Source organism: Pseudomonas sp. 10B238, from assembly GCF_000970615.1.
Taxonomy (GTDB): domain Bacteria; phylum Pseudomonadota; class Gammaproteobacteria; order Pseudomonadales; family Pseudomonadaceae; genus Stutzerimonas.
Map to the genome: position 1 here is coordinate 226,979 of NZ_KQ033931.1, position 111,103 is coordinate 338,081.

At 59.3% G+C, this 111,103-nt stretch carries 105 protein-coding genes, 3 tRNA genes and 3 pseudogenes (1 of these 111 only partly in view); 50 read left to right on the forward strand and 61 right to left on the reverse strand.

All coding sequences use genetic code 11. From position 1 onward, the window contains the following. Together RT21_RS09560 and RT21_RS09565 are read left to right on the forward strand one after the other, a co-directional pair. A protein-coding gene (locus RT21_RS09560; RefSeq protein WP_045425030.1) for a nucleobase:cation symporter-2 family protein crosses the window boundary here: on the forward strand, window positions 1–304 show its 3' portion. 1,196 nt of this gene lie to the left of the window's left edge; only the last 304 of its 1,500 coding nucleotides appear in the window; its start codon lies beyond the left edge, outside the window; the stop codon is at window positions 302–304. Window positions 305–379: 75 nt separating this feature from the next. Next, the gene (locus tag RT21_RS09565; protein ID WP_046162563.1) at window positions 380–1,201 is read left to right on the forward strand and encodes an outer membrane protein OmpK; all 822 of its coding nucleotides are present in this window, start codon (window positions 380–382) and stop codon (window positions 1,199–1,201) included. Between the two features lie 99 nt (window positions 1,202–1,300). On the opposite strand, the gene RT21_RS24420 is transcribed toward RT21_RS09565, so the two are convergent. Together RT21_RS24420 and RT21_RS24425 are read right to left on the reverse strand one after the other, a co-directional pair. Continuing rightward, window positions 1,301–2,038 (reverse strand): methyl-accepting chemotaxis protein, encoded by a 738-nt coding sequence (locus RT21_RS24420; protein ID WP_371263607.1) that lies wholly within the window; start codon window positions 2,036–2,038, stop codon window positions 1,301–1,303. A gap of 117 nt (window positions 2,039–2,155) precedes the next feature. Next, window positions 2,156–3,232 (reverse strand): annotated as a pseudogene (locus RT21_RS24425) (cache domain-containing protein); the annotation flags it as partial. A gap of 340 nt (window positions 3,233–3,572) precedes the next feature. Between RT21_RS24425 and RT21_RS09575 the strand changes: the two are divergent. From RT21_RS09575 to RT21_RS09590, 4 genes are all read left to right on the forward strand, one after another. Continuing rightward, entirely contained in the window at window positions 3,573–4,196 is a 624-nt protein-coding gene (locus tag RT21_RS09575; protein ID WP_046162565.1) for a TetR/AcrR family transcriptional regulator, read from the forward strand. 200 nt (window positions 4,197–4,396) lie between these two features. After that, complete coding sequence (locus RT21_RS09580; protein WP_046162566.1) at window positions 4,397–6,457, forward strand: putative bifunctional diguanylate cyclase/phosphodiesterase; 2,061 nt, start codon at window positions 4,397–4,399, stop codon at window positions 6,455–6,457. Window positions 6,458–6,520: 63 nt separating this feature from the next. After that, a complete protein-coding gene (locus RT21_RS09585) occupies window positions 6,521–7,204 on the forward strand; it encodes a spermidine synthase (RefSeq protein ID WP_046162567.1) in 684 nt (227 codons plus the stop codon). A gap of 131 nt (window positions 7,205–7,335) precedes the next feature. Continuing rightward, complete coding sequence (locus RT21_RS09590; RefSeq protein WP_046162568.1) at window positions 7,336–8,721, forward strand: GGDEF domain-containing protein; 1,386 nt, start codon at window positions 7,336–7,338, stop codon at window positions 8,719–8,721. A 38-nt stretch (window positions 8,722–8,759) separates the two neighbouring features. Here the strand turns inward: RT21_RS09590 and RT21_RS09595 are convergent, their stop codons facing one another. Further along, window positions 8,760–9,605, reverse strand: a complete 846-nt coding sequence (locus tag RT21_RS09595; RefSeq protein ID WP_046162655.1) for a GIDE domain-containing protein — start codon at window positions 9,603–9,605, stop codon at window positions 8,760–8,762. 40 nt (window positions 9,606–9,645) lie between these two features. Beyond that, window positions 9,646–10,218 (reverse strand): LemA family protein, encoded by a 573-nt coding sequence (locus RT21_RS09600; protein ID WP_045425019.1) that lies wholly within the window; start codon window positions 10,216–10,218, stop codon window positions 9,646–9,648. 188 nt (window positions 10,219–10,406) lie between these two features. On the opposite strand from RT21_RS09600, the gene RT21_RS09605 reads away from it, so the two are divergent. From RT21_RS09605 to RT21_RS09635, 8 genes and pseudogenes are all read left to right on the forward strand, one after another. Next, window positions 10,407–11,747, forward strand: coding sequence for an imelysin family protein (locus tag RT21_RS09605; protein ID WP_046162569.1), 1,341 nt, complete (start codon window positions 10,407–10,409; stop codon window positions 11,745–11,747). Window positions 11,748–11,918: 171 nt separating this feature from the next. Beyond that, window positions 11,919–13,334 (forward strand): di-heme oxidoreductase family protein, encoded by a 1,416-nt coding sequence (locus tag RT21_RS09610; RefSeq protein WP_046162570.1) that lies wholly within the window; start codon window positions 11,919–11,921, stop codon window positions 13,332–13,334. 41 nt (window positions 13,335–13,375) lie between these two features. After that, complete coding sequence (locus tag RT21_RS09615) at window positions 13,376–14,449, forward strand: imelysin family protein (protein ID WP_046162571.1); 1,074 nt, start codon at window positions 13,376–13,378, stop codon at window positions 14,447–14,449. A gap of 1 nt (window position 14,450) precedes the next feature. Further along, window positions 14,451–15,545, forward strand: coding sequence for a DUF1513 domain-containing protein (locus RT21_RS09620; RefSeq protein WP_046162572.1), 1,095 nt, complete (start codon window positions 14,451–14,453; stop codon window positions 15,543–15,545). A 700-nt stretch (window positions 15,546–16,245) separates the two neighbouring features. Beyond that, window positions 16,246–16,404: pseudogene (locus RT21_RS24430) on the forward strand (HAMP domain-containing protein); the annotation flags it as partial. 171 nt (window positions 16,405–16,575) lie between these two features. Next, a complete protein-coding gene (locus tag RT21_RS24435) occupies window positions 16,576–17,289 on the forward strand; it encodes a methyl-accepting chemotaxis protein (protein WP_371263608.1) in 714 nt (237 codons plus the stop codon). Window positions 17,290–17,579: 290 nt separating this feature from the next. Then, on the forward strand, window positions 17,580–18,746 hold the full coding sequence (locus RT21_RS09630; protein ID WP_046162574.1) for an efflux RND transporter periplasmic adaptor subunit: 1,167 nt from the start codon (window positions 17,580–17,582) through the stop codon (window positions 18,744–18,746). A gap of 32 nt (window positions 18,747–18,778) precedes the next feature. Beyond that, a complete protein-coding gene (locus RT21_RS09635; RefSeq protein ID WP_046162575.1) occupies window positions 18,779–21,826 on the forward strand; it encodes a multidrug efflux RND transporter permease subunit in 3,048 nt (1,015 codons plus the stop codon). A 52-nt stretch (window positions 21,827–21,878) separates the two neighbouring features. Here RT21_RS09635 and RT21_RS09640 read toward each other — a convergent pair whose 3' ends face one another. The 5 genes from RT21_RS09640 to RT21_RS09660 all read right to left on the reverse strand — a co-directional run bounded on the left by RT21_RS09640 (window position 21,879) and on the right by RT21_RS09660 (window position 25,864). Continuing rightward, window positions 21,879–22,109 carry a hypothetical protein gene (locus RT21_RS09640; protein WP_046162576.1) on the reverse strand — a complete coding sequence of 77 codons (231 nt, stop codon included), beginning with the start codon at window positions 22,107–22,109 and terminating at the stop codon, window positions 21,879–21,881. Window positions 22,110–22,318: 209 nt separating this feature from the next. Beyond that, window positions 22,319–23,968: a chaperonin GroEL gene (gene groL / locus RT21_RS09645; protein ID WP_046162577.1), complete on the reverse strand. Its 1,650-nt coding sequence runs from the start codon at window positions 23,966–23,968 to the stop codon at window positions 22,319–22,321. Between the two features lie 57 nt (window positions 23,969–24,025). Then, window positions 24,026–24,319 carry a co-chaperone GroES gene (locus RT21_RS09650; protein ID WP_046162578.1) on the reverse strand — a complete coding sequence of 98 codons (294 nt, stop codon included), beginning with the start codon at window positions 24,317–24,319 and terminating at the stop codon, window positions 24,026–24,028. Window positions 24,320–24,568: 249 nt separating this feature from the next. Next, window positions 24,569–25,033, reverse strand: coding sequence for an FxsA family protein (locus tag RT21_RS09655; protein ID WP_045425010.1), 465 nt, complete (start codon window positions 25,031–25,033; stop codon window positions 24,569–24,571). Window positions 25,034–25,159: 126 nt separating this feature from the next. Beyond that, a complete protein-coding gene (locus tag RT21_RS09660; RefSeq protein WP_046162579.1) occupies window positions 25,160–25,864 on the reverse strand; it encodes a HugZ family pyridoxamine 5'-phosphate oxidase in 705 nt (234 codons plus the stop codon). A 100-nt stretch (window positions 25,865–25,964) separates the two neighbouring features. Here RT21_RS09660 and RT21_RS09665 point away from each other — a divergent pair, with 100 nt between their 5' ends. Then, on the forward strand, window positions 25,965–26,723 hold the full coding sequence (locus tag RT21_RS09665) for an SDR family oxidoreductase (RefSeq protein WP_046162580.1): 759 nt from the start codon (window positions 25,965–25,967) through the stop codon (window positions 26,721–26,723). Between the two features lie 103 nt (window positions 26,724–26,826). Here RT21_RS09665 and RT21_RS09670 read toward each other — a convergent pair whose 3' ends face one another. Further along, on the reverse strand, window positions 26,827–27,843 hold the full coding sequence (locus RT21_RS09670; RefSeq protein ID WP_046162581.1) for a DUF481 domain-containing protein: 1,017 nt from the start codon (window positions 27,841–27,843) through the stop codon (window positions 26,827–26,829). Window positions 27,844–27,971: 128 nt separating this feature from the next. Between RT21_RS09670 and RT21_RS09675 the strand changes: the two genes are divergently transcribed. Next, window positions 27,972–28,343, forward strand: a complete 372-nt coding sequence (locus RT21_RS09675) for an MGMT family protein (protein ID WP_046162582.1) — start codon at window positions 27,972–27,974, stop codon at window positions 28,341–28,343. Between the two features lie 36 nt (window positions 28,344–28,379). Next, window positions 28,380–30,080 carry an AmpG family muropeptide MFS transporter gene (locus tag RT21_RS09680; RefSeq protein ID WP_046162583.1) on the forward strand — a complete coding sequence of 567 codons (1,701 nt, stop codon included), beginning with the start codon at window positions 28,380–28,382 and terminating at the stop codon, window positions 30,078–30,080. 47 nt (window positions 30,081–30,127) lie between these two features. Here the strand turns inward: RT21_RS09680 and RT21_RS09685 are convergent. Both RT21_RS09685 and RT21_RS09690 read right to left on the reverse strand, forming a co-directional pair. Then, window positions 30,128–30,319: pseudogene (locus RT21_RS09685) on the reverse strand (mechanosensitive ion channel family protein); the annotation flags it as partial. A gap of 74 nt (window positions 30,320–30,393) precedes the next feature. Continuing rightward, window positions 30,394–30,873, reverse strand: a complete 480-nt coding sequence (locus tag RT21_RS09690; RefSeq protein WP_046162585.1) for a YajQ family cyclic di-GMP-binding protein — start codon at window positions 30,871–30,873, stop codon at window positions 30,394–30,396. A 143-nt stretch (window positions 30,874–31,016) separates the two neighbouring features. On the opposite strand from RT21_RS09690, the gene RT21_RS09695 reads away from it, so the two are divergent. The 5 genes from RT21_RS09695 to RT21_RS09715 are packed head-to-tail and all read left to right on the forward strand — an operon-like array spanning window position 31,017 to window position 36,574. Beyond that, window positions 31,017–31,982, forward strand: a complete 966-nt coding sequence (locus RT21_RS09695) for a response regulator (RefSeq protein WP_045425001.1) — start codon at window positions 31,017–31,019, stop codon at window positions 31,980–31,982. Next, the gene (locus RT21_RS09700; RefSeq protein WP_046162586.1) at window positions 31,982–32,899 is read left to right on the forward strand and encodes a putative 2-dehydropantoate 2-reductase; all 918 of its coding nucleotides are present in this window, start codon (window positions 31,982–31,984) and stop codon (window positions 32,897–32,899) included. Before RT21_RS09695 ends, RT21_RS09700 begins: the two co-directional genes overlap by 1 nt. 42 nt (window positions 32,900–32,941) lie before the next feature. After that, window positions 32,942–34,957: a sensor histidine kinase gene (locus tag RT21_RS09705; RefSeq protein ID WP_046162587.1), complete on the forward strand. Its 2,016-nt coding sequence runs from the start codon at window positions 32,942–32,944 to the stop codon at window positions 34,955–34,957. A 14-nt stretch (window positions 34,958–34,971) separates the two neighbouring features. Beyond that, window positions 34,972–35,556, forward strand: coding sequence for a cob(I)yrinic acid a,c-diamide adenosyltransferase (locus tag RT21_RS09710; RefSeq protein WP_046162588.1), 585 nt, complete (start codon window positions 34,972–34,974; stop codon window positions 35,554–35,556). Further along, window positions 35,549–36,574, forward strand: a complete 1,026-nt coding sequence (locus RT21_RS09715) for an ion transporter (RefSeq protein WP_046162656.1) — start codon at window positions 35,549–35,551, stop codon at window positions 36,572–36,574. Before RT21_RS09710 ends, RT21_RS09715 begins: the two co-directional genes overlap by 8 nt. Here the strand turns inward: RT21_RS09715 and RT21_RS09720 are convergent. From RT21_RS09720 to secA, 7 genes are all read right to left on the reverse strand, one after another. Further along, window positions 36,571–37,344, reverse strand: a complete 774-nt coding sequence (locus RT21_RS09720) for an alpha/beta hydrolase family protein (RefSeq protein WP_045424993.1) — start codon at window positions 37,342–37,344, stop codon at window positions 36,571–36,573. The two genes, RT21_RS09715 and RT21_RS09720, sit on opposite strands and share 4 nt — an antisense overlap. Then, window positions 37,328–38,455 carry a DUF3182 family protein gene (locus RT21_RS09725; RefSeq protein WP_046162589.1) on the reverse strand — a complete coding sequence of 376 codons (1,128 nt, stop codon included), beginning with the start codon at window positions 38,453–38,455 and terminating at the stop codon, window positions 37,328–37,330. The genes RT21_RS09720 and RT21_RS09725 overlap by 17 nt, the downstream gene beginning before the upstream one ends. Window positions 38,456–38,683: 228 nt before the next feature. Continuing rightward, a complete protein-coding gene (gene ahpF / locus RT21_RS09730; protein WP_046162590.1) occupies window positions 38,684–40,246 on the reverse strand; it encodes an alkyl hydroperoxide reductase subunit F in 1,563 nt (520 codons plus the stop codon). Between the two features lie 140 nt (window positions 40,247–40,386). Beyond that, window positions 40,387–40,950: an alkyl hydroperoxide reductase subunit C gene (ahpC, locus tag RT21_RS09735; RefSeq protein WP_046162591.1), complete on the reverse strand. Its 564-nt coding sequence runs from the start codon at window positions 40,948–40,950 to the stop codon at window positions 40,387–40,389. 191 nt (window positions 40,951–41,141) lie between these two features. Then, a complete protein-coding gene (locus RT21_RS09740) occupies window positions 41,142–42,080 on the reverse strand; it encodes a Nudix family hydrolase (RefSeq protein WP_046162592.1) in 939 nt (312 codons plus the stop codon). Window positions 42,081–42,158: 78 nt separating this feature from the next. Next, on the reverse strand, window positions 42,159–43,376 hold the full coding sequence (argJ, locus tag RT21_RS09745; protein ID WP_046162593.1) for a bifunctional glutamate N-acetyltransferase/amino-acid acetyltransferase ArgJ: 1,218 nt from the start codon (window positions 43,374–43,376) through the stop codon (window positions 42,159–42,161). A 112-nt stretch (window positions 43,377–43,488) separates the two neighbouring features. Continuing rightward, the gene (secA, locus tag RT21_RS09750; RefSeq protein WP_046162594.1) at window positions 43,489–46,227 is read right to left on the reverse strand and encodes a preprotein translocase subunit SecA; all 2,739 of its coding nucleotides are present in this window, start codon (window positions 46,225–46,227) and stop codon (window positions 43,489–43,491) included. A gap of 239 nt (window positions 46,228–46,466) precedes the next feature. Between secA and RT21_RS09755 the strand changes: the two genes are divergently transcribed. The 4 genes from RT21_RS09755 to RT21_RS09770 all read left to right on the forward strand — a co-directional run bounded on the left by RT21_RS09755 (window position 46,467) and on the right by RT21_RS09770 (window position 48,262). Beyond that, the gene (locus RT21_RS09755; protein ID WP_046162595.1) at window positions 46,467–46,928 is read left to right on the forward strand and encodes a DUF721 domain-containing protein; all 462 of its coding nucleotides are present in this window, start codon (window positions 46,467–46,469) and stop codon (window positions 46,926–46,928) included. A 133-nt stretch (window positions 46,929–47,061) separates the two neighbouring features. Continuing rightward, the gene (locus RT21_RS09760) at window positions 47,062–47,526 is read left to right on the forward strand and encodes a hypothetical protein (RefSeq protein ID WP_046162596.1); all 465 of its coding nucleotides are present in this window, start codon (window positions 47,062–47,064) and stop codon (window positions 47,524–47,526) included. A gap of 96 nt (window positions 47,527–47,622) precedes the next feature. Continuing rightward, window positions 47,623–47,886 (forward strand): YebG family protein, encoded by a 264-nt coding sequence (locus RT21_RS09765; protein ID WP_045424976.1) that lies wholly within the window; start codon window positions 47,623–47,625, stop codon window positions 47,884–47,886. Window positions 47,887–47,992: 106 nt separating this feature from the next. Further along, complete coding sequence (locus tag RT21_RS09770) at window positions 47,993–48,262, forward strand: DUF3509 domain-containing protein (RefSeq protein ID WP_046162597.1); 270 nt, start codon at window positions 47,993–47,995, stop codon at window positions 48,260–48,262. Window positions 48,263–48,397: 135 nt separating this feature from the next. Here RT21_RS09770 and RT21_RS09775 read toward each other — a convergent pair whose 3' ends face one another. The 4 genes from RT21_RS09775 to RT21_RS09790 form a co-directional block, all read right to left on the reverse strand. Then, window positions 48,398–51,019, reverse strand: a complete 2,622-nt coding sequence (locus RT21_RS09775; RefSeq protein ID WP_046162598.1) for a LuxR C-terminal-related transcriptional regulator — start codon at window positions 51,017–51,019, stop codon at window positions 48,398–48,400. A gap of 274 nt (window positions 51,020–51,293) precedes the next feature. Further along, window positions 51,294–52,655 carry a DUF1329 domain-containing protein gene (locus tag RT21_RS09780; protein ID WP_045424971.1) on the reverse strand — a complete coding sequence of 454 codons (1,362 nt, stop codon included), beginning with the start codon at window positions 52,653–52,655 and terminating at the stop codon, window positions 51,294–51,296. Between the two features lie 108 nt (window positions 52,656–52,763). Beyond that, complete coding sequence (locus RT21_RS09785; RefSeq protein WP_046162599.1) at window positions 52,764–54,647, reverse strand: DUF1302 domain-containing protein; 1,884 nt, start codon at window positions 54,645–54,647, stop codon at window positions 52,764–52,766. Window positions 54,648–55,230: 583 nt separating this feature from the next. After that, window positions 55,231–55,788: a hypoxanthine-guanine phosphoribosyltransferase gene (locus tag RT21_RS09790; RefSeq protein WP_046162600.1), complete on the reverse strand. Its 558-nt coding sequence runs from the start codon at window positions 55,786–55,788 to the stop codon at window positions 55,231–55,233. Between the two features lie 175 nt (window positions 55,789–55,963). Between RT21_RS09790 and upp the strand changes: the two genes are divergently transcribed. The 3 genes from upp (at window position 55,964) to RT21_RS09805 (ending at window position 58,276) form a co-directional block, all read left to right on the forward strand. After that, complete coding sequence (gene upp, locus RT21_RS09795) at window positions 55,964–56,602, forward strand: uracil phosphoribosyltransferase (RefSeq protein ID WP_045424968.1); 639 nt, start codon at window positions 55,964–55,966, stop codon at window positions 56,600–56,602. Between the two features lies 1 nt (window position 56,603). Beyond that, window positions 56,604–57,866 (forward strand): uracil-xanthine permease family protein, encoded by a 1,263-nt coding sequence (locus tag RT21_RS09800; RefSeq protein WP_046162601.1) that lies wholly within the window; start codon window positions 56,604–56,606, stop codon window positions 57,864–57,866. A 92-nt stretch (window positions 57,867–57,958) separates the two neighbouring features. Continuing rightward, window positions 57,959–58,276, forward strand: a complete 318-nt coding sequence (locus RT21_RS09805) for a YkgJ family cysteine cluster protein (protein WP_046162602.1) — start codon at window positions 57,959–57,961, stop codon at window positions 58,274–58,276. 61 nt (window positions 58,277–58,337) lie between these two features. Here the strand turns inward: RT21_RS09805 and RT21_RS09810 are convergent, their stop codons facing one another. From RT21_RS09810 to hemA, 6 genes are all read right to left on the reverse strand, one after another. Next, complete coding sequence (locus RT21_RS09810; RefSeq protein WP_046162603.1) at window positions 58,338–58,856, reverse strand: acyloxyacyl hydrolase; 519 nt, start codon at window positions 58,854–58,856, stop codon at window positions 58,338–58,340. Between the two features lie 85 nt (window positions 58,857–58,941). Further along, complete coding sequence (gene murI, locus RT21_RS09815; RefSeq protein WP_046162604.1) at window positions 58,942–59,733, reverse strand: glutamate racemase; 792 nt, start codon at window positions 59,731–59,733, stop codon at window positions 58,942–58,944. Then, window positions 59,726–60,481, reverse strand: coding sequence for a molybdopterin-synthase adenylyltransferase MoeB (locus tag RT21_RS09820; RefSeq protein ID WP_046162605.1), 756 nt, complete (start codon window positions 60,479–60,481; stop codon window positions 59,726–59,728). Before RT21_RS09820 ends, murI begins: the two co-directional genes overlap by 8 nt. 19 nt (window positions 60,482–60,500) lie before the next feature. Further along, window positions 60,501–61,328 carry a peptide chain release factor N(5)-glutamine methyltransferase gene (prmC, locus tag RT21_RS09825; RefSeq protein ID WP_046162606.1) on the reverse strand — a complete coding sequence of 276 codons (828 nt, stop codon included), beginning with the start codon at window positions 61,326–61,328 and terminating at the stop codon, window positions 60,501–60,503. Between the two features lie 69 nt (window positions 61,329–61,397). Continuing rightward, on the reverse strand, window positions 61,398–62,480 hold the full coding sequence (prfA, locus tag RT21_RS09830; RefSeq protein WP_045424959.1) for a peptide chain release factor 1: 1,083 nt from the start codon (window positions 62,478–62,480) through the stop codon (window positions 61,398–61,400). Further along, entirely contained in the window at window positions 62,477–63,745 is a 1,269-nt protein-coding gene (gene hemA / locus RT21_RS09835; protein WP_046162607.1) for a glutamyl-tRNA reductase, read from the reverse strand. The genes prfA and hemA overlap by 4 nt, the downstream gene beginning before the upstream one ends. A 183-nt stretch (window positions 63,746–63,928) precedes the next feature. On the opposite strand from hemA, the gene RT21_RS09840 reads away from it, so the two are divergent. The 10 genes from RT21_RS09840 to RT21_RS09885 all read left to right on the forward strand — a co-directional run bounded on the left by RT21_RS09840 (window position 63,929) and on the right by RT21_RS09885 (window position 71,901). Continuing rightward, window positions 63,929–65,656, forward strand: coding sequence for a tetratricopeptide repeat protein (locus tag RT21_RS09840; RefSeq protein WP_046162608.1), 1,728 nt, complete (start codon window positions 63,929–63,931; stop codon window positions 65,654–65,656). Window positions 65,657–65,659: 3 nt separating this feature from the next. Next, the gene (gene lolB / locus RT21_RS09845) at window positions 65,660–66,280 is read left to right on the forward strand and encodes a lipoprotein insertase outer membrane protein LolB (RefSeq protein WP_046162609.1); all 621 of its coding nucleotides are present in this window, start codon (window positions 65,660–65,662) and stop codon (window positions 66,278–66,280) included. Further along, the gene (gene ispE / locus RT21_RS09850; RefSeq protein WP_046162610.1) at window positions 66,280–67,140 is read left to right on the forward strand and encodes a 4-(cytidine 5'-diphospho)-2-C-methyl-D-erythritol kinase; all 861 of its coding nucleotides are present in this window, start codon (window positions 66,280–66,282) and stop codon (window positions 67,138–67,140) included. The genes lolB and ispE overlap by 1 nt, the downstream gene beginning before the upstream one ends. A gap of 14 nt (window positions 67,141–67,154) precedes the next feature. Further along, a tRNA-Gln gene (locus tag RT21_RS09855) sits at window positions 67,155–67,229 on the forward strand. A 52-nt stretch (window positions 67,230–67,281) separates the two neighbouring features. Next, a tRNA-Gln gene (locus RT21_RS09860) sits at window positions 67,282–67,356 on the forward strand. 83 nt (window positions 67,357–67,439) lie between these two features. Further along, on the forward strand, window positions 67,440–68,381 hold the full coding sequence (locus RT21_RS09865; protein WP_019341796.1) for a ribose-phosphate pyrophosphokinase: 942 nt from the start codon (window positions 67,440–67,442) through the stop codon (window positions 68,379–68,381). 124 nt (window positions 68,382–68,505) lie between these two features. Beyond that, the gene (locus RT21_RS09870; RefSeq protein WP_046162611.1) at window positions 68,506–69,123 is read left to right on the forward strand and encodes a 50S ribosomal protein L25/general stress protein Ctc; all 618 of its coding nucleotides are present in this window, start codon (window positions 68,506–68,508) and stop codon (window positions 69,121–69,123) included. A 34-nt stretch (window positions 69,124–69,157) separates the two neighbouring features. Further along, complete coding sequence (gene pth, locus RT21_RS09875) at window positions 69,158–69,742, forward strand: aminoacyl-tRNA hydrolase (protein ID WP_045424951.1); 585 nt, start codon at window positions 69,158–69,160, stop codon at window positions 69,740–69,742. A 137-nt stretch (window positions 69,743–69,879) separates the two neighbouring features. Continuing rightward, window positions 69,880–70,980, forward strand: a complete 1,101-nt coding sequence (gene ychF, locus RT21_RS09880) for a redox-regulated ATPase YchF (protein WP_046162612.1) — start codon at window positions 69,880–69,882, stop codon at window positions 70,978–70,980. A gap of 222 nt (window positions 70,981–71,202) precedes the next feature. Further along, a complete protein-coding gene (locus RT21_RS09885) occupies window positions 71,203–71,901 on the forward strand; it encodes a DNA-3-methyladenine glycosylase (protein ID WP_046162613.1) in 699 nt (232 codons plus the stop codon). Window positions 71,902–71,909: 8 nt separating this feature from the next. Here the strand turns inward: RT21_RS09885 and RT21_RS09890 are convergent, their stop codons facing one another. The 3 genes from RT21_RS09890 to RT21_RS09900 all read right to left on the reverse strand — a co-directional run bounded on the left by RT21_RS09890 (window position 71,910) and on the right by RT21_RS09900 (window position 74,191). Next, window positions 71,910–73,025, reverse strand: a complete 1,116-nt coding sequence (locus RT21_RS09890; RefSeq protein ID WP_046162614.1) for a metallophosphoesterase — start codon at window positions 73,023–73,025, stop codon at window positions 71,910–71,912. 502 nt (window positions 73,026–73,527) lie between these two features. Continuing rightward, complete coding sequence (locus RT21_RS09895) at window positions 73,528–73,722, reverse strand: hypothetical protein (RefSeq protein WP_045424943.1); 195 nt, start codon at window positions 73,720–73,722, stop codon at window positions 73,528–73,530. A 265-nt stretch (window positions 73,723–73,987) separates the two neighbouring features. After that, a complete protein-coding gene (locus tag RT21_RS09900; RefSeq protein ID WP_046162615.1) occupies window positions 73,988–74,191 on the reverse strand; it encodes a hypothetical protein in 204 nt (67 codons plus the stop codon). A 2-nt stretch (window positions 74,192–74,193) separates the two neighbouring features. On the opposite strand from RT21_RS09900, the gene RT21_RS09905 reads away from it, so the two are divergent. Then, window positions 74,194–74,270: transfer RNA gene (locus tag RT21_RS09905), tRNA-Met, on the forward strand. Window positions 74,271–74,344: 74 nt separating this feature from the next. Here the strand turns inward: RT21_RS09905 and RT21_RS09910 are convergent. From RT21_RS09910 to RT21_RS09985, 16 genes are all read right to left on the reverse strand, one after another. After that, window positions 74,345–75,163, reverse strand: coding sequence for a hypothetical protein (locus RT21_RS09910; RefSeq protein ID WP_046162616.1), 819 nt, complete (start codon window positions 75,161–75,163; stop codon window positions 74,345–74,347). Between the two features lie 23 nt (window positions 75,164–75,186). After that, window positions 75,187–75,492: a HigA family addiction module antitoxin gene (locus RT21_RS09915; protein ID WP_046162617.1), complete on the reverse strand. Its 306-nt coding sequence runs from the start codon at window positions 75,490–75,492 to the stop codon at window positions 75,187–75,189. Window positions 75,493–75,504: 12 nt separating this feature from the next. Next, complete coding sequence (locus tag RT21_RS09920; protein ID WP_046162618.1) at window positions 75,505–75,783, reverse strand: type II toxin-antitoxin system RelE/ParE family toxin; 279 nt, start codon at window positions 75,781–75,783, stop codon at window positions 75,505–75,507. A gap of 54 nt (window positions 75,784–75,837) precedes the next feature. Next, window positions 75,838–76,833 (reverse strand): phage integrase, encoded by a 996-nt coding sequence (locus RT21_RS09925; protein ID WP_046162619.1) that lies wholly within the window; start codon window positions 76,831–76,833, stop codon window positions 75,838–75,840. Continuing rightward, on the reverse strand, window positions 76,830–78,110 hold the full coding sequence (locus RT21_RS09930) for a hypothetical protein (protein ID WP_046162620.1): 1,281 nt from the start codon (window positions 78,108–78,110) through the stop codon (window positions 76,830–76,832). Before RT21_RS09930 ends, RT21_RS09925 begins: the two co-directional genes overlap by 4 nt. 130 nt (window positions 78,111–78,240) lie before the next feature. Next, window positions 78,241–79,437: a zonular occludens toxin domain-containing protein gene (locus RT21_RS09935; protein ID WP_046162621.1), complete on the reverse strand. Its 1,197-nt coding sequence runs from the start codon at window positions 79,435–79,437 to the stop codon at window positions 78,241–78,243. Between the two features lie 4 nt (window positions 79,438–79,441). Further along, entirely contained in the window at window positions 79,442–79,756 is a 315-nt protein-coding gene (locus RT21_RS09940; RefSeq protein ID WP_046162622.1) for a DUF2523 domain-containing protein, read from the reverse strand. Further along, on the reverse strand, window positions 79,756–80,715 hold the full coding sequence (locus RT21_RS24130) for a virulence factor TspB C-terminal domain-related protein (protein ID WP_052724739.1): 960 nt from the start codon (window positions 80,713–80,715) through the stop codon (window positions 79,756–79,758). The genes RT21_RS09940 and RT21_RS24130 overlap by 1 nt, the downstream gene beginning before the upstream one ends. Before the next feature lie 570 nt (window positions 80,716–81,285). After that, the gene (locus RT21_RS09950) at window positions 81,286–81,495 is read right to left on the reverse strand and encodes a major capsid protein (RefSeq protein ID WP_046162623.1); all 210 of its coding nucleotides are present in this window, start codon (window positions 81,493–81,495) and stop codon (window positions 81,286–81,288) included. A 10-nt stretch (window positions 81,496–81,505) separates the two neighbouring features. Continuing rightward, the gene (locus tag RT21_RS09955; RefSeq protein ID WP_046162624.1) at window positions 81,506–81,721 is read right to left on the reverse strand and encodes a hypothetical protein; all 216 of its coding nucleotides are present in this window, start codon (window positions 81,719–81,721) and stop codon (window positions 81,506–81,508) included. Continuing rightward, window positions 81,718–81,897 carry a hypothetical protein gene (locus RT21_RS09960; RefSeq protein ID WP_046162625.1) on the reverse strand — a complete coding sequence of 60 codons (180 nt, stop codon included), beginning with the start codon at window positions 81,895–81,897 and terminating at the stop codon, window positions 81,718–81,720. The genes RT21_RS09955 and RT21_RS09960 overlap by 4 nt, the downstream gene beginning before the upstream one ends. Window positions 81,898–81,912: 15 nt before the next feature. Beyond that, window positions 81,913–82,302 (reverse strand): hypothetical protein, encoded by a 390-nt coding sequence (locus RT21_RS09965; RefSeq protein ID WP_046162626.1) that lies wholly within the window; start codon window positions 82,300–82,302, stop codon window positions 81,913–81,915. A gap of 190 nt (window positions 82,303–82,492) precedes the next feature. Next, window positions 82,493–82,930: a hypothetical protein gene (locus tag RT21_RS24135; protein ID WP_234463696.1), complete on the reverse strand. Its 438-nt coding sequence runs from the start codon at window positions 82,928–82,930 to the stop codon at window positions 82,493–82,495. Window positions 82,931–82,933: 3 nt separating this feature from the next. Then, window positions 82,934–83,263, reverse strand: coding sequence for a lysogeny maintenance protein PflM (locus RT21_RS09975; protein WP_082082142.1), 330 nt, complete (start codon window positions 83,261–83,263; stop codon window positions 82,934–82,936). A gap of 39 nt (window positions 83,264–83,302) precedes the next feature. Beyond that, window positions 83,303–83,527 (reverse strand): hypothetical protein, encoded by a 225-nt coding sequence (locus RT21_RS09980; protein ID WP_046162627.1) that lies wholly within the window; start codon window positions 83,525–83,527, stop codon window positions 83,303–83,305. Continuing rightward, window positions 83,520–83,792, reverse strand: a complete 273-nt coding sequence (locus RT21_RS09985; protein ID WP_046162628.1) for a hypothetical protein — start codon at window positions 83,790–83,792, stop codon at window positions 83,520–83,522. The genes RT21_RS09980 and RT21_RS09985 overlap by 8 nt, the downstream gene beginning before the upstream one ends. 109 nt (window positions 83,793–83,901) lie before the next feature. Here RT21_RS09985 and RT21_RS24140 point away from each other — a divergent pair, with 109 nt between their 5' ends. From RT21_RS24140 to RT21_RS10000, 4 genes are read left to right on the forward strand one after another with little or no spacing between them, the layout of a single operon-like run. Beyond that, a complete protein-coding gene (locus RT21_RS24140) occupies window positions 83,902–84,168 on the forward strand; it encodes a DNA-binding protein (RefSeq protein ID WP_082082143.1) in 267 nt (88 codons plus the stop codon). A 55-nt stretch (window positions 84,169–84,223) separates the two neighbouring features. Then, on the forward strand, window positions 84,224–84,553 hold the full coding sequence (locus tag RT21_RS09990) for a hypothetical protein (protein ID WP_046162629.1): 330 nt from the start codon (window positions 84,224–84,226) through the stop codon (window positions 84,551–84,553). Between the two features lie 6 nt (window positions 84,554–84,559). Continuing rightward, window positions 84,560–84,949 (forward strand): 8-oxo-dGTP diphosphatase MutT, encoded by a 390-nt coding sequence (gene mutT, locus RT21_RS09995; RefSeq protein WP_046162630.1) that lies wholly within the window; start codon window positions 84,560–84,562, stop codon window positions 84,947–84,949. Beyond that, window positions 84,942–85,766, forward strand: coding sequence for an HNH endonuclease (locus RT21_RS10000; protein WP_046162631.1), 825 nt, complete (start codon window positions 84,942–84,944; stop codon window positions 85,764–85,766). The genes mutT and RT21_RS10000 overlap by 8 nt, the downstream gene beginning before the upstream one ends. Window positions 85,767–85,894: 128 nt before the next feature. Here the strand turns inward: RT21_RS10000 and RT21_RS10005 are convergent, their stop codons facing one another. Beyond that, on the reverse strand, window positions 85,895–86,809 hold the full coding sequence (locus RT21_RS10005; protein WP_046162632.1) for a sce7725 family protein: 915 nt from the start codon (window positions 86,807–86,809) through the stop codon (window positions 85,895–85,897). After that, a complete protein-coding gene (locus RT21_RS10010) occupies window positions 86,770–87,657 on the reverse strand; it encodes a sce7726 family protein (protein ID WP_046162633.1) in 888 nt (295 codons plus the stop codon). The genes RT21_RS10005 and RT21_RS10010 overlap by 40 nt, the downstream gene beginning before the upstream one ends. Window positions 87,658–88,083: 426 nt before the next feature. Between RT21_RS10010 and RT21_RS10015 the strand changes: the two genes are divergently transcribed. Further along, on the forward strand, window positions 88,084–88,308 hold the full coding sequence (locus RT21_RS10015; RefSeq protein WP_046162634.1) for a hypothetical protein: 225 nt from the start codon (window positions 88,084–88,086) through the stop codon (window positions 88,306–88,308). A 216-nt stretch (window positions 88,309–88,524) separates the two neighbouring features. On the opposite strand, the gene RT21_RS23025 is transcribed toward RT21_RS10015, so the two are convergent. Beyond that, on the reverse strand, window positions 88,525–90,474 hold the full coding sequence (locus tag RT21_RS23025; protein WP_052724741.1) for a PAS domain S-box protein: 1,950 nt from the start codon (window positions 90,472–90,474) through the stop codon (window positions 88,525–88,527). 772 nt (window positions 90,475–91,246) lie between these two features. Between RT21_RS23025 and RT21_RS10025 the strand changes: the two genes are divergently transcribed. Continuing rightward, on the forward strand, window positions 91,247–91,639 hold the full coding sequence (locus RT21_RS10025) for a VOC family protein (RefSeq protein WP_046162635.1): 393 nt from the start codon (window positions 91,247–91,249) through the stop codon (window positions 91,637–91,639). A gap of 396 nt (window positions 91,640–92,035) precedes the next feature. Here the strand turns inward: RT21_RS10025 and RT21_RS10030 are convergent, their stop codons facing one another. The 5 genes from RT21_RS10030 to otsB form a co-directional block, all read right to left on the reverse strand. Then, window positions 92,036–95,539, reverse strand: coding sequence for an AAA domain-containing protein (locus RT21_RS10030; RefSeq protein WP_046162636.1), 3,504 nt, complete (start codon window positions 95,537–95,539; stop codon window positions 92,036–92,038). A gap of 347 nt (window positions 95,540–95,886) precedes the next feature. Beyond that, complete coding sequence (locus RT21_RS10035; RefSeq protein ID WP_046162637.1) at window positions 95,887–96,801, reverse strand: DMT family transporter; 915 nt, start codon at window positions 96,799–96,801, stop codon at window positions 95,887–95,889. Then, window positions 96,801–97,448 (reverse strand): carbonate dehydratase, encoded by a 648-nt coding sequence (can, locus tag RT21_RS10040; RefSeq protein WP_046162638.1) that lies wholly within the window; start codon window positions 97,446–97,448, stop codon window positions 96,801–96,803. Before can ends, RT21_RS10035 begins: the two co-directional genes overlap by 1 nt. Window positions 97,449–97,528: 80 nt before the next feature. After that, complete coding sequence (gene otsA / locus RT21_RS10045; RefSeq protein WP_046162639.1) at window positions 97,529–98,938, reverse strand: alpha,alpha-trehalose-phosphate synthase (UDP-forming); 1,410 nt, start codon at window positions 98,936–98,938, stop codon at window positions 97,529–97,531. Window positions 98,939–98,950: 12 nt separating this feature from the next. Continuing rightward, on the reverse strand, window positions 98,951–99,727 hold the full coding sequence (otsB, locus tag RT21_RS10050) for a trehalose-phosphatase (RefSeq protein ID WP_046162640.1): 777 nt from the start codon (window positions 99,725–99,727) through the stop codon (window positions 98,951–98,953). Window positions 99,728–99,911: 184 nt separating this feature from the next. Between otsB and RT21_RS10055 the strand changes: the two genes are divergently transcribed. After that, a complete protein-coding gene (locus RT21_RS10055) occupies window positions 99,912–100,454 on the forward strand; it encodes a hypothetical protein (RefSeq protein ID WP_046162641.1) in 543 nt (180 codons plus the stop codon). 106 nt (window positions 100,455–100,560) lie between these two features. Here RT21_RS10055 and rimI read toward each other — a convergent pair whose 3' ends face one another. From rimI to RT21_RS10080, 5 genes are all read right to left on the reverse strand, one after another. Then, window positions 100,561–101,013 carry a ribosomal protein S18-alanine N-acetyltransferase gene (gene rimI, locus RT21_RS10060; protein WP_045424930.1) on the reverse strand — a complete coding sequence of 151 codons (453 nt, stop codon included), beginning with the start codon at window positions 101,011–101,013 and terminating at the stop codon, window positions 100,561–100,563. Next, window positions 101,006–101,857: a hypothetical protein gene (locus RT21_RS10065; protein ID WP_046162642.1), complete on the reverse strand. Its 852-nt coding sequence runs from the start codon at window positions 101,855–101,857 to the stop codon at window positions 101,006–101,008. Before RT21_RS10065 ends, rimI begins: the two co-directional genes overlap by 8 nt. Then, window positions 101,854–103,401 carry a 2-isopropylmalate synthase gene (locus RT21_RS10070; RefSeq protein WP_046162643.1) on the reverse strand — a complete coding sequence of 516 codons (1,548 nt, stop codon included), beginning with the start codon at window positions 103,399–103,401 and terminating at the stop codon, window positions 101,854–101,856. The genes RT21_RS10065 and RT21_RS10070 overlap by 4 nt, the downstream gene beginning before the upstream one ends. Before the next feature lie 348 nt (window positions 103,402–103,749). After that, complete coding sequence (locus RT21_RS10075) at window positions 103,750–104,988, reverse strand: saccharopine dehydrogenase family protein (protein ID WP_045424927.1); 1,239 nt, start codon at window positions 104,986–104,988, stop codon at window positions 103,750–103,752. A 28-nt stretch (window positions 104,989–105,016) separates the two neighbouring features. After that, on the reverse strand, window positions 105,017–106,114 hold the full coding sequence (locus RT21_RS10080; protein ID WP_046162660.1) for a carboxynorspermidine decarboxylase: 1,098 nt from the start codon (window positions 106,112–106,114) through the stop codon (window positions 105,017–105,019). 319 nt (window positions 106,115–106,433) lie between these two features. Between RT21_RS10080 and mksB the strand changes: the two genes are divergently transcribed. The 3 genes from mksB to RT21_RS10095 form a co-directional block, all read left to right on the forward strand. Beyond that, window positions 106,434–107,675 carry an Mks condensin complex protein MksB gene (gene mksB / locus RT21_RS10085; RefSeq protein WP_046162644.1) on the forward strand — a complete coding sequence of 414 codons (1,242 nt, stop codon included), beginning with the start codon at window positions 106,434–106,436 and terminating at the stop codon, window positions 107,673–107,675. A gap of 98 nt (window positions 107,676–107,773) precedes the next feature. After that, window positions 107,774–108,460: an Mks condensin complex protein MksE gene (mksE, locus tag RT21_RS10090; protein WP_046162645.1), complete on the forward strand. Its 687-nt coding sequence runs from the start codon at window positions 107,774–107,776 to the stop codon at window positions 108,458–108,460. Beyond that, window positions 108,457–111,103, forward strand: a 2,647-nt coding sequence (locus RT21_RS10095; RefSeq protein ID WP_046162646.1) for a coiled-coil domain-containing protein, incomplete at its 3' end; no start/stop codon positions are given. The genes mksE and RT21_RS10095, both read left to right, overlap by 4 nt.

A 111,103-nucleotide genomic window follows, 5' to 3' on the forward strand; every position in this document is an offset into this window, starting at 1 on the left:
TATCGTGGCGATCTCGCTGGGCCTGGGGCTGGGCGTCGCCGCCGTTCCGGAAGTGCTGACCAACCTGCCCGATGTCCTGAAGAATATCTTCGGTTCACCGATCACCATCGGCGCCTTCAGCGCCATCCTGCTCAACTTCTTCCTCCCGCGCGAGCCGGAAGAAATGGATGATTACGATCCGGACAATCTGATCGAGGACTCGGTCGGAACAAACACCTTGGCCGTGAATATCCCCGATTACTCCAAGGTCCATCCGAAAGCCACCACCTCGGACCCTTCGGCTCAGCTGACACCTACCGGCTGATCGACCCGCGCCCGGCCAGACGAGCCGGGCGCTGCTCCCGCATGCATCACAACAACAAAACCAAAGGGTATCTCCATGACTTTCAAGCGCACTCCCCTGTCGCTGGCGCTGGCCGGCTGCCTGCTGTCCGCTCCGGCCTTCGCCGATGGCATGCTGCAGTGGCAGAACAACAGCCTCAGCTATCTCTACGGCAAGGATTTCAAAGTCGACGCTGGCGAGATCCAGCAGACCGTGACCTTCGAACACGCCAGCGGCTGGAGCTGGGGCGACATGTTCCTGTTTGTCGATAACAAGTGGTACAACGGCCTATCCGGCGAAGAAGGCCACACCTACTACGGGGAATTCAGCCCGCGCCTGTCGTTCGGCAAACTGAGCGGTCAGGACATGAGCTTCGGCCCAGTCAAGGACGTGCTACTGGCAGCCACCTACGAGCGCGGCGAAAGCAGCGCCGGCCGACCCAACCAGACCTACCTGCTCGGCCCAGCTGTCGATCTCGATGTGCCCGGCTTCGATCGGCTCGCCATCAACGTCTACTACCGCAAACCCGACGGCACTACCCGTCGCGCCTCGGGCCAGTGGCAGGTCACGCCAACCTGGGCCATGACTTTCCCGGTCGGCAAATCGGACATTCTGTTCGATGGTTTCATCGACTGGGTAGTCAACGATGCCGGCTCGGAGCGCAGCGGAGACTTCATGTCGAAAAACCTGCATATCAACCCTCAGATCAAGTACGACCTGGGCAAGGCGCTGGACGGCGAGCCGGGCAAACTCTACGTCGGTATTGAATACGACTACTGGTCTGACAAGTACGGCATAGAAGACGGTGGGTTTGTGAGCGATCTGGTCGGGGGCACCAACCAGAACACCGCCAGCTTGCTGGTCAAAGCGCACTTTTAACCGCAGCCAGCTACAAAAAAAGCAGCCAGATGGCTGCTTTTTTATTGCTACATGGTTACCGGTGATAGCGACCACTCATCAAGTGGGACGCGCACGGCATCAAAGTTTGAAGCTACCCATCTGCCGACTGAGATCATCCGCCAGACGACTCAACTGCTGACAATCTTCACGACAGCCCTGCACATCGCTGGCAGTCGCCTGTGCCAGATCGGCGATGCCTTGCACGTTATGGGTGATCTCTTCAGTAACGCTGCTCTGCTCTTCGGTCGCTGCCGCCACTTGGGTGTTCATGTCACTGATCGCCTCGACCTGTTCGGTGATGGCACCGAGGGAAAGCCCCGTGCGCTGGCTGGCCTGCACCCCAGCACCGGTCGCAGCCTGCCCCGCATGCATCGAGTTGACTGCATTCTCGGCACCACTCTTGAGCCCCTGGATCATCTGCTGAATTTCATCCGTCGACGTCTGGGTCCGGCTGGCAAGCGTTCGTACCTCATCGGCAACCACTGCGAAACCACGCCCCATCTCGCCGGCACGCGCAGCCTCGATGGCCGCGTTGAGGGCCAGCAGGTTGGTCTGCTCGGAGATGCTCCGGATCACAGCCAGTACCTTGTCGATGGACGCGACCTGCTGCGCCAGGTCAGTAACCGACTCAGCCGCACGGCCGATCTCGCCTGACATCTTCTCGACATGGGCGATCGAGTCGCTGACGACTTTACGCGCGTCCATCGCCTCGCTCCGTGCACCTTGTGAGGCCTGTGCGGCATTGCTGGCGTTGCGCGCGATCTCCTGCACGGTCAGGCCCATCTCATGCACCGCAGTGGCAACCATATCGGTCATTTCATGCTGACGACCGGCGCGTGTCGCGGTGTTGTCGACCACCTGAGTCACCTGTCCGACAGCGGTGCGCAGTTGCTGGCTGGTGTTCAGCACATCGCCGATCAATTCACGCAGACTACCGATGAAATGGTTGAAGCCACGCGCCAAATCACCCAGCTCGTCGGCTCGGCTCTCGTCCAGACGACGGGTAAGGTCGCCACCCCCGCCACCGATTTCAACGAGTGCGCTGGTCACCTGACGGATAGGCTTCACCAGCCCGCGCGCCAGCACCACCACCAGGCCGAGGAACACCAGTGCGATGCAGGCACCAATCAGGCTGATGGTCCACAACGTGCGGCGCGCCTCGGCAAAGATTTCTGCTTCCGGCACTTCGCTGACCAGCACCCAACCCAGGCTTTCCAGAGGCTGAGCGATCGCCAGAAAGGCTTCGCCGTCACGCTCGAATCGCACCGCGTCGGGTGCGTCATTGAGGAGCTTCTGCGCGGCATCGCTGCCTGTCAGCGCGCTAAGCTCGACTTGATCGTTGTTCTCGGTTTTGGGGTGAACCTTGACGCGGCCATCCGCATCGATGAGGTACACCTCACCGCGCTCGCCGAAGCGGAAGTTGCTGACCAGCTCGGACATGCTTTTGAGGCTGAAGCCAAGACCAGCCACCCCTACGGTCTTGCCGTCTGCCTCGATGCGCTGGTTGATGAACAAAGTCGGCTGGCGAGAGGCTTTGTCGATGTCGATTTCGAAGCGCCGTTCGATGCCGCTGTCGACCAGGCCGTAGAACCAGCCATCACCCGCAGCACTGCGGTTGAGCGTCCGCGAGAGTCCCGCTTCGGAGTAGTAGTTACCACTGTCGAGCACGGCGATTGAGGTGGTCAACGCGTTCTGCTGAGCCTTGACGCCCTCAAGGTAACGGCCCATCGCGTCCGCCTGGTCAGCGCTCTCGCCTTCACGCAGCCAGTCCTGAACCAGCGTATTGCCGGCAATCCCGGCCGTCGCGGTAATCGGCGCCGCCAATGTGCGCTCAATATCGTTGCGGATTGCCGAAATATTGGCAGGCAACGCTTGCCCCACCAGGTAGCGCTCGGCAAGGCGATTGACTGCCGATGAATAAATCAGAATGACGATCAGGATGCTGGTAAGCAACGCCGCCCCCATGCTGACGATCAATTGCCATTGAATACTGCGTTGCATGAAAGGCATGTGCGTTACCTCTGTTGTTTTTTGTTAACGTACACAACCTTGATAGCAATGTGTATACATAAATAATGTTTGACGCCAACATTCTATCGGTCGTAACAACCGAGGCTTGATGACCGTTTGGCGGATAGCGCAGAGCCAGCTCGATTGAGCGCTGTGGACCGGCGCTCTTGACTTGCGACTTCTATGACGTGACTTGGCGGAAGGCATACGCTCGCTGTCTTCCAGCGCTCAGGTTCCGCTCGCACCAAGGTTGCTGTCCTGTCTTGAGGCCGTTCGGAAGCCGATGCTAGGATGCCGCGGCAGGCCACCAGGCTGGGTGGTCATGAATTGAACAGGCCCTATGTCCAGTATCCGCGAACGCAACAAAGAACTGATCCTTCGTGCTGCCAGCGAAGAATTCGCCGAGAAGGGCTTCGCCGCCAGCAAAACCAGCGACATCGCCGACCGCGCCGGGCTGCCCAAGCCCAACGTCTACTACTATTTCAAAAGCAAGGAAAACCTCTATCGTGAGGTACTGGACAGCATCGTCGAGCCCTTGCTGCAGGCGTCTGCCCCGTTCAATCAGCCCGGCGAACCGGCAGACGTGTTACGCGCCTACATCCGCACCAAGATTCGTATCTCCAGGGAACACGCTTGCGCCTCTAAGGTATTTGCCAGCGAGATCATGCATGGCGCGCCACATCTACCAGCCGAGCGTGCCGCGCAGCTCAATGCTCAGGCCAGCCATAATGTGGCTCGCATCCGGGGCTGGATTGAAAAGGGACTGATGGCGACCGTCGACCCTCATCACCTGATGTTCAGCATCTGGGCAGCGACCCAGACCTACGCCGATTTCGACTGGCAGATTTCCGCAGTTACCGGCAAGCCCGAACTCGATGATGTTGACTATGAAGCCGCCGCGGAAACGATCATCCGGATGGTCATCAAGGGTTGCGAGGTAAAGGAAGCGAATCCTGTTGGCTAACTCTGGGATCAAACCACGTTGGAGCCTATGGCATAGCCCTGAGGCATCTCTTTCCGGTTCAATCAGGATTCGATCAAGGGCCCGGCAGAACATCCAACAATCTGATACGTTTTGCCTCGCGCGCATATACCCGTCTTTGACGCATCACTCACGACAACCAATACTTGCGCTGGGCACCGGCTCGGAAGAAGGAAGTTCTATTGACCGCATTGCGCAACAGTCTGTCTAGGAAGCTGCTCCGCATCGTTCTGCTGTCTGCGCTCGCCGTTGGCCTGGTACTGAGCTGCGCGCAGATCGTCTTCGATGCTTACAAGACCCGCCAGCTGATCGATGCCGAAGCCCAACGAATCCTGCGCATGACCCGCGACCCGTCCACTCAGGCGATCTATAGTCTGGACCGGGAAATGGGCGCGCAGGTCATGGAAGGACTGTTCCAGCACGAGTCGATTCGTAAAGCCTCGATTGGCCACCCAGGGGAAGCGCCGCTGGCGGCCAAGTCCCGCCCGCTTATGCCACGTTCCTCGCGTTGGTTGACCGACCCGATACTAGGCCGCGATCAGGAATTCTCCATCCCCCTGATCGGCCGCCCGCCTTATAACGAGTACTACGGCGATCTGCGTATCACACTCGATACCGCCCCCTATGGCGAAGCGTTTCTCAGCAGCTCGGCCGTGCTCTTCGTCGTCGGCATCCTGCGTGCGCTGGTACTGGGCTTACTGCTGTATCTGATCTATGAATGGCTGCTGACACGACCGCTGACCAAGCTCATCGAGCACATGTCGCGCATCAACCCGGGCCGCCCCGGCGAGCACTCGCTGCCAATGCCCAAGGGGCATGAGCGCAATGAACTGGGGCTTTGGGTCGAAACGGCCAATGGTCTGCTCGCCTCCATTCAGCACAACATGCAGTTGCGCCATGCCGCCGAAAGCAACCTGCAACGCATGACCCAATACGACTCGCTCACCAACTTGCCCAACCGCCTGCAGTTGCAACAGCAACTGGACAACATCCTGAGCGAAGCCGCCCGACTGCAGCGTCGCGTGGCCGTGCTCTGCCTCGGGCTGGACGATTTCAAGGGCATGAACGAACAGTTCAGCTACCAGAACGGCGATCGCCTGCTGGTAGCGCTGGCCGATCGTCTACGCAGCCAGAGTGGGCGTGTCGGAGCACTCGCCCGGCTGGGCGGCGACCAATTCGTACTGGTGCTGGTCGGTTTCGAACAACCCTACGAAGCCGCCGAACTGGCGCAGAAGGTCCTCGATGATCTGGAGCGGCCCGTCACCCTCGACGATCAGCACATACGGTTGCGCGCCACCATCGGCATCACGCTGTATCCCGAAGACGGTAGCAGCACTGAAAAGCTGCTGCAGAAAGCTGAGCAGACCATGACACTGGCCAAGAGCCGCTCACGCAATCGCTATCAGTTCTACGTAGCCAGCATCGACAGCGAAATGAGGACGCGCCGGGAGTTGCAGAATGACCTGGCCGAGGCGCTTACCCGGGGCGAGTTTCACCTGGTCTATCAGCCGCAGATCGACTACCGCCTCAAACGCATCACCGGTGTCGAAGCTTTGCTTCGCTGGTCTCACCCAAGCGGCAAGATGGTACCGCCCGACATATTCATTCCTCTCGCCGAACAGAACGGCAGCATCATCGCCATAGGCGAGTGGGTGCTCGACCAGGCTTGCCGACAGCTGAGCGAATGGCATCAACAAGGTTTCAGTGATCTGCGCATGGCAGTCAACTTGTCCACGGTTCAACTGCACCACGCCGGGCTGCCAGCGATGATCAGCAACCTGCTCAGCAGTCACAGGCTGCCGCCCGAGACGCTAGAGCTCGAGGTGACGGAAACGGGCCTGATGGAAGACATCGCCGCCGCCACCCATAACCTGCACTGCCTGCGCCGCTCCGGCGCGTTGATCGCCATTGATGATTTCGGCACCGGCTATTCATCGCTGAGCTATTTGAAAAGCTTGCCGCTGGACAAGATCAAAATCGACAAGAGCTTCGTTCGCGATATGGCAGCTGTTGAAGGCGATACGACCATCGTTCGAGCCATCATCCAGCTGGGCAAGAGCCTGGGCATGCTGGTCATCGCCGAGGGTGTGGAGACCGCCAAGCAGGAACGCTACCTGATCGACGAAGGCTGCAATGAAGGCCAGGGTTACTACTACAGCAAACCCGTGGCGGCGCCTGAACTCACCGCTTTGCTCGAGCAATCGCTGCGGTTCGAGCACAGGCTTAACTCCGAGCGCTTATAAACGCTGCTCGCCGCGCCGTGCACCAAGCGCGGCCCCTCTAATGCCAACCCAAGAGCGTCACCGATGAAGCGTTTTGTATTGATCGACACCGCCGAAATTCCGGATGGCGGCGGTGCCCTGTGCCTGTTCGAGTATGGCGACGACTTCGTTATCAAGATTCAGGGCGGTAACGGTAACCAGCTGATGAACACCCGCACGCACGGCTCGGAAGATGCGCTGGCGGAGATACCCTGCCGCAAGATCGCGCAGCGGCCGCAACCACGGGTGCTGATTGGCGGCTTGGGCATGGGCTTCACCCTCGCTTCGGCGCTCAGGCATCTCGGCGATGATGCCGAGGTGCAGGTCGCTGAGCTGGTTCCCGGCGTGATCGACTGGAACCGTGGCCCATTGGGCGAGAAGTCCGGCATGCCGATCAACGATCCACGAACCCGAGTGCTGCGTAGCGATGTCGCCGAGGTTCTGAAGAGCGAGCCGCAGGGCTATGACGCCATCATGCTCGATGTAGACAACGGCCCCGAGGGGCTGACACGCAAGAGCAACAGCTGGTTGTATTCCTCAACCGGGCTCGACGCTTGCGCCAGGGCGCTGCGCCCCAAAGGTCTGCTTGCCGTATGGTCGGCCAGTGCCGATCAAGCCTTCTCCCAACGACTTGCCAGGTCAGGTTTCCTCGCCGAAGAAGTCCAAGTGTTCGCGCACGGGAATCGCGGCACCCGGCATACCATCTGGATTGCTGAAAAGCGTGGATGAAGTTCAGAGCGTCCAGTGAAGGTGACCTATAGCCGTCAAAGCAGCTGTTCGCTTCCGAGGCGCTCGCCTACACTCAAAGCACCCAAGACCGGTCCGTCCCCATACCGCGCAGTGCTCAAGTGGTACGTACGATGAAAACCGAGCCTCCCCCCTCGCTGGAAACTGTTCTGGATTTGATGCTTGATGCGGTCTGCGTGGTCGACGCCGATGGCTGCTTCGTCTATGTCAGCGCTGCTTGCGAAAGCATTTTTGGCTATACGCAGGAGGAAATGATCGGTCGTCAGATGATGGAATTGGTGGCGCCCGAAGACCGCGAGCGCACCCTGCTGGCGGCGCAGCAGGTGATGTCAGGCCAACCCAGCCTGCATTTCGAAAACCGCTATATCCGCAGAGACGGACAACGGGTGGATATCATGTGGTCGGCCCGCTGGTCAGAAGATGACCAGTTACGTATTGGTGTGGCGCGCGACATCACCCGACGCAAGCGTTCCGAATCGCTGCAAGAAGCGGTCTACGCAATATCCGAGGCGGCCCACAATGCCGCCGATCTGCCCTCATTGTTCGAACAGGTCCATCAGATCACCAGCCGGCTTATCCCGACGCCGAGCTTTTTCGTCGCCTTGAACGCGCCCGATCAGGGCCGGCCGATATTTCCCTACGTCAGAACCGATGGCGATCCAGCACGACTTCCCCTCGATCCGGCTGCGGTGCTGTGCGCAGAAGTCACTCGGACCGGGCAGGCGCTGCTGCTGACAGCGAGTAGCGAAGGCGTCTGCGACACCCTCAAGGCATTGACCGCCACGGAGAGCTTCTGCTGGTTAGCAGCGCCACTCTCGACCCGTCAGGGCTGCATCGGCGCGCTACTACTCAACGATACGGCACAGAACGCGACCTATTGCGAGCAAGACATAGACCTGTTGCAGTTCGTCGCCAACCAGGTCGCCACCGCCATCGAACGCAAACAGATGCAGGCTCGCCTCGAGCGGATGGCGCAATACGATGAGCTTACCGGCCTGCCCAATCGCGCATTCCTATTCGACCGGCTAAAAACCGCGCTGGCGCGCGCGCGGCGCAATGACGAGCGGTTATCGCTGCTGTATCTAGATCTCAATGGGTTCAAACAGGTCAACGATGGCTATGGGCACAGCGTGGGCGACCTGCTGCTGCAAGCCTTCGCTCGTCGGCTTAACCAACACACCCGTGAAACCGACACGGTTGCGAGAATGGGTGGCGACGAATTCGTCGTGTTGCTGGAAGGCAGCCCGACAGCAGCCGATACGGCAGTAGTAGTCACGCACATTCTCGCCGCGATGCAAGCGCCGATAGAACTCGCCGGCTTGGCCCTGGCGATTCAACCGAGCATCGGCGTGGCCCACTTTCCAGAGCACGGAACTGACGAAGCATCGCTGCTCAGGCGCGCTGATGAGGCGATGTACCAGGCGAAATCAGCGAGCGCACAGCAGCGCGCAAACGACGGCGCTGTCATCGACATCGCGCTCCATCAAAATCACCGCTAAGCGACACGTGCATGGCTGTCTGATTCCGCCGTCGTGGCTCAACCCACCACGCGGGTTGCCAGCAACGCCGCGCCAAGCAGACAAAGCATCGCCCCGCCAGCCGCCTGCCAGCGATAGCGCCGAACGAGCACTTCCTCACCATGACTGGACAGCACGAACGGCAAATCCTCAGCGGGGCGCGCCAGCTTGTGCAGCGCTTGCCGGCCGCTGGCTAGCCGATGGCGTTGTTGCGCTTCCAGGCTGGCGGCGAGGCGCACACGGCTCCACTCCGCCTGATCGAGCTGGCCGTCGCGGTTATGGTCAAAACGCTGCAATAGCCCGGCGTAGTCTTCTTTCCATTCGCGCACCACTTGGCCCTGGGCAGCCTGCAGGTCAAGGCCCTGCCGGCCACCGCCAGATGTACGAAACTCGCCAATCGCATACAACGGCTCGTCAGCGTGCAGCCGCTCCTCGGTGTACCGGTACTGACGGTGGCCAGTGAGCCAGACCAGCACACCGCTGGACGGCGCACCTCGAGGGTGGCGCTGGTCACCGGTCCAGCAATCACGCCGTGCGGGGAGCACTTCAGCGCCTCGAGGATCGATCAGACACTCTCCGGTCGCATCAAACAACCGCAACAGCCCTTCGCTGCTGACCTGTTCCAACACGCTCCAGCTCCCGCGTTTGCTGCCGGTTCGGTATTCCTCGATACGATAGCGCCACCAGAGACAGGGCGTGGCCGTCAGCGGCGCCATTAATGGCGGCGTATCGGGAAGGTCGCGCAGCACCCCGGCCAGCTCGACATAACCTTGCGCCGCCGAGCGAATCCTCGAAGTCGGCGTATCCAGCAAGTGGCGCAGTTTCGACCAGTGACTGACCCACAGCCAGCCGCCAACCAGACACATCGCCACGCCTGCAGCGATCAGCAGCACCTGAACCCCCAGCTCAACTGAACAGCGGCTTCAGGTCGACATCGGCTTTTTCCGCCTCGCTGAACTGCAGCAAAGGGGCCGCGCGGAATCCGAACGCGCGAGCCAGCAAGACATCGGGAAACTGCTCGATGCGTACGTTGTTCAGATTGACTGACTCGTTGTACAGCTCGCGGCGATCGGCGATACCACTTTCCAGCCCGCTGATGCGCTGCTGCAAATGACGAAAGCTCTCGTTCGCACGCAGCTCTGGATAGCTCTCGGCCAAGGCGAAGAGGCGTCCGAGTCCGGCGCGCAGTCCGGTTTCGGCCTGGCCGAGCGCACCGACGTTGCCTTGCTCGCGCGCATCGGAGACCGCAGTGCGCGCCCTGATCACCTGCTCCAGGGTGCTGCGTTCGTGCTGCATGTACTGCTTGCAGGTTTCCACCAGCTTGGGCAATTCATCATGACGCTGGCGCAACAGCACGTCGATGTTTGACCAGGCCTTGCTTACTCCATGCTTGAGGCGCACCAGACCGTTATAGAGAACCACGGCATAAGCCGCGGCGAGAAACAGCAGGACCCATGCAACGGCAGCACTCAGGCTCATCAGGGCGACTCCATAAGATGACCAGACTCGGAGGTGGCATTCTAGCCGCACCGGCTGAAGCGATACGCGACCTGTTACACGCATTTTCTTTGCACAAAATGCAAATCTTTCGCATTATGTTCTGCATCCATTTGTCGCAGCCCTGCTGCCGGCTCACTCACACCACCCTGCAAGCAAAGGAACCCGCCATGCTACGCACTCCCGTCTGGGCTACCGCCAGCCTTCTGGCTGTCGCCATTTCACTCGCTGGTTGCGGCGAAGACAAAGCACCGGCCGAACAGGCCGCTGCCCCGCAAGCCGCCACAACCCAGAGCGAACCGGCACCGGCTGCCCAAGAGACCGTGAACAGCGAAGCCGCGCAGGCAGTGGTCAAGCACTACGCCGATATCGCACATGCTGTCTTCAGCGACGCGCACAGTGCCGCTCTGAAACTGCAGGAAGCCGTCGACGCTCTCCTGGCCAATCCGACCGAAGTAACCCTGCAAGCGGCCAAAGCGGCCTGGATCGCCGCCCGCGTCCCGTATATGCAGAGCGAAGTGTTCCGTTTCGGCAACCCGGTCGTCGACGACTGGGAAGGTCAGCTCAACGCCTGGCCGCTGGACGAAGGCATGATCGACTACGTCAAAGGTGACTATCAGCACGCCCTCGGCAACCCTGGCGCCACCGCCAACATCATCGCCAACAAAGAGCTGCAGATTGGCGAAGACAAGATCGACGTCAGCGAGATCACCGGTGAAAAGCTTGCCAGCCTGAACGAACTGGCCGGATCCGAAGCCAACGTCGCCACTGGCTACCATGCCATCGAGTTCCTTCTCTGGGGTCAGGACCTGAACGGCACCAACGCTGGCGCTGGCGAACGTCCAGTGAGCGACTTCATCGAAGGTGAAGGCTGCACGGGCGGCAATTGCGACCGCCGTCGCGCCTACCTGAAGGCCGCCACCGAGTTGCTGGTCAGTGACCTCGAAGAAATGGTCAACGAGTGGAAGCCGGGCGCAGACAACTACCGCGCCAGCCTCGAAAAAGAGTCGGCCGAAAATGGCCTGCGTAAAATGTTCTTCGGTATGGGTAGCCTGTCGCTGGGCGAGCTGGCCGGCGAACGCATGAAAGTCGCACTTGAAGCCAACTCGCCAGAAGACGAGCACGACTGCTTCAGCGACAACACGCATAACTCCCACTACTACAACGCCAAAGGCATTCGTAACGTCTACCTCGGCGAGTACGAGCGCATCGATGGCAGCAAGCTGACCGGTCCAAGCCTGGCATCGCTGGTCGAAGGCACTGCGCCTGAGGTCAACAGCACCCTGAAGACCGACCTGGAAACCACCGAAGCCAAGCTGCGCGTGCTGGTCGAAAGCGCCGAAAACGGCGAGGCCTTCGATCAGTTGATCGGCCCAGATAACAGCGAAGGCCAGGAAAAGGTCCGCGCTGCGATCGCCGCGCTGGTTCAGCAAACCGGTTCGATCGAGAAGGCAGCTGCCGCATTGGGCATCAGCGACCTGAACCCGGACACCGCTGACCACGAGTTCTGATACACCGGCCTAAGGGGTGGCGCAACGCCGCCCCTCTGGCACTGATGCGCCCTCTGACGCCAGCTTTACTGCTTGGCTGGCCAATCGGCTTTTCGCCAAATGCAAATTGCTCTTATTCAACCACTCGTAGCCTGCTACGATTAGCGCCCTTTCAGAGGCCTTGGGCTACCGATGCGTCCGTTTTTCTTCCCTGTCGTTGCGCTGCTGCTGGCTTTGGGCCTGACGGCATGCGATGAAAACCCGCCACGCTTTGAACAGGCCGAACCAGGCGAGGCGCTATCGGGTGGCAGCACTACGGTCATCAAGTCCGACCAGAACGCCTTCTCGATGCCATCCGCCAACCTGTCACCGGTTCGCCGTCTGGACTTCAGCGTCGGCAACAGCTTCTTTCGCAACCCTTGGGTCATCGCACCCTCCTCGACGACGGCACGCGACGGTCTTGGCCCATTGCTCAACACCAACGCCTGTCAGAACTGCCACATCAAAGATGGCCGTGGCCGCCCGGCGGAAGCCGAGCGTGGAAATGCAGTGTCGATGCTGGTGCGCCTGTCGATTCCGGCAGGCAAGGAACACGCCGAGGTTGTCCATGAGCGAGGCATCGCGCCCGAGCCCACCTATGGCGGCCAGCTGCAGGACATGGCGATTCCCGGCGTCGCGCCGGAGGGCAAGGTTCGCCTCAGCTACAGTACGCACACCGAACGATTCGCCGACGGCTTCGAAGTCGAACTGCGTTCGCCGCAGCTGACAATTACCGACCTGGGCTACGGCCCGATGCATCCCGACACGCAGTTCTCGGTCCGCGTGGCGCCCGCAATGGTCGGCCTTGGCCTGCTAGAGGCGATCCCGGAAGCGGCGATACTCGCCAACGCCGATCCGGACGATCGCAACGGTGATGGCATTTCCGGGCGTCCGAACCGGGTGTTCGATCAGGTCACACGGGAGACCAGCCTGGGGCGCTTCGGCTGGAAAGCCGGGCAGCCGAACCTGAACCAACAGAACGCTGATGCATTCTTCAACGACATGGGTCTGACTACCAGCCTGTTGTCGGGGAGCAGCTGCACGCAAGCGCAGACTGATTGCCTGGCGATGCCCGACGGCGGCGAACCTGAAGTCAGCGACCATATTCTGTCGCTGGTGCTGTTTTATTCACGCAACCTGGGCGTACCGGCTCGACGCAACGTGGATGACCCGCAGGTGCTGGCGGGCAAGACGTTGTTCCACCGCGCGGGTTGCCAAAGCTGTCACGTCCCGAAATTCACGACTGGCGAGGCGGCCGAGCCGGAACTCGCCAACCAGGTGATCCGCCCGTATACCGACCTGCTGCTGCATGACATGGGCGAAGCGTTGGCCGATCACCGTCCGGAATTCGAGGCCACGGGTCGTGAATGGCGTACCCCGCCGCTCTGGGGCCTCGGCATGACCGAGGCTGTCAGCGGGCATACCCAGCTTCTGCATGACGGTCGCGCGCGCAATCCGCTCGAAGCCATACTCTGGCATGGCGGCGAAGCGGAGCGCGCCAAGCAGGCCGTGCTCGACTTCGACAGCGATGAGCGCAGCGCCCTGCTGGCCTTTCTCGAGTCTCTTTAATGCCGAACCAGACGCACCCGTGCCCAGCCCTGAGGAGCAACATGTACCCCAACCGAATCTTCCGTGCCGTCACTGCCACCGCACTGGGCCTGCTATTAGGTGCCTGTGCACCATCCGATCCATACGCGCAGACAAGCCAGGCACTGACCGACGAAGTGCTGTTGCCGGCCTATGCAGACTGGGCCGAAGCCAACCGCCGTATGGCAGCCAGCAGCATCGCCTTCTGTGCAGACAACGAGGAGCTGGCCGATGCGCGCGAGGCGTTCCTTCAGGCGCAGCTCGCCTGGGCCGGATTGCAGCCCTTGCTGATCGGGCCGATGGGTGAGGGCAACCGTGCCTGGCAAGTACAGTTCTGGCCTGACAAGAAGAACCTGGTCGGTCGCCAGATCGGCTCGCTGTTGAAAAGGAAGCCCCAACTGACGCAGGCGGACCTGGAGAGCGGCAGCGTCGTGCTGCAAGGGCTTTCTGCCTATGAATATGTGCTGTACGACAAGGCCGTCGATCTGACCGACAGCGCGACCAAAGCGCGCTATTGCCCCTTGCTGCAAGCTATCGGTGAGCATCAGCAGAAGCTCGCGGCCGACATGCTGCAGACCTGGAATGCCAAAGACGGCATGGCCGCCCAGCTGAGCGAATTTCCCAACGAGCGCTACGCTGAATCAGCCGAAGCGATCGCCGACCTGCTCCGAGTCCAGGTCACTGCACTGGACGGCCTGAAGAAAAAACTCGGCGCACCGCTGGGTCGCCAGAGCAAAGGCTTTCCGCAGCCCTTCCAGGCCGAAGCCTGGCGCAGCGACGCCACTCTGCCCAGCATCGATGCCGCGCTCGCAGGCGCTCAGCAATTGTGGCTGGGCACGGATGGGAACGGTCTCAAGGCGCTGGTACCGACCGAGCAGGCTGATCTGGCCAAACGCATCGATGTCGCGTACGAAACGGCGCGCCAGCACTTGGTGGATATCATGCTGCCGTTCAGCGAGTTGATTGCCGACGAAGCCGGTCGAGCACGTCTCGATGCGCTGTACCAAGACATCGATGCTTTGCACCGTTTGCACCAGACCGAACTGGCGCGGGCCCTCGGAGTGCAGATCGGCTTCAATGCCCACGACGGAGACTGATATGAAACGCCGTGCTTTCCTCGGCCTGGGCAGCGCGCTGGTGGCCGCGTCAGCCGTTGGCGGCTGGGCGTTGACCCATCACACCGAACAACCGTTACTTCTCTCGGCCCGTAACGATGCCGACGGCCGCCACTATGCGGTCGGCTACCGGCTCGATGGCAGCCCGGTATTTGCCACGCCGGTCAAGGAGCGCTGCCACGATGTCTATGCGCATCCGCATCTGCCGCTTGCGGTGTTCGTCGGGCGTCGACCGAGCCGTGAAAGCTATCTGATCGACAGCCGTGACGGGACGTTACTACAGGTACTGACGTCACCACCTGACCGCCATTTCTATGGCCACGGAGTGTTCCACTCCAGCGGTGACTGGTTCTATACCACCGAAAACGATACCGCCGAAGCCGGTCGCGGCGTGCTTGGCGTCTATCGCGTCGAGGGCCGCCAACTGATACGGAGCGGTGAGCGTTCGACCCACGGTATCGGGCCGCACCAGCTACTGTGGATGCCCGATGGCGAAACCCTGGTGATCGCCAACGGCGGGATCCGGACCGAGGCCGACAGCCGGGAAATGATGAATCTCCACGCCATGGAGCCCAGCCTGGTGCTGTTGCACCGCGATGGCACGCTAATCAGCAAGGAACAGTTACCCGAGCAGATGAATAGCGTGCGTCACCTCGCGGTAGCGGCGGACGGCACGGTGGTGTCGGGCCAGCAGTATGAAGGCGACCCGATGGATCCTGTGCCACTGCTGGCGATCAAGCGTCCCGGTCAGGCGTTCCAGGCGTTCCCGCTGGGTGAAACGCAACGCCAGACCATGAACCAGTACACCGCCAGCCTGGCGATCAATGACAGCCTTCGCCTGCTGGCCGTGACCGCGCCACGTGGCAACAAGGTGTTCATCTGGGACTTGGATACAGCAGCGCTGCGTGAGGAAATTCATCTACCGGACTGTGCTGGCGTTGGGGCAGTCGAGCAAGGTTTTGTCGTCAGCTCCGGCCAGGGCCGCTGCCGCCTCGTCGACTGCACCGGCAAGGCGTTCGTCAGTACCCCGCTGCAGCTACCCCCAGGGCTTTGGGATAATCATCTGCGACTGGTCTGAAAGCCTTCAAGTATCGAACAAACCGGCCGAAACGCCGGCAAGCGAGCAGTCTTTCTGACTGCACGTTGGAAACTTGCCCCTAGCGCAAGCGCATCCTCTTCGATACGAGAACGCCCAGATGTTCCTGAAAAAATCCCTGCGTGCCCAGCTGCTCGCGCTGATAGGCGGAAGCTTGTTGTTGATGCTGGCCATCGCGCTCGCCAGCTTTTCGTTTCTCTCCGATGACATCGGGGCGTATCAGCGTCTTCTCAAAGGACCGATCGAAGCCTCACGCCTCATCGATCAATCCAACCTCGAGTTCAAAGTGCAGGTTCAGGAGTGGAAGAACGTATTGCTGCGCGGTAAGTCTCCGGAAAACCTGGCCAAATACTGGCAGAGTTTCGAGGAACAGGAACGCAAGGTACAGACGCTGCTTGGCACGCTGATACAGCAAAGCCAGGGCGACCCGGCATTGGCGGGCCAGATTAAAAGCCTGCGTGACGAACACCTGAAGCTTGGCACGGCCTATCGCGCGGGACGCGATGCATTCATCGCTGCCGGCGCGGATCCGGCTGCAGGCGACGCAGCTGTCAAAGGCATCGACCGTGACACCAGCGAGCAGCTCAGCGCACTGGTCGCACAACTACGTGATTCGGCCCTCGGCAGCTCGGAAACTATCAGCGAAGCGGCAGACCGGACCATCACTGTTGGGGCCCTGATCATGCTTGCCGCTGGCGTGCTGATCGGCCTGTTCAGTGCCTGGCTGGTCAATCGCAACCTGATCAATCCGATCCGCCATCTGATCGATCATGTTGCCAATCTCAGCAAGGGCAACTTCAAAGAGCGTGTGGACACCAGCCGCGCTGATGAACTGGGTCGTCTTGCGGTTGCCGCCAACGTGCTACGCGACTTCCTCGCCGATACCTTCACCCGTTTGCAGCGCAGCACATCAGATTTGGACACCGCCAGCGGGGAGCTCAACGCGATTGCGGCCCTGATGGGCCAGGGCACCCGCGAGCAGTTTTCCCGAACCGATCAGGTCGCCACAGCGATGCACGAGATGTCTGCCACCGCGCAAGAGGTCGCACGCCATGCGGCCGACGCTGCGCACGCCGCAGACGCCGCCGACCAATCAGCGCAACAAGGCGAGGCCATGATGCGCTCGACGATCGAGACGATCACCCATATGCGTGGCGAGATCAGCAATACCGCCACCGTGATCCGTCGGCTGGAAGCCGACAGCGGTCGCATCGGCAAGGTGCTGGAAGTGATCCGCGGCATTGCCGACCAGACCAACCTGCTCGCGCTGAACGCAGCCATCGAAGCCGCCCGTGCCGGCGATGCAGGCCGCGGCTTCGCCGTGGTAGCGGATGAGGTGCGTACGTTGGCCAAGCGTACCGCCGACTCCACAGCGGAAATTCACCAAATCATCGACACCGTACAGACGGGGGCGGTGAATGCCGTGCGGGCAATCGAAAGTGGCCAGAGCCGCAGCGATGAAGGCGTCGAACAGGTCACCGAAGCGGGCGGCATGTTGCAGCGCATCACGTTGGAAGTGGAAGCGATTCGCGACATGAACCGCCAGATCGCGACCGCTGCAGAAGAGCAGACATCCGTCGCAGAGGACATCTCACGCAACCTCACTGAAATTACCGCCATCGCCACGGCCAATCAGGACAATGTTGAGCGCACCGAGAAGGCCAGCCAGGATCTACATGGGCTGTCCGCTCAGCTCAGCGAAGTCACTCACCGCCTGGCGGGCTGATTGCCAATGCAACGGAAAGGCCCTGCCCATACGGGGCCAGATGGAATTTGGTCGATAGGCATCTAGGGTCCCAGGGGCGCCGTTAGCGTCCCTTCCCTTACCCTCGGACGAAGCCTGATATCCCGCTTTACTTGCACCCACTTCACGGCTAACTTCCATTCTCCTTCTGCTCCAGGGCTGAAGCGCCATGGCGGCGAATCGCTGCACCTGCCCGTGGCTCGCGCGTTCAATAGAACTGCGTCGCTTCATAGCCATGGTCAGCCGGCTCATTACTCCAAGGAATACGGAAAATGTTGCGCCGCATGCTGCTGATGCTTGGCGCGGTGATCGTCACGGTATTGATCCTTGCCGCCCTCAAATTCAACTCGATCTACTCACAGATTCAGCAATTCAAGGCGCCGAAGCCGCCGATCAATGTCGAGGTCGTTACCTCCAGCAAGCAGCCCTGGCAGAGCCGTCTACCGGCCATCGGCACGCTTAGCGCATCGCAGGGCATCGACCTGTCGGTGGAGATCGCCGGCACCATCAGCGATGTGCAGTTCCGCTCGGGTGAAAAAGTGCGACAGGGTCAGCCCATCGTCCTGCTCGACAGCGAGATCGAGCAGGCGAGCCTGGCAGCTGCAGAAGCGGACCTGCATCTGGCAAAGGTGGAATTTCAGCGTGCTCGCAGTCTGATCGACGGACAGGCCATATCACGCAGTGAGTTTGATCGGCTCAACGCCCAGTCGCAGAAAGCCGCCGCTACGGTCGCACAACTGAAGGCCAGCCTGGCGAAAAAGCGCATTCTTGCGCCCTTCTCCGGGACCATTGGGATTCGTCAGGTAGACGTCGGTGACTTCGTTGCCGCCGGCACGCCGATTGCCACCCTGCAGGACCTTTCGACGCTGTTCGTCGATTTCTACCTGGCCGAACAGCAGGTGCCATTGCTCGCCATTGGGCAAGCCGTGCGCATCCAGGTCGCCGCGTTTCCCGGCGAGCAGTTCGAGGCACGAATCGTCGCGCTGAATCCCAAGGTGGAAGTCACCACCCGTAACGTGCAGGTGCGTGCGGAGCTGGACAACCCCGACGAACGCCTGCTGCCAGGAATGTTCGCCGATCTGCAGGTGCTGCTGCCCAGCGAGGTGCCACGGGTCGTGGTGCCGGAAACTGCCCTCACCTTCACCCTGTACGGCAATTCGGTTCTGGTCGTGAAGGCCGGTGAAGCGCCTCAGGCCGAGGAAGGAGCCGAAGAAACCCGCGAGGTTCCCGAACGCGACGAGCCCTACCTGATCGTGGAGCGCCGTTTCGTCGAGACCGGCGAACGCCGTGACGGCCGGGTTGTGATCCTCGAAGGTCTGGAGCCTGGTGAACAGGTTGTTATCGCCGGTCAGCTCAAGCTGGACAACGGCGCTCATGTCGCCATCGCCGAGCAGCGCACGCTCGAACTCGAGCCAGACAGCGCGTCGGACGACCGCTGACTGAGGCACTGACTACAGGGACATAGATCGCCATGGCTTTTACCGACCCGTTCATACGCCGTCCCGTGCTGGCCAGCGTGATCAGCCTGCTGATCGTGCTGCTTGGCCTACAGGCTTTCAATAGCCTTGTGATTCGCCAGTATCCGCAGATGGAAAGTGCGCTGATCACGGTGACCACCGCCTATCCGGGCGCCAACGCGGAAACCATCCAGGGCTACATTACCCAACCGCTGCAGCAGAGTCTGGCCAGCGCCGAGGGCGTGGACTACATGACCTCGGTCAGCCAGCAGAACGTATCGATCATCTCGGTCTACGCGCGAATTGGTGCCGATACCGACCGGCTCTACACGGAGTTGCTCAGCCAGGCCAATTCGGTGAAGAACCAGTTGCCGCAGAACGCCGAAGACCCAGTGCTGAACAAGCAAGCCGCTGATTCCACGGCGCTCATGTACATCAGTTTCTACAGCGAACAACTGAGCAACCCGCAGATTACCGACTACCTGTCGCGCGTCATCCAGCCGAAGCTGGCCACCCTCCCCGGCATGGCCGAGGCGGAGATCCTCGGCAATCAGGTATTCGCCATGCGCCTGTGGCTGGACCCGGTGAAGCTCGCCGCCTACGGACTCTCGGCGGGGGACGTGAACGAGGCCGTGCGCAAGTACAACTTCCTCTCGGCAGCCGGCGAGGTGAAGGGGCAGTACGTTGTCACCAGCATCAACGCCGATACCGAACTGAAGACCCCGGAGGCCTTCGCCGCCATTCCGCTGAAGACCCAGGGCGACAGCCGCGTGCTGCTCGGAGATGTGGCGCGGGTCGAGATGGGTGCTGAAAGCTACAACGCCATCAGCTCGTTCGACGGCATTCCGTCGGTCTATATCGGCGTCAAGGGCACCCCGAGCGCCAACCCGCTGGATGTGATCAGCGAAGTACGCGCCGTCATGCCGGAAATCGAGTCGCAGCTACCACCCGGCCTAAAGGTCACCATCGCCTACGACGCCACCCGCTTCATCCAGGCGTCCATCGACGAAGTGGTAAAAACCCTCGCCGAGGCCGTGGTGATCGTGATCGTCGTAGTGTTTCTGTTCCTCGGCTCGCTGCGCTCGGTGCTAATCCCGGTGGTCACCATTCCGTTGTCGATGATCGGTGTGATGTTCTTCATGCAGACCATGGGCTACTCGATCAATCTGCTGACGTTGCTGGCCATGGTGCTGGCGATCGGCCTGGTGGTCGATGATGCCATCGTGGTGGTGGAGAACATCCATCGGCACATCGAAGACGGCAAGACCCCGTTTCAGGCGGCGATCGACGGCGCGCGGGAGATCGCCATGCCGGTCGTCACCATGACCATCACCCTGGCGGCGGTCTATGCACCCATTGGTTTTCTTCAAGGCGTGACGGGCGCGCTGTTTCAGGAGTTCGCGCTGACGCTGGCTGGAGCGGTACTGATCTCCGGCGTGGTGGCGCTGACGCTATCGCCGATGATGTGCTCTCGCCTGCTGCGTCATGAAGAGAACCCGACTGGGCTGGCCCATCGGTTGGACCTGATCTTTGACCGGTTGAAAGTTCGCTATCAACGAGCGCTGCATGGCACCTTGGACACCCGGCCAGTGGTGTTAGTGTTTGCACTGATCGTCCTCGGGCTGATTCCCGCCCTGCTCACTTTTACTGAAAGCGAGCTGGCGCCCGAAGAAGACCAGGGCATCATCTTCATGATGGCCAGCGCGCCGCAGACGGCCAACCTCGACTACCTCAACGCCTACACCGATCAGTTCCTGACCATCTTCAAAACGTTTCCCGAGTACTACTCCTGGTTTCAGATCAACGGCTTCAACGGCGTCCAAAGCGGCATCGGGGGCTTCCTGATGACGCCCTGGAACGAGCGGGATCGCACTCAAATGGAGGTGCTGCCAGAGGTGCAGGCGCAGATCGACAAGATTCCGGGCCTGCAGGTCTTCGGCTTCAACCTGCCTTCCCTGCCCGGTACCGGCGAAGGCCTGCCGTTCCAGTTCGTAATCAATACGGCATCCGATTACGAGTCGCTGCTGCAGGTGACCGAGCGCATCAAGGAGAAAGCCCAGGCCTCGGGCAAGTTCGCCTTTCTCGACGTGGACCTGGCATTCGACAAGCCTGAGATCGTCGTCGATATCGACCGCGAAAAGGCCGCACAGATGGGCGTGACGATGGAAGACCTCGGCATGACCCTGGCGACACTGCTTGGCGAAAGCGAGATCAACCGCTTCACCATCGAAGGCCGCAGTTACAAGGTGATCGCGCAGGTCGAACAGGCCTACCGAGACAACCCAGGCTGGCTGAGCAACTATTACGTGAAGAACGATCAGGGCGAAATGCTGCCCTTGTCCACGCTCATCACTGTCAGCGACCGCGCCCGTCCCACTCAGCTGAGCCAGTTCCAGCAGCTCAATGCCGCAACCATCCAGGGCTTTCCGATCGTCAGCATGGGCGAGGCCATCGATACGTTGCGCAGCATCGCTCGCGAGGAGGCGCCGCAGGGGTTCACCTTCGATTACGCCGGAGCCTCGCGCCAGTACATCCAGGAAGGCAACGCCCTGTATATGACCTTTGCACTCGCCTTGGCCATCATCTTTCTGGTCCTGGCGGCGCAATTCGAGAGCTTCCGCGATCCGCTGGTCATCCTTGTTACGGTGCCACTTTCCATCTGTGGAGCGCTGGTTCCCCTGTTTCTCGGCCTGTCGAGCATGAACATCTATACCCAGGTCGGACTTGTGACGCTGATCGGATTGATCAGTAAACACGGGATCATGATTGTCGAGTTCGCCAATCAACTACGTCGTGAACAGGGGCTAAACCGTAGAGAGGCTGTCGAGGAAGCCGCAGCGATACGTTTGCGACCGGTCCTGATGACCACTGCCGCGACAGTATTCGGCATGGTTCCGCTGATCCTGGCCAGCGGTGCCGGTGCGGTGAGTCGCTTCGATATAGGAATGGTGATCGCCACGGGCATGACCGTGGGCACATTGTTCACGCTGTTCGTGCTACCAGCCGTCTATACGGTGCTGGCAAGCCCTGAGCGTGCCGGTAACGCGGCGACGGTAGATTAACCGTCGATAGTGTCAGTCAACGCCAAAGGGGCAACGTAGAGGTGGAATCGACTCAACTGCGCCCTACAAGGCTCTGCGACAGCCCGTACATGAACAGCAGCAAATCCTGATCAGGCTGGGTGTTCTGTATCTCTGTGCGAGCAATACGCGGCACCGCACAGTGGCTGCTCTGGTCGCTTTGGGCAACAACTCTGGCATCCGGTTCGCTCCATGCCGCCGCACACAATGATGCGACGCCGAGCGAGCCGGCTAGGAATACTCCTCGAGCAATTTCAAGTTTCATCGCGCAAGCCTTTGTTATTCGGTGAATCGAGAAAGTCACCATAGACGACGTACTGCCAACGCGCCTGAAAAAAAGACAAATGGACCAAATTTCTTAAAGAGGCCACAGGAGCCGAGGCGACTGCATACGCCACGGTCGGATCAACCGAAACGACGGGCATAAAAAAGCCCCGCACTAGGCGGGGCTTTCTACAGCGGGAGCCGGGTGGCTTACATCATGCCGCCCATACCACCCATACCGCCCATGCCACCCATATCCGGCATGCCGCCACCAGCCTTGTCGTCAGCCACTTCAGCAATCATCGCTTCAGTGGTGATCATCAGGCTGGCGATGGAAGCCGCGGCCTGCAGAGCCGAACGGGTTACCTTGGCAGGATCGAGAATACCCATCTCGATCATGTCGCCGTACTCGTCGGTCGCAGCGTTGTAACCGTAGTTACCGCTGCCCTGCTTGACCTTGTCGACCACAACGCTTGGCTCGCCACCGGAGTTAGCAACGATCTGGCGCAGCGGCGCTTCGACAGCGCGACGCAGCAGGGTGATGCCCACGTCCTGATCGGCGTTTTCGCCCTTCAGCTCGGAGATCGCCTGCAGTGCACGGACCAGAGCGACACCGCCGCCAGGGACCACGCCCTCTTCAACGGCAGCACGGGTTGCGTGCAGCGCGTCTTCGACACGGGCCTTCTTCTCTTTCATTTCAACTTCGGTACCGGCACCGACCTTGATCACGGCAACACCGCCAGCCAGCTTGGCCAGACGCTCTTGCAGCTTCTCTTTGTCGTAGTCGGAAGTCGTGTCTTCAACCTGCTTGCGGATCTGCGCAACGCGGGCTTCGATGTCGACCTGCTGACCAGCACCATCGATGATGGTGGTGTTTTCCTTGTTCAGTACGACGCGCTTGGCGTTACCCAGGTGCTCCAGGGTAGCGGTTTCCAGGCTCAGGCCGACTTCTTCGGAAATCACGGTACCGCCAGTCAGGATGGCGAGATCCTGCAGCATGGCCTTGCGACGATCGCCGAAGCCAGGTGCCTTGACCGCAGCAACCTTGACGATGCCACGCATGTTGTTCACGACCAGAGTCGCCAGGGCTTCGCCCTCGACGTCTTCAGCAACGATCAGCAGCGGGCGACCGGCTTTGGCAACAGCTTCCAGCACCGGCAGCATTTCGCGAATGTTGGAGATCTTCTTGTCGACCAGCAGCAGCAGCGGGCTGTCCAGCTCGGCGACCATTGTGTCCGGCTTGTTGATGAAGTAAGGGGACAGGTAGCCACGATCGAACTGCATGCCTTCTACGACGGACAGTTCGTTTTCCAGGCCCGAGCCTTCTTCAACTGTGATCACGCCTTCTTTACCGACCTTTTCCATGGCTTCGGCGATGATGGCGCCGATGGAGCTGTCGGAGTTGGCGGAGATGGTGCCAACCTGAGCGATGGCCTTGAAGTCAGCGCATGGCTTGGACTGGTTCTTCAGCTCTGCAACGATGGCGATGGTCGCCTTGTCGATGCCGCGCTTCAGATCCATCGGGTTCATGCCGGCAGCGACAGCCTTCAGGCCTTCGTTGACGATCGACTGAGCCAGAACGGTAGCAGTGGTGGTGCCGTCGCCCGCGTCATCGTTGGCACGGGAAGCAACGTCCTTGACCAGCTGCGCGCCCATGTTTTCGAAACGGTCCTTCAGCTCGATTTCCTTGGCAACGGAAACGCCATCCTTGGTGATGGTCGGAGCGCCAAAGCTCTTCTCGATCACGACGTTACGGCCTTTCGGGCCGAGGGTCGCTTTTACCGCGTCAGCCAGGACGTTGACGCCAACCAGCATCTTCTTGCGAGCGGAGTCGCCGAACTTAACTTCTTTAGCAGCCATGTTGATTCTTCCTCAAATTCTGTTGATGGAACGCTGTTCGCTAAAAACGAGCGCTGATCAGCCTTCGACGACGGCGAGAATTTCGTTCTCGCTCATCACCAGCAGGTCTTCACCGTCAACCTTGACGGTGTTGCTGCCGGAGTAAGGGCCGAACACAACCTGATCGCCAACCTTGACGGCCAGCTGACGGACTTCGCCGTTGTCCAGAACGCGGCCAGTGCCTACAGCGACGATTTCGCCACGGTTTGGCTTCTCGGCAGCGGAGCCCGGCAGCACGATGCCGCCTGCGGTCTTGGTTTCTTCTTCGCTGCGACGAATTACGACGCGGTCATGCAGAGGACGAAGCTTCATTGTCGATCTCTCCTAGTACAGTGGTTTCCATGCCGATGCATTCTCATCGGCGGGTTGGCAAATCCGGCGGTGCCGGTTGCGGCCCGCAATGCGAGCCGCAGAAGACGGACTGTCAAAATGCGACAGCGACCTTGCGGTGACCGCTACATGCGGGCGTCAAAAATGATTTCAAGGGCGGGACGATGATTTTTTGCATTTACAGAAGATAAAAAGGCATGCCGTGGCATGCCTCTCTGGAGCGGATGCGACCTACTTGTCGCGACGTTCCCACTCCCCCTCGATGACGTTAGGCCGCTGTGGCCCGTCCCGGTGTTCCTGCTGCTGGCGCAGATCGTCAGCAAAGGCTCGGCGACGCTGAGCCTGCGCCTCGACACGACGCCCGACAAAGCCGAGGAACAGTTTGCGCGTCGGTGGAAACAGCACCAGCAGTGCGACGACGTCGCTGAGAAATCCGGGCAGGAACAACAACCCCCCGGCAAGAGCCATCATCAAGCCCTGGAGCATTTCCCGTTCCGGCAACTCACCGCGAGCCAACCGCTCGCGTGCACGCCAGGCGGTGGCAAATCCGGCCAGACGCATCAGCAGGATGCCGGCCATGCCGCTGATGACCAACAGGAGAATGGTGGGCAACACGCCGATGGAGCTGCCGACCTTAATCAGCAACGCCAGCTCGGCCAGCGGAAACAGGAGAAACAGCAGTAAGAATATTCGCATCGATAATCCTTGGCGGAAGAACGGCTTCCGATTTCGTGTAGATGACGGCGGGCTGCAGCGAATTCAACCCATCCGCCAGATAGGCTGTAACCGGATTATTCTTCGCTGCGCTCACGCGAGTATTAATCAGCGACGAGCCATCGCCACCAGTGCCTGTCGCACGGCGCCTGCGCTGGTACAGCTATCCGGAAATGCCAACCAATGAATGGCCTGACCGATGCTCAGGTGAAAGCCTTCGCTATCGATTCCAATCATGCGCGCCTCCGGGGCAGACGGCAGGCCTGCCTGGTGAACGTAGTGAGCAATCGCCGAGCTGTGGTCCTGATTCATGTGGTCAAGCATGTCGACCTCGCCACCGCTTGCGCGCGCAAACGGATTAGCCAATGCCACCTGATCCAGCCAATGGATCGCGCCGAAGCCGCCGATGTAGCGCCAGCGCACCGGCTGCAACGTCCAGAAGTCAAAGTCGTGGACGCGGTGGTAGTCGCGCGATTCCGGGAAATAACGGTAATAGCGTTCGGCCGCGGCGCCGACCGCTGCTTCGTCCGTTAGCGGCACCGCCTCGGCCAGCAGGGTGAGGCGGCCGGTTGCCTGCACATCCTCGGCGCCACGTTCGGCGACCAGCAGAGAACAGCGCGGGTCCGCCCGCAGATTCTTCGTATGCTGGGCGATCCGACTGATCAAGATCAGCGGCCAGCCTTCTTCGTTCAAGCAGTAAGGGACCGCTGAGCCAAAGGGAAATCCGGGCATGGCCTTGGAGTGAGTCGAGAGCACGCCGCGGTATTCCTTGAGCAGGAGTTGTCGGGCATGCTTGGCGGCTTGAACGCTCACGGGTGTTCCTCAACAGGGACGATTCGGCAGGGCATCAGCATAACGGTTTCGTCAGCGGACGTCGTTTACCGACGTCGGCAGGCATAGATAGGAGATAGGCATGCAGCTGAAAGACAAGGTCATCATTATCACCGGCGGTGGCCAAGGGCTCGGACGCGCAATGGGCGAGTACCTTGCCAGCAAAGGCGCCCGCCTGGCGCTGGTCGACCTTAATCAGGATCGGCTGGATGAAGCCGTGGCAGCCTGCAAGCACGCTGGCGGTGACGCACGCGCCTACCTGTGCAATGTCGCCAACGAAGAGCAGGTTAGCCACATGGTGAGCCAGGTCAGCGACGACTTTGGTGGCCTGGACGGCTTGGTCAACAACGCCGGCATTCTCCGCGATGGGCTCACCATAAAACTCAAGGACGGCGAACTGTCGAAGATGAGCCTGGCGCAGTGGCAGGCGGTGATCGACGTCAACCTCACCGGCGTATTTCTCTGCACCCGCGAGGTCGCCGCGAAGATGGTTGAGCTGAAGCGCCAGGGCGCGATCGTCAACATTTCCTCGATATCCCGTGCCGGCAACATGGGCCAGGCGAACTACTCGGCCGCCAAGGCCGGCGTGGCGGCAGATACCGTGGTGTGGGCGAAGGAGCTGGCGCGCTACGGCATCCGCGTCGCCGGTGTTGCACCCGGTTTCATCGAAACCGAAATGGTCGCGAGCATGAAACCCGAAGCGCTGGAGAAGATGACTGCCGGGATTCCACTGAGGCGTCTGGGCAAACCCCAGGAGATTGCCCACTCGGTAGCCTACATATTCGAGAACGACTACTACACCGGACGCATCCTGGAGCTCGACGGCGGTTTGAGGTTGTAGAAAAAGCTGGAGGCTGGAGGCAGCGTGCGGCATCGCGGCCGTACGCTGGGCAGGCTTGTCGTCAGGCCTCCCGCATCCAGCGCTTCTCCCGTCTCTACCGTTCTTACCAACCCACACCGAATCCGATGCTGTAGCGGGTTTCGTCCAGATCGCTCTCCGCACCGCTGACGATGTCCTTCTCGGCCTTCATGTTGAGCGACGCCCAGTCGGTCACTTTGTAACGCAGCCCCATTTCCGCGTCGAATTGATAGTCGGCGACATTTTCCAGTGGCTTGCCGATTTCACCGTTACTGAATATCTCGAAGGTCTTGCCCACCAGATAACGGTTGTAATTCCACTTCATGGCCAGCGAGTAAAACTGCTCCGTATTGCCGTTGGCGAACTCGTAGTCAGTGCGGTTGGCCAGCGAAGCCAGCGAGAACGCGCCCAGTTCGTTGTCCCAGAACTGGTAACCCGGACCTGTACCCACAGTGCGCTGACGCTGAACGTCCTCGATCTTGTCACGCTTGTATTCCAAGCGACCCTGCCAGAACCAGTGCTCATCGAGGAAGCGGTCCAGCGCGTACTCGGCCTCCCAGTTATCGGTGGCAGTTACGCCGTCGCGGTACTCCCGGTTGTAGCCACCGGAACCGTTGTGACGCCAGAGGCCATGACGCGCAGAGGTCTTGAACGAGATGTCATAGTCATCCGTGTCGGTTTCGGCACGTTTGTAGTCCAGCGCTACGTCAACGTTACCCTTCCAGGTCAGATCCTGAATGAGTGGCTTCGGGTGGATGATCTGCGTGATGCTGGCGAGCGGGACCGTACGCGGCGCGCCACCATTACTCAGCGTGACCATGCCGTCATCGGCCGCTTGTAGTGATTTCGCGACCTCGCCGGAGGCATCGTCCTCCTTGACCAGCAACTGCTGGTTGCTTTCCAGTGTCGCGACCTGGCTCCATTTCACCGGAATGGAGCCACCGTACTCGGTTTCGATGAGCAGCTTGCCGCCATCGAGCACGCTGATCTTGCCGGTCAGGCGATCACCGTTCTTCAGCCACACGGTGTCGGCCAATGTCGGCAGAGAAAGCGTCGAAAGGGTTACGCAAAGCAAGGTTCGTGAGAGCGGTCGGGAGAACATAGGCAAGAGGGCGTCTGCGGGTATAAGAGAAAGGCAGGCATTATCCTTATGCGCCCCAAGACGACAAGCGCTGGCCGCCAAGCGGAGCCTCGAATCACCACCAGCCTCATCACTAATGGAGCCTTTGCATGACGCGCCAGCCCTCTGATGCAGCGCACAGCGATCCCCGCACCGGTGACGCCGAAACCCGACGTGCCGCGTTATATCTGGCATTGGCGCAGATTCCCGAAGGCAAGGTCACCAGCTATGGCGAACTTGCCGCCGTCGCCGGGCTAGGCCGTGCCGCACGTTGGGTCGGGCGGGTCCTGTCACAGTTGCCTGACGATACGCGTCTGCCCTGGCACCGGGTGATGGGCGCAGGCGGTCGCCTGAGCCTGGCCGCCGGAACCGTCTCCGGCGAGGAGCAACGTGCCCGACTTCGCGCCGAGGGTGTGCAGGTGATCAACGACCGCGTCGACATACGTCGGCACGGCTGGCATTCGGCGGAGCACAGCGGGTAGAGTGCGCGCTTCATGTTCTGTCCCTGATTTGCCTTTATGTCCCGTGAAACCTGGCGCGCCGCGCTAGCCGCCTATGCCAGTCCAGCCTCACTGACTCTGCTGATCCTTGGCTTCGCTGCCGGGCTTCCTGCGATCCTGGTTTTTTCCACGCTTTCTGTATGGTTGCGCGAGGCGGGTGTGTCTCGCGAGACCATCGGTTTTGCCAGCTGGATCAGCCTCGCGTACGCGTTCAAATGGGTTTGGTCGCCGATGCTCGACCAGTGGCGGTTGCCCTGGATTGGCGGCTTGGGCCGGCGACGCTCGTGGCTGGTGTTGTCGCAGGCGGTCATCGCGGTCGGCCTGATCGGCATGGCCATGTGCAATCCGCAACAGAACCTGACCATGTTGATCGCACTGGCCGTGGCGGTGGCTTTCGCCTCGGCCACGCAAGACATCGCCATCGATGCCTATCGGCTGGAAATCGCCGAGGACAAATTGCAGGCCACGCTGGCCGCGAGCTACATGACCGGTTATCGCGTCGCCATGCTGTTGGCCAGCGCTGGGGCACTGTTTTTAGCCGAGTGGCTGGGCTCTAGCAACGTCGAATACAACCAGGCCGCCTGGGCCACGACCTATATCGCCTTCGCTCTCCTCATCCTTCCGGGCCTTGTCACCAGCCTGTTGATTCCCGAACCCCAAGGCGCCGCGCCGCTGCCTCATGGGCCGTCCAGATTCAGCTTCAACCATCAGATGGCTGCGGTCGGCCTGCTGCTGGTGCTGCTGATTTCCGTTCCCGCGATGATCAACGCACTGGTCGCCCAGGCCTGGCCACGTGCAACGCTGTATTTGCTGTTCATCATCGGTTCGCTGTCACCCTGGGGACGGTCGCTGATGGTTCCGGTGCGCCAGATGCTCCAACAGGCTGGTCAGCGCCAGCGCCCGGCACGCTTCGATTTTGTCCACCAGGCCGTATCGGTGATCGTTCTGATCATCCTCATGGTGTCTACAACCGGCATGTTCCAGTCCTACTGGGGCGGCTACTGGCCACGCGGCACCATGTATCTGCTGATTTGCTGGGGCTGCCTCTCCGGGCCGGGGCGGATTCTGATGGGACCGGTGCTGACGCCCATCACCGACTTCATCCTGCGCTATCGCTGGCAGGCGCTGTTACTGCTCGGACTGATCGCTACCTACCGGATGTCCGATACGGTAATGGGCGTCATGGCGAATGTCTTTTATATCGACCAGGGCTTTAGCAAGGATCAGATCGCCAGCGTCAGCAAGCTTTTTGGTTTAATCATGACCCTGCTTGGCGCTGCGTTTGGCGGCTTGCTGATCGTGCGTTTCAGCATCTTGCCGATTCTGTTCATTGGCGGTGCGGCATCGGCCGCGACCAATCTCATGTTCATGTTGCTGGTGGAAATGGGCGCCAACCTCAACATGCTGATCGTTACGATCTCATGCGACAACTTCAGTGGCGGGTTGGCCTCGACCGCATTCGTTGCCTATCTTTCGAGCCTGACCAATCTGAAGTTCTCTGCGACCCAGTACGCCCTGCTCAGCTCGTTGATGTTGCTATTGCCAAGGCTATTGGGCGGCTACTCGGGCGTGATGGTCGAGCATCTCGGTTACAGCAACTTCTTTCTGGTGACTGCGTTGCTCGGCATTCCGACGCTGGTACTGATTGTCTGGCAATGGACACGCAGTCGCCCGCAATCCACCAGCGCCGAGCCGATATCCTCGACCGAACACAGCTAACGAAAAAGCCGGCTACTGCCGGCTTTTTTCATCTTGCAGAACAGGTCTTAACGCTGGACCAGGTGTACCACCCGCTGCGGGAATGGAATACCGATCTCGGCTGCGTCGAAGCGCTCCTTGACCAACTCAGTAAAGCCGAAGGTCACCGGCCAGAAGTCACCGGTGGCGACCCACACCCGCAGCGACAGATTCACCGAACTGTCGGCCAGTGCAACAACATGGACCACCGGTTCAGGATCTCCTTGGGACACCGAGCGCCCGGACTAGGGCCGCTCGGCAAATGCGGGAAGTGGCATGAACGCGCGCGGGGTGATCAATCGCGGAAATTATTGAATTGCAGCGGCATTTCAAAATCCTTGGCGCGCAGCAGGGCGATCGCTTCCTGCAGGTCGTCGCGCTTCTTGCCGGTTACACGTACCTGCTCGCCCTGAATGGCCGCCTGCACCTTGAGCTTGGCCTCCTTGATGTACGCTACGATCTTCTTAGCCAGTTCCTTGTCGATACCCTCGCGCAGCACCGCCTCCTGCTTGACGGTCTTGCCGGATGGATAGGGATCCTTCAGCTCCAGACACTGGATATCGATCTTGCGTTTGACCAAGCTCAACTTGAGGATTTCCAACATCTGCTCCAATTGGAAATCTGCGTCGGCGGTCAGATTGATGGTCAGTTCCTTGAATTCGAAACTGCCTTTGCCACGCAGGTCATAGCGCCGGTCGAGTTCCTTGACAGCGTTATCTACCGCGTTGGTTACTTCGTGTTTGTCCAGTTCGGACACCACGTCGAACGAGGGCATGGGCTTCCTCCTGTGGAAACGGCGCAAGGGTGTGACCCAACGCGCTTAGCTTGACGGTTCAAATGCGCCATCATTATAACTGTTCGCGCTGCTCAGGCCTTTCCATTCCCTGTTGCAGCCCCTCTCCTTCTCCGAGTCCCTGAATGCCCAACCCCCAACTCAGCATCCTGGTGGTCGACGACGCCAAGTTCTCCAGCGTGATGATAGGTCGCGCACTCAGCAAGGCCGGGTACGAAGACATTCGTTTCGCCAACAGTGCCAGCGCGGCGTTGGAGCTGATTGAACAACGCCCCGCCAATGTTCTCCTCGCTGATTGGCTGATGCCGGAAATGGACGGCCTGGAGCTGACCGCTCAGGTCCGCCAGCAGGACGAGATGTCCGATCATTACACCTACATCATTCTCCTGACCGGCCGCGACGGCCAAGACGTGCTGAGCAAGGCGTTCGATCACGGCGTGGATGATTTCATCGGCAAGTCGGTGATGAACGACCAGCTCGTGCCCAGGGTGTTTGCCGCCGATCGACTGTGCGGCTCACTGCAGCGGCTAATGCGCGAAAACCGTCTATTGACCGAAAACATCGCCAGCCTGGAAAAGCGCAACCTGATCGACCCGATCACCGGGCTCGGAAACAGTCGTTACCTGCATCAGCGCCTTGGCGACAGCTTGCGCCAGATCGAAAGCCGCGGCGGTGCGCTGTGCTTTCTGCTGATAGGCTTGCCGGAGGTTCCCAGCCAGCGGGAACGCTACGGTGAACAGTTTCATCAGGACCTGCTGCGAGGTATCGCGAGACGTCTCCAGCAACTGGTACGCCCGCTCGACGTCCTCACCCGCCTGGATGATCGCCATTTCGGCGTGCTGACGCTGATTGAGGACTTGCGCGCGTGCGCTCCGAGCAGTTTCAAGCGGCTGCATGAAGGACTCAACCTCAAGGCGTTCAAGACCGACGAGGGCTTCATTTCAATCAAGGCCGGTATAGCGATGATCAGCCTCGATGCAAGCGCGCTGCCGGTCGATCCCAAGCGGGTCATCGCAGAGGCTGGATCGTTATTACCTGACGCATACGCCACGGGACGTATCGTGCCCATGCGGTACAAGCAGCCCGCCTGATGGCTGGCACCTGGCACGTACTGGGTGCCGGCAGCCTGGGCGGGTTGTGGGCGACGCGCCTGTTTCGCGCCGGCGTGCCGCTGCGCATCATCTTGCGTAATCCCCAACGGCTTGCCGAGTACCACGCCGCGGGAGGGCTTACGCTGATCGAGAATGGTGCGAGCCGTGTCTATCCAATACCGGCAGAGCTACCAGGGGCTACGACACCGATAGAGCGGCTACTGGTCGCCTGCAAAGCCTATGACGCAGAAGCCGCCGTCGCGGAACTAGCGCCGCGACTTGCCAAACAGTCGGAAATCCTCCTGTTGCAAAACGGCCTGGGCAGCCAGCAGGCCATTGCGACACGCTGGCCGGAGAGCCGCTGCATTTTCGTTTCCAGCACCGAAGGCGCTTACCGTCAGGCCGACTTTCGAGTCGTGCATGCCGGTCGGGGCCAGAACTGGCTCGGCGATCCGGTCAATCATCAAGCGCCGCCCTGGCTTGCCGAGCTGGACATGGCGGAGATTCCGTACGTCTGGGCGGACGACATCATGGCCAAACTCTGGCGAAAGCTGGCGATCAATTGCGCCATCAACCCGCTTAGCGTGCTGAACGATTGCCGTAACGGCGAATTGCTGAATCATCCCGAGCCGCTGCACCGGCTCTGCAACGAGCTCAGCGAGGTGCTGCGGGCGTGCGGCCAGCGCGCGGCCGCCGATGGGCTCGAGGCGGAAGTGTTGCGCATCATCGAGGCGACCGCGCAAAACTATTCATCGATGTATCAGGACGTGCGGAGCGGGCGCCGAACCGAAGTCGGCTTTCTGCTTGGGCAGGCTTGTAGGGCCGCACGTCAGCATGGTCTGGCAACACCCGAGCTGAACGAACTGTTCGAGCGACTCCAGACGCTCCTGCGCTGTCACGGATTGCCCCCCGACTGAGCCCCCGCTACCCTGCAGAAACACCCTTCGCCCGTGCCTGCCATGACTCTGCGCCAGCGCCTTGAAAATCTTCCGGTCGGCCGCAAGCTGCTGATCGCCTTGCTCGTGCTGCTGGCAGCCTTGCTGCTGGTCTCCAACCTCACGTTTATCAGCGCGGCCTATTGGATATCGCGGCAGAGCGTGGCGCCCCAGGCCATGCATACGCTCGGGGCGCTATTCGCAACACCTGAGCTGAGTGATCGCGCCCTGCAATCCAAAGCGGCTGCTGACGAGCTGCTGGGGAAGCTGAACGAATATGCGCCGCTGCGGGCGGCTGTGGTCTACGACAGCGCGGGGCGCAGCCTGGCTGAACTGTATCGTGGCGATCGGCTGGACTTACCGCAGCAGGTGAGCGACTTGCCGGAGTGGCAGAAGAGCGAGATGCGCGCCAATCTGTTGATCGAGTTGCCACAGGCCGCGGGGCCATCAGGTCATCTATTGATGGTCGCCAGCAGCGAACTGCCAGGCGCGTTCTACACGGGCACCTTGACCGCCAGCCTCGCCATCCTGCTCGCCAGCCTGCTGCTATGGGCGCTGGTGGCACGGCAGATTCGTCGTCTGATTACCCGGCCGATCCGCGACCTGGAGGCCCTGTCCCGCCAGGTCACCCGAGAAGAAGACTATTCCCTCAGGGCGACACCGAAAAACCGGGACGAGATCGGCCACTTGGCCGATGCCTTCAACACCATGCTGTCGCGCATGGAGGCTCGCGAGCAGCAGCTCAAGCGTGCCCGAGACGATGCCCAGGAAGCCTTCGATCACGCCCAAGGTCTGGCAGAGGAGACCCGTCATTCCAACCGCAAGCTCGAGCTCGAAGTCCAGGTTCGCAGCAAGATCGAAAAGAAACTCACCGGCTTCCAGAACTACCTGAACAGCATCATCGACTCGATGCCCTCGGTGCTCATTGCGCTCGATGAGCAACTCTACGTGACCCAGTGGAATCAACAGGCCAGTGTGCTATCCGGAACGTCAATCGATGACGCCTTGAACCAACCCGTTTTTATCGCCTTCGAGCCGCTAAGGCCTTTCCTGACTCAGATCCGTCGTACATCCGAGCATCATCAGGTCGAGAAGATCGAACGTGTCACCTGGGCCTTCAATGGTGAGCCTCGGCATTACGCATTGACGCTCTACCCCCTGATGGGCGGTGGCGGTCGGGGCGTGGTGATCCGCATCGACGACATTACCGAGCGGATCAACATGGAAGAAATCATGGTGCAGTCGGAAAAGATGCTCTCGGTAGGCAGCCTTGCCGCAGGTATGGCGCACGAGATCAACAACCCCCTCGGCGCCATCCTGCACAACGCACAGAACATCCGCCGGCGGCTATCGCCTGAGCTTGAGCGGAACCGTGACGTCGCTCTGGACACCGGGGTCTCGCTGGAAGCCGTCAACCTGTACCTGCAGCAAAGGGAGATCCCGCAGCTGCTCGACGGTATTCAGCAAGCCGGATCGCGAGCGGCCAAGATCGTCAGCCACATGCTGAGTTTCAGTCGCCTGAGCAACCGGCAACTGGCGGAGTGCCCGCTGACCGTGCTTATTGACCAGGCGTTGGAGATTGCCGGCAACGACTTTGCACTGATGGACGGTTTCGACTTCCGCTCTATTGAAATTCTCCGAGACTTCGATCCCCAGGTGGACCGCGTCCCCTGTATCGCCAACGAGCTCGAACAGGTGCTGCTGAACTTGCTGAAAAACGCCGCCCAGGCTATCCATCAGAGACCGGAGCGAAGCCGCGGGCAGATCATCCTGCGCACACGGCTGAATCCGCCTTGGTGCGAAATCCAGGTCGAAGACAATGGCAGCGGAATTCCTGAACATATCCGCAAGCGAATCTTCGAGCCCTTTTTCACTACCAAGGAGGTGGGCCAGGGAACCGGGCTGGGTCTTTCCGTTTCGTATTTCATCATCACCAACAATCACAAGGGCCAGATGGAAGTGCAGAGCAGGCCGGACCAGGGCACCTGCTTTACGCTGCGCCTGCCGCTGACATCCGCTACTGAACCCAACAACAGCTGAATCAAGGAATCCAGATGGGCAACCGACTCTCGAAGATCTATACCCGTACCGGAGATGCCGGAGAAACCGGCTTGGCCGACGGCCGCCGCGTGCCCAAGGATCACCCAAGAATCGAGGCGATGGGCGAAATAGACACCCTCAACAGTCAACTGGGCCTGTTGCTGGCCGAGCTGGCCGAAGCCCAGGCGCGCTGGCCGGATCTGGCCGAACTGATCGAAGTCCTCGGGCCCTGCCAGCATCGCCTGTTCGACCTGGGCGGTGAGTTGGCGATGCCTGAGTATCAGGCACTGACCGACGCCGAGGTCGCCCGTCTTGAGAAGGCGATCGATCATTGGAATCAGGAGCTAGGACCGCTGGAAGATTTCATCATGCCGGGCGGCTCACGACTGATCGCCCTCGCCCATCTGTGTCGGAGCATGGCGCGTACCAGCGAGCGCCGTTGTCAGCAACTTAATGCGATCGAGCCGCTACGCGCGGTCGGCCTGGCTTACCTCAATCGCCTGTCGGACCTTTTCTTCGTTGTGGCCCGGCTGATTGCGCGGCGTCAGGGCTGCGCTGAAATCCTCTGGCATGCGGCCAGTGCGCCTGCCGATGCCTGAGCAAACGCGGCGGCGCGAGCGCTTAATCGACGGGCTGCACGCGGCTTGGGAAGTCCTGATCGTCCTGCTGGTGTGCATCAACCTTGGGCTCATCCTGTTCGATAGCTTGTTCATTTTGCAGCCGATCAATGACGCCCTGGCCGAATGGGCTCCCGCCCTGCATCAACGCTACAACGCGCTGATTCACCAGAACTTCCAGCACATCGACCTCGCCTTCGTCGCGATTTTTGTCTTCGACGTGCTGCTAGGTTGGACCGTCGCGTTGTTTGAACGCCGCTACGCACGCTGGTACTACTACCCCTTCGCTCACTGGTATGACGTGCTCGGCTGCATTCCGTTGAGCGGCTTCCGCTGGCTGCGGGTGCTGCGCGTCGGCAGCCTGTTGATCCGTCTGCAACGGTTGGGGCTGATCGACATGCGACGCTGGGCGGTGTTTGGCCTGGCCAACCGTTATTACCTGTTGCTGCTCGAAGAACTATCCGATCGCGTCATGGTTCGCCTGTTCAGCCGCATGCAGCAGGAGATCGGAGCCAGCGACGACCTCTCCCGCCGCTTGCTGCAAGAGGTGGTCAGGCCGCGCAAGGAAAGGCTGCTCAACGACCTTTCCCGTCGCATGCACAGCATGTTGGAGACCGGCTACCGGGACAATCGGGGAGCCATCGAAGGCTATGTGGGCGGACTGATTCACCAGGCCCTGCTGAACAACCCGGAGGTGATCCGCCTGCGCCGCCTGCCCATGGGGGGACGAGTCGCCGATACCCTGGATGAAGCGCTCAGCGATATCGCCGCGCAGCTACTTCAAGGCGCCGCCGAAGGACTTCAAAGCCCACAGTTCCAGAGACTTGCACGAAACCTGGCCGACGAGTTTTTCGAGGCCTGGGTTTACCAGGATGAGAACACTGACCTGGCGCTCGAAGAGCTGCTGGTGGATGTCATCGAAGTCCTGAAACAGCAGGTTCTGGATCGACGCTGGAGCCGTTTTGTAGGACCCATTCAGCCACCTTCACCCCCAGGCTAGCGACGGTTCGCCGCGGCAACGCCTTCCTGCTGGTCGAGTCGAGCCCCGACTACCATTTCGGTCGCCCAGTTAACGAGGATGTCGGTATAGGCCTTCTGGCAGCAATCACTGGTTAGCGCATGATCAGCACCGAGAATGATCCGGTGCGTCAGGGAATGCGTCTGATGGAAGGCGGCACGGTAACTCATGATGGTGCTGTGCGGAACCAGGTGATCGTGCTCGGACTCGACGATCAGCACGTCGCCACGAAAGTCGGCGCAGGCTGCCAGGGCACGGTTTTCCTCCGGCACGACTCGTCGACCACGCAGTTGATTGAGCAGGTCCCGGTTCAGCTGGCGCTTGGGCACCATCCAGTCATCGTCCCCGTACAGCGCTGGAACCCGCATGGCCAACCATTTAACTGGCCTCAGCGCCGTAAGCAAAGCTGACAGGTAACCGCCGTAGCTGGTGCCCACTACGGCAATCGCCGATGAGTCGATGTTCGGGTGTTGCGCCAGCAGATCGTAGGCGGCCAATAGATCATTGAGATTCTGCTCGCGCGTAACGGTTTGCTGTTGCGCCAGCGTCAAGGCATGGCCGCGCAAGTCGAAGGACAAGCAGATGCATCCCAGCCCCGCTATACCTCGGGCGCGCGTCAGGTCACGTTCCTGGCTCCCCCCCCAGCCGTGCACGAACAGGACGCCGGGCAGTTTGGTTGGCGGGGAGAGGAAAGTTCCGGCGATATGCTCATCGTCGACCAGGATGTCTACGCATTCACTCTGAGTCGCCATAATCCTCCACCACTACGTACTTGGTGATAAAGCCAACCTCGGCGTCTTCGTCCCGGAACAGTACGGTCGCACCGGACGGAACTACTTGCGACTCACCATAGACTTCAACGGTAGACGCCCGTACTGCTCCGCTCTGGCCCTGCATGAGTGTCTCAAGCGCAGCGATTTCGGCGCCGCTTGCGCCCCCGATCCGCCATGACTGCTCCAACACACCGGAACAGGCACGACCACGACCATCAACGCCCTGGGCAATATCGTAGTTACGACGGGACGCGAAAAATCCTCGAAAGCACGCCGATGCGGCATCGTCGTAGACCTGCGCTTGCATAATGGCCAGCCGGGCCTTCTCCGGAAGATCGAGCCCTAGCAGGGCCTCGAAGTCACCGTCCGATACGACCAGATCGGATCCGCCGTAAACCGTCTCGCCAGAATTGTCGGGCGTCAGGCGCTGAGTCCCGTAATAGCTGAGCGTTCTTCCCGCCACCCGAATTTGCCCAACACTGAAGGTCGTCACGTGCTCCAGGTTGGCCTCGAGCACCAGCCCATACTGAGCCATCTCCTTCTCGTCGACGTGTTCCAGCGCATTATCCAGCTGCTGCTCGGTATTGATGCGCTCCTGCCCTCTCCCGCCGGTGGCTCGCACTGGTTTCAGCCGCAGCGAACCTTCATGCAATAGCCGCCGCCCGGCTTCGCGGGCATCTGCGAGCGAAAAAACGCTATAGCCGGGAAGCACGCTGCCACTGACACGCGCCGCGAAGTCACGAGACCAACCAACTGGCGCATCTGCATCCGGACGCACCAGCGGATGCGTGATGGCCTTGGTTTCGATGAATGCCTGCGGTACCACCCCACCGAACAGATCTTCCTCATCATCGAGGCCTAGCTCACGGGCTGCGTCTGTACCGATGATGGTGCCAGACGGCACGAAATACAGTGGATGCGAATACTCGATGGATCGGTCGTACTCACCGAGAAACGTCAGGCCTTTAACTGCCGCTAGACGCTTGGCCAGATGCTCATGCACGGCCTTTTCATGTTTGGGGTCTCTGGACCTGTTGGCCAGAGTCACTACTGCCCCGCGGGGCGTTTGCGGCGCATCCGCATTGATCATATGAGGACTCGCTCCATGGACTGCTGATACATGCACGGCGAGCGGATCGATAGCCGCCCGTTTCGCTCGTTACCACCCGAGCCAAAGCGGATCCGGTGTAATAAGGTAGACCTTGGATATCGACTATCTATCCTTCGAATCGCATCCCGTGTGGGTCTGGACGTCAGCAGCCAGAAACAAAAAAGGGGAGCAGACCTTGGCCTGCTCCCCTTTCTTTTACCTCGACGCTCAGTCTTCGACAGAGCTGCGGATCAGGTGATCGAAGGCACTCAGCGAAGCCTTGGCGCCCTCGCCAACAGCGATGACGATCTGCTTGTACGGCACAGTTGTAACGTCACCAGCGGCGAAGATACCCGGCAGTGATGTCTCGCCACGCGCATCGACGATGATCTCGCCGCGCGACGTCAGCTCTACCGTACCCTTCAACCAATCTGAGTTTGGCAGCAGGCCGATCTGCACGAAGATGCCCTCCAGCTCCAGTTCATGGAATTCGCTGGAGTTGCGGTCCTTGTAGGTCAGCCCGGTGACCTTCTTGCCATCGCCAGTGACTTCGCTGGTCAGTGCACTGGTGATCACGGTGACGTTGGGCAGACTGTGCAGCTTCTTCTGCAGCACGGCATCGGCGCGTAGCTGGCTGTCGAACTCGATCAGCGTGACCTGGGCGACGATACCGGCCAGGTCGATGGCCGCTTCCACGCCAGAGTTGCCACCACCGATCACCGCCACGCGCTTGCCCTTGAACAGCGGGCCATCGCAGTGCGGGCAGTAGGCGACGCCACGGCCACGGTATTCCTGCTCACCCGGCACGTTCATTTCGCGCCAGCGGGCACCGGTGGCGAGGATCAGCGTCTTGGCCTTCAGCGAGCCACCGTTCTCCAGCTTGATCTCGTGCAGCCCGCCATCGGAGCCCGGGATGAGCTGGGCGGCGCGCTGCAGGTTCATGATGTCGACGTCGTACTCGCGCACATGGTTTTCCAGTGCGCGGGCCAGCTTCGGGCCTTCGGTCTCGGTGACCGAAATGAAATTCTCGATGGCCATGGTGTCGAGCACCTGGCCACCGAAACGCTCGGCTGCGACACCGGTACGGATGCCCTTACGGGCGGCATAGATGGCCGCGGCAGCGCCGGCTGGGCCACCGCCGACGACGAGCACGTCGAAGGCATCCCTGGCGCTGAGTTTCTCGGCATCACGCGCTGACGCGCCAGTGTCGAGCTTGGCCAGAATTTCCTCTTCACCCATGCGGCCCTGACCGAACAGCTCGCCGTTGAGGTAGATGCTCGGCACGGACATGACCTGGCGAATGGTGACTTCTTCCTGAAACAGGGCACCGTCGATGGCGACGTGGCGGATGTTCGGATTGAGCACGGCCATCAGGTTCAGCGCCTGGACCACGTCCGGGCAGTTCTGGCAGGACAACGAGAAGTAGGTTTCGAAATTGTATTCGCCGTCGAGATTCTTGATCTGCTCGATGACTTCAGGTGCGGTCTTGGACGGATGACCACCGACCTGCAGCAGGGCCAGCACCAGCGAGGTGAACTCGTGGCCCATCGGAATGCCGGCGAAACGCAGACTGATGTTGCCACCGATACGGTTGAGCGCGAACGAAGGTTTGCGCACGTCGTTGCCGTCGGTGCGTAGGGTGATCTTGTCACTCAGGCTGGTAATGTCTTCCAGCATGGCGAGCATTTCCTGGGATTTGGCGCCGTCATCGAGGGATGCAACGATCTCGAACGGCTGGGTGACCTTTTCCAGATAGGTTTTCAGTTGCGCTTTGAGATTGGAGTCCAACATGAGCAGCGTTCCCCTTCTTGCATAATTCAGGTAATAAAACGCCCGGACGGTTTACGCCCAGGCGTTGGGGCTCGGACCGATGAATCGTCCGAACTACAGCACAGTGGCGCTGCGACCAAGCGCAGCGCCCAGACGGCTGTTTAGATCTTGCCGACCAGATCCAGCGACGGGGCCAGAGTGGCTTCGCCTTCTTTCCACTTGGCCGGGCAAACTTCGCCCGGGTGAGCGGCGGTGTACTGAGCGGCTTTCAGCTTGCGCAGCGTCTCACTGACATCGCGGGCGATTTCGTTGGAATGAATCTCAACGGTTTTGATCACGCCTTCCGGGTTGATCAGGAAGGTGCCACGCAGCGCCAGGCCCTCTTCTTCGATGTGCACGCCGAAAGCGCGAGTCAACTGGTGGGTCGGGTCGCCGATCAGCGGGAACTGGGCCTTGCCGACCGCAGGGGAAGTCTCGTGCCAAACCTTGTGGGAGAAGTGGGTATCGGTGGTGACGATATACACCTCGGTACCGGCCTTCTGAAACTCGGCGTAGCTGTTGGCAGCGTCTTCGATCTCGGTCGGGCAGTTGAAGGTAAAGGCTGCAGGCATGAAGATCAGCACCGACCATTTGCCCTTGAGGGACTCTTCGGTGACTTCGATGAACTTGCCATTGTGGAAAGCGTTGACTTTGAACGGCTGGACTTGGGTGTTGATCAGAGACATCTACTAACTCCTTTTGGGATTCAGAATTTAACGGCGCCTAAGATAGCGCACGAAACCAGATACGGTTAATTGATTGAGAAAATAGCTTCGATAGAGTACTTCTATCTTATCGCTATCAATCTACGACGGCCCGTAAGACACCATCATCGCCCGACAATTCAGGCGAGGGTCCGTTCTCTAGACGCTACCGCTCATGGCCAGAAGGCCCGAATTCCAGCGACGCCCTGCGCACCAACCTGAGCTGCCCTCGCCACATCACTCGGACCAAGGCCGCCCAGTAGATATGCAGGCTGAGCGAAGCCTAGCAGCAATTGGGCGGCGCATTGCCACCCCAAAGGCCTCGCTTCGGGGTGCGAGGCGGTAGCAAGTATCGGCGAGAGCACAATGAAATCAACCCCTATCTGCTTCGCCAGATCTAACTCGGCCAAATCGTGACATGACGCGGCGAGCCATCGCTCCGGTTCTATGGGCCTGCCCGCGTCGGCGTACCTACGCAGCTGCGAGGCCGTTAGATGCCAGCCGGCGTCCGGAAAATCATGGGCCCACTCCAGTGGCCCTTTAAGCATTACCTGCGCACGCCCGGCACACATTTCCAGCACTTGAGCTGCCAGCGCCCGGTACCGAGCGTCCGACAGCGAGGGGCAGCGTAGCTGCAGCAGCCGAACCCCTGCATCCAACACGGACGCCACACCGCAAAGCAGCTCCTGTGGCGCCAAGTTGTCCGGGGTAATCAGGTACGACTTCGGCAGGCGAGCCGCAGCGATGATCGGCCGGTTCGCCGCGGGAAAGTCATAACGCGGCAGATCCTCCGCAGCCACCCAAGCCAACGGCTGCCCCTCGGCCCCGTGCGGCTCGCCGTCAAACTCAAGCACTTCCCAGACGTCGAGGAGCACCTGCTTGTCCGGATAGTCATGGCGGACTTGAATCAGGGGCCACGCAGCAATTACCGCAATGCCCAATTCTTCTGCCAGTTCCCGCGCGAGCGCAGCCTCTGCAGTCTCACCTTCCTCGACCTTGCCGCCGGGGAACTCCCACAGCCCACCTTGGTGCTTGTCCAAGGGGCGCTTGGCGATCAGCACATGACCGTCGGCGCCACGGATCACGCCAGCAGCGACGTGGAGCCGTTTCATGTTCCGACACCAAACGGAGGTCCGCCCGTCGCCGGGACCTGCCGCAGCAGTTTATTCAGCATGCCGATTGCCAACGGATCAGGTGCGGTATTCGGCATTGATCCGCACGTATTCGTGAGAGAGGTCCGTGGTCCAGATCGTCTCGCTGCAATTACCGCGACCGAGTTCGATACGGATCTCGATTTCTTCCTCAGCCATGACCGCGGCGCCCTGCTCTTCCGTATAGCTCGGCGAACGTCCACCCTGGCTGGCGATACATATGGCGCCCAGATAGACATCGATCTTGCTCACATCCAGCTCGGGAACGCCTGCACGACCGACTGCCGCCAGAATGCGCCCCCAGTTCGGATCGGAGGCGAACAGTGCTGTTTTGATCAGCGGCGAGTGGGCGACGGCATAACCAACGTCGAGGCACTCCTGATGGTTGCGCCCACCGTTGACCTGGACGGTGACGAACTTGGTGGCACCTTCGCCGTCACGGACGATGGACTGAGCCACTTCCATGCTGACATCGAAGACCGCCTGCTTGAGCTTGGTGAACAGCTCACCAGAGGCTTCAGTGATTTCAGCGACGTCAGCCTTGCCTGTAGCGATCAGCATGCAGCAGTCGTTGGTCGAGGTGTCGCCGTCGATGGTGATACGGTTGAACGACTTGTTGGCCGCATCCCGCAGCAGATCCTGCAATACGGGCTGAGCAACCTTCGCATCGGTTGCGATATAGCCAAGCATGGTCGCCATATTGGGCCGGATCATGCCGGCACCTTTGGAAATACCGGTCACGGTAACCGTCACGCCAGCGTGCTCGAATTGACGGCTCGCGCCCTTGGGCAGCGTATCTGTAGTCATGATGCCGGTGGCGGCTTCGGCCCAGTGATTTTCATCGAGGTCGGCCAACGCTGCGGGAAGCGCCGCCTCGATCTTCTCAACTGGCAGCAACTCACCGATGACGCCGGTAGAAAACGGCAGGATTGCATCAGCGTTAACGCCAGCCAACGTGGCCAGGCTGGCACAGCTGCGGATGGCTGCCTGCATTCCAGGCTCACCAGTTCCAGCGTTAGCGTTTCCTGTATTGGTCAGTAGGTAACGTACCGTTCCCTGAGCCCGCTGCTTCGCAAGAATGACGGGCGCTGCGCAAAAGGCGTTGAGGGTGAATACACCCGCGACCGTTGAGCCCTCGGCGCAACGCATCACTACGACGTCCTTGCGGCCAGGTCGCTTGATACCCGCCGAAGCGATGCCGAGCTCGAAACCGGGAACCGGGTGCAGTGTAGGTAGGGGACCAAGACCGACTGCCATTGATGCGCTCCTTCAGAAAGGATGGATGGCCTTCGGCCACCGAAAATCAGGGAGAAAAACGCCGCGAGCGGCTAGGGCCGGTCGCGGCGCGGGTCAACACAGTAGGGCCAGCTTACTGAACCTGTCCGTGGCAATGCTTGTACTTCTTTCCGGACCCGCAAGGGCATGGTTCGTTGCGCCCGATTTTTTGCTCGGTACGCGTGGGAGCTGCAGCTGCCGCTACATCGCCCTCAGCCTCTGGATCCTCTTGGTCTGCTTCCAGCGCCGAAACCTCGGCATGCTGAAATTGCATACGCTGCGCCAGCTCTTCAGCGTCGCGGCGCAAACGCTGCTCCTCCTCGGCTGGGTCTTCGCGACGAACCTGCACATGGGACAGAACCCGAATGCTGTCGCGCTTGATGGACTCGAGCAGTTCCTGAAACAGCGTAAAGGACTCGCGCTTGTATTCCTGTTTCGGGTTTTTCTGAGCGTAGCCGCGCAGGTGGATACCATGACGCAGATGATCCATCGTCGACAGATGATCCTTCCACAGATCGTCGAGTACGCGCAGGACAATCTGCTTCTCGAAAGTGCGCAGCGCCTCGGCGCCAGCCAATTCTTCTTTCTCGTTGTAGGCCGCTATCAGCGCCTCGAGGATGCGCTCGCGCAGCGTCTCCTCATACAGCTTCTCGTCTTCGTCGAGCCATTGCTGGACCGGTAGCCGCACTCCGAAGTCACTGTAGAGCACCGCTTCGAGCCCACTGATATCCCATTGCTCGGGCAGCGACTGCGGCGGAATGTGCTGATTGATGGCGTAATCGAGCGCCTCACGGCGGAATTCGCTGATGGTCTCTCCGATTTCCTCGGCGGCCAGCAGACTGTTGCGCATGTGATAGATCACCTTGCGCTGCTCGTTGGCGACGTCGTCGTATTCGAGCAATTGCTTACGCATGTCGAAGTTACGGCCTTCGACTTTGCGCTGAGCCTTTTCGATGGCGTTGGTCACCATACGATGCTCAATCGCCTCACCGGACTCCATGCCCAGTGCCTTCATGAAGTTCTTCACCCGATCCGAGGCGAAGATGCGCATCAGACTGTCTTCCAGCGACAGGTAGAAGCGGCTCGAACCGGCGTCGCCCTGGCGCCCGGCGCGCCCACGCAGCTGGTTGTCGATACGGCGCGACTCGTGACGCTCGGAGGCGATCACATGCAGGCCACCCGCCTCGAGTACGGCCTGATGACGCTTCTGCCAGTCGGATTTGATTTGCGCGACCTGATCATCCGTTGGATTCTCAAGCGCCGCCACTTCAACTTCCCAGTTGCCGCCGAGCAGGATGTCGGTGCCTCGGCCTGCCATGTTGGTAGCGATGGTCACCGCACCCGGGCGTCCCGCCTGCGCGATAATTTCGGCTTCTTTGTCGTGGTGCTTGGCGTTTAGCACCTTGTGTTCGATGCCTTCGCTGACCAGCAGACGCGAGACATATTCAGATGTTTCGATGGTTGCAGTGCCCACCAGAACGGGACGACCATTGTTCTGGCAATCCTTGATGTCCGCGATGATGGCAGCAAACTTCTCTTCCTGGGTCAGATAGACCAGGTCGTTGTAGTCCTTACGTGCCAGCGGCTTGTTGGTCGGAATCACCATTACCGGCAGGTTGTAGATCTGCATGAATTCGAACGCTTCTGTGTCTGCAGTACCGGTCATGCCCGATAGCTTTTTATACAGACGGAAGTAGTTCTGGAAGGTGGTCGATGCAAGCGTCTGGCTTTCCGGCTGGATCGGCAGCCCTTCCTTGGCTTCGATGGCCTGATGCAGGCCCTCGGAAAGACGACGACCTGGCATGGTCCGGCCGGTGTGCTCGTCAATCAACAGCACCTGGCTGTTCTGGACAATGTACTCGACGTTGCGATGGAACAGCTTGTGCGCACGCAGGCTGGAATACACGTGGGTCAACAAGCCGAGATTGTGGGCGGAATACAGACTCTCACCTTCGGCGAGCAGCTCTGCCTTGGTCAGCATTTCCTCGACGAATTGGTGACCCGATTCGTTCAACTCGACCTGGCGTGTCTTTTCGTCGATCGAGAAGTGACCTTCCTGGGTAACGACGCCCTCTTCCTCTTCAATGTGCTGCTTGAGCAGAGGGATCAGCTGGTTGATTTGCTGATAGAGCCTGGAACTGTCTTCGGCCTGGCCGGAGATGATCAGTGGCGTGCGGGCTTCATCGATAAGGATCGAGTCGACTTCGTCGATGACCGCGAAATTGAGTTCGCGCTGGTTCTTTTCTTCGAGACTGAACGCCATGTTGTCGCGCAGATAGTCGAAGCCGAACTCGTTGTTCGTACCGTAGGTGATATCGGCAGCGTACGCCGCTCGCTTCTCTTGCGGCGGCTGGAAAGGTGTGACGATACCAACCGTCAAGCCCAGGAACTCATACAGCGGACGCATCCAGTTGGCATCGCGACGCGCCAGGTAATCGTTCACTGTAACGACATGTACCCCTTTGCCCGCCAGTGCGTTGAGGTATACGGCCAAGGTCGCTACCAGCGTCTTGCCCTCACCGGTACGCATCTCAGCAATTTTGCCTTCATGGAGCGTCATGCCGCCGATCAGCTGTACATCGAAGTGACGCATGCCCATCACACGCTTGCCTGCTTCGCGGCAAACGGCAAACGCTTCGGGAAGAATCTGGTCGAGGGTCTCGCCTTGGCCGAGGCGGGCCTTGAACTCTTCGGTCTTGCTCCGCAACTGCTCATCGGAGAGAGACAGCATCTGCTCTTCGAGCGCATTGACGGATTGAACCGCCTTGAGCATGCGCTTGACCTCACGCTCATTTTTGCTACCAAAGAGCTTCTTCATTAAAGGCGCAAACATATCGAAAAAGACTTCCATGCTGGGGATGGAGGCACGGCCGCAGGGCCACCACGGCTTCGTGCAAAGGGGGCATTCTACTCGGAAACGTCCGAGAGGAAAGGTGCCTACTGCGCAGCTGAGCCAGCCAATGGCGCCAGGAACCAGGCGAGCCGGTCGTAGGTTTGAGGGGTGACAGTACGATCAGAAGGCTATTGCAGGGTTCTGCTAATATGCCGGCTCTTCACTCATGAGCGTCAACCATGTCGTTTCGCCCCTTGCCGGCCCGAGCCTCTGCGTCGCTGCTGCGCGAGGCCAAACCGCTAAAAGCGCTGTTTGGCGAAGCGAAGCGGCTGGATCGACTACAGCAACTGGTCGACGGCCAGTTGCAGCCCGCAGCACGAGAGTTTTGTCGTGTGGCCTCATGGCGCGAAGGGACACTGCTGCTGATCGTTACCGACAGCCACTGGGCAACGCGACTGCGCTACCAACAACGACGCTTACAACGGCAACTGCTGTGTCTGGAAGAATTCAGCGGCCTGAGCCGTATCCAGTTCAAGGTACAGCCCCCCGAAACGCCGCGGCACAAACCCGGGCCGCCGCCAGCACTGTCGGCGCGTGCAGCAGACAATATCCAGGAAACCGCTCGTGGCATTAAGGACCCCAAGCTCAGGGCCGCGCTTGAGCGGCTCGCTAGCCACGCCCGCCACGACAGAGATGCTTGAACAGCATCCACAGGCACCACGGCCACATGCCTGGCAATTGAAAGTCGCACCCCGTGCGAGCCAGCGTTAGGATGTCTGCTAGATCACGGTGAAAAGAGGTTTTCATGGTCAACTATTCGCGCGCCCCCTCGCCATGCTGATCGGCGCGTTTCTAGTCGCAACCTGGCTGATCCTATTGATTCGGTACCCCCTTCGGGCGGTACCGATTTCGCTGGGAGCGCTGCTTGGCCTTGGTATCGTTGCGGCCTGGGTGATCTGGCAAGAACAACGGGAAGAGCAGCTGCTTGCTCAACTCCAGCTGCGGATGTCGTATGCACCGACGAGCTGCCCGGCCGGACAGCCGTTGCTCATCATTCTGGACAACCATAGCCCCAAGCCAATGCGCAAACTGAGTTGGGAGGTAGCCGCCTACTCTCCGGGTTCCAGCCTTAATCTGGTGACCTCCAACTATGACGCGCCGCAATACCGTGGCCCGGGGGACCTGCAACCCGGCGAACGCTGGCAATCCTGCGCCCCGCTACCACCGTTGCGCTCAGGCTACCGGAGCAGCAACCTAGACTTTCGCGCCGAGCGGCTTCGAGGCCACTTCGCCAACTGAGCTGACAGTTTGACACCTCGACGCTTTTCAATCTTCGCCAGGCAGCTTATGCTGTATGAATAAACAGTATTCCATTCATTTGAGCCGAGGTGGCAGATGGCCGTCGAAGTTGTGTACCGCAGCAGCCGGGACCTGGAGCGCTTGTTCATGGATAAAGCCGAAGCCGATCGTCACGACAAAATGCTCGAGCTGGCCGAAGCCCTGGCTGCGGCACTGCAGAAGGCTACGCCTTCACTGAGCGAACAGCAGGCCGACGACATCGGCATCTTTATGGCCCGACACCGTGACCTGTTTGCGAAGGCCTTTAAAAACAATCCGGAGGCATTGGAAGAGCTGCCAGCTTCCGCCACACCATCCTGAGACATTATGGCCCTGCGGTGATCCGTCGCAAGGAACACGTCCAGCGGGCGAAACTAGTTAATCGGTACTAGGTCCATTGGGGGCAGTCATCCAATCAGGTACCGGCATGAACAGTCCTTTCCAAAAAATCAGCGATGTGTTTCAGCCAGACTACAACGTCAATTTCAGCATCCAGAAACCCGACGGAAGTATTCTGCTGACCCTGACCGACACGGCAGGTGTGGCAGTGAAGCGTTTCATCAGCTCCAGCCAATGGCGGGACCAGCATCAGCTCGAACGCTTGATCACCAGCCTGCAGTTCAGCCTCGCCATCGAACGAGGCGGCCAATCCAGCTCTTATCGCCTGACCAAGCATTCGCGCTCAGCCGCACAGTAATGCCGGGAGGCTCTGCACCTCCGGCGATCACCTTCTGCTAAACAAGAACAAAAGTTAGCCTCCCTCCGCCGGAGCCTTGCAGCCGGCGCATCATGATTCGCGGCAAGCATCTAGCCCTTCATTCCCTGACGAGGGTCACAGCCAGGCCAAAGCCTTGGCTCGTGCGACCGCCTGCGTACGTCTGGCCACCCCGAGCTTGGTATTGATTCGCCGGGCATGGGTCTTGACTGTATGCAGAGAAATAAACAGTTGCTCGGCAATCTCCTGGTTCGAACACCCCTGGGCGATGAGACGCAGGACCGTGAGCTCGCGATTGCTCAGGATGGCCTCATCGCCGGGGGCAACGCTTTCTTCAGGCTCTCGCTCAAATTGCAGCAAACGATCGCGCAGGCTTTCCCCCTTTCCTGCAGGCAACATCTTGGCAAGCCATTGTGGTTGGCGATGCTGCAACTCGTACAATGGCTTGACCAGATGCTGCCTTGCTGCCTCGCCGAGCGCTTTGCGAAGTTCCAGCTCCGCTTCGTCATGCTGGCCATCCATTTGAAGCGCTTCGGCGAGCGTGAAGCGACACTCACAGGCCAGCCCCAACCGCTGCGAACGGAGGTTTTGCTCGATAAGTTCACGCAACGTGTCGATGGCCAACGCACCCCGGTCGGACAGTAGGTCGATCACCGCAAGGTAGCGCTGAACCCGCGGCAGCAACTCGTAGAACCCAGAAGGGGCGATATACGTGTGCCCATCGTAAAGTTCGAGCACCTGTATAAACACGGCCCTGGCCTTCTTCAATTGCCCCTGATGCAACCACGTCAGTCCAGTTATCAACGGCAGAATGCCGCGGAAACGGGCCTCCGGCACGTGTCGCCACTGTGCCAGCCGCTCGGCCTCTCGCAGCCAATGGTAGGCCGTAGGGAACTCCTGATTGCGAGCTGCCAGCTCCGCCAGCCCGGCATAGCCGAAGAATACATATGAATCACCACAGGTTTCCGTCTCGACTCGGCCCTGCTGATACGCCTCGCGGGCCGGCTCGTCGAGCCCCTGATAGGCCAACAGATGGCCCCGTAGCAGCTTCAGTCGGCCGATGATCGGGCTATGGCCGACACCGTCGCGTAGCACCATCAGTGACTCTTCGAGCACTCCAACGGCTCGCTCGAACTCGCCGGTAATTTCCAGCAGTTGGATTCGATCGATACTGAGCATCGCTTCATACAGCACGCTGCCCTTGAGCCGCGCAAGCTTCATGCCTTCGCTATTGTAATGCTGGGCCAACTCGAGCTGGCTTTCGGCTATCGCCTGCTGGGACAACGCCTGATAACAAAGCACCCGTTGCGCCCAAGCGTGGTCAGACAGGACCTCCAGAGCCTGAAGGCAATAATCCCTGGCCTCAGGCTCGCCACGCAAACGCGCTAGAAAACCGCGCAACGCTTGCCACTGAGCAAGCAGCTGCGCCTGCCGTCGAGCATCGGGTTGAGGAAAGAACTTGGCCAGATCGGCGAGGCAGTCATCCACTTCGTCTAACCGAGCCGAAATGATTAAAGCCCAGCCATGCAACACGATCAGCCGGGTCGTGCTGTTAAACAAATCTTGCGGAAGTTCACTACGCCACTTCATGAAATGCGAAACGTTGTCGCCGATGAGCAGCTGCTCCTGCCCGTAGCGCTGTAAGAAGTTGGCTGCGACTTCTGGCTGCCCTGCCCACAGGGCATGCTCCACCGCCTCACGCATTTCACCGCGATTGGCAAACCACTGACAGGCACGCAGGTGCGTCTGGGTGGGTGATGCTACACCTGGCATGCGTTGCAACATCAACGCTAGCGGCCGCCACAGGCGATACCATTCACCACAGTTATCGGTTTGACGAATGAACAGCTGGGACGTCTTAAGCACATCGAGAAGGTCATTTCCTATGCCGTCAAGGACATGCTCACACAGCTGCGATGAAAAGCGCGGCATGCGCGCCAACGCGAACAGCGCGCGGCAGATATCCTCACTCTGCCCCTCAAGCACTTCGCGCTGCACATAATCCCGCAACAATGACGTACCGGCGGTCAACCGCTCACGAACCGCCTGCTCATCTGCATTCAATAACAGCAAACTGACACCCGCCAACCACCCTTCGCTGCCCGCCAATAGTTGCTTGAACGTGTCATCGGCGAGCTCCAGACGGTGTGCTTTGAGCAACAACCGCAGCTCGCTAGCCGTCAGCGCCAGCGCCTCGGCTTCCAGCTCGAACAAGTCACCTTGCAGCAATAGCCTGGGTAGCTTCCAAGCGGGTTGCCGACGGCTGCTAACCCACCAGCTGACGGATTCGGGCCCCCTTTCGATAAGCAAGTCGAGGCAGGCGTCGAACGGCGCGGTTACCTCTCTCGGATAATCATCCAACATGATCCAAAGCGGCCGCGGAAAATCATTCAGCAGGTTGATGAGATCTTGCTGAACGTCCCCGCTCTCTGAAGTTGTACCGCTTAATACCCGGCGCAGCTGTGAACACAGAGCTTCAGCAGAGAAAGCCCTGCCGCCGAGATCAAGCCATACGAGATGTGTATCGGCAGGCACCATCCGCGCGCACTCATTCATGAGTACGCTCTTGCCAAACCCGGCGGGTGCGCAGATCAAACGCAGTCGACACCGGGCCTCGAGCAGTGCATCGACGAGTCGTGGCCTTGGTATATGCAGCGGTGGGAGACGTGGAATAGTCGCAACTTGAACCTGCGCGGCGGCTTCTGTGCTGAGGGCACCAGGGTTGAAGCGTACGGACATAGCGAGGTTTCTCTTATTCGTATCAGTCCATTGAGAAGCGCATTGAGCGCTGCGTCAGCACCTATTCCAGGGCCAGTCGACATGGTCGTATCGATGCGCTTGCGCGGTAATAACCTGCACGATTGTGGCGCTTTTGTCGACTCGCCTTGCAAGCAAAACCACCCGGACTGGTTGGATACCGATCTCTAATGGCTGAAAAATATCACTCCTGCTGTGCCGAAAATAAAAAAGGCGGCCAACTGGCCGCCTTATTCACCGTACAGATGCTGCTCGATCAGCGCACCCCTGCATTACGCAATGCAGCAGGCGTAAAGTCGCGAGCCGACGCTTTGTAGCCGAATTCGTGCGCTGGTTCTTCATTACTCAAGCCGATGGCGATATAGCGCCCCGAGATAATGTCGTAAAGCGCCTCGAAGGCATAGGCCGGCACCTTGTGCTGATAGTACTGCAACATGTGCGCCTCACCGACGCGCCACAATTGGCCGCGGCCGTCATACAACTCGGATTGCACAATAGTCCAGGTATCTTCATCTACGAAGAAACGACGCTTGGCGTAGATGTTGCGCTCACCCTCCTTGAGGTTGGCTTCGATCTCCCAGACACGATGCAACTCGTAACGCGCGAGATCCTGATTGACGTGACCGGCTTTCAGAATGTCGCTGTACTGCACGTCGCTAGAATTGATCTCGTAGCTGTTGTATGGAATATACAACTCCTTCTTACCGACCAGCTTCCAATCGTAGCGATCAGGCGCACCGCTAAACATGTCGAAGTTGTCAGTGGTCCGCATGCCGTCTGCTGCGGTACCTGGACCGTCATAGGCAACCTGCGGGGCACGACGCACACGACGCTGGCCGGCGTTATAAATCCAGGCCTGCCGCGGCTCTTTCACCTGATCCAACGAATCGTGTACGAGCAGAACGTTACCAGCAAGACGCGACGGTGCTGTTACCCGCTGTTTAAAGAAAAGCAACGCGTTCTTGGCGCGCTCTGCATCCAGATCCGTCATGTCGCTAGGGAAAGCCACTTCGTCTTCGAAGTGCACCAAGGTGTAACTACCATTGGTTTGTGGGGTTGCCTGGACAATGTTACGGCGAACGTTGCCACCGCGGTACCGCGTAATATGGTTCCAGACGACCTCCAGGCCGTTCTTCGGGATAGGGAATGCGTAGTAGCGGCTATCGGAAAAATTGGCGATACCGTTACCACCGTCAACCAACTCGGTATTTAAAGCGCTTTTTTTGGCTGCTTCGTAGATGCGGTCTGGCACTGCTGCAGTGCGGTGGGTTGGAAAGACCCGCATCTTGTACGTTTCTGGATAACGCTTGAACATCGCCTGCTGGCCCGCCGTCAGCTTGTCCTTATATTGATCGACATTCTGCGCGGTGATAACGAACTCAGGCTGTTCGCTTTTGAATGGATTGGTCAGATGCCCGTCATCCAGCGGTGCGGCATCGGTGGACAACCCGCCTGTCCAGGCTGGAATCGTTCCTTCGGCGTTACCCGCCTTCTCGGCACCGAGTGGAGTCAAAGTATTGCCGAGCTTTGCGGCTTCCTCTGGAGAGACTGCAGCCATCACGCTGCTTGCCAGCAGCGAGAAGGCCAAGACACTGAATAATTTTTTTGTTGTTTTCATACGCTTCCAGTTCCTCTTGATCTTGTTTTGGCCGGAGGCCTTGTATGTAGACTGGCGCGTAGCGGAGCTCTCATAAGAGCTCCGTACGGCGATACTGAAATAGCCTCCTTAGAAGTTCACGCCCATGCTCAGGGCAAGAAAGTCGCGATCAACCAGCGTGTTGTAGTCGCCATCGAAGAAATCGGTATAGGACAGGCTGGCCGTATAGCGGTTCTGATAGACCGCGTCGACGCCGACGCTCACAGCTTTCGAGTCTTCATTGAACAGACCGTTCGGTCCGTAACCGTCCACATCGTGAGAGAAGGACACGTTTGGCGTGAGGTTTACGCCAGCGAATACGTTGCTGTAATCCGCAAGTGCACGCAGGCGGTAGCCCCAGGAATTGGCAGTTACGAAGCCTTCATCACCGTACGCAGCAAGCTGGCCGGCATCGTCCGGGGTGCCATAAATGGCATCACGGCCATAGCGGAGATCGCTTGTACTTTCTAAGCCACCTACATGAGCGAACCCAACCTCCCCTACAACAGTTACTCGGCCAGCGCCCAATACCTGATCGAAGAAATGAGTGAAGGTCGTCTGGACCTGAGTGATCTCCTTACGGTTATAACCACGGTTATCAGCTCCCTCGGCAGTTGCAACGGGAGATGCTGCCGAGCCGGTATTAGCTATCGATAGCGGATTGAGCAGCGCACGACTTAGATCGGTTGTGTTGATTTGTACCGGAGCGTTCGGACGATAACTAATTTCGCCGGACCATGCCGTACCTGTCGGCAGCGTCGTCGAGAAGCTTGCTCCGTATAGCCGGATATCTTCTGGGTATTCAAGGTAGTACTTGCCGTTACCTAATGCCGCAGACTGCAGTAACCCACCAGCCACACCTCGTACGCAAGCAGGCGTCCCAAGACCGAAAACCGCGGGAGCACATGGACCATTCGCAACAGCAACCGCACCGGCAACAGCCTCACCAAAAGCGGGACTACCGGCCACATCGAGGATCCCCGATGCGGTCTGCGTACTCACGATCGGCGTTCGGCTATGGTAGTTCATGAAATAAAGGCCATATTCGGTGGCATCGCCCAGCCACCGAAACGCGAAACCATACTGACCAGAGTCACGAGCATCGCGATCGCCGCCGCGTGGCAGGACGATCCCTTCCGATGTCACATCGAAGCCTTGTCCAAACCTAGCGGCAAGGGGCTGAAGCGGGGCAATGGTAGGATTCCCAACGTGATAATTGTTATCACACCCATCCTGCGCTACATCGCTACCGAAAAAGGTACCGCAGTTATCAACAATCGTTTGATCCCACTCAAGCTGGTAGAACGCCTCCATGCTTAACCGATCACTAACACTCTGCGACACATAAAGCATGTTTACCGGGATCAAGCCTTCCTTGATCTCGGCGCCAGGACGGCGGAACGCCGCTGCATCTAGCGGGTTGATCGAGTTGATCGAGTTGCCAATGAACGTGCTTTCGCCCCAGCTAACAACCTGCTTACCAACGCGGACGGTGCCAGGCAGGTCACCCAAGTAATAGTTGTGGTAGAGAAAAGCATCGAGAATTTGAGCACCGGAGGATTGCGCAGCCTCCTTACGATTGCTGTCGCTGATGTCCTTGAACAGACGGTTTTCATCCTTCAGTTCAAAGTCGTACCAGTATTTGCCACGAATAAAGGCACCGCTATCGCCATAGCGCAATTCAAGATCGTGAATACCTTTGAAAATCTTGGAGAAGGTCTCGCCCTTCTTGAAGTTCAAACGGCCGTCATCACCAGTCTGCGTGTATCCAGTACCGCCATTATTGATACCTACCAAATCCATATCCCGGTCCGTCGTCGACCAGCTGGCGCCGATCGACATCGCCGAGTCCAACTGCCCCTCCACTTCCCCAATATTGAACGTGACAGCGTAAGCGGGTGATGCAGTGCCCAACGCGACCGCGAGGGCCAGGGTCTTGGGCTGGAAGATTCCTTGCCTTGTTGTTTTTGTCATGAGGCGCTCCTGGTTGGTTCGAAGTACGTTCACCCTAACCACACGAAGGCAGAGGGTTAAGCGCACTAAGGTTTGATTTGCTTTGTCACTCTTAAGTATGAATGGCCTTCCCAGCACTGGCCTACAACCGGATAGCTGCCAGCGCAGCGGATGACCTTCGACGAAGCTACCCGAGAGCTTAGCCGCCAGTCAAAGAGACGCAACCCTCTAAATAGAGCAGTTGCGATGCTGTTCGCGAGGATTTAGGCGGAGCTGAGCGCAACTGGTCGTCGTTTACTCGAACAGCCGAGCTTTACGCGGGCACAGGCACTATCCGCCGCGACGAAGAAACTCGCAGCGATTCGCAAGAGCGTTACCAAAGCGCAACGCGTGGGGCGAAACGAAACAGCCGGAAGGGAATGGAACGCCAACGCTCACAGAGACCAGAACCGCTGCCGAGGCGCGAAGACAGAGCGAGACAGGCTGTCGGAAGGAAGCCTTTAGGCCGATGCGAGAAAGACCACCGCGCATTTTTTATCGCTTAGGTCAGAAGCCGCGATCCGGACGCTTTCAGATGCGCGACTTAGTGCCAGCGGGTAACTCGTCACATGCCTTTAACAGCAAAAATGCCAGGCGCGTTCCGCCAGTAACCCTTGTAGTCCATGCCATAACCGAACACGTAGCGATCGACGCAGCTGAGCCCAACATAATCAGCCTTAAGATCTGGGCGCGCCTTGCGCTGATGATCCTTATCGACCAGCACCGCAGTGTGCACAGCGGCAGCGCCGGCATGCCGGCAAAAATCAATGATTGCGCCGAGCGTGTGCCCTTCGTCGAGGATGTCATCGATAATCAGCACATCACGATCCATGAACGAGATTTCTGGCTTGGCTTTCCAGAACAGCTCCCCTCCGCTGGTTTCGTTGCGATAACGCGTCGCATGCAGGTAGGAGAGTTCCAGCGGGAAATTCAGCTTGGTAACCAGCTTGCCGGAGAAAATCAGCCCCCCGTTCATCACGCAGAACACCACAGGGTTTCGGTCGGCCAGTTCAGCATTGATTTTCGCGGCCACCGCGTCGATTGCTGCTTCGACCTCGGGGTCGGAATAAAGGCAGTCGGCTTCAGCCATGATCTGGCGGACGTGTGCAAGATCGACGGACATGGCGATGCTCCAAGACAGTTGAAAGATGAAGCAGCTCGATCAGCCGCCCTCAAATTAAGGGGCGCGACGATACCGATGCAGCCAGGCACAGGGCAAGCCCTCTCGGATACATCAATAGCCGCTAACACCCTGATGCATTAATCTACGCCGGTTTATTTGACCGCCGGAGCCAACCATGACCACTCGAGAGATCCGCCACCCGCTTATTCGCCACAAACTTGGGTTGATGCGCCGTGCCGATATCAGTACCAAGAATTTTCGCGAACTGGCGCAGGAGGTTGGTTCGATCCTGACGTACGAAGCGACTCGCGACTTGCCGCTGGAAAACTACAGCATTGATGGCTGGTGCGGCCCGGTCCAGGTTGAAAAGATTTCTGGCAAGAAGATTACCGTTGTGCCGATTCTTCGTGCGGGCATCGGCATGCTCGACGGCGTACTCAGCCTGATACCAGGTGCCAAGGTCAGCGCGGTCGGCATTGCACGCAATGAGGAAACTCTGCAGGCGCACACTTACCTAGAGCGTCTCGTCGATGATCTCGACCAACGCCTGGCGATGATCATCGATCCGATGCTGGCAACCGGCGGATCGATGGTCGCAGCAATCGACATGCTGAAAAAGGCCGGGTGCAAGGAAATCCGCGCCCTGGTTCTGGTGGCTGCACCGGAAGGCATTGAGGCCGTGGAAAAGGCACACCCGGACGTCACCATCTATACCGCCTCCATTGATGACCGCCTGGACGAGAACGGCTACATCATGCCCGGACTGGGCGATGCCGGAGACAAGATCTTCGGCACCAAGCAGAAGGACATCTGAGATGCCGCAACCCATGGAAGAACCGCTCGGACGCCAGGTGCTGGCCGGTGCGCAGATGCTGTTCGTGGCGTTCGGCGCGCTGGTGCTGATGCCGCTGATTACCGGGATGGACCCCAACGTCGCGCTGTTCACCGCCGGTATCGGCACCCTTTTGTTTCAACTGGTCACCAAACGCCAAGTACCCGTATTCCTGGCGTCGAGTTTCGCTTTCATCGCGCCAATCATCGCCGCCAAGGGTGACTTCGGCCTGCCAGCGGTACTTGGCGGCGTGGTTGCTGCCGGCATCGTTTACATGTTTCTCGGCTTTGCGGTGCGCCTTAAAGGCCCTGGATTCATAGACCGGCTACTACCTCCCGTAGTAATCGCACCGGTGATCATCTCCATCGGTCTCGCCCTATCGCCCGTCGCAGTAAATATGGCCATGGGCAAAGCCGGTGACGGCAGCGCTCAGCTGGTGCCCTACACCACGGCCATGTTGATCTCAATGCCCGCCCTGCTGACCACGCTGCTGGTGGCCGTGCTCGGCAAAGGCCTGTTCCGGCTGGTGCCGATCCTGGCTGGCGTCGCTGTGGGCTATGGTCTGTCGTTCGCGTTTGGTGTCGTGGATACGACCGGAATCGCGGCGGCACCTTGGCTGGCGGTGCCGAACTTCGTCACACCGGAATTCCACTGGGGTGCAATTCTGTTCATGGTCCCGGTCGCGCTAGCACCCGCTATCGAGCACATCGGTGGCGTGGTGGCGATTGGTGGCGTGACGGGCAACAACTTCATCAAGAAACCGGGTCTGCATCGCACGCTCCTAGGTGACGGCCTGGCGACGTCAGCAGCGGGACTGTTCGGCGGCCCGCCAAACACCACGTATGCGGAAGTGACCGGGGCGGTGATGCTCACCAAGAACTACAACCCGAAAATCATGACCTGGGCGGCGGCGTTCGCCATTGTCCTGGCGTTCATCGGGAAGTTTGGAGCTGGGCTGCTGAGCATTCCGGTGCCAGTCATGGGCGGCATCCTCTGCCTGCTGTTCGGTTCAATCGCGGTGGTTGGCCTGAGCACACTGATTCGCCATCAGGTGGACCTGGCCGAAGCGCGCAACCTCATCATCGTGTCCGTGACGCTGGTGTTCGGCATCGGCGGCATGACGTTCGGCTACGGGGAATTCAGCCTGTCCGGTATCTCGTTATGCGCCATCATCGCGCTGTTACTCAACTTGGTGCTGCCCGGCGGTGAAGGCTGGAAAAACAAGCAAATCGAAGAAAACAGCTAGCCTATTGCGCCAGCACGACCGTGCTGGCTTTACCTTCTCAGCGCCATTAGCGGCATGCAGCTATCCCGACGCAAGACGGGTAGACTGCCGCCATGACTCAATCTGCCATTCCCCACCGCCAGTTGCCCGACGATACGGTCAGTTGCAGCAGCTGCGCCGCCTGCTGCTGCCGACTCGAGGTTCTGCTGCTGACCGACACCGGCGTCCCGGAACGCTTCATCGATGAAGACGACTGGGGCGGCCAAGTGATGCGCCGCCTCGACGATGGGTGGTGTGTAGCGCTCGACCGGGACAGCATGCGCTGCACCATCTACGCACAGCGGCCGCTTATCTGCCGGGAGTTCGAGCTGGGCTCGGATGACTGCCTGGAGGAGCGCAAGGGCTCAGCAGACGCTTATCTGGAAGGCTGACAACAGCGCCATCAGCCTCCATAGCCTCCACGATCAGCGATCAGCGATCAGCGATCAGCGATCAGAACGAGGCTCGATAGTGCACTGCATAGCTTTCGATACCATCGTTGGGGTCCTTGATGCCGGCGTTGGAGTAATGGATGGCTCGCACGCCAACCTCATGTCCGCCGGCGAAGCGCAGGCCAGCCCCCAAGCGGTCCTCGAACTGAAAAGACGAGCCCAGGCCGTTGTTTTCCACTTCGGTATTCTCGAACGCTGCGATGCCGATGCCCGCTTCGAGATAAGGCGTCACTGACCCGCCGTTGAATTCATAGACGAAGACCGGTGCGAGCGAAATGCTGTGGTTGCTAGAGGTCTCGTCGCCTTCCCAGTAGGTGTAGCCTGCATCCCAGTACCCTGTTAGCCGACCTACGCTGGTCTGGAACCAGCTACGGTTGAAGTCAAATTGCGCACCCAGCCGATAGGTCGTCGTCGACTCGCCGGTGCGGCCAACGGCAGCAGTCAGGTCGAGTGCATGGACGGCAGCCACCTGCCCCAGAGAAATAGCCGCAACTGCGGCGAGGGAGATCAGTTTTGTCATACGGAATGTCCTTACTGGAATGTTGGTGTCGCTTGCCTTGCTAAGTATCCTTACAAATACAGAGGCCGGCCAGCACGGGGAGTTCCTAAACAGAACAGTATGAAACTGTACCGTTTTCGCCCCAAAGTACCGGTAGAACGCAGGCCAATCGCCGGGGGTCGCCGCTGCTCCAGAAGCGCACCGTCGCCTCGCCGTCGCTTAGCCGGCCGCTGGCTACCAGCAGGGTTTGGAGATGTCGTGCGACCGCGGCACCGGTATCGACCAGCGCGACCTCAGGGGGCAGCATCTCGCGCAGCAGCGGCTTTACGAAAGGATAGTGGGTGCAGCCGAGAATCAGCGTATCGCAGCCCTGCTCGACCAATGGCTGAACCAGGCTCTCAAGCAGCGCGCGGGTGCCTGCCGTAGCGAGCTCCCCGGCTTCGATACGCTCGACAAGCCCAGGGCATGGCTGCGTAATGACGCGCACGTCGCTGGCGAAACGGTCGAGCAGCGCTGCAAACTTGGCGCTCGTCAAGGTGCCCGTCGTGGCCAGCACGCCCACCACCCCACTGCGGGTTGCCCGGGCGGCCGGTTTGACGGCGGGCTCCATCCCAATCAATGGCAGCTGCGGATACTGCTCACGCAAGTCCGCCACTCCTGCGGCCGTTGCGGTATTGCAGGCCAACACCAGTGCTTTGGCGCCTTGCTCAAGCAAAAACCCAGCGATGGCCCGGCAGCGCTCGCGGATGAACGCCGGGCTTTTTTCGCCGTAGGGGACGTGACCGCTGTCCGCTACATACAGCAACGATTCATGAGGCAGGCGGGCACGAATTTCCCGGAGCACCGACAGCCCGCCCACACCAGAATCAAAAACGCCAATCGGCCCATTGTCAGACACGGCCGCTTCCGCAGACTGCGCAGGCCGGGTCGCGCTTGACCTTCAGCTCGCGGAAACGACTGGACAGCGCATCCACCAATAGCAGGCGGCCAATCAAAGGCTCACCGAAACCGACGAGCAACTTGATTGCCTCAAGCGCCTGCAGGCTACCCACCATCCCGACGACAGGCCCGAGCACGCCAGCCTCGCTGCAAGTCAGCTCAGCCTCGGTGCCATGGCCGTAAAGGCAGTGATAGCAGGGGCTGGACTCGACCCGAGGGTCAAACACCGATAGCTGCCCTTCGAGCCGTATGGCCGCGCCGCTCACCAGCGGTTTCACGGCCGCTACACACGCTGCGTTGACAGCCTCACGAACCGCAAAGTTGTCCGTGCAATCCAGCACCAGGTCGACTCTTGCCACAGCGGCACCAAGCGTGTCGGCATCCATCGCGGCGCGGTGCGGCACAAGCTTGACCAAAGGGTTGAGCGCAGATAGCCGAGCCATTGCCGAGTCCACCTTGTGCACCCCCACCGATGGCGTGTCGTGAGCAATCTGCCGTTGCAGATTGGTCAGATCGAGCCGATCGAAATCCGCCAGATGCAGTTCACCGACACCGGCGGCGGCGAGATACAAGGCGACGGGCGAACCAAGCCCGCCAAGCCCGACGATCAGCACACGGCTCTGCTTAAGCTTGAGCTGGCCTTCGATATCAACCTGTCCCAGCAAGATCTGCCGGCTGTAACGCAGCAGCTCATCATCGCTCAGCATGCACCACTCCTCATTGGGTTCATCGCAGCCGCCCGAAGCTGACACGCTCGTGGCCACCGAAATCCTTGCGGCTAGCGACATCGACGAAACCGCCATCGGACAACAGGGTCCGCACCGCCATCGCCTGATCGTAACCGTGCTCCAGCATCAACCAGCCGGACGAAAGCAAATGAGTAGGCGCCTGCTCGATGATCAGCCGAATGTCATCCAGTCCATCTCCTCCCGCCACCAGCGCACTGCTCGGCTCGAAGCGCACGTCACCCTGCAGCAGATGCGGGTCGCTGGCGGGGATATAGGGCGGATTGGAGACGATCAATCCATAGCGCTGGCCTGCGAGCGAAGAGAACCACTGGCTCTCGATAAACATCACATTGCCGAGCCCAAGTCGCTGAGCATTACGGGCTGCCAGCGTAACGGCTTCGCTGATGCGGTCCACGCCGGTAAGCCGCCAAGTGGAGCGCTCACTGGCAAGCGCCAGGGCAATCGCACCGGTCCCCGTACCCAGATCGAGCACATCCACCGGACCAGCTGGAAGCATCTCCAACGCCGTTTCAACCAGCAGTTCGGTGTCCGGTCGCGGAATCAAGGTATGTGGCGCCACTTCAAGATCGAGACTCCAGAATCCCTGGCGGCCAAGAATGTAAGCCACTGGCTCGCCAAGCCGACGACGCTCAAGATAAGCCGCAAAGCGAGCCTCGACCTCGGGTAGCACCTCGCGATCAGGCCAGGTGCGCAGATAGCTTGTCCCTTTGCCCAGCGCGGCTGCAAGCAGCCACTCGGCATCGAGCTTGGCGCTCGGCGAGTCGGGCAGCTGGGCGGCACGCAGCAGGTAGTCGATTGTCGCCATGTTCGGGTTTCCAGGACTCAGTGGTACGCCGCCATCGACAACCGGAAGGATTCGCCGATGAGCGAGCGGTCAGTCGCCCAGCGCAGCAAGCTGGTCGGCTTGATATTCCTGCAGCAGCGGTTCGATCACCTGCTCAACTGCGCCGCTGACCACTTCATTGAGCGAATACAACGTCAGGTTAATGCGGTGATCCGTAACGCGCCCCTGTGGGAAGTTGTAAGTCCGAATACGCTCGGAACGATCACCCGAGCCCACCAGCAACTTGCGCGTATCGGAAATTTCCTTGTGCGCCGCGCTGTCTTGCACATCTTGCAGCTTGGCGGCCAACCAGGCCATGGCCCGAGCACGATTCTTGTGCTGCGAGCGTTCTTCCTGGCATTCCACCACAATGCCGCTGGGCAAGTGGGTAATACGCACCGCCGAATCGGTCTTGTTGATGTGCTGACCGCCAGCTCCGGAGGCGCGGTAGGTGTCGACGCGCAGGTCAGCCGGATTGATTTCGATGGCGATTTGCTCGTCCGGCTCCGGCAGGACCGCAACGGTGCAGGCCGAGGTATGGATACGTCCCTGGGATTCGGTTTCGGGTACGCGCTGAACCCGGTGTGCGCCCGATTCGAACTTCAGCTTGGCGAATACATTATCGCCCTCGACCCGGGAGATCACTTCCTTGTAGCCGCCGTGTTCACCCGGGCTTTCGGACAGGATCTCGACGCGCCAGCCTTGCCGCTCGGCGTAGCGGGAATACATACGAAACAGATCGCCAGAGAAGATCGCTGCCTCGTCGCCACCGGTGCCAGCTCGAATCTCGAGGAAGACGTTACGCCCATCCTTGGGATCCTTCGGCAGAAGCATGCGCTGCAGCCGAGCCTCGATCGCCTCGAGCTTCCCGCGTGCTTCGGCGACTTCTTCCTCCGCCATCTCGCGAACATCCGGATCGTTGTCCTTGAGTAATGCCTGAGCACCCTCAAGGTCGGACTGCATCTTGAGGAATTCGCGATAGGTGGCGATGACCGGTTCGACTTCAGCGTACTCGCGCGAATAGGCGCGAAAACGGGTCTGATCGCTGATCACCTCAGCGTCACCCAGTAACGCTGTCAGCTCTTCGAAGCGGTCCTGCAGAGTATCGAGTTTGTTGAGCAGCGACGCTTTCATGGTTTGTCCGTGCTGTCTTGCAAGGCGAAGAGGTCCTGGACGATGCTCAGAGCCTCCACACGCCCTTCGGCAGAAAGTTTTTTCAACTGAACGCTGGGCGCGTGCAGCAGCTTGTTGGTCAGTCCTCGAGCTAGCTGCGCCAGTGCATCCTCGGGCGTGCCGCCATTGGCCAACAACCGCTGGGCACGCAGCAGCTCCTCATCACGAAGGCGTTCGGCGTGCTGCCGATAAGCCTTGAGCACATCCACAGCCGCCAGCTCACGGAGCCGCGCCATGAAATCGTCAGTCCCGACCGCAACCAGCTCTTCGGCGGCCTGTGCAGCGCCCTGTCGGCTCTTGAGATTCTCTGCCACCACTTCATGAAGATCATCAACGGTGTAGAGATAGACATCATCCAGATCGGCAACCTGCGCTTCTATATCGCGCGGCACGGCAATGTCCACCATGAACATCGGTTTGTGCTTGCGCTTCTTCAGCGCCTGCTCGACCGCCCCCTTGCCGAGAATCGGCAGCTGGCTGGCGGTTGAGCTGATGACGATATCGCTGTTGTAGAGCTCCTGCGGAATGTCAGCAAGCAAGATGGCATGAGCACCGAACTGCTCGGCCAGCGCGCTCGCGCGTTCGAGGGTACGGTTGGCCACCACGATGCGCTTGACGCCCTGCTCATGCAGGTGCCGAGCGACCAAGGTGATGGTCTCGCCAGCGCCGATCAGCAACGCCTGGCTGCGATCGAGGTTGGCGAAGATCTGCTTGGCCAGGCTGACCGCAGCGAAGGCGACCGAGACCGGGTTTTCACCAATCGCGGTGTCGGTGCGGACCGTCTTGGCGGTACTGAAGGTGGCCTGAAACAGGCGCCCCAGCAGCGGCCCCACGCTACCGGCCTCACGCGCCACAGCATAGGCGGACTTCATCTGCCCGAGAATCTGCGGCTCACCTAACACCATCGAATCCAGACCGGAGGCAACACGCATCATGTGCCGAACCGCCTGGTCGTCTGTGTGCACATAGGCACACGCCTTGAGATCGTCGAGGTTCAACCGATGATAGTTGGCCAGCCAGGCCAACACCGTCTCGGCCTCGAGCTGCTCCTGTTCCAGGTAAAGCTCGCTGCGATTGCAGGTCGATAGAATCGCTGCTTCACGCGTGGGCGTGACTCGACACAGCTGCTGCAGCGCCTCGACCATCTGTTCAGGCGTGAACGCCACACGCTCTCGCACGTCCACCGATGCGGTCTTGTGATTAATGCCAAGCGCGAGGAAAGCCATGCAGGATCGCTGATTCGAAAACGGAGCGCGCGATTCTCCTACTTCGCCTGCCTCAGAACAACCATTGCCAGACATTGTCTGTAACGGACCAAGCCCACAAAATGCTGGGCCAAAGCCGAGCCGTGTGCTTGCCTGGTCGCTTGTGTCATCATGCCGCGACCGCAGACCAGCCTAATGTTCCCTATGAAAAAACTCCTCGCCCTCAGCGCCGTCCTATTTCTCGGTGGCTGCCAAAGCTTCATGCAGAGCACCCCGGACAGCGGCCCGCCGATCGAGGAGGTCACTGCGGAGCCTGCGGCAAAAAGCCCAAACGAGTATGGCTCGTTCAGCGGCGATACCCTGTATGCGTTGCTAGTGGCAGAACTGGCTGGCCAGCGAAATCGCTTCGATATCGCCTTGGGCACCTATGTCCAGCAGGCCAACGCGACGCAGGATGCCGGCGTCGCGGAGCGCGGTTTCCGCATCGCCGAATACCTCGGCGCCGACCAAGCGGCGCTCGATACGGCCATCATCTGGGCGAACAATGCACCGGACAATCTCGACGCCCAGCGCGCTGCAGCCGTTCAGTTGGCACGCGCGGGGCGTTACGAAGAGTCCCTCTCGTTCATGGAGAAGGTGCTCCGGGGTCAGGGCGACACGCATTTTGACTTCCTAGCACTGTCCGCCGCTGAAACCGATCCGGACACGCGCACCGGCCTGCTCAAGAGTTTCGACCAACTGCTGGCAAAGCATCCCGACAATCCCCAACTGAAATTCGGCAAGGCCGTGTTGCTGCAACAGGACGGCCGTCCTGAAGAAGCACTCGCGCTGCTCGAGGAGCAACCAGCCAGCGAGCAGCAGATCCCGTCGATTCTGCTCCAGGCTCGTCTGCTGCAGGTTTTGAAGCGCAGCAACGAAGCCATACCGCTATTGGAAAAAAGCCTTCGCCGGCACCCCGAAGACAAGCGCTTGCGGTTGACCTACGCCCGCTTGCTGGTGGAACAGGATCGGCTCGACGAAGCCATGGGTGAATTCGCCACGCTGGTCCACCAATACCCAAGCGACGATGACTTGCGCTTCTCGATGGCCCTGGTATGCCTCGAAGCGCAAGCCTGGCGTGAAGCCATTGTTTACCTGGAAGATCTGATCGAGCGCGGCAGCCATCTCGACGCCGCACATTTCAATCTGGGCCGAGCCTACCGTGAGCTGGGCAAGCACGAGCAGGCGCTGGCCGCGTTCGCCAAGGTCGGCCCCGGCAACGAATACTTGCCGGCGAAACTGATGCAGGCGGAGCTGCTGTTCACCCTCGACCGCAACCAGGAAGCGTCACAGCTGCTGGCAAGCGCTCGGGACGAGCAGCCCGATTACGCCATACAGCTGTACCTCATCGAGTTGGAAGCGCTTTCCGGCCAGCAACAGATCGAAGCAGCCTGGAAACTGGCGGAACAGGCGCTGGTTGAGTTTCCGGACGACCTGAACCTGCTCTATACCCGAGCGATGATTGCCGAAAAGCGCGGCGACCTCGCTCAGCTGGAGCGAGACCTGCGCTACATCATCGAGCGCGAGCCAGACAATGCCATGGCTATCAATGCTCTCGGCTATACGCTTGCAGACCGCACTGACCGATACGATGAAGCCCGAACTCTCATCGAGCAGGCCTACCAACTGAACCCTGATGACGCCGCCATCCTCGACAGCCTCGGCTGGGTCAATTACCGCCTGGGCAATCTCGAAGAAGCCGAAACACAACTGCGCAAAGCCTATGAACGCTTTGCCGACCATGAAGTTGCCGCTCATCTCGGCGAGGTGCTCTGGGCTTCGGGTGATCAGCGAGAGGCGCGGGCCATCTGGGCGAAAGCCTTGAAGGCGCAGCCCGACAGCCAAGTCCTGCGTGAAACCATCAAACGACTGACAGGCTCGGAGAAACCCTGACCCATGAAGCTGATGCGTAACCTGCTGACCCCCACCCTCGCCTTGCTGCTAGCTGGCTGCGCCGGTCTCGGTCCGCAGGAGTCAGTTGAAGGCCCCGGCAATGCCGAGGACTGGAAAACCCATAAAGCCCATATCAGCGAGATCGATGGCTGGCAGATCAGCGGCAAGATAGGTATTCAGGCACCGCAGGATTCGGGCAGCGGCACCCTGTTCTGGCTGCAGCGCCAGGATTATTTCGATATTCGTCTCTCCGGCCCCTTAGGTCGGGGCGCTACGCGCCTGACTGGACGCCCCGATGCGGTGGCGCTGGAAATTGCCGGCCAGGGACGCTTCGAGGCCGACTCGCCGGAAGCATTGGTTGAAAGCCAGCTGGGCTGGCAGCTACCCGTCTCCAACCTGCTCTGGTGGGTACGCGGCCTGCCGGCTCCGGACAGCCGCAGCCGCATCGCCCTCAACGCCAACGGGCAGCTAGCCAGCCTGAAGCAAGACGGTTGGGATGTTCAGTACCTGAGCTATACCGAGGAGGACGGTTATCCGCTGCCAAATCGCATCAAATTGGCAGGTCGTGACCTGAAAATCACATTGGTGGTCAAGGACTGGCAACCGCGCCAGCTCGGACACTGATGCTCGCACTGACACTCCCCGCGCCAGCCAAGCTCAATCTCATGCTGCATATCCTCGGCCGTCGCGCCGACGGATACCACGAGCTTCAAACGCTTTTTCAGTTTCTCGACTATGGCGACGAGCTGACTTTCAGACCTCGGGCCGATGGACAGGTCCGATTACATACGGACCTCCCGGGCGTCGACCATGACAGCAACCTGATCGTGCGCGCTGCACGCCTCCTGCAAACGCGCAGCGGCTGCGCTCAAGGCGCTGACATCGAATTGAGCAAGCACTTGCCCATGGGCGGCGGTATTGGCGGTGGAAGCTCCGATGCGGCCACCACCCTGCTTGGCCTCGATCACCTCTGGCAGACCCACCTGGGCGAAGACACGCTGGCGGAGATCGGCTTGGCATTGGGTGCTGATGTTCCGGTATTCGTAAGAGGCCGCGCAGCCTTTGCCGAAGGGGTTGGTGAACGCCTGCAACCGGTCGAATTGAACGAACCCTGGTACCTCGTAATCGCCCCGCAAGTCTCTGTTAGTACAGCGGAAATATTTTCCGACCCGGAGTTGACACGCAATACCCCGGCCATTACAGTTCGCAGCCTTCTTGCAGGGGGCGGTCATAACGACTGTCAGCCGGTAGTCGAGAGGCGTTACCCAGAAGTTCGTAACGCTTTGAGCTTGTTGAACAAATTTGTTCCAGCAAGAATGACCGGCACTGGAGCTTGTGTGTTTGGGAGCTTCCCAAACAAGGGTGAGGCTGATAAAGTTTGCCGCCAACTTCCAGCCGATTTACCAGCATTCGTCGCTCAAGGCCGCAATATTTCGATGTTGCACCGAAAGCTTGCGCAGCTGGCACAGGAAGCAAGTGGTTAGAGGTTGTAGGTTACAGGGGCGTCGCCAAGCGGTAAGGCACCAGGTTTTGATCCTGGCATGCGTTGGTTCGAATCCAGCCGCCCCTGCCATAACCTTTAGGGGTTAATACAGCCGGACAAGCACTTTCAGGGTTACATCTACAGGGGCGTCGCCAAGCGGTAAGGCACCAGGTTTTGATCCTGGCATGCGTTGGTTCGAATCCAGCCGCCCCTGCCAAACATCACGAGAGCTGTTCAAAACGCCTGGCCTTTTGAACAGCTTTTTGTTTCATCGGATCCACCCTCAGGCAGGTACTGCGCGTGTCCAAGATGATGGTCTTCACGGGGAACGCCAACCCCGACCTGGCCCGGCGTGTTGTACGTCAGCTGCATATCCCTCTCGGTGACGCCTACGTCGGAAAGTTCTCCGACGGCGAAATCAGTGTCGAGATCAACGAGAACGTTCGTGGTAAGGACGTCTTTCTGATTCAGCCGACCTGTGCCCCCACCAATGACAATCTGATGGAACTGGTTGTGATGGCAGACGCCTTCCGCCGGTCCTCCGCCACTCGCATCACAGCCGTCATTCCCTACTTTGGTTATGCCCGTCAGGATCGCCGTCCGCGCTCCGCACGCGTACCGATCAGCGCTAAAGTCGTGGCTGACATGCTCGATGTGGTTGGGGTCAACCGTGTACTCACGGTCGACCTGCACGCTGACCAGATCCAGGGCTTCTTCGACATGCCGGTAGATAACATCTACGGTTCGCCGGTCCTGGTCGACGATATACAGGCTCAGCGCTTCGAGAACCTGATGATCGTCTCCCCCGATATCGGTGGTGTGGTACGAGCTCGTGCTGTCGCCAAATCGTTGGGTGTGGATCTGGCGATCATCGACAAGCGTCGTCCGAAGGCCAACCAGTCCGAAGTGATGCACATCATCGGTGATATCGAAGGCCGTACCTGCATCCTCGTCGATGACATGGTCGATACCGCCGGCACCCTGTGCCATGCCGCAACCGCTCTAAAAGATCATGGCGCGTCCAAGGTCTTCGCGTATTGCACACACCCAATTCTGTCCGGTCGCGCCATCGAGAATATCGAAGGTTCGGTCCTCGACGAGCTGGTCGTGACCAATACCATCCCGCTGTCCGCAGCGGCGCAAGCCTGTACCCGTATTCGCCAGTTGGACATCGCGCCAATGGTGGCTGAAGCGGTTCGCCGCATCAGCAATGCTGAATCGATCAGCGCGATGTTCCGCTAAGCCAAACGCTTAGCCCTTTGCGCAGAACGAAAATGTGCCCCGCCTCGTGCGGGGCTTTTTGCCCAACCGCCCGGTAGCGCTGGTCGCGAGCGTTTCGGGTGCGTTGTTATCCTGGAGAAACACAATGACTGATTTCACTCTGAATGCCCAAGTGCGTTCCGACCTGGGGAAAGGTGCGAGCCGCCGCCTGCGTCGTAACGCCAACCTCGTTCCAGCCGTAATCTACGGTGGTGACAAGGCTCCGCAATCCATCAGCCTGCTGCTGAAAGACGTAACCAAGCTGCTGGAAACCGAAGCCTCTTTCAGCCACGTACTGACCCTGAACGTCGACGGCCAGAACGAGTCCGTTCTGATCAAGGCGCTACAGCGTCATCCGGCCAAGGGCTTCGTTCTGCACGCTGACTTCGTCCGCGTCGTCGAAGGTCACAAGCTGACCGCTACCGTTCCGCTGCACTTCCTGAACCAGGAAACTTCGGTAGGCGTTAAGCAGCAGGGCGGCGAGATCCTGCACAACATCAACGAAGTGGAAGTCTCCTGCCTGCCGCAGGATCTGCCTGAGTTCATCGAGGTCGACATGGCCAACGTTGAAGTCGGTCAGGTACTGCACATGACCGACCTCAAGCTGCCGAACGGCGTTGAGCTGGTCGCCCTGGCCCACGGCAGCGATCTGCCGGTTGCCAACGTTCATGCGCCGCGCGTGAACAAGGAAGACACTCCGAAAGAAGAAGGCTCTGCCGAGTAATCCACTCGCCATCACCTGAGGAAGGGCCTCTGTCGTGACTGCCGTTAAACTGATCGTCGGCCTGGGTAACCCAGGCCCTGAATACGACCAGACCCGGCATAACGCAGGGGCCCTTTTCGTTGAGCGTCTGGCTGCCCACAAGGGCGTCAATCTCAGCGTCGATCGCAAGTATTTCGGCCTGGTCGGCAAGTTTCGCCACCAAGACGAAGACGTCCGCCTGTTGATCCCCACCACCTTCATGAACCGTAGCGGTCAAGCGGTGGCGGCACTGGCCGGATTTTTCCGAATTCCCCCCGAATCCATCTTGGTTGCCCACGATGAGCTCGACATGCCCCCCGGCGTCGCCAAGCTCAAACAAGGCGGCGGCCATGGCGGGCATAACGGGCTTCGCGACATCATTGCCAAGCTCGGTAATCAGAACAATTTCTACCGCCTGCGTCTGGGCATCGGCCACCCAGGTCATAGCAGCCTGGTGACCGGTTACGTACTGGGCCGAGCGCCCCAGGCCGAGCGCGAAAAGCTGGACGCCAGCATCGACTTCACCTTCGACGTGCTACCCGAAATTCTCGCCGGTGACTGGACGCGTGCAATGCAGCGTCTGCACAGCCAGAAGGCCTGATCGAACTCGACGCAGGAACGCAAGACAAAGCAACGGCTGAGCGGAAGGCTTGCACTACAGCGCATCACGAAGCCGTTTAACGCAGTTTGGCAACGCCGGTAGCGCAGAGCTGCCAGCCAACACCGAGGCAAGACACCATGGGATTCAATTGCGGCATCGTCGGCCTGCCCAACGTCGGCAAGTCCACCCTGTTCAACGCGCTGACCAAGTCCGGAATCGCTGCGGAAAACTTCCCCTTCTGCACCATCGAGCCGAACAGTGGCATCGTGCCGATGCCCGATCCTCGCCTGCAAGCCTTGGCCGACATCGTAAAGCCCGAGCGAATCCTGCCGACCACCATGGAATTTGTCGACATCGCCGGCCTCGTCGAAGGTGCTTCAAAGGGTGAAGGTCTGGGCAACAAGTTCCTCGCCAACATCCGTGAGACCGATGCGATAGCCCACGTGGTGCGTTGCTTCGATGACGAAAACGTCATCCACGTCTCCAACTCGGTCGATCCCAAGCGCGACATCGAAATTATCGAACTCGAACTGATCTTCGCCGACCTCGACAGCTGCGAAAAGCAACTGCAGCGCGTGACGCGCAACGCCAAAGGCGGCGACAAGGAAGCCGTAGCGCAGAAAGCGCTGCTGGAAAAATTGATCCCCCACTTCACCGAAGCTAAGCCGGCCCGCACGCTCTTGAAGAAGCTGGGCGATGATGATGTTCAACTGGCCAAGGGCTTCCACTTGCTCACCAGCAAGCCGGTCATGTACATCGCCAACGTGGCCGAAGACGGCTTCGAGAACAACCCGCACCTGGATGTGGTCAAGGCAATCGCCGCCGAAGAAGGCGCCCTCGTGGTACCGGTGTGCAACAAGATCGAAGCGGAAATCGCCGAGCTCGACGATGGTGAAGAAAAGGACATGTTCCTAGAGTCCCTCGGCCTTGAAGAGCCCGGCTTGAACCGCGTGATCCGCGCCGGTTACGAGTTGCTCAACCTGCAAACCTACTTCACGGCTGGCGTGAAGGAAGTCCGCGCCTGGACTGTGAAAGTCGGCGCTACAGCCCCTCAAGGCGCAGGCGTAATCCACACCGATTTCGAGAAAGGCTTCATCCGCGCTGAAGTGGTCGCCTATAACGACTTCATCCAGTACAAAGGCGAAGCCGGTGCCAAGGAAGCCGGTAAATGGCGCCTGGAGGGCAAGGAATACATCATCAAGGATGGCGATGTGATGCACTTCCGCTTCAACGTTTAAGCGAAATTGCCACATTGGCATTCATTGATTGCCGCGCTCAAAGCCTCGCTCACGCGAGGCTTTTTTGTGTTCCGAGGTAAGAAGTCGTCGCTGTGAAAAATCGGGGAAGCCCCGCTTTCAAACATTCGGCTGACGACCGGTACGGAATCTGTTGATCAAGCGCGGAATATTCGCCCCGCTTGTGCGGTCGGAACAGGCAGACCTGCCGAAGCCGGAGCCCTGATGAACAGCCTCACCGAACCACCGCTACAGCACCTCGACGATGCTTTTTTCGACCGGGACGCGCAAATTGTCGCTCAGGCATTGCTCGGTACCGTAATTCGCCACTGCGTCGACGGGTTGTGGTTGTCGGCGCGCATCATCGAGACCGAGGCCTATTACATCGACGAGAAAGCCAGTCACTCTTCGCTCGGCCACAGCCCCTCGCGGCGCGCCATGTTCATGCCGGCCGGCCATCTCTATCTGTATTACTCGCGGGGCGGGGACTCACTGAACTTCAGCGTACAGGGGGACGGGAATGCGGTCTGTATCAAGGCCGGATACCCCTGGGTCGATTCGCTGTCCTGCGAAGAATCTATCGAACGCATGCGCACTAACAGCCCCGCCGCCGCGGGAGGCCCACGTCCCCTGACCCGCCTCTGCTCTGGCCAGACGCTGCTATGCAAGGCGCTGGGGCTGAAGGTAGCGGAGTGGAATGCCCAGCGCATGGACCCTACCAAGCTGCGCTTGGATGACATCGGTGCCCGCCCGGATATCATCCAGGCCACCCGCCTTGGCATTCCCGCCGGTCGTGACGAGCACCTGCCGTACCGATTTGTCGATGCCGGCTTTGCCGCACACTGCACGCGCAATCCGATGCGCCGTGGGCAACAGGAGGGTCAGGACTACGTACTACTGCGCCGCGAGCTGTTAGCGAGCTAGCTCATCAGTCAAACAGCCCTGACCAGACGAATCCGGGTGATCTCTGACGGTGCCCCGAAGCGCAGCGGCGGTCCCCAGTAACCCGTGCCACGGCTGATATAGATCTGCATGTCACCAACGCGCTGCAGCCCCGCCACCCAGGGCTGCTGCCAGCGCACAAAATGCATCCACGGCCAAAATTGGCCGCCGTGCGTATGGCCGGACAACTGCAGATCACAGCCAGCCTCAACTGCCGCCTGAGCCGAACGCGGCTGGTGCGCCAAGAGTAAGCGCGGCAAGTCATCGGGCGCGCCCGCAAACGCAGCGATCGGATCGCTTCGATGGCTGGGCCGGAACAGCTCAGCTGAATAGTCGGCGATGCCAGCCAATACCAAGCGAGCACCGTCGTGTTCGAGTTGAACATGACGATTGAGCAACACTGCCATACCCAGCCGCTCAAACTCGGCAATCCAGCTGTCGGCACCGGAATAGTATTCGTGGTTGCCGGTCACTACGTAAGTGCCATGACGGGCGCTCAGTTGAGCCAACGGCGCAATGTCATCGGCCAGATCGACAACACTGCCGTCTACAAGATCGCCAGTGATAACGATCAGATCGGGAGAAAGTCCATTGACCCGCCTGACAATCGCATCGATATATCCCTGTTTGATTGTCGGCCCAACGTGGATGTCACTGAGCTGCACAATGCTGAAACCCTCCAGTGCCGGCGGAAGATCTCGCAAGGCGATGTCGCGCACGACTACTCGAGCCGTGCGCCGGGCGTTGAGCACGCCGAACAGGGTAACGGCTGCAACCGCGACTAGGACCGCCAGCGCCGAGCCCTGCGCAATTGCAGCCGACTCCCAGCCCAGCAGTGAAGCCAACACCAATGCAAAGGCTCGCAGCAGTGCGAATATCGCCAGGCTGGAAAAGATTCCCATCGCCAGCAATCCAGACCACGCCAGCAGCGCACTGCCCGCCCCTCGCACCAGCACGCCGTAGCGCATCAGTACAGCCGAAAGCACGAGATAGCCCCACGCTAAAACGCTGCCGAACAGCCCAAGCGCAAGATCAGGGATCAGCGTGACACCGACGAACACATGCAAGCCAATCAGCAGCACCGCAACCAATATCCGCCTGTTCATGCGTTACGTCTCTTGAGCAAAGGGAGGCATTTTTACGCCTCCAGCGAACGGGCTGCGTATCGGTATCGACAAGTAGTTGAGGGGGCCAACATCACAGAAACGCACCACTTCACGACTTGCCCTCAAGCAGGGTAGCTCGGAGCTTTTACCCCATAACAGTCGTATTCGAAATCGAAACATCACAACGGGAACAGGCCCATCTGGACTTCGCCTCTCGGGACGGCACAGCCGTCCTGATACGAGCAGAAAAGTGACCGAGCGCATAGAGTTTTAGCGGAACGAACCCTGCGGTTCGTGTGCCCGATATTTGGTCCGTATGCGCGCAGTCAAAAGCTGGCGGTCTGATCTAGAGAAGCACCAGGCCTGCGGACCAGTCCGCCCCACCAACAACCCACATGCGTGCAAGCTACGACATCCCGCTGCGTGTAACGGCCCTCGTGATTGGAGAGCCTTTGGCAGCGCTCGGCACATCCAAGCCATGCAGCTAGAGGCAAGCGAACCGCTACATCACACCAGGGTCAGGCATCGGATCCGGCGGTGGCGGCTCTTTTTCCAATTGTTCAAGTACCTCGTCCGGCAGAACGCCGCCATCGTCCAGCTCGGTATCACTCTCGGCGTCGTCGAGGTCGTTCATTGGCGATTCGTCCGCCAGCCAGGGATACAGCGGCGGATCGCTTGGATGGGTAGTGCTGAGCATGATGATCTCCTCGCAGGTGTGCCTGCAAAGTTAGGCAGGCCCGACCCTGCATCGTTCGGACCGGTCATCCGTGACGCGCACAGGCCTGCTGGATCTGGCATTCGCTCAGTAATCGGGAACACAGCCAATGCGCGCGGTTAGTGCGATCACGCAGAAGTAGACAGCCAAGCGGCTGCAGCACTTGACGTTAGTCCGGTAGGCCTCGCCCAGCGAGCTCTGAACATGACCACCAAGCGCGACCACCTCGCCGCCAACCTGGCTGTGGCTAGCTGACCAAGGAGATCCCACAGAACGCCACGCTGATACGCAACGAGCACTTGGCCAGCCTCGCCTTCGCGCCGAAATTGGGCTTGATCGACAGCGCACCGGCAACGGTCGGACCGGCGGCATAAGCATTTGAAAAAGCAGGCAGAAAAAGCACACCAGGAGGGTTGACACGCAACTGCGCGGCGCGAATAATGCGCGCCACTTGGCTACGTAGCTCAGTTGGTTAGAGCATAGCATTCATAATGCTGGGGTCCGGGGTTCAAGTCCCTGCGTAGCCACCAAACAAAACAAGGGCTTACCGAAAGGTAGGCCCTTTTTTGTTGCGCTCAATGACTACAGAGTGTCTACACCCTGCCTACTCGGCTATCGGGCAGGACCGAACCGTAAAGGTGATCTCGTCGCCTACCTTGTTGGCCACAAGCACTTGGCCTCCTTCCAAGAACGCCACGCGTTGATTTTGGGTCAGTGAACACGTTGGTGCCTTCTCATACATCTCGAAGCTGTATAAGAACAAACGCGCCTTTCCTTCTATGAAGGCTTGATAACGCGGCTGCTCATTAGCAACCCAAGAGTATGCAAACCAGCAAAGCGTAAGGAAGCTCGCCGCCTGTACCAAAACAGTGAGTCGCTTATGAGGCACACTACGCCCAGCCACGTACCAAGGAAAGATGGCTGATAAAAGGCGTTCGTCGTATGAAAAATGGAATACGATAAAAATAAAACCGAAGACAATGCCAACTGCAAACAGCACGCCCAATACAAATAAAGTTAACGTGAACCCTTGGAATATCGAAACAAAAGCAATGGTGTGAACGAAACTGCCAGGATCCCACCCTATGACATCGTTAACTAATTGGGCAGACATTGCTACCGCAACATTCACGCCAGTGCTAGCGATGGCCACCAGCACAATCTTTCCTAGAATGGTTTCCGTTACTTTGCTATAGAAAGTCAGGAGATCGGAACAGAGAGCCATACCCCATAACAAAAATGCAAATCCTAGAAACCCAGTACTCAGATCTTCCCAAAATGGCCTAAGTACAAAGTAAAAGAAAAAAAGGACGGCAGAGTTAACGTACGCTTTCTGATTTGGGAGCAAGACACAATAGTGACCGCTAACGAAAATCCACGCCCTACCCAGCCAGTTTCGAAACGCTACATCCACTGTATTCATTAACTCTTCCCTAAGTTGAAAAACTAACTAGCTACTTTAAGCGGCTCAATCTCTTGCTCTATCTCCTCACCATTCGCCGCGTAGGTAGTCGCTAGAGCGTAGTCCGACTGCAGGTTCATCCAGAACTGTGCGGATGTATCGAAGTAGCGGCCCAGGCGGATAGCGGTATCAGCCGTTATCCCGCGACGCTCACGCACAATGTCATTAATGGTTGGGGCCGATACACGTAGCGCACGAGCAAGCGCAGCGGGAGTGATGCCCAGCGGCTCTAGAAATTCTTCGCGCAGCACTTCACCAGGGTGAACGGGGCGCATGCCGTTAATTGCCATGTAGCCACCTCCTCAGTGGTAATCGACGATCTCAACCTGTGTGGGGCCTGCGTCTGTCCAGACAAAGCAGATCCGCCACTGGTCGTTGATCCTGATGCTATGTTGCCCTGCCCGGTTGCCTTGCAATGCTTCCAACCTGTTGCCCGGCGGGGAGCGTAGATCTCGCAGCTCCGTTGCCGCATTGAGCATCGCGAGCTTTCTGGTCGCGACGTTCAGGATGTTTCCCCAACGCCGGGAGCCTCCTGACTCGAACAACGCTCGGGTTTCATCACACCTGAAACTCAGAATCACGCTTTAATCCTTAACGTTAAGCGTTAATGAATCATATACCAATTGGTAAAGTCGTCAAGACGCGCCAATCGAATGCCCAGCCTGTGCCAGTGGCGAAAGCCGTAGGGCTGACTCCAGGTGATCCGGTGACAAATGGGCATAGCGCATCGTCATGGTGATCGACGAGTGCCCTAGGATTCGCTGCAGGCTGAGAATGTCACCGCCGGCCATCATGTAGTGACTGGCGAAGGTGTGCCGGAGGATATGGGTTAGCTGCCCTGGTGTATCGAAACCACAACGTTTGTAAGCACCTCGGAATGCAGATCGACACGTCATGAACAGCCGTCCGTTCCCGGGCATCCCGAGCTTCAACGCTATTTCCTCGACCTCCTTCGGTATCGGTACGGACCGAGACTGCCTGTTCTTTGTCCGGTGAAAATGCGCCTTGCCACCGAATAGAGCTGCACGAGAGATGGATTCCGCCTCATCCCAGCGAGCGCCCGTAGCCAAGCACAGAAGCGCAACCGGATAGGTGTGATTGTTGGTCGACCGGCGACACTCATCGAGCAGCTGACGGATCTGTGGAAGCGTTAGAAAGGTCAGTTCGGTCTGGTCGGTCTTGATCTGGCGGATGCTGGCCAGCGGGTTCTTACCCACCCAGGCGCCAAGGCGAATCAACTCGGAAAACACGGCAGACAAATAGCGCTGTTCGTGATTGACGGTGTGCGGAGAGGCTTCCTTGAGTCGGCGCTGACGATAACGTGCCCATGCCAGGGCATCGAACTCAGAAGCCAGAGGGTCACCTAGCCGTTCAGCAACTGCGAGTGTTCGTGACAGTCGTGTTTTCTCGTCTTTCAGCGAACAGCCGTGCAGCGAATGCCACAGGGTGACCAAGTCAGAAAGGCGATCATCTAGCGGTCGGCCTGTGAGCTTGAAGGTCGCAAAGAACTCGGATTCATAGCGCTGAGCTGCTGCCTTCGTCAGAAATCCTTTCTTGCGAATACGCCGCCCTGCCCGGCCATTCTCATAGAAGTCAGCCGTCCAGGTTTTGCCGTCTTTCCGAGCTGTCATACCGCCCTACCCCATCGAACATGACGTTCCTGAAGCAGTGTCTTGATGTGCTTGTACAGGTCACGCTCGCTCATATCCTTGGCCGCATAGTGGTCACGAATGACCGGCCAGCATTCCCATTCCTTCAATCGATCAAATGCGGTTTTAGCGCCCACTCGCTCCCGTGCCAGCAGGCTTACGAAGTTTCCCAGGAACAGCTCCACGTTCTTGCCAGAGAAGCCGCGAGAGGTCTTGTAGTACCGCTTGTATTGGGTTTCATCAATTAGGGAATCGACCGGCACATCCACCCGCACGTCATCACGGATGAGGGTCCAGATCGGCTCGAAGTAGCCAGGACGGGCAAGCAATTTGAACTGGCCCAGGCCATAGCGCCAGAGGCCGTCTAGATGGGCTGAAAACGCCGCAAAAGAGTCGATATCAATGGCTTGCCCGGTCTTCACATCCACGGAGCCACTCGCGAATTGCTGAATGACTGAGTGGTGATAACGCAGCTCGACGCGCCACACGTCCTGAGCCGGGTCGTAGTTGTCCGGGTCTATCTGGTCCAGAGAGTCACGACGACGCCAGACGCTTTCCCAATAGTCGAGCTTGTCATGGGAACGCGCCTGAAGTGTCTTGTTGTAGATGCCGAGTTGAACGCCCCCGGCAGAGCCAAATAGATAGGACTGGCCCCGCCCGTAGGTGGCTGCTTCCATGGTCCACTGGATTTCTTTGATGCCCGAAATATCCCGGTTAGCGCGGGCGCGACAGTGCATGCGGGCGGTCAAGTCAGCCGGAGGCGTCCAACCCTGGAGATCCAGTGCGAGATGGACAGCACACTGGTTGCGTTCGCGGTTGGTCATGACGGCTGCGGCGTAGTAGTCCATCCGCTCTTGCAGACGCTCAGGCGACAGCGCGTCGATGGCGTGCGGCGATACTTCGATTTTCAGGTGTGGGCCGATCTGCTCCAGCTTGGCGTTGAAATTTTTGATAAGCAGGATGATGCCAAGGTCAGCATTCTGGAGCTTGTACTGGTAGCCCGAGTCCCGGCCAACACGACCGGCGTGCCAGAACTCTCCAGCAAACTCGACCATGACGCCCGGTTTCTCGAACAGCGCCATGATTTCGGGACGGATCAGTCCGCGATACAGCTGGCGGACCGTATCCACGCCGCAATGCAACAAGCGGACGCTGGATAGATCGACTATCCGAGCGGTGCCCGGGTCGACGAACAACCGGCTTCGGCTGTCTTCCAATCCGGTGAGAAGATCGATTCGTTTGAAGTCTTTGTTGGCCATTTTGTTTCCCCTTCACTATGGGTTACTAAGGTTGTTCTGTTTGATTTATCTGACGTGCTACAGGGACGTCAGCGCGCGCAGCACGCCGGCTCGTGCCTCGCCGTGCGTGCCAAGGACGCGCTGACGGTCTTCACCACAGGAATTCCCCCTTCACATACGGAACATGCGTAAAACGCGTGCCCTGGGGCTCGCTTTGTTCCTGGCGAGGCTGTGCAACCGGCTGCGGTGCCGGTAGCTGGTTGTTCCGGTTCTGGTCTTGCATCGAGCCTCGGTCGGGCTTGGTCGGGTCGAAGTAGCCGTTCTGCACAACCGTCATGCAGAACTCGAACGACACCTGCAGCAACGTGCCTTGCTGGGAATTGCATCGGCAGCCGGTCAGCCCGTCATCGGTATCGCCAATGCTCATTCGCCGTCGGTTGCGGCTGATGAGCGCTCGGTCGTTGGTGGCGATGCAGACGGGCTTGGGGAAGGACTGCGGAGTGTTCAGCTGGTCATAGATCGGCGCTGAGCCGGGTACATCCTGAATCCGGGGCACACGTGAACCGAGATACTGTTCAAGCGTTTGCGGCTGTTCCTGGCCCTGTGCGCCGATGGGGTTGATGAAGGAGCCAACGACGCTTTTCGCCTGATCGACCATGCTTTCAGATTCAATCGGCGCGCCGATCTGGTCTGCCGAATCAGGTGCGGTCTTTTCCTGTTCATAGCGCGCATACGCGCGGTACACCAGAAACCCCGCCCCGATGATCACCGCCGCGGCCAACAGGAACTTGGTCGGCACCTTGGTTTGGAAGTGGTGCTTAGCGTTCGTGCTGGTGTAGGCACCGAAGTACTTTTTATCCAGCCGCAGCGACTTCTTGTCGGCATCCTTGAAGCTGGATTTCACCTCGACCTTTTCCACCACCACTTCCGACTCGAAGCGCAGCAGCTGCGAGGATTTGAAGACGCGCCAATAGTGGATATGCGAGTTGCACAGGCGGCGAAGGTGAACATCGAGGTAGCGCGGGTCTTGAGTCACCAGATGCACTTCGTGGCCTTGGTGGCGCATCGTCTCGAAGCGGGTGATGTGCTCGGGTGGCCTTGCCCGTGGATCGCGTGAGCCAAACCAGCCTTGGGCCTCATCGACCACGATGATCGCGTCGGCAGGCAACTCGAACCACTTTTCGGGATCTTCAAACACGAACCAGCTCGCCTTGAGCTGTTCGGGCTTGAGGCCGTTGATGTTGTGGTAGTAGACGACGCGCCCCTGGGCGTGGGCGCTCTGGTCGACTTCGCGGATGGTGTTTAGGGTCTTGCCGTGCCCCGGCTTACCCGTGCGGATGATAAGCATGGGATCAGGCCGTGAAGGTGGTGACGTTGCCGAGCTTGGTACGGCGGTCGGCAAGCTTGTCGATGCCGGTCAGCACCATCCGAGTGGTGATCGCGGCGAAGTACATGTTCAGCGCCACATCGATCTTCGCCAGCCCCAAGACCATTTGAATCGACTGGGCGACGTTGCCCATGTTGGCGAGCATGTAGTCCTTCGCCTGGCCAATGACGAAGTTGATACCTAAGTAGCTGACCATGCCGATGCCAAGCACCCGGAGGACCATCATTACCAGCGGTTTGACGATCATTACGGCGAGTACAGCGAGGTAGTAGAAATGCATCAGGCACCTCCAAAGGCGCGGCCGACATAGACGGCGCAGAACATTGCGGTGAATGCCACGATTAGCCAGGACATATCCGTAGCCGCTTGGCACAGAGGTTCGTACTTGATTTGCAGGGTGCGGCCACCGTTTGAACGGAGGTTCATGCTCTCGGGTGCAGGGCAGCCGGACGGCAGAAAGCGACCGGCGCTGTTGATGAAGCTGGGCGCGTTGACCTCGGCTTCTTTCAGTTCGAACTGTTCGCCCTGAAACAGCCCTTCGATATCGCTCTTCTTCTTATCGAAATCGGCCTGTTCTTCGGCATGGCAACGCAGCTCTTTCTGCTGCCTGAGGATGGCGCACTGAACAGCATCGCCTTCGCAGGTAAGCGCAGCAGTGCAGGCTTCACCACCCACCGATGAAGTGGGTTCTTCTTCCTCGGGATCGCCTTCATCCCCCGAGCCGTTGCCATCCCCATCGCCGCTTCCATCTCCGTCACCGGAACCATCGCCATCACTGTCTCCACTGCCGTCACCGGAACCATCACCCGAGCCATCGCCGGACCCGCCACCACCACCCGAGCCGCCACCACCGGAGCCATCACCAGGGTCGGTCGGATCTGTGGGGTCGGTTGGGTTCGTGGGATCTGTCGGATCGGTGGGGTCAGGCGGCAATGAGCAGAAGGTGCCATTCCAGACGTAGCCGGTCGGGCAGCTGTTGTCAGGGTCCGGCGGTGGGGTGTCGTCGGGGTCCTGCGTATCGCCTTCGGTTGGGTTGCCGGGCGCCTGATAAGGCGATTCGCCGCCCGTGCATTGCAGGCCTGCACTTTTATAGGTGTACACACCGAACACACCGGCAGGCGAACCGCTTTTATAGACGTAGACATTTGAAGGTGCGGTGAAGGAAAAGGCGTAGGCGCAGGAATTAGCGCAGATGGAACCAGGAGGATCGATAGTCGGCTGACCGACTGCCGGCTTCATTAGATGTTCGTGTGTTGTTGATTGACCGTTGGTTGATTCGCATGGGTTCGGCGGGTCGGGCAACGGATCGCAAAGGCTAGTGGCGGGATTGCTAACGGTTCCTTCTGGGCAGGAATCGCCATATCTACTAACAGGAGTAGAACTAAAATGAGTACCGTTCTTACGCTCGTAATAGCACCGATATGTATTGGCACTGTAGTATGAAACAGATGCAAGGACTATATCTCCGCTACTCCACAGCGCTTTATAACCAGCCTCCCAGTTCTCTGGAATTCCATTGCAAGCAGCAGTTGGCGTCGCGTATTGGGGTGCATACCAATAATAATTAGCGGCACTAACTCCCTGAGAAAAAAGTACCGAAAACGCTAAGCACACCAAGGACGCTATCACGCGACTTGTTCTAAAGAGTGAACTATCCACCTTCACACCCGCCCAAAAAACACGAGATAGAACGCCAGGGTGGTCAGGATCAGGACGTACAGTTGGTAGCTCATTGGCGTTCCCTCGGAAGTGAAAACCCCGCCGGAGCGGGGTTTGTTTGCTTCGGCACGTGCGGTGCGCAACCCCGGCTTACAGGGCGCGGCGCATGTACTTGAACGCCATGGCGGCGATGATCACGGCGAAGACGGCCCAGCCGATGGTGCCGACATCGGTGCCGGCCTCATCGAGTGCGCCGGTTGCTTCCGGTGGAACGGCTGCGTAGACGGTGCCAGCCAAAGTGGAGAGCGCGGCAGCAGCGCCAACGCCGATTTTCTTGATGAAGTGCTTGTTCAGTTGCATGGGTGATACCTCACTGTTTCAGGACTTTTTTGAGGACCAGAAAACCGAACACGGTGGCAAAGAGCACGATGGCTTCTGCCTGGAGTTCGGAGACCTGTTCCCAGGACAGTGCAGCGCCGTAGAGGCTCTGCATTTCCTCGACCGTGAGGGCGACCAGCGACCCGGAGCAGACAGGCGTACCGTCAGCGCCTTGCAGCCAGTCACCGTCACAGGCGAGGAAATTCATGCACCGGCCTCTAGGAGGTCGGCGGCTTGTTCGAGGGGTTCGCAGTCGGGGCAGACGGCGAAATGGGGCGGCAACCGCAGATCGGGCAGCAGATCGCTTTGCGGTGCGGGAAGGCTCATGAGCTTGCCCATGTCGTTGCCGCAGCAGTCGCAGATAACGCGGTCACCCATCAGCATGGTCCGCCCCTCCCCTTAGTTGGCTTTGGCTGGTTCCGGCTGAGTGCCGGTCGCAGGTTTGCCGGGTTGTTGGGTCGGCTGCTGAGTGGGCTTGCTGGCCTGGGTGGCGTTGGTCTTCGCGGACTCCAGATGGAGGCAGAGATTGTTGCCCTTCTGCTTGCCTGCCCGGGCAATCTCGAAATGGATACGCACGGTTTCCAGCGGTTCGAAGTTGGCGCCGGAGGCAAACACCTCATCGGCCACTTCCAGGGGAACGTCCATGCTGACGATGGACAAGCCGTTTTCGGTTTGGCCGTCCGGCTCATCGCCGTAGAAGACTTTAACGATCTTCACTTCGGTGCCGTTCTGGCTGAATGCGAGCTTCTGAGTGCCGAGAAATGCAACTTCCATAGTTGAACGTGCCATGTTGTGTTACCTCAGTTAGTTACGCTTAGTGCGTGGGTTTGCCTTTTTGCGGGCCGAGAGAGCCCAGGCCGAGGAACTGTTAAAGTTCTCCTCTCGCCAGGGTTTACGCGGCTTACAACGGGTTTGTGATACTAGTTATACACGCTTGGAAAACGTTTTTATCACCGGAAAACGAACTTCATAGTTGCCGTTAGTTTATGGAATAGAGTGGGATAGTCTGGTGTTTAAACTTTCGTACTATTAATTTCATCGATAGTTGATTAACACCAAGGGCTTTGCCCTTGTCATCCCACTCTTGCCGCCGAGGGCTCGGGAGCGCGGGGCGGAGAAGCTGCCCCACACTCACGAGCGAAGGCTTTTCTGTTTGTGCAGGGTCAAGGGTGCGCTCCGCCCGTGCTTCCGTTTTTCCGAACGGTGAAGCGTGTTCGGACAAGCCGGGAGCGCGGCCCTGGACCTGTTCGGCCTCGGTGTTGGTTGTATTGGTGGGAACGCTGTCGGGCTTGGCTCCGTCGCGGTGCTCGCTGATCTTCATCGCTAACCAGGGGAAGCCGAAGATCACCACCGCAAGCAACGCGATGGGCAGATAGACGCGCCAGAAGATGTCAGCGTGTGCTTCTTGATTAGCCACGGCTCAGGCCTCCAGCTCGAGCGGTTCGTGGATTGGCACGTAGGGCGTGGGTTTGCCGGTGTCGAACACAACGCTCCAATACTTCGGCGGTCGGGATGGTGGCGTGTGTTTCTCGCAGGTAGAGGCCGGTATCACCGCCCATTCCGAGGCGAGGACTGTCCAGACACCAGCGATCTTGCCCATCCTTGTTGTGCGAATCGGCTGCACAGATGCGGGGCGGCATTGGGCGCAGGGTGTGGACCGGGAGCGAGCGGGTTTCGCCACTTCGCGACCGGACCAGCAGACAGAGCAGTCGCAGTCCGGTACGTGCGGAGGCTTGCGGCCATACGTCATAGGTCATGCCCTCGCCGTTGGGAGCAGTAACGATGGTCATCATCGGGCGTACCACCCTTCGCGGATGATCTGGAAGCGCTCACGGGCGCTTTCCTGGGCAAGCAGTGAGTCCAGCGGATCGTCAGCGACGATCTCGGAAACCACGGCATCTATATGGCGATGGCATTCGGTGCGCGACTTGCCTTGCGCCAGAACATTCCATTTCACAAGCTGGCTCGGGCCATGCAGCGAGGCGATGCGCAGGGTGCAGGGGCGATTACTCATCGGCGTAATCCCCCTGGCAGAACACCGACTTGCCCCGCTCGATATCGCGGCGGATGCGGTGCAGGTTGATGACGCGGCGGCGACCAATCTTTACCGTCGGGAGGGTGTAGGTTTCCACCCACCCGCGAACCACGTCCTCGGTGATCTGCTCGACACCCATCATCTCGGCCAGCACGAGCTGCGTGCAGAACGGCGCTTCTCGGAAGCTGACGATCCGTTCGGCCTGCCCTTCGATTGTTAACCCCGCTACACCAGACTGTTCCATAGTATTTGCCCTATAATCATCCAATCGACCACTAAGTAATACTTACTAAGCTGAGGCCATTATGACTCATGCTTTACTGAGTACAAGCTACTAAGTAGATCTTTTTAGAATGATAAAAGCTCGGCTTATAAGCCTTTTTGATAGCAACCGAACAAGTGTCTGGTTCGAGAAAGAGACCGGCATCGATCGATATCGGTGGGGGAACATTCGCAACGGTAAGGCGCGCCTTTCTGATGCAGAGATCGAGGCAGTGGTGAAGGTGTTTCCTCAATATGCGCTGTGGCTTGTAACTGGAGAGACCGCGCCCGAGTGTGGCCAGACAAGCCCTGAATATGATGAAGCCAACCGAAACTTGGCCAATCCAAACGCGGGATAGCGATCACTCATAAAGTAGCTAGGCGCTGGTACGCCCGAAGGAATGGAGAAGATCAATGAAACGGACTTTGCTGGCACTGGCGTTAGCCTCAAGCCCTGCCCTCGCTGACGAATCAAAACCCATTGCCACTCAGGTCGGTGATGCGATGCGGCCTGCTGCCGAAGCCTACGGCAAAGGTATGCAGGAACTGGTGAACGAGTTCTTTGCTGGCTCAAAAGGCCCCATGGGCGAAGCCGCCCGAGCCAACCTCAGATCCCAGGACCGACGCGAACGCGAAGCCAATCGTGGGGTTCGGCGCACCATGAAGGACTGCATCAAGCCTGGAAACGTCATTGATGACGACGTAAAGGAATGCATCGATGGGCTGCGAGTTAAGGAGTGGTAAGCGTCTATGGCAAGCCAAGTAGCAGCAGCAGTGATCCACCTAGAAGGGATGGTACTGATCACTCGCCGTGCACCCGGGGAAAAGCTGGCTGGTATGTGGGAGTTTCCAGGCGGAAAGCTTGAGCCAGGCGAAACGCCCCAAAGCTGCATCGTCCGGGAGCTGCGCGAAGAACTCGGCGTCGAATCCGATGCCGGCGAAATTCTCACCACTTCCGCATTTACCTATCCAGGCGGGACGATCGAGCTAATTGCTGTGATCGTCGCGCTTCGATCAGCCGTGTTTACTCTGCAGGTACATGACGAAGCCGAGTGGGTGAAGCCTCAAGATCTGCTGGGCTATGAACTGGCACCCGCAGACATTCCTATTGCTGAGGAGATCATCCGAAAATATGGATAACTTCAACGCGCCGACGCCGGGCTCAACGCTGGACAACGACGAACTAACCGCGACGTTTCTATGCGGTCCTCAGGGAGGTATGCGTCGATCGAAGCGGACTAACACCCTGGTGATCGTTTCGAATCATGTTGAGTCGGTTTATGACGATCGCTGGATCGACAACGTGCTGCACTACACCGGCATGGGACAGCGCGGTCCTCAGTCTCTCGAATTCCACCAGAACAAGACATTGAACGAGTCGCCCACCAATGGCGTTTCGGTTCACTTGTTCGAGGTGTTTACCAAACGGGTATACACATATATCGGTGAGATTGTCCTGGCGGCCGCCCCCTATCAGGAGCAACAACCGGATTCAGATGGACAAGAACGTTCCGTATGGGTTTTCCCGCTGCGTTTGAAGTCGGGTTATGCACCGGCAATTCCGGAGGCCACCCTCAAGGCGCTTGCCCAGGTTAAAGAGAAACAAGCCCATTACCTGAGCGACACCGAAGTCGAGGCTTTAGCAAAGAAGCAAGGGCAAGCCGTCGTTGGCAAACGCAACGCCAGCGTTACCGTCTATCAGCGCTCGCCCTGGGTAGCGGAGAACGCCAAGCGTCGTGCTAAGGGCAACTGCGAACTTTGCCAGGAACCCGCGCCATTCAAGCGGAAAGACGGTAGCCCCTATCTCGAGACACATCATATTGAGTGGCTTGCCGATGGTGGGGCTGACACGGTGGAGAACACTGTCGCGCTATGCCCGAACTGCCATAAGAAGATGCATGTGATTAATAGCGAACTGGACCGCGCTAATCTTATGACGCGAGTTCTACAAGGCTAAGCGCAGTAGGGTGGAAAGCGGTCTCTCATCTGCCGCTCTTGCTGGTCAACTAAGACCCATTCCCACCCTGATCCGCAGCGTAATGCGCCACGCTAACTAAAAAGGAGGCAGTAGATGCCTCCTTACAGCTAGATAAAATTACAAATAGTCTCCATGTGGTGCTCAACCGACAGTTCTTTTACTACGCCGAGCCCTGGGTAATGACGAGCCGCGCTTCGCGCTTGAAACTCTGACATCCCCCAGGTTCGATCAAACAATCCCGGATTAGCAGCGTCAAATGTCATGAATTGCGCCAGGGCCTCATGAAACTTGTCTTCAGGGTTAGATGGGGATGTAGAAAGAATTGTCGAGCAAAAGTGCTTTACATACATGGTGTTTGGAGATGATTTTTCAATAAATGGCATGTGTATCGCTACCACATATGCCGGACCGCCAGCTTCAGAGTACTCTTCGCTCAATACTGTGTAATCTCCAAAACCTACAGCATTAGGGTAAGCCCTATAATTGTTGTGTAAGCTTGAATAGAACGAAATGTCAGGGTAATCCGCATTTCTACGCTGTTTGCCAAAACAGTCTGTGTATACAATCACATTGCCAAGCATGCTGAGGATTGCATTGTCGACCCTTAGCGGGTTCACGAATGTACAGGATGCAGAATTAAGCATCGGGATCATGTTATGAGACGCGTCGGATACTAAGTAAGCGGCGGCGCCCGGTGTTGCCTGAAGAACAGAAGCGGCAGCAGTATCAAAAGAGTTCATTATCTTGACACAAGGAACGAACTTACCTTTCGATTCTGGTGCTGTTTGAAGGTCTTGCAGGATGTTGGCCTGACGGCCTCTAAAATCACCCAAACCAGGATTAACAATTACAAAAGGCACCATACCTTTCGAGTAAAGGTCACCAATGGTTGCCGCAAGGTCTCTTAAAGCTAGGTTGACGGGCTCAAGCAAAGGTTTGCACTTATTCGCCACAGGCAGGGAGGCAAGCTCTCTAATTGCCTTCAGCTCATGCCGCTTTCCTCGGAGGATCGGGTGATACATATAGCATCCTTACTAAAAGCTAAGTTTAGGTTATCGATTAAACCTGCTCTGTTAGCGGCCGAGAACTTGTACTCTATTGCGGCAGCTAGCATATTGTCAGGCAGGGCGCACGCAAAGCGCTCATCAATCTTTCTTGTTGTCTTTAGCGTTTTGCAAAAGGCGGCTCTTAACGTTGAGGAGTCGACCAATTCGAGCATTTGCTTGCAAGCATCATAGGTGGAGCCGTTAAGTGGACCAGGCGCTTTACCAAATATGTTTTCAACAAGCATGAGATACTCTGTCTTTCGGATTGAGGACATTAGCATCTCAACATCAACATCTTGGTTGGATAGCGTTGCCGGCTTGACCTCACTTAAAGCCCCCCGCTTTCCTAGTTTTAAAATCCCCACTGAGGCAGGCACAAGCTTGGTAACTTTCGAAAGATGGTTCTCAGTGGTTATTACAAATACTTTATCAAATATCTTCAAATATGAGTCAAGCTGTTCAGGAAGCCTGCTTAAGCTGTCATATTCTGATTTAATCTCATAACATGTACTGGATCCATTTAAAATCACGCAGTCAGCCTTATTGAGGCCAACTCTGAACTCACTAACCATAGTCGCAGATTTTAACGAGTGGCGACCGACCAGTATCTTCCTAGCCACAAGATTTTTAAAGTAATACTCGTTCCTGTAGCTATCTTTGAAGTCGTTAAAACAGCACTCAAAAACATCGCGAACCAGGAAGTTTTCATCCAGTCGCTCCCTATATCGAGAAGCAACTTTAAGTAGAAAATCAAACTCCCCGGATGCTACAGCTGCTAGCTCCTTGCTGTTGAATAAACGCGCAGCTTCCCTGACCAAAACCATATTTCAAAACCTTAGTTACCTAAGCTCACCAAGAAAATCGATTTTAGACTCCTAGCTTAGGGCGCTCTAGATAACAGAGAACGCTCAGTCATGGAAGGCTTAGCAGACCAACGTACGACCACATCGCAATTATGGCCATTTGCCACGAAGCAGCAACCTACCCTTCCCCAACAATTCAAGCAACCTCTGATCGGCGAGACTACATCAGCCAAGCGTTCTGGAAAGCTCTGGCTTAGCCAGGGTTGCGGGAAGCTGAAAGCCGCAATCCAAGGGTAGTTAAGGTGTTGCAGGGCGAAAGCCAGGTGATTCATAATGCTAGGGTCCGGGGTTCAAGTCCCTGCGTAGCCACCAATTCAAGAAAGGGTTCAGCGAAAGCTGAACCCTTTTTTTTGGCCGCCGTTTAGCCAACCGCACCGAGAGCGCACCATGAGAGACGATTTCGACAACCTCCGCGCAGAGCGCGAAACGCCCTACCTAGCCGTTCCCGCCAACGCTGACAAACATGCCGGACTTTGGAAACAGATCGCGATCGGCATCGTGGTTGGGCATCTGTCGTTGGCGTTGATAGGTGCGGTGGTGTGGATGGTTGCAGCTCAGCTGCTTGTTGGAGATTTGCAAATCGTTGCGCCGTGGGCTGGGAAGCAGGGTTAAAAACCCCAGCCCCACCGGAACGCTTGTTCTCAGAACATAAACGCGCCCCCTTTTGTCGTTGATCTAGTGAAGCCGAACACTTACTGTCTCCAGCAGCCCATCGGCTTGCACAAGGCCGAGGGGTGGGTTGGTTCAGGCCAGCTGTGAGGAATAGCTCTGGTCTTGCTCTGTCAGCGTCTAAGCACCCGGCAACGCAAAGCGTGACGGCCACTGTCTCTAGAGGACAGCAGCGCGCGAGGCGTCGTCCCATGAAAACGCCCGTCCCTTGCCCGCGCGCTTGGCTTGGTACATGCGCTCGACCGCTTCACGCATCAGTTGCGCCGCGTCTTTATCGCTACCGGCTGTGTAACAGGAAATGCCGATACTGGCGCTCACGTTAACCAGGCCATGCGAGGTACTGATCGGCTGAGCTATTGCAGCGAGCACCTTTTCGGCCACCAGACGTGCATCAGACTCGCAGTTGGCCAAGCCCTCTAGCAGCACGGTGAACTCATCTCCGGCCAGCCGTACCACGCTGTCGGTCTCCCGTACGCACTGTTGCAATAACACAGCGACTGCGCGCAGCAACTCGTCTCCGGCTTCGTGCCCGAAGGTATCGTTCACAGCCTTGAATCCATCGAGGTCGATAAATAGCAAGCCTAGATCGGAAACCGAGCGGTCAGCCCGCGACAATGCAATCGGTAGTAGTTCGGTGAGCCCGCGGCGGTTCAACAGGCCTGTTAGTGCATCGTGCCGCGCCTCGCTCTCCCGCTGAGCCTCATGGAGTTTGCGCTCAGATATGTCATGCAGAAACGCACTGAACAGTGTCTTGCCGCCCAAGTGCAACGCGCGGACGCACATTTCGACGGTCAGGTGCGAGCCGTCCTTGCGTAACGCCGGCAGCTCCAGCCGGCGACCGAGCAATGTTGATTCGCCTATTGCCAAGTAGCGCGCGATCCCCGCACGGTGCGCCGCCCGCATCTCCGACGGAACGATCAATTGGTCTAACGTATGTCCAATCGCTTCACTGATGCTCCAGCCGAAGGTTTCTTCAGCCACCCGATTCCATGCTCGTACGACGCCATTCTGGTCAAGGCTGATGTATGCGTCAGTGGCATGCTCGATAACGGTTGCCAGTTCGGCCTCACGGTCTCGGGCCTCCTGTTCGGCCCGCTGCCGGCTATCTATGACAGTGCGGAGTTCCCGATTGGACTGCGATAGCTGTTCGGTACGCTCTTGCACCCGCGCTTCCAGTTCCCGACGGAGCACGGCAAGCCCTTCTTCCGCCTCCTTGCGCGCCTGGATGTCGCGGATTACAGCGATGAAATATTCAAGTTCACCTTGCGCGGAGAGCTTTTTGCTAACGCTCAGCTTGATCCAGACCGCGTGGCCTTCCCTGTGCACATAGCGTTTTTCTAGGTGATACGCATCTAACTCGCCCGAGGCGAGCTTGCGCACCAGGTCTAGGTCGTCGTCCAGGTCTTCCGGGTGAGTAATGTCCTGGAAAGTCATCTTCAGAAGCTCGGCGGCGCTGTAACCAACGATGCGACACAGAGGCTCGTTGACACTCTGCCAAGTGCCATCGGGCGCGACGATTGCTATGCCCACCGAAGCAAGCTCGAATACCGAGCGGTAGCGCTCCTCGCTTTCCACCAGCAGTTCGTCGGCCTGACTTAGCTGCGAGCGGGCCAGCAACAGAGTCTCGCGAAGGTGCATCTCGCGGGCGACCATGCCTGCCATATCCTGGAGAATCTGTAGTTCGACCGCAGTGAACGCACGCGGTCGCGTATCAATGGCACACAGCGTACCGAGCGCCAGTCCTCCTTGGGTTCGGATTGGCGCACCGGCGTAGGCGCGAATATGCGGTGCGCCTAATACCAACGGGTTATCTGCGAAGCGCTCGTCTCGATACGCATCGGGAACGACCAACAGCGGTTCGCCATCAAGGATCGCGTGTGCACAAAACGCCTGGTCACGAGGGGTCTCGCTAACATTGAGCCCGACGCGGGATTTGAACCACTGACGGTGCTCATCGATCAGCGAGACCAGCGCGATTGGCGTGCCGAGCGTGTGGGCGAGCAGGCGGGTCAAACGATCGAAAACGGGCTCTGGATCGGTGTCGAGGATCTGAAGCGCGTGAAGAAGTTGCAGACGCTCAACTTCGTTGGCGGGATGAGGCGCAACCATAAGAGCTCCCGTAGCTGCGACAACATTGCAGTATGCGGATCGGAAAAGGAGGGCTTTGGCTAAGCCATAGGCAAGTATTGGCCATTTGCCTTCACCAGGCAACGGAAGGTATTGAAGATGCGTGGACGTTGCTGCGCACCGGGGCCCAGTAGTCGTGTACTGCCGGCTGCTCTGGGTCAAACCAAGTCTGGTGGGCCGGCTGCTTTCTGGCCCAGCTGCGTAAAATTCTGGTGATGATCGTACTACACGCACGTTCTCCAATTCTGAAAAAGATCAACTGTGGTGCACATCGTAGATACGGACAGAGAGAAAAAGGGACAGCTTATTTTTGCGGCTCTAAACGTCTACATCCGGGCCACAAGAAGTCAGTGATCGGCGAGTCGAAGGGTATCTGCGAACAAGCCGACCGTGCGCACTCTCAGTACCGTAACCGCGTTCCACCTGAGGCAACTTGGTCGGCTTCTTTGCCGGCATGAAAGAGTGGCTGCGGCGTCGCCTTTTCCACGGCGAAGACCTGGCCATGCAGCGACTGGCCGAAGTGCTGCGGGCTCGATACAGGGAAGCCGGAAAAGACGGAGAGCCGCCACTAGGTTAGCGACCGAGGCCTGCCAGGATTGTGGGTGCCCTGAACGAGCCGACGCGGGATGACGCTGTACACCCTGATCCGCCCCCCCTATCCGCCCCCCTATCCGCCGTTTGACCACCCGCTTCGTGCCGGTGCTACATTGCACGCTCGATAGCCGCACAACCCAAACCACCTAGCGAGGCCCCCATGCTCAACCATGTAATGGTCGGTTCGAATGATATTGAACGGTCGAAGCGGTTCTACGATGCCGTGCTCGGCCTACTCGGCGCAGGCGAGCCGATCCGCAACACGGGCCCCTCCGGGCATACCCGCCTCTTCTACCGACACGACGGGAGCCTGTTCGGTGTCACTGAGCCCATCAACGGTGAAGAAGCGACCGTAGGCAATGGCGGCACGATTGGCTTCAAATGCAACTCTCCCGAGCAGGTCCAGGCATTTCATGACGTAGCCGTCGCTCACGGCGGCACCACCTGCGAGGAGCCGCCGGGACTGCGCGAAAGCAGCCTCGGCGCGATTCACCTGGGCTATGTACGCGACCCTGACGGCCACAAGCTGTGCGGCATCTACCGCGCGCAATAAATGCCCCTTCAACGCCGCGCAACCAATGTGCGGCGTTGAAAGCTGAACGCTGATGCGCTATCGACCACTGCGCCTCACCCAGCTTGGAAAAGAGGGCATTGCTGCCATCGCGCGCGCTCCAGCCCCGCATGGCTTTCTGGATCCCCGGTCGTGGCTCAACCCACCACACGGTTCCCATCAAGGCTTGACTGCCATTCCGACGTCACACCCACGCTGTCCCGACCCGGTCTGTAGCCCCGCGCCGTCGACATGTATCGCCTGGATACCGCATATCAGCGAGCTTCAGCGGGGAGACCGATCATGGACAATTGTCCGGACAGTTCGAAGCCAAAGGGGTCAATCCTTCTACCGAGCGGCGGCACGCCGTAGGTGGAAAATCCATTTGAGTTGCGGCTGCTAAATATCGCCAGGGCGAACCACCCGTTGCATCAGGCTGGTGCGGTTGACTGCCAGTTCACCGCTGACATCCGCGCCGCGATAGACCATGGATGTCTCGTGGTGCACATAGTCGCCATGGCGTTGCGCGCTCAGCCAGTTGAACGAACCTACACACAAGAGTTCGTCGTCGGCCATGACGATCTTGCTGTGCACTTTATGGACGATGCGTACCTCGACACTGCGAGCCCTGAGCGCGGCGATCGCGTCCCTGAACTCGGCGATGCGTTGCGGATCGCCGTTGGGCTCGGTGCGCTTGATGCCGGTGTTGAAGCGCAGGTCGGTATACACAGTGACCTGAACGCCGCGCTGCACCGCGTGGCCCAGGAGGTCCAGGGCACCACTCTGCTGCAACCACCGCTCGATCACCCAGGGCGTCACGATCTGTACCTGATGGCGAGCCGTTTCCAGCGTCTGCTTCAGAAAGCCGTCGTGCTCCGCAACGTCATGCAGGTGGATCAGACCGGTACGTGGCGTCTGCAAGTCCTGCCTGGGCTGCAGCTCGAAAATCAGCTCGCTCGCCGGATCAGCAAATAGAAACTGAGCCAGCAGCCCACGCGGTTTGCTGACTGGTTGCTGGCTGAACAAGTCCATGTCGCCAAATACCAGAAAGCTGTCCTTGGCGCGCGATACCGCCACGTTGAGCATGCTGTCCCTGCGGTCGATGAACTGGCCGTCGGCATGCTTGGAGTAGACCGAGGAAAAGATCACCACCGGCCGCTCGGCGCCCTGGAAGGAATGGACCGTACCCACCGTCATTTCTCCATCACCCTTACCGGTGCTAATACCTAACGCTGCGCACGCGTGGGTGATCGCTTGCGTCTGCGCACCGAACGGTGTGATCACGCCAACGATTTCCCACAGTTCCTTTCCATAGCGTTCTGTCAGATCAGCTTCGTTGGCTTTGAGCCACGCGGCGATCGTCTGCGCCTCCAGCAGGTTATGGCGGCTGCCGCCGTGGCTCTGCTGGCAGATGCCGTCGATATGCAGGTAGCCCAGCCCCGGCAGGCCGCCATCCGGTTTCGGGCCCCGACGCGGTTGCAGCTTGCCCTTGTAGCAAAGGGCGTTGCAGTACTCGATGATCGAGTCGTAGCAGCGGCGGTGCTCGTAGAGATACATGCCCCGCGCAAGATCAGGATCGTAGTGATAGCGGCTGGTCGCCTGGGCGATCGCCATGACGCTGCCATTGGCGGCACTGCGCCCGCCTTCGCAGAAGGCGGCGTAATCGTCATCGACGTTGTCGCGCGCCAGTAAACCCGCGCTGATCAGGTTGCCGATATCGACCGCCGTCGGAATCGACCAGATCGGCTCGATCTGCTGGGTATCGCCTATCACCAGCGCCTGCCTGGCAAGCGCGAACGACGGTGCAGCAACCTCGGGCAGTACCTGCCCGGCCTCATCGACGATCAGCAGATCGATGAAGTCGAGTGCATAGGCGTCCACGAAACCGTTGCCGTCATGCCGCTTGCAACGCAGCTCCTTCGGCAGCATGAAGAAGGTAGCAACCAGGCAGGGTGTGAGCTTCATCCAGCGCCGCCAGTTCTGCTCCAGGGTCTTGCGACCCGTCTTGTTACGGCTTTTGAGAATCTCCGACAGGTTCTCGGCGACCTCAATCAGCCAGCGCCCTTCCCAGTAATGAGTGGTCAGCAGGAATATCTCGAAGCGCAGGGAGGTGTCCGCCCAGCTGTCGCAATCGTTGAGGGTAACTTCGGTGGCGGGCTTGCCCGCGGGGATCGGCAATACCGCTATCGCGCCCTGCCAGTTCGCCAGCTGGCGCTGTTCGGCCTGCTGCAGTCCCTGAGCCTGCTGCAATTGCGCTTCGGCGGTTTTCTGCGCCTTGCTGGCTTGCGCTACAGCGGCGGTCAACCTGGCCTCGATTTCCCCCACGCTGGCAGCACGCTGCAGATCGGACGCGGTTTCATCGAACTGCAGTTTCGCCAGACGCAGCCGTTTGCCGGCAACCGGGCCAAACCAGCCGAACAAGGTGTAGAGCAGCGGCTCATGTGCGAGGTAATGCTTGAAACGAGCCAGCAGCGTTTGGGCATCTGCCAACTGCTCGGCACAGGTGCGCTGCTGTGCGTCGAGCTGTGCGATAGCGGCCTGAGGGTCTTTACCCAGCAATGCCTGCATCGCATCGCGCGCCTCGACCAGCCTGATCCAGGCCTGCTCGATATTCGCGAGCTGTTGCTGTCGACCGCGGATCGCATCGCGCAGGCGCTCGACCGTGTCCGCAACGCTCGGGCTCTGCATGTCCGGAAAGGCATCGGCGGCGTGCGCGAGATAAACCTGATGAGCCTTGTCCAAGTAGTCTTGCGACTCGAGCTCTGTGAAGAAGCTCCGAGTTTGGTACGTGCGGGACATTTCCGCGTCCGCCGACGCCTTGGGAAAGTAGGCGCCAAAGCTCTTGATATCCGGCAACCAGCGGACCGCGAACGGGCCGCTGCCTGTCGAGAAATCCTTGCCGAACGCAGTGATGATGTTAGTTACGGCCTGGTTGTTGGTGGAGCTAGCCACGATGACCGGCGGCTCCCCGCCCGCCACAGCGGCCTTGGCCCAAAGCGACGCGACGACCGATAGCAGTAGTGTGGTCTTGCCGGTACCGGGCGGCCCGTTGACGGCGAGAATATCGCCGGATCGCCCATTCAGCAGATGGGTCAGACTGTCCCGCTGGGCAGGCGCCAGGGCGTATTCGTCGCCCGCATGAGCGAGTCGTTCGGCAAACAGTCCATTGGCTGGGAGGCAAGGTTCGTCAGGGCTGCGCTCACGCTGGGCGAAGCGCTCGAACAGCGGCACCTCTGGCCTGGTAACACGCAGATAGTCATAGAGCGCAACGATATTGCGGCTGAAGCCCTCGACCTTCTCCTCCTTGAACAGGTAGCCAAAGTCGGCCAACTCGAAGCCATCCGCCTTACCGTCCCACCCGTTGCTGACTTCGCGGAACATCTTCATGCAGAACTGCAGATATTCGCACCAGTTGTCCTGATGCTGTTCGTCACTCAGTTCAGCATCGGCCGGGGGCTCGAACCGCCTGCCATATTCGGCGGACAGGAACGCATCCAGGTCGGCCTGCGCGCCAATGGCGAAGTTGTCACGATCCAGCGGTTCGAGAATGTCGCGGGGCATCATGGTTTGCGCATTCGGATGGAGCCGACCATCGCGACTCACCGAAACCTGGCAGATAACCGGAGTGATGATTGCCGGCAGGCCGTTGCGAACCCGGCCATGCTCGCGGCGGGCCCGGTAAACCCAGGGGCGCAGGGTGATCTCGATACTAGGTCTGTCGTCGGGTTCGTTTGTGAACAGCTGGTTAACCTGCGCCTCGGAAAGGCACCCTGCCGCGAGGGAATCCGAAGGCAGAACGGTAAGTTTTTCAGCCTGACTTGGGGACAAGGCGCCATTGCCGTTTTCGGCATCGGCGAGAGAGTTTCGCCAGTAGCTGGCGAGCTTGAAAGCGTAGTCGTTCATCGTCGGAGTCAACACGGCCTCTGATGCAACGTGAAGTGGAGGATATGAAAAGCAGGTTCGAGCGTAGCGACTCAGGCAGCCTAAGGCCAATCAGAAGCAAGGCCACCAAGGCCTCTGGCATAGGGGTTAGCGCGTATAAGGCGGCGCTCGGCGCGGCGGCGCGCGCAGTGGTCGGAGGTAGCTTGAGTGATTGAAAACTCACATCGGAGCCGACTGTAACCGGCTGACCACGCTGGAAGCAGTTTGCCAGGGCCGACCCGACGTTACCTGTAGCCGCTCTGAAGTTGGCGTATGAAGGATTCCCGGCATACGAGCAACGAGCCCGGCTAGCGCGGAGCGTGTATCACCTAACGCGAAACCACGCTGCGCACGCGGGTCTGCGTTGCCAGCAGCAGGCCGGCAAAAATCAGTCCGCCACCGATCCAATGAAATAGCTGCAAGCCCTCCCCTAATAGCAGCCAGCCGAGAATGGCGGTGAATACCGGCATCAGGTAGGTCGCCATCGCTGCTTTCGCTGCGCCAACGGTTCTGACGCCGTGATTCCAGGAAAGATAAGCCACCAGCGACGCGAAAATCGCGGTATAGGCGATGACAGAGAGGTTGATCGGGCTTGGTTCGAAACCCCCGACATGACTGAGCTCGAACAGGTAGAACGGCAGGATAAACGGCGTACCGATTGCCATCAGCACGCCTAGCAGTGTCAGAGGCGGAACCTGGAGAAAGGCGCCCCAGCGCCGTAGCGACAGGGTATACAGCGCCCATACCAATACCGCTGCGAGCATGATGAGGTCGCCGGTCTTGAAGGCCAGATGGGTGAACGCATCCCAGCTGCCGCGGCTGATGAGGTAGACCAGCCCGCACGCGGCGATAGCCATGCCGAACCAGGCGCGACGCGCGGGCCATTCTCCCAACAGCAGGCCGCCGCCGATGAAGGTGAACAGAGGCAGGCAGGTGTTGACCAGGGTGAGGTTGATGGCTTCGGTGCTTTGCGCCGCGGAGTACAGCAATGAGTTGTAGCTGCTGATGCCCAATGCGGCGATCACCGGTAGCCGCCAACCGGCGGCGCGTAGTGTGGCCCTGTGTGTCCAGATGGAGCGCGCCACAAACGGCAGCAACAGGCAGGTCGCCAGCACCCAGCGCCAGAACGACAAGGTCAGCGGCGGTATTGCATCGTGAAAGGCGCGCGCCACCAGCGCGTTTCCGCTCCAGCAGAGCACAGCGAGCAGCAGGCCTGCGAAAGCCCATCCCTGACGCCCGTCCATCAGACCGGCCGACGCGTGCGGAGGCGGTACTGCGGCGGCAGTTGATCAAGACCGCTGATCGTAACGTTGAGGTTCTTCCAAATGCCGTCCTTGATGCCGTAGATGCAACCGTGAACGGACAACGGCTGATCGCGATGCCAGGCGTTCTGGACGATGTTGGTGTGGCTGACGTTGGCCACCTGCTGGATGACGTTGAGCTCACAGAGGCGATCCACCTGTGCTTCTTCGGTGGGGAAGCTGGCGATGTGCTCGCGGTGTTCGTAGTACAGGTCGCGGATGGTGCGCAGCCAGCCGTCGATCAGGCCGAGCTGGTCGTCACGCATCGAAGCGCGAACACCCCCGCAGCCGTAATGACCGGTGACGAGGATGTGTTTCACCTTGAGCACATCCACCGCGTACTGAATGACCGACAGGCAATTGAGGTCGGTGTGCAGCACGACATTGGCGACGTTGCGATGAACGAAGAGATCGCCGGGCAGCAGGCCGACAATCTCATTGGCAGGCACGCGGGCATCGGAACAGCCGATCCAGAGGTACTCCGGCAGCTGCTGCTTGGCCAGCTTGGTGAAGAAAGTAGGGTCTTCTTCGATGATCGCTTCAGCCCAGCGCGCATTGTTCTCGAATAATTGTTGAAGCTCGTTGCTCATCGCCTGCCCCTTCCATTCCGACACGCACGTTACGAACCGGTCGGCGTTTTGACAAGCACGCAGACCGGTGCGTCACAGCATTAGACGGTGAACAGCGGATTCGAAGGAACTTCGGCTCTCGGGCGGGAGGAAAATGCGCGCAGGTCGCGCAGGAAATTGTCGCGCCAGGCGTCCAGGTCAGCGGCGCGTATTGCCCGCATCATGTGCTCGTAGCGATCCTTGCGCTCGGTGAGCGACATACGCATCGCCCGGTCCAGCGCCTCGGCCATGCCGATGCAATCATAAGGGTTGATGATCAGCGCTGAGGTCAGCTCGCGAGCGGCCCCGGCGAAGCGCGATAGCACCAGCACGCCGGGATCTTCCGGGTCCTGGGACGCGACGAATTCCTTGGCGACCAGATTCATACCGTCGCGCAGCGGGGTGACGAAGCCAATGTCGGACTGGCGGAACAAGCCCATCAGGGCTTTCCGATCATGGCTTTTGTTGAGGTAATGCAGGGGCGTCCAGTCGAGGTCCGACAGCCAGCCATTGATGTGACCCGCTGCGCTTTCCAGCTGCTGACGAATGTGTTGATAGGTCTTCACGTCCGAACGCGACGTAGGTGCAATCTGGATGAATTCGACAGCGCGACGATGCTCCGGGTATCGGTCCAGGAACGCTTCGTACGCCTTGAACCGCTCGACCAGGCCCTTGGAATAATCCAGCCGGTCCACGCTGATGATCTTCTTGCGATCAACGTCCGTGGTGCGCCGCATGGGCTTGCTTCGGCCCTTGTAGGACTCGGCGAGCGTCTGGATTTCATCCGGGACAACGCCGATGGGATACACCCCGGCGCGGAAATTCTGACCATACGCGGTCAGGCTTCCATCGGACTCAAGGATTCCCCGCACTTCGCGGGTCATGTAGTCCTGGAAGGCGAGCCGATCCGTTTCCGTCTGGAAGCCGATGAGGTCGTAGAAGCAAAGTGTTTTCAGCAACTCATTGTGCGGCGGAATGACCGTCAGGATTTCCGGAGGCGGGAACGGAATGTGAAGGAAGAAACCGATGCGGTTGCGGATGCCCAGCTGGCGGCAGGCTTCGGCGAAGGGAATCAGGTGGTAGTCGTGGATCCAGATGATGTCGTCAGGTTCGAGCAGCGGTTTCAGTTTCTCCGCCAGCATGGCGTTGACCCGTCTGTAACCTTCGTACTCCTGCCGGTTGTATCGCGCCAGGTCGATCCTGTAGTGAAAGATCGGCCACAGCGTGGCATTTGAAAATCCACGGTAATACTGGTCGTAATCCTGCTTGGTGAGGCCCATCGTGGCGTAGGTGATATTGCCAACGGTCTCGGTACGGGTTTGCGGGGTGCTGCTTACATCGCCATTCCAGCCAAACCAGATACCGCCGGCCTGGCGCAATGCGTCGTGAACGCCAACTGCAAGCCCGCCAGCAGCGACCTTCCCCGCCTTAATCGGCGCCACGCGGTTGGAAACCACTACTAGTCGGCTCATGTAGTTCTCGCTTCAGTCTGGTTTTATTGGATGTTGCTGCGGCTCGAACAGCGTGCTCTGCAATCCGTCGAGCCAAACGGCAACGGCTTCTACTGACGCCAGCCGCTGCATGGCTTCGGTCGGACCTGCGCCCACCTTGATCGAGACCCCGCCCAGTTCGTTGACCACCGAGAAGCCTGCCTCATCGGTCAGGTCATCGCCGATGAAGACGGGTGTCCGTCCGGCAAAAGGCGCCTCCTGCATGAAGGTACGGATGACCTCGCCCTTGCTGGCGCCGCGCGGCTTGAGTTCGAACACACACTTGCCAGGCTGTAGCGCCAACACCTCACCATAACGGGCCACAAAATCTTCGGCCACGCCGCGCGCTGTCTCTTCAAGCTCAGGTGCCAGGCGGAAATGCAGCGCAAAGGCGACGCCCTTGTTCTCCAGCGTCAGGCCAGGATGCTCGGCACATGCTTGCGCCAGCTCGCGTTGGATGGCGTCGAACACATCGTTATCGAGGGTCAGGTTTTGCAACTCGCCAGTAGCGGTACGACGCTCGGCGCCGTGCACGCCGGCAGCGGGCAGTTGCAGAGGCGTGAACAGCGCATCGAGCTGGCTGATCGGCCGGCCCGACACGACCGCAACAGGAATGCCATTGGCGCTCAGCTGTTCCAGCGCCGCCAGTGAACGAGGGGGGATGAAAACGAGTTCGGGCCGCGGTTGAATATCAGCGAGCGTGCCATCAACATCGAAGAAAAAAGCGCAGCTCCGAGCCTCTAGCTCGGGTTGATCATTTTGTTTACTCATGCAACTGAGACCCCCGATCAACGGTGGTGGTTCGCGTTTTTTATCGCGGCCGCTGCCTGTAATTCAACATGCACGGCCACTGCAGCTTGGTTCATAAAGGCGGAACCGGCCAGCGGCCGGCCTGAATCTTCACATGTTCACCGGGTCACAAACTGCAAGACCAGAGTTCTAGCAGGAGGTTGTCATGAACGATTCCAAGCCTTACACCCCATCGGAAATCGACACTACCGAGGACCGCATGGGTTCAATCGAACAGCTCGATTTCGACCAGCATCGGGACGACCGTAAAGGCCGCATCGGGGATGAAGTTCCTGCCGAAGAACTCGAGGACAAGTTCCCGCCGGAGCGAGTCGCCGAAGCCGGAATGACAACGGGTGAAGTGCCAGACGGGCAGACGACGATGGACGACATGGCGCCGGAAACGCTCATGCCTGACGATGGCTCTCGCTCGCCACACGAGCGGGGCCATGGCGGGCCGGCCGACCAGGATCTGAGTGAAGTTTCGGAGCATCGCATCGGTGCCGACGTGGACCTGGACGAGGCCGAAGAAGGCCGCTCCAACCCACTGGACGGTAAGCCCTGGGACGGCCCGGCAGATGGCGATCCGGACACCGGTCTTGGCGGCGGTGACGCTGTGCTACACGAAAATGACGATGTGATGGACGACAACGAGCTTGGCGGTGACGCCCCGCTGGACTCTGGCCGGGACAAGGCGCCAGGACAGTAGCCTCGCGCAACCGGCTGCCTGCCGTACGCAATGGATGTATGGCGACGATAAAGAAGAAGGCCCGACTCTTTCGAGTCGGGCCTTCTTGCGTCAGACCTTCGCTTGATCAGTCGATCAGCGTACAGGCCATTACCAACGCATCCTCCCGCCCTTCGGCAGATGGATAGTAACCACGGCGACGCCCCACTTCATTGAAGCCATAACGCTCATACAAGCGATAAGCCGAGGTGTTGCTCGCGCGCACTTCAAGGAAGCATTCGCGCCCGCCACGCTCCTGAGCGCGTTGCATCAGGTGTTCCAGCAGTCGCAAGCCAAGCCCGTGGCCCTGGCTCTGTGGTTTGACAGTGATGTTGAGCAGATGCGCCTCATCGAGGATGACATTGATCACGCCGTGGCCGACCTGCTGCTCGCCCTCGAACATAACCCAGCACTCATAGGCGGTGAGCGCATCGGTGAAGATGCCGCGGGTCCAGGGGTGGCTGAAAGCGGCGTATTCGATTTTCAAAACGGTTTCGATATCCGCCGCGGTCATCGGGCGGAAGCTCACTGCATCACTCATGAACACTACTCGTGGATCCACTCAAACCGATCACCCAGCGCGGCATGCTACGGCGCATGGCTCGCCACAGCTGCGCCTTGCTGCCGGGCTGCTCCATCAACTGCTCGAGCCCCGGCATCGTCAACGCAACGCCTAAGCCTTCGATTGTCAGCTCGCGATAGCAGGCGTCCGCCTCGACTTCGCCAGCAAACCGCAGCGCAGGCGAGCCGATCAGCCAGAGGCAGGCACAACCCATTTCTTCCAACTCCGCAGCGACCACGCCCTGCACGTAGTCACGTGCAGCTTCGCCGCCCTGATCGAGGCTGCCGCGATGGAGCAGCGGCCAGCGAATCGGCTCACCGTCTCCAACCTGCTGTGGGCGGTCCGGTAGCCTGGCAGCACGCAACAGGTCCTTGAGCAGGATGTAAGCAGGATCGCGGCTCTGGAAAGACTCACCGGTCGGCAGCTCGACCAGCAACAGCACATTGCCGGCACGCAGCAGCTGCAAGGCGAAGCGAGGGGGCGGTACGGCGGCTTTCTGCTCGACGGCAACCGCCTGCACTTCGCGGGCCTTCGCCGCAGGTTTTTTCGGCTCGGGCACGGCGATGCGTGGCATGACCGAGCGAACCGCATCTGCGGCCGGGCTGGCCGAAACAGCCGTTGTAGGCGCTGCAAGCTCGGGAGCTGTGCGGCTCGGCTGTGGCGTTGGTTGAAGCTCAACGACTGGCGCGGGCTCGGATGCCGTCTCGACGATTTGCAAGAGCTCCGGGCGCGAAGGCGCGGCAAAGGGCAGCTCGGCTCGCGGCAGCCAGGTGGTGATCTGCATGGCGTCGAGGAAGGCACGACGCCGGCTTTCGGTAATCAAACCCCGGTCACCTGTGGATGAGCCTTGGCGCCAACCTGCATCAGGTTCAGCGCATTGAGGTAGGCCTTGGCCGAGGCCACGACGATATCGGTGTCGGCACCGTTGCCGTTGACGATACGTCCGCCCTTCTCCAGCCGCACCGTGACCTCGCCTTGCGAATCGGTGCCCTTGGTAATCGCGTTGACCGAGTACAGCTGCAGCGTGGCGCCCGAGCTGGCCACCGACTCGATGGCTTTGAAGGTTGCGTCGACCGGCCCAGAACCCTGAGCTGCCGCAGCCTGCTCGTTGCCATCCACGTTCAGCACGAGCTTGGCGTCCGGCACCTCGCCGGTCTTGCTCGCCACTTCTAGCGTCACCAGCTTGAAATGTTCCTGCACGTCCTCGGCGAGCGCGTCAGAAACCAGTGCCTGCAAATCCTCGTCGAAAATCTCGTGCTTCTTGTCGGCCAACTCCTTGAAGCGGGCAAAGGCCGCGTTCAGCTCGCCTTCGCCCGGCAAGACGATACCAAGCTCCTCGAGCCGTGCGCGAAAGGCGGCGCGTCCCGAGTGCTTGCCCATGACCATCTTATTGGCATTCCAGCCGACCGACTGCGCGGACATGATTTCATAGGTTTCACGGTGCTTGAGCACGCCATCCTGATGAATGCCGGATTCGTGAGCAAAGGCGTTGGCACCGACGATGGCCTTGTTCGGCTGCACTGGGAAGCCCGTAATGCCGGACACCAGGCGCGAGGCACTGAGAATGTGTTCGGTCTCGATGCGGGTGTGCACGTTGAGCAGGTCCTGACGCGTCTTGATCGCCATGACGATCTCTTCCAGCGCGGCATTACCGGCGCGCTCGCCCAGGCCGTTGATGGTGCACTCGACCTGCCGAGCACCCGCGACGACAGCCGCCAGCGAGTTAGCCACCGCAAGGCCCAGGTCGTTGTGGCAGTGAACGGAGAAGACGGCTTTGTCCGCGTTGGGAATGCGCTCGAGCAGCTGGCGGATGGTTTCCGCATATTGGTGCGGGATGGCGTAGCCGACCGTGTCCGGGATGTTGATCGTACGTGCCCCGGCGTCGATGGCCGCCTCGATGATGCGGCAGAGGAAATCGATTTCCGAGCGGCCAGCGTCCTCGCACGAGAACTCCACATCAGCGCAGAGATTACGCGCCTTGGTGACGGCACGTACGGCCTGTTCGACCACCTGATCCGGCTGCATGCGCAGCTTGTACTGCATATGGATCGGGCTGGTGGCGATAAAAGTGTGGATGCGACCAGAGTTGGCACCGGCCAGCGCTTCAGCGGCACGCTCGATGTCCGCATCCACGGCACGGGCGAGACTACAGACGGTGCTGTCCTTGATGTGATCCGCCACGGCTTTGACCGCGGCGAAATCGCCCGGGCTGGCGATGGCGAAGCCCGCCTCGATCACGTCCACTTTCAGCCGCTCGAGCGCCTTGGCGATGCGCAGCTTTTCTTCGCCGGTCATAGAAGCGCCGGGACTCTGCTCACCGTCTCGCAGGGTAGTGTCGAAGATGATGACGCGGTCGTTGCTGCTCATAGTCAAATCCTCACGGCTGCCGAGCGCCTCTGAGGGGGCGCTTGTAGACGGTGGATTGTCGCGTGAAATGAACAACGCGGGAAGGCACAGCTGCATTCGTAGGGTGGATGTCGTTTTTTACATCCACCGTAAGCTGCATAGAGCGGCAAACGCCGGAGGCTTTTTCACCACCCGGGGAAAACGTCAGTGGAAAACGCTTCGCGGTTTTCCACCCTACGAAAGCCGAAATGCCCGCCTTGGCTCGTAGGGTGGATGTTGCTTTTACATCCCCCCTAGCCCCCAAAAGCAAAAAGGCCCCGCTGCTGAAACAGCGGGGCCTTTCGTTCTTACGTGCAGCTCGTCGCTGGCTTATTGATCCCAAGCGCGGTCGCCGTGCTCGTCTTTAATCCGCGTCGGCAGGCCCATCGCGTCGAGCAGTTTGAGAAATGGCTGCGCCGGCAGTTGCTCGACGTTAACCATCCGCTGCGCATCCCACTCTCCACGCGCTACCAACAGCGCGGCGGCGACCGGCGGCACGCCAGCGGTGTAGGAAATGCCCTGACTTTCCGTCTCGGCGTAGGCCTCTTCATGGTCGGCCACGTTGTAGATGAATAGCTCGCGCGGCTGGCCGTCCTTGGTGCCTTTGATGAGATCGCCGATGCAGGTCTTGCCGGTGTAGCCAGGCGCCAGCGAAGCGGGGTCGGGCAGTACGGCCTTCACCACCTTGAGCGGCACTACTTCCAGGCCCTCGGCTGTGCGGACCGGCTGCTCGGAAAGCAGGCCGAGGTTCTTGAGCACGGTGAAGACATTGATGTAGTGATCACCGAAGCTCATCCAGAAACGTACATTCGGTACGCCGAGGTGCTTGGAGAGCGAATGCACCTCGTCATGGCCGGTCAGGTAGAGGCTCTGCTCGCCCACGACCGGCAGGTCGTCGGTGCGCTTGACCTCGAACATGGTGTTGGTCGTCCACTGGCTGTTCTGCCAGCTGTAGACCTGACCGGTGAATTCGCGGAAGTTTATTTCCGGGTCGAAGTTGGTCGCGAAATATTTGCCGTGCGAACCGGCGTTGACGTCCAGGATGTCGATCGACTCGATCGTGTCGAAGTGCTCCTGCTGTGCCAGGGCGGCGTAAGCGTTGACCACACCCGGATCGAAGCCAGCACCCAGAATGGCGGTGACGCCCTTTTCCTGGCACTCGGCCAGATGCTTCCACTCGTAGTTGCCATACCACGGTGGGGTTTCACAAATCTTGTTCGGCTCTTCGTGGATTGCCGTGTCGAGATACGCGGCGCCAGTGTCGATGCATGCGCGCAGCACAGCCATATTCAGGAAGGCTGAACCGACATTGATGACAATCTGCGATTCGGTTTCACGGATCAGCGCCTTGGTCGCTTCTACGTCAAGCGCGTCCAGCACGTAGGCCTTGATCTCGCCGGGCTGTTTCAATCCGCCCTTGGCCTGCACGCTGTCGATGATGGCCCGGCATTTGGAGATGCTGCGCGACGCGATAGCAATACGACCGAGTTCGTCGTTGTGCTGCGCGCACTTATGGGCCACCACCTTAGCGACACCTCCTGCACCAATGATAAGAACGTTTTTCTTCAATTGTTTTGTCACTCCTTAAGTCGCCGCCTCAGGAAAGGCTGGACAGGTAATCATCAAAGTCGAACTCGCGAACCACCTCGACGTTGCCGTCGAGCTGCTTTACCACGATGGACGGCATTTTCAGGCCGTTGAACCAGTTTTTCTTGACCATGGTGTAACCCGCTGCGTCGATAAACGACAGCCGATCGCCGATGGCCAGCGGACGATCGAATTGGTATTCGCCGAAGATATCGCCGGCCAGACAGGATTTGCCGCACACCATGTAGCTGTGCTCGCCGTCGCAGGGCGCCATCTTGGCGTTTAGGCGGTAGATCAGCAGATCGAGCATGTGCGCCTCTATCGAGCTGTCGACGACCGCGAGATTCTTGCCGTTGTAGAGGGTGTCGAGCACCGTCACCTCCAGCGAGGAACTGAGGGTGATCGCCGCTTCGCCCGGTTCCAGGTAGACCTGCACGCCGTACTTCTCGGAGAAGGCCTTCAGGCGAGCACAGAACGCATCGAGTGGGTAGCCCTCCCCGGTGAAGTGGATTCCCCCGCCGAGGCTGACCCACTCGACCTGTTCGAGCAGAGGGCCGAAGCGCTCCTCGATGGTGGTGAGCATCTTGTCGAACAGCTCGAAGCTGCCGTTCTCACAGTTGTTGTGAAACATGAAGCCAGAGATCTTGCTCATGACCGCGGCGATTTTCTCTGGGTCCCATTCGCCCAGGCGGCTGAACGGGCGTGCCGGATCAGCGAGCAGGTAGTCGGAGCTGCTGACCTGGGGGTTCACGCGCAAACCCCGAATGGTGCCTTCGGTGGCGGCCTCGAAGCGCTCGAGTTGGCCGATGGAGTTGAAGATGATCTTGTCGCAGTTAGCGACCATTTCTTCAATTTCATCGTCGGCCCAGGCCACGCTGTAAGCATGCGCTTCTCCAGCGAATTTCTGCCGACCGAGCTTGAGCTCATAGAGCGACGACGAGGTAGTACCGTCCATGTACTGCTGCATCAGGTCGAAAACCGACCAGGTGGCGAAGCACTTAAGAGCCAGCAACGCCTTGGCGCCGGACTGCTCGCGTACGTAGGCAATCTTTTCGAGATTGCCCAACAGTTTCTGTTTGTCGATGAGGTAGTACGGCGTCTTGATCATGTGTGCGTGCCCCGCGAAGGTCGCCGACAGGAAGCCGGCCGCTTCCCGTTTGGAAAAAAGGGCGAATTGTGCCGATAACTGGCGCATACCGAAATAGCATTTCGACACTTCGTCGACTTTCATGATGTTCGGTCGCGACCAAATCGGTGAACGGCAGCGATGCGCCGCACGCTACCTCTGATCGATGACGTCCCGGTGAACGGTCCTGTTTGCTGATCTAAATGCCGATCAGGGCGCATCCGATCGTCTCCGCCTGCCATCACGCCAGCAGTGATGCAGTACAATTTGCGCCTTTTTTCATGGCTGGATTGGCGCCTCGATGATCGAACCCAAGCGCGTATTGCGCGCCCTCGCCGAACACTGGACATTGCTCGAGCCGCTGTGCGAGCGCTTCGATGCCGGCACCCTGAGCCTGGTCGAACTTCGTCATCAGCTCGCTGCGCAACTGCCGGAAGGAACGCCCACCGACATCACTGCCCTGCTCGATCAATGGATTCGCCTAGACATATTGGTCCCGGTGGCGAAGAGCCCGAACCGCTTCGAGCTGAACGCGCAGATTCACGATTTCCTCGCCTACCTGCGCCGCGAGCACCGACTTGGCCTGTGCCTGGAAATCGAAGCGTACCTGCGCCATCTCGAGCGCCTGGCCGGCCACATCCAAGATGCCTTCGAGATCCGCGACGGGCAGGATCTCGCCCGCCAGTTGCGCCTGCTCGACATGCGCGTACGTGACGTGCTGAAAAAGCTCGCCAACGACGAACAGGCGCTTATCGGTGTCGCCGATCGGGCCAAGACCAGTGACCGGCAAATTCCATTGCGTCAGCGTTACGCCGAGGTCCTGGCGACCTGGGACGAATACGTAGAGCCGATGATCCAGCTGGTCGCGGCTGACGGCGCCTTCGAACAGGGTGTTTACCGCGTGGAACAGGTGCTGATGAAGCTGCTCGGCGAGCAACAGCGGCTTGGCCAGCTGGTTGACGACGACCTGTTGCTGCGCACTCATGCGCGAATTCTGGAAATGCAGAGCACCGCCCAGCTCACCCTGCGTCACGCTCGCGAGCTGCTGCTGCCCTTGCGCGAAGAGGCGCGCCGGCACAATGCGGTGACGCGAGGCGCCGCGCTGGCCTTGTCAGCCATCCGCAAGAAAGGACTGGACGCGGTGCCGCAGGCCTCACTGCCATTGTTCACTCGGCCGCAGAGCACCTTTCTCGGCTCGGCCAGCCAGGTCGAAGCCTACGTCTACGCCCTGGCCCGCTTTGAGCCGAAACCGGCGCAGTTCCCCCGCGCTGGCAGCAAGCGCAAGACCGACGCACCGCGGTCGCCACTGACCGCACGGGAGATGCTCGACCGCTGCCAACAGGCGCTGCCACTGCCGGACCTGATGCAATGGCTGCTGGAGCAGGAGCCGGATGGCGCGACCGATGAGCTGCTCTACTGGTTCTCACGGCTGTCCCGCGATGCGCGATTTCAACGCGACCGCCTGGAGCGGCGCGAGTACCTGACCCGTGAGCATCAGGTCAGCCTTAGCTCCTTTGCGCTGCTGGCCAATGCCGATGGTTGAGGTCGCGCCCCATTGGCGATGTATGGCCCGCCCCGATTCGATTCCTTTTCGTGAAAAGCGCCTCGTGCCTGCTCACACGATGATTGACTGAGTTGCGTATGAACATTGATCTGAAAGAAATGACCCAGCTGGCGCCGATTTTCCGCGAGCTCTTCAAGGGCTATCACCTGTCGCGCAGCGAGCCGGAGTGCTACGCCCAACTGTCCAGCATGCAGGACCAATACCGCGCTCTGTTCAAGGCGCTCGGCTTCGAACTGGTCTGCGATCCGCGCGGCTTCTACTATTTTGTCCCCGAACAGATGGGCGCACAGGTCAACAAGACCGCCCAGCGACTGGCGCTGTTTACCTTCATCCTGGTCGAGCACTTGGCTGATCAGGGCCGCGATCCCCTCGCAGTGCTGGACGGCGGCACCCTGGGCCGGGATGAACTGCCGGCATTATTGGACAAGTACCGGGACCTGTTCCTGCAGGCTGAAGTGACGACGCAGGACGAGCTGGAAGAGAAGGTCATCCGCCGCCTGACTCAACTGGGTTTTGCCGAAGACAGCAATGGGATCTACCGCTTCCTGTCTCCCATGCACCGCTTCCTCGATGTCTGCCTGTCCGTCCAGCAGGACCGTGATCTCGCGGCCAGCCTACACAGCAGCGATCTGCCTCTGCCAGCGCCTCAGCTAATCGCCGACGAGGAAGAAGACGAGATTATCCTGCTCGACCGTGACCCGGACGAAACCGAAGACGATGCCCTTGCGCGTGCCATCGCTGAAGAAAAGGAGCTTGAAGCATGAGCCAGGAACGCTACGGCATCCGCCGCTTTGCTTTGCTAAACACTGCAGGCTACAGCCTCGGCATGTTCCCGCTGGAAACGCCGCTGTCGGTGTATGGCGCCAATAATCTCGGCAAATCCGCATCGATCAACGCCCTGCAGTTCCCGATTCTGGCGCGCATGTCGGACATGAGTTTCGGTAAGTACAGCCTGGAGCAGTCGCGCAAGTTCTACTTTGCCAGCGACACCAGCTACATCCTCGTCGAAGTCGCCCTGCCCCACGGCCCTCACGTGATCGGCGTTGCCGGCCGCGGTCCGGGTGGCGGCTTCGGCCATCAGTTCTTTGTCTACCAAGGCTCGCTGGACCTCGATCACTACCAGCAAAACGGTACCTGCCTGCGCCAACGCGAGCTGTTCGCCAATCTTGAGCGGGCGGATATCAAGGCGTACGAGGCCAAGCCAGACGAGCTGCGGCGGCTGCTAGTCGGTGGCCACACCGCAATCCCGCTGGACATGACGCTCATCCCGCTGCGTTCGACTAGCGAGCAGAGCCTCAAAACCTTCCGCGCGTTGTTCATCAACCTGCTGCACATGCGCGAGATCACCGCAGCTAAGCTCAAGCAGCTATTCCTCGATGCATTCGAGCACAGCCTGCGCTCCGGCAGCGTCGACTACATCGCCGCCACCGAAGAAGCCTTCCGCGACGTGCGCCGGATGGAGCAGGATTATCAGGCACTGGTTGCGGCCGGTCCGCTGGTCGAGGCCCTTGCTGCGGGCGTGGCCCAGCGTGAACTGCTGCGCGGCAAGCTGCATCGGCTGTCCCCTTTACTCGACTCGCTGCTGGGCACCTGGCAGGACTATGCCGGCGCGCGCAAGGAGGAGCTGGTCATCCAGGCCGAGCACTATCGCCGCGAGCAGGACGGTTTACAGAATGAACAGCGCGGCAGCACGGCCGAGCTGATGCGACTGGAGCGCGAAATCAGCGAGATCCAGCGTTGGTTGGGCGAACTGGCGGTGCTGAATAACCGCTTTGCCCTGGTCGACGATGCTCACGTGCTGGAGCAACAACTGCTCGCTGCCAAGGACGCTCATGACGAGCTGGCAGGCGCTTTGTCGCAATCGCGCCAGTTCTCCAGCGAAGATCTAGACGAGCGTCTGCTCGATCTGGAGAAACGCCTGAAATCGGTCCGGCAGCAACTGGACCATGCGGACAACAACAGCTATTCGCGTCTGCGCGAGGAGTTCTCACAAGCGGACGTCGATCGCCTGATGCGGCTGTTCAACGGGCAGCTGTTCAGCCTGCCGCTAGGGGACAAAGGCATCGCGCTGGATGATGGCGAGGCATGGGTCAAATCACTCGAAGCGGTCCTGAACGGCTTTAAGGGCGAGCGATTCGAAGCGCCGGGCGTCTCCATCGACCTTTCGCATATCGAACCACCGGCCCTTCAGGCGTTGGCCGACCGTGCTGCTCTGCGTGACCAGAAAGACCGTCTCGAGCGGGAGCTGAAGCAGCTGAAGGCCCAGCACTCGGTGGCAGTCGACCGCGCCGCCAGCAAGGCTCAGGCCGAACAACTCTACCAGCAGGTCCTCGATTCGCAGAAAGCGCTGGAAGACTTCCGTCGCTGCCAGACGCTGTCGACCGAGGAAGGCAGCAAGCTCGAGCAGCTGGCGCAGGCGGAGGATGCACAGGACGAGCTCAAGCGAACCAGCGATGCCTTTACAGAACGCGTCCAGCATCTATCGGCGAAACTGCAACTGGTCGGCCGTCAGTTGGCGGATCTGGAAGCCAAGGAGCGCACGCTAGAAGACGCGCTGCGTCGTCGCCAGCTGCTACCAGCAGACTTGCCCTTTGGCACGCCATTCATGGATCCAGTGGACGATTCGCTAGACAACCTGCAACCGCTGCTCAACGACTATCAGGACAGCTGGCAAGCGCTGCAGCGCGTCGACGGGCAGATCGAAGCGCTCTATGCGCAGGTTCGCCTCAAGGGCGTCGCCAAGTTCGACAGCGAAGAGGATCCGGAGCGCCGCTTGCAGCTGTTGGTGAACGCCTATGCGCATCGCCAGGACGAAGCCCTCACACTGGCCAAGGCGCGCCGCGCCGCGGTTACCGACATTGCCCGCACCCTGCGCAACATCCGCAGCGACTATGACAGCCTTGAACATCAGCTGGCCCTGTTCAACCGCGAAATTAACAAGCGTCAGGTATCCAACCTCGAAAGCTTCCGCATCGTGCTGGCACCGAACAAGGATGCGCTTAAGCACATCGACCAGATCATCCACAGCGCCGGGCAATACGAGCAAGGCGAGACGCTCTCGGTTTTCGACCTGCAGCAAAGCAGCGAGCAGGACAGCAAGAACGAGGAAGCCAAGGAGTACCTGGCACGCTTGGTGGCTGCCAACAACAATCAGCTCGGCTTGAAAGATCTGTTCGAGCTGGCTTTCGAAATCACCAAGGTCGGCGGCCAGCCGGTGATTCATACCGACATCGACGGGGCGGCGTCCAACGGCACGACAATGACCATCAAAGCGCTGACCAATATGTACCTGCTGCTGCACCTGATGGATCGAGAGCAAGCAGGGCGCATTCGTCTGCCTTACTACCTGGACGAAGCTGCCGATATCGACGAGCGCAACCAGCAGGCGCTGATCGAAACCAGCTTGC

What these genes read in the sequence shown, in the direction of transcription:
- RT21_RS09565 (WP_046162563.1), top strand. Translation starts at nt 380, where the DNA reads ATGACTTTCAAGCGCACTCCCCTGTCGCTGGCGCTGGCCGGCTGCCTG.
- RT21_RS24420 (WP_371263607.1), bottom strand. Translation starts at nt 2,038, where the DNA reads ATGACCGATATGGTTGCCACTGCGGTGCATGAGATGGGCCTGACCGTG.
- RT21_RS09575 (WP_046162565.1), top strand. Translation starts at nt 3,573, where the DNA reads ATGTCCAGTATCCGCGAACGCAACAAAGAACTGATCCTTCGTGCTGCC.
- RT21_RS09585 (WP_046162567.1), top strand. Translation starts at nt 6,521, where the DNA reads ATGAAGCGTTTTGTATTGATCGACACCGCCGAAATTCCGGATGGCGGC.
- RT21_RS09590 (WP_046162568.1), top strand. Translation starts at nt 7,336, where the DNA reads ATGAAAACCGAGCCTCCCCCCTCGCTGGAAACTGTTCTGGATTTGATG.
- RT21_RS09595 (WP_046162655.1), bottom strand. Translation starts at nt 9,605, where the DNA reads ATGTGTCTGGTTGGCGGCTGGCTGTGGGTCAGTCACTGGTCGAAACTG.
- RT21_RS09600 (WP_045425019.1), bottom strand. Translation starts at nt 10,218, where the DNA reads ATGAGCCTGAGTGCTGCCGTTGCATGGGTCCTGCTGTTTCTCGCCGCG.
- RT21_RS09605 (WP_046162569.1), top strand. Translation starts at nt 10,407, where the DNA reads ATGCTACGCACTCCCGTCTGGGCTACCGCCAGCCTTCTGGCTGTCGCC.
- RT21_RS09610 (WP_046162570.1), top strand. Translation starts at nt 11,919, where the DNA reads ATGCGTCCGTTTTTCTTCCCTGTCGTTGCGCTGCTGCTGGCTTTGGGC.
- RT21_RS09615 (WP_046162571.1), top strand. Translation starts at nt 13,376, where the DNA reads ATGTACCCCAACCGAATCTTCCGTGCCGTCACTGCCACCGCACTGGGC.
- RT21_RS09620 (WP_046162572.1), top strand. Translation starts at nt 14,451, where the DNA reads ATGAAACGCCGTGCTTTCCTCGGCCTGGGCAGCGCGCTGGTGGCCGCG.
- RT21_RS24435 (WP_371263608.1), top strand. Translation starts at nt 16,576, where the DNA reads ATGCACGAGATGTCTGCCACCGCGCAAGAGGTCGCACGCCATGCGGCC.
- RT21_RS09630 (WP_046162574.1), top strand. Translation starts at nt 17,580, where the DNA reads ATGTTGCGCCGCATGCTGCTGATGCTTGGCGCGGTGATCGTCACGGTA.
- RT21_RS09635 (WP_046162575.1), top strand. Translation starts at nt 18,779, where the DNA reads ATGGCTTTTACCGACCCGTTCATACGCCGTCCCGTGCTGGCCAGCGTG.
- RT21_RS09640 (WP_046162576.1), bottom strand. Translation starts at nt 22,109, where the DNA reads ATGAAACTTGAAATTGCTCGAGGAGTATTCCTAGCCGGCTCGCTCGGC.
- groL (WP_046162577.1), bottom strand. Translation starts at nt 23,968, where the DNA reads ATGGCTGCTAAAGAAGTTAAGTTCGGCGACTCCGCTCGCAAGAAGATG.
- RT21_RS09650 (WP_046162578.1), bottom strand. Translation starts at nt 24,319, where the DNA reads ATGAAGCTTCGTCCTCTGCATGACCGCGTCGTAATTCGTCGCAGCGAA.
- RT21_RS09655 (WP_045425010.1), bottom strand. Translation starts at nt 25,033, where the DNA reads ATGCGAATATTCTTACTGCTGTTTCTCCTGTTTCCGCTGGCCGAGCTG.
- RT21_RS09665 (WP_046162580.1), top strand. Translation starts at nt 25,965, where the DNA reads ATGCAGCTGAAAGACAAGGTCATCATTATCACCGGCGGTGGCCAAGGG.
- RT21_RS09670 (WP_046162581.1), bottom strand. Translation starts at nt 27,843, where the DNA reads ATGTTCTCCCGACCGCTCTCACGAACCTTGCTTTGCGTAACCCTTTCG.
- RT21_RS09675 (WP_046162582.1), top strand. Translation starts at nt 27,972, where the DNA reads ATGACGCGCCAGCCCTCTGATGCAGCGCACAGCGATCCCCGCACCGGT.
- RT21_RS09680 (WP_046162583.1), top strand. Translation starts at nt 28,380, where the DNA reads ATGTCCCGTGAAACCTGGCGCGCCGCGCTAGCCGCCTATGCCAGTCCA.
- RT21_RS09690 (WP_046162585.1), bottom strand. Translation starts at nt 30,873, where the DNA reads ATGCCCTCGTTCGACGTGGTGTCCGAACTGGACAAACACGAAGTAACC.
- RT21_RS09695 (WP_045425001.1), top strand. Translation starts at nt 31,017, where the DNA reads ATGCCCAACCCCCAACTCAGCATCCTGGTGGTCGACGACGCCAAGTTC.
- RT21_RS09700 (WP_046162586.1), top strand. Translation starts at nt 31,982, where the DNA reads ATGGCTGGCACCTGGCACGTACTGGGTGCCGGCAGCCTGGGCGGGTTG.
- RT21_RS09705 (WP_046162587.1), top strand. Translation starts at nt 32,942, where the DNA reads ATGACTCTGCGCCAGCGCCTTGAAAATCTTCCGGTCGGCCGCAAGCTG.
- RT21_RS09710 (WP_046162588.1), top strand. Translation starts at nt 34,972, where the DNA reads ATGGGCAACCGACTCTCGAAGATCTATACCCGTACCGGAGATGCCGGA.
- RT21_RS09715 (WP_046162656.1), top strand. Translation starts at nt 35,549, where the DNA reads ATGCCTGAGCAAACGCGGCGGCGCGAGCGCTTAATCGACGGGCTGCAC.
- RT21_RS09720 (WP_045424993.1), bottom strand. Translation starts at nt 37,344, where the DNA reads ATGGCGACTCAGAGTGAATGCGTAGACATCCTGGTCGACGATGAGCAT.
- RT21_RS09725 (WP_046162589.1), bottom strand. Translation starts at nt 38,455, where the DNA reads ATGATCAATGCGGATGCGCCGCAAACGCCCCGCGGGGCAGTAGTGACT.
- ahpF (WP_046162590.1), bottom strand. Translation starts at nt 40,246, where the DNA reads ATGTTGGACTCCAATCTCAAAGCGCAACTGAAAACCTATCTGGAAAAG.
- ahpC (WP_046162591.1), bottom strand. Translation starts at nt 40,950, where the DNA reads ATGTCTCTGATCAACACCCAAGTCCAGCCGTTCAAAGTCAACGCTTTC.
- RT21_RS09740 (WP_046162592.1), bottom strand. Translation starts at nt 42,080, where the DNA reads ATGAAACGGCTCCACGTCGCTGCTGGCGTGATCCGTGGCGCCGACGGT.
- argJ (WP_046162593.1), bottom strand. Translation starts at nt 43,376, where the DNA reads ATGGCAGTCGGTCTTGGTCCCCTACCTACACTGCACCCGGTTCCCGGT.
- secA (WP_046162594.1), bottom strand. Translation starts at nt 46,227, where the DNA reads ATGTTTGCGCCTTTAATGAAGAAGCTCTTTGGTAGCAAAAATGAGCGT.
- RT21_RS09755 (WP_046162595.1), top strand. Translation starts at nt 46,467, where the DNA reads ATGTCGTTTCGCCCCTTGCCGGCCCGAGCCTCTGCGTCGCTGCTGCGC.
- RT21_RS09760 (WP_046162596.1), top strand. Translation starts at nt 47,062, where the DNA reads ATGCTGATCGGCGCGTTTCTAGTCGCAACCTGGCTGATCCTATTGATT.
- RT21_RS09765 (WP_045424976.1), top strand. Translation starts at nt 47,623, where the DNA reads ATGGCCGTCGAAGTTGTGTACCGCAGCAGCCGGGACCTGGAGCGCTTG.
- RT21_RS09770 (WP_046162597.1), top strand. Translation starts at nt 47,993, where the DNA reads ATGAACAGTCCTTTCCAAAAAATCAGCGATGTGTTTCAGCCAGACTAC.
- RT21_RS09775 (WP_046162598.1), bottom strand. Translation starts at nt 51,019, where the DNA reads ATGTCCGTACGCTTCAACCCTGGTGCCCTCAGCACAGAAGCCGCCGCG.
- RT21_RS09780 (WP_045424971.1), bottom strand. Translation starts at nt 52,655, where the DNA reads ATGAAAACAACAAAAAAATTATTCAGTGTCTTGGCCTTCTCGCTGCTG.
- RT21_RS09785 (WP_046162599.1), bottom strand. Translation starts at nt 54,647, where the DNA reads ATGACAAAAACAACAAGGCAAGGAATCTTCCAGCCCAAGACCCTGGCC.
- RT21_RS09790 (WP_046162600.1), bottom strand. Translation starts at nt 55,788, where the DNA reads ATGTCCGTCGATCTTGCACACGTCCGCCAGATCATGGCTGAAGCCGAC.
- upp (WP_045424968.1), top strand. Translation starts at nt 55,964, where the DNA reads ATGACCACTCGAGAGATCCGCCACCCGCTTATTCGCCACAAACTTGGG.
- RT21_RS09800 (WP_046162601.1), top strand. Translation starts at nt 56,604, where the DNA reads ATGCCGCAACCCATGGAAGAACCGCTCGGACGCCAGGTGCTGGCCGGT.
- RT21_RS09805 (WP_046162602.1), top strand. Translation starts at nt 57,959, where the DNA reads ATGACTCAATCTGCCATTCCCCACCGCCAGTTGCCCGACGATACGGTC.
- RT21_RS09810 (WP_046162603.1), bottom strand. Translation starts at nt 58,856, where the DNA reads ATGACAAAACTGATCTCCCTCGCCGCAGTTGCGGCTATTTCTCTGGGG.
- RT21_RS09820 (WP_046162605.1), bottom strand. Translation starts at nt 60,481, where the DNA reads ATGCTGAGCGATGATGAGCTGCTGCGTTACAGCCGGCAGATCTTGCTG.
- prmC (WP_046162606.1), bottom strand. Translation starts at nt 61,328, where the DNA reads ATGGCGACAATCGACTACCTGCTGCGTGCCGCCCAGCTGCCCGACTCG.
- prfA (WP_045424959.1), bottom strand. Translation starts at nt 62,480, where the DNA reads ATGAAAGCGTCGCTGCTCAACAAACTCGATACTCTGCAGGACCGCTTC.
- hemA (WP_046162607.1), bottom strand. Translation starts at nt 63,745, where the DNA reads ATGGCTTTCCTCGCGCTTGGCATTAATCACAAGACCGCATCGGTGGAC.
- RT21_RS09840 (WP_046162608.1), top strand. Translation starts at nt 63,929, where the DNA reads ATGAAAAAACTCCTCGCCCTCAGCGCCGTCCTATTTCTCGGTGGCTGC.
- lolB (WP_046162609.1), top strand. Translation starts at nt 65,660, where the DNA reads ATGAAGCTGATGCGTAACCTGCTGACCCCCACCCTCGCCTTGCTGCTA.
- ispE (WP_046162610.1), top strand. Translation starts at nt 66,280, where the DNA reads ATGCTCGCACTGACACTCCCCGCGCCAGCCAAGCTCAATCTCATGCTG.
- RT21_RS09870 (WP_046162611.1), top strand. Translation starts at nt 68,506, where the DNA reads ATGACTGATTTCACTCTGAATGCCCAAGTGCGTTCCGACCTGGGGAAA.
- ychF (WP_046162612.1), top strand. Translation starts at nt 69,880, where the DNA reads ATGGGATTCAATTGCGGCATCGTCGGCCTGCCCAACGTCGGCAAGTCC.
- RT21_RS09885 (WP_046162613.1), top strand. Translation starts at nt 71,203, where the DNA reads ATGAACAGCCTCACCGAACCACCGCTACAGCACCTCGACGATGCTTTT.
- RT21_RS09890 (WP_046162614.1), bottom strand. Translation starts at nt 73,025, where the DNA reads ATGAACAGGCGGATATTGGTTGCGGTGCTGCTGATTGGCTTGCATGTG.
- RT21_RS09895 (WP_045424943.1), bottom strand. Translation starts at nt 73,722, where the DNA reads ATGCTCAGCACTACCCATCCAAGCGATCCGCCGCTGTATCCCTGGCTG.
- RT21_RS09910 (WP_046162616.1), bottom strand. Translation starts at nt 75,163, where the DNA reads ATGAATACAGTGGATGTAGCGTTTCGAAACTGGCTGGGTAGGGCGTGG.
- RT21_RS09915 (WP_046162617.1), bottom strand. Translation starts at nt 75,492, where the DNA reads ATGGCAATTAACGGCATGCGCCCCGTTCACCCTGGTGAAGTGCTGCGC.
- RT21_RS09925 (WP_046162619.1), bottom strand. Translation starts at nt 76,833, where the DNA reads ATGACAGCTCGGAAAGACGGCAAAACCTGGACGGCTGACTTCTATGAG.
- RT21_RS09930 (WP_046162620.1), bottom strand. Translation starts at nt 78,110, where the DNA reads ATGGCCAACAAAGACTTCAAACGAATCGATCTTCTCACCGGATTGGAA.
- RT21_RS09935 (WP_046162621.1), bottom strand. Translation starts at nt 79,437, where the DNA reads ATGCTTATCATCCGCACGGGTAAGCCGGGGCACGGCAAGACCCTAAAC.
- RT21_RS09940 (WP_046162622.1), bottom strand. Translation starts at nt 79,756, where the DNA reads ATGCATTTCTACTACCTCGCTGTACTCGCCGTAATGATCGTCAAACCG.
- RT21_RS24130 (WP_052724739.1), bottom strand. Translation starts at nt 80,715, where the DNA reads ATGAAGCCGGCAGTCGGTCAGCCGACTATCGATCCTCCTGGTTCCATC.
- RT21_RS09950 (WP_046162623.1), bottom strand. Translation starts at nt 81,495, where the DNA reads ATGCAACTGAACAAGCACTTCATCAAGAAAATCGGCGTTGGCGCTGCT.
- RT21_RS09955 (WP_046162624.1), bottom strand. Translation starts at nt 81,721, where the DNA reads ATGAATTTCCTCGCCTGTGACGGTGACTGGCTGCAAGGCGCTGACGGT.
- RT21_RS09960 (WP_046162625.1), bottom strand. Translation starts at nt 81,897, where the DNA reads ATGCTGATGGGTGACCGCGTTATCTGCGACTGCTGCGGCAACGACATG.
- RT21_RS09965 (WP_046162626.1), bottom strand. Translation starts at nt 82,302, where the DNA reads ATGGCACGTTCAACTATGGAAGTTGCATTTCTCGGCACTCAGAAGCTC.
- RT21_RS09975 (WP_082082142.1), bottom strand. Translation starts at nt 83,263, where the DNA reads ATGACGTATGGCCGCAAGCCTCCGCACGTACCGGACTGCGACTGCTCT.
- RT21_RS09980 (WP_046162627.1), bottom strand. Translation starts at nt 83,527, where the DNA reads ATGAGTAATCGCCCCTGCACCCTGCGCATCGCCTCGCTGCATGGCCCG.
- RT21_RS09985 (WP_046162628.1), bottom strand. Translation starts at nt 83,792, where the DNA reads ATGGAACAGTCTGGTGTAGCGGGGTTAACAATCGAAGGGCAGGCCGAA.
- RT21_RS24140 (WP_082082143.1), top strand. Translation starts at nt 83,902, where the DNA reads ATGATAAAAGCTCGGCTTATAAGCCTTTTTGATAGCAACCGAACAAGT.
- RT21_RS09990 (WP_046162629.1), top strand. Translation starts at nt 84,224, where the DNA reads ATGAAACGGACTTTGCTGGCACTGGCGTTAGCCTCAAGCCCTGCCCTC.
- mutT (WP_046162630.1), top strand. Translation starts at nt 84,560, where the DNA reads ATGGCAAGCCAAGTAGCAGCAGCAGTGATCCACCTAGAAGGGATGGTA.
- RT21_RS10000 (WP_046162631.1), top strand. Translation starts at nt 84,942, where the DNA reads ATGGATAACTTCAACGCGCCGACGCCGGGCTCAACGCTGGACAACGAC.
- RT21_RS10005 (WP_046162632.1), bottom strand. Translation starts at nt 86,809, where the DNA reads ATGTATCACCCGATCCTCCGAGGAAAGCGGCATGAGCTGAAGGCAATT.
- RT21_RS10010 (WP_046162633.1), bottom strand. Translation starts at nt 87,657, where the DNA reads ATGGTTTTGGTCAGGGAAGCTGCGCGTTTATTCAACAGCAAGGAGCTA.
- RT21_RS10015 (WP_046162634.1), top strand. Translation starts at nt 88,084, where the DNA reads ATGAGAGACGATTTCGACAACCTCCGCGCAGAGCGCGAAACGCCCTAC.
- RT21_RS23025 (WP_052724741.1), bottom strand. Translation starts at nt 90,474, where the DNA reads ATGGTTGCGCCTCATCCCGCCAACGAAGTTGAGCGTCTGCAACTTCTT.
- RT21_RS10025 (WP_046162635.1), top strand. Translation starts at nt 91,247, where the DNA reads ATGCTCAACCATGTAATGGTCGGTTCGAATGATATTGAACGGTCGAAG.
- RT21_RS10030 (WP_046162636.1), bottom strand. Translation starts at nt 95,539, where the DNA reads ATGAACGACTACGCTTTCAAGCTCGCCAGCTACTGGCGAAACTCTCTC.
- RT21_RS10035 (WP_046162637.1), bottom strand. Translation starts at nt 96,801, where the DNA reads ATGGACGGGCGTCAGGGATGGGCTTTCGCAGGCCTGCTGCTCGCTGTG.
- can (WP_046162638.1), bottom strand. Translation starts at nt 97,448, where the DNA reads ATGAGCAACGAGCTTCAACAATTATTCGAGAACAATGCGCGCTGGGCT.
- otsA (WP_046162639.1), bottom strand. Translation starts at nt 98,938, where the DNA reads ATGAGCCGACTAGTAGTGGTTTCCAACCGCGTGGCGCCGATTAAGGCG.
- otsB (WP_046162640.1), bottom strand. Translation starts at nt 99,727, where the DNA reads ATGAGTAAACAAAATGATCAACCCGAGCTAGAGGCTCGGAGCTGCGCT.
- RT21_RS10055 (WP_046162641.1), top strand. Translation starts at nt 99,912, where the DNA reads ATGAACGATTCCAAGCCTTACACCCCATCGGAAATCGACACTACCGAG.
- rimI (WP_045424930.1), bottom strand. Translation starts at nt 101,013, where the DNA reads ATGAGTGATGCAGTGAGCTTCCGCCCGATGACCGCGGCGGATATCGAA.
- RT21_RS10070 (WP_046162643.1), bottom strand. Translation starts at nt 103,401, where the DNA reads ATGAGCAGCAACGACCGCGTCATCATCTTCGACACTACCCTGCGAGAC.
- RT21_RS10080 (WP_046162660.1), bottom strand. Translation starts at nt 106,114, where the DNA reads ATGATCAAGACGCCGTACTACCTCATCGACAAACAGAAACTGTTGGGC.
- mksB (WP_046162644.1), top strand. Translation starts at nt 106,434, where the DNA reads ATGATCGAACCCAAGCGCGTATTGCGCGCCCTCGCCGAACACTGGACA.
- mksE (WP_046162645.1), top strand. Translation starts at nt 107,774, where the DNA reads ATGAACATTGATCTGAAAGAAATGACCCAGCTGGCGCCGATTTTCCGC.